The organism is Amycolatopsis eburnea (assembly GCF_003937945.1).
Lineage (GTDB): Bacteria > Actinomycetota > Actinomycetes > Mycobacteriales > Pseudonocardiaceae > Amycolatopsis > Amycolatopsis eburnea.
The window spans coordinates 1-108,598 of the sequence record NZ_RSEC01000033.1 but is presented as its reverse complement, the minus strand read 5'-3'; the positions used below and the strand labels follow the sequence as shown (position 1 = coordinate 108,598).

The window sequence follows — 108,598 nt, the reverse complement described above, 5'->3', positions numbered from 1 at the left end:
GACGAAGCAGCTGACGAACCGGCGGCCGAGGTCGCTCATGTCGCCGTTGCCGGCGTGCATCCGCAGCATCGCGGAGTGATCGCTGCACTCCTGCGAGAACCGCGGCGGCCCGCCCATGACCTCGGCCCAGTACTGAGCCAGCCGTTCGACGTGCTTCGGGTGCTGCCCGGGGTGCGAGAACGGGTGGTTCAGCTCCGGGTCGGCCAGGCAGCGCTCGTGGTGGGCGGCGGCCAGCGCGCGGAACGCGGGGTCGCCGCCGGCGAATTCGTACAGCGTGGGACGCACCCGCCGAGCCTGGCACGCGACGCCCCCGGAAGCTAGCGCGCCCCGGCGGCGGCGCGTTCCGCGGCGGGGGAGAAGCCGCCGTACGCTCCGACAGCCCGCTCGACGTCCTCGGTGACGAGGTCGTGGTTGAGCGCGCCCGCGGCGGCCGCGCCCTGGGCCGCGGCGATGATCACCGTCGCCCGCGCGTCCACGACGTTCCCCGCCGCCCACACGCCCGGCACACTGGTCTTCCCGCTGGGATCGACCGCGCCTTCGACGTAGCCGAGCCCGCGCAGCAGCTCGTCGTGCGGGACGGTCCGGGTGCGGAGGAACAGCGCCGTCCGCGCGACGAACCGGTCGCCCAGCTCGATCCCGGTGAGCCGCCCGCCTTCGCGCCGCACCGCGGTGACGACGCCGTCGACGACCCGGATCCCGCGCGCGTCGAGCCGTTCGCGGTCCGCTTCGGACGGTGGCGCGGTGTGGGCGAAGTAGACGACGTCGGGGGACCACTGGCGCACCAGCAGCGCGTGCTCGACGCTCATCGGTTCGGTGCCGAGCACGCCGAGCGGCTGGTCGCGCACCTCGTAGCCGTGGCAGTACGGGCAGGTCACCGCGTCGGTGCCCCAGCTTTCCCGCAACCCGGGCAGGTCCGGCAGGTCGTCGTGGACGCCGGTGGCGACCAGGACGCGCCGGGCGGTCAGCTCCCGTCCGCTCGCGAGCCGGGCGGTGAAGCCGGGCTCGAGCCGCGTGACGCTGTCTTCGAGGACGTCGACGCCGTAGCCGGCGAGTTCCGCACGGCCGATCTCGAGCAGGTCGGACGGCGGCAGGCCGTCCCGCGAAAGGAAGCCGTGCATGTGCTCGGCCGGGGCGTTGCGCGGGGCCCGGGCGTCGACGACGGCGACCCGCCGCCGCGCGCGGCCCAGCATCAGGGCGGCGTTCAGGCCGGCCGCCCCGCCACCCACCACCAGGACGTCATAGCTGTTTTCGGTCATGGCGCCACGATGAACCCGGACTCGCGAATCCGACAACTAATGTTGCCGTTTCCGGGACAAGCGGGTTTCCTGGAGGCATGACCGACGCGATCACCCAGGCACTGGCCGAGGTCGGCCCCCGGCTCAAGCGGGTCCGCACCCAGCGGCGGGTCACGCTGGCCGACCTCTCGACGGCGACGGGCATTTCGAAGAGCACGCTGTCCCGGCTGGAGTCCGGCCAGCGGAAGCCGAGCCTGGAGCTGCTGCTGCCGATCGCGCAGGCCCACCAGGTCCCGCTCGACGAGCTGGTGGGGGCCCCGGAGGTCGGCGACCCCCGCGTCCGCCTCACCGCCCGCCGCATCCCGCGCCACAACGGCGCGGCGATGACCGTCCTGCCGCTGACCCGCCAGCCCGGCGCGCCCCAGGCGTTCAAGATGATCCTGGAACCGGAGACGGGCGAGCCCGATCCCCAGGTCCACGAGGGCTACGAGTGGCTGTACGTCCTTTCGGGACGGTTGCGGCTGGTCTTGGCCGACCGCGACATGGTCCTGGGCTCGGGCGAGGCGGCGGAGTTCGACACGCGCTTGCCGCACTGGTTCGGCGCGGTAGACCGGCCGGCGGAGATCCTCAGCCTGTTCGGCAAGCAGGGGGAGCGGCTCCACCTGCGGGCGAAGTCCCGTTAGCCCAGCTCGCGCTGCATCAGCAGGGTGTCGAGCCAGCGGTCCTGCTTGAACCCGACGCGCCGCAGCACGCCCGCGTCGGTGAAGCCGGCCGCGAGGTGGAGGTTCCGCGACGCCGGGCTGCCGGAGTCGACGATCACCGCGATCGCCTGCCGCGCCCCGGCTTCGCCGCACCGCTTCAGCAGTTCGTCGAGCAGCCGGCGCCCGTGGCCGCGGCCGGTGGCGCCCGGCGCGAGGTAGATCGTCGTCTCCACCGAATACCGGTACGCCGGCTTCGGGCGCCACGGCGCGGCCAGCGCGTAGCCGAGGACCTCGCCTTCGTCGGCGAGCACGAGGAAGGGCCACCGGCTCTCGCGGATCTTCGCGCGCCACTGGTCCGCGGTGGGCGGCGTGGTCTCGAACGTGACGACGGAGCTGGCCGCGTACGGCGCGAAGACGGCGGCGATGCCTTCGGCGTCGGCGACCGTTGCTTCCTCTATAGTGGACATGATCGCTATCATAGAGGAATGATTGATCCCGAGGCACTCGGCCGCCGGCTGCACGAACTCCGCGCCGACCGCGGGCTGTCGCTGAGCGCGCTGGCCGGGACGGCGGGGGTCAGCGTCAGCATGCTGTCGGCCATCGAGCGCGGCGAGAAGACGCCGACGGTCGTGGTGCTGTCGCGGATCGCCGACGGCCTCCGCCTCTCGCTGTCCCGGCTGCTGGCCGACCTCGAAACCGACCGCGTGATCGTCCGCCGCGCCGCCGAGCAGGAGCACGTCGCCGAGCCGGGCGGCTGGCACCGCACGGTGCTCACCCCGGTCGTCCCCGGCGTCAACTTCGAGTGGATCCGCACCACCCTGCCGCCGCACTGCGACGCGGGTGTGTTCCCCGCCTACGCGCCGGGGTCCCACGAGTTCGTCGTCGTCGAATCCGGCGTACTGCACTTGGGCGTCGGCGAGACGGAGTACGTCCTGGACGCGGGCGACTCGCTGTACTTCCCCGCCGACGAACCGCATTCGTACGCGAACCACGGCGAAGAGGCGTGCGTGTACCACGTCGCGGCGCTGATCATGCGATCGCGCGAAAAGCGCGGTTCGCCGGTTTCCCGCGCGCCGCGCTGTTAACGTCCGGTGGTGCGGATTTGGTGCTGCGGAGTCGTCCTGGGTGCGGTTGTGCTGCTCGCCGCCTGTGCCGGCGGCGGATCGGGCACCGGTCGGCTGATCCCGCAGACCACCACGGCGACGCCGCCGACCACGAGCCTGCCCGCGACCACGGAGTCCCCGGTGACTACCACGACGCCGACGTCGACGCAGACGCGGGCGCACCCGCCCACAGCCACCACGAAGAAGACGACCACCCCGCGCCGCACCACCACCAAGCGGCGCCCGCGCTGAGTCAGCGCCCGCGCAGGCGGGGCCGTGCCAGGCCGATCGCGGCCACGACGATCAACGCGACGGCCGCCACCGCGGCGATCACCGTCAGGACGGGCGCGCCCGTCTCCGCTCTGGTGAGCGTGAGGACGCTGGAGACGAGCAGAATCGCGCCCACTCCCAGGTAGAGCCAGCACAACGGGGCGGTGGTCGGGATGAAGTGCCAACGCCGTTCGGCCATCGAACCTCCTTGATCGACCTGTACCCCGGATCTGCCCCGATCGGGTGATGCTCAAACCGGCGGGAATCCGCCGTGACCCCGAGCTGTCGCGAACCTGCCAGCCCGCGCGCACCGATGTCGATCTACTGGCCGCATGAACTCTTCGCACCGGGCCGCGGTCCTGGCCGTGACCGTCGGCATCTTCGCCATCGTCACCACCGAAATCCTGCCGATCGGCCTGCTGACGCCGATCGCGGCCGCGTTCGGCGTCTCGGCAGGCACCGCGGGCTGGACGATGACGGTGCCCGGGCTCGTCGCCGCGGTCGCCGCGCCGGTCGTCACCGTCGCGATCGGACGCGCCGACCGGCGGCTGGTCCTGGCCGCGCTGATGGTGCTGCTCGCCGTCGCCGGGTTCCTCGCCGCGGCCGCGCCCGCGTACTGGGTGCTGCTGGTCGCGCGGTTCCTGGTCGGCCTGGTCATCGGCGGGTTCTGGTCGGTGGGCGCCGGCTTGGCTCCCCGGCTCGTGGCGCCGGCCGCCGTCGCGCGGGCGACGGCGGTGATCTTCTCCGCGGTGCCGCTGGGCTCGGTGCTGGGCGTGCCGCTCGGCACCCTCGTCGGGCAGCTCGCGGGCTGGCGGACGGCGTTCCTCCTGCTCGGCCTGCTGAGCCTCGGCACGGCGGCCGCGTTGCTGGCCTTCACGCCTTCCCTGCCGCCGGAGGAGAGCACGCGGCCGGGTGTCCTGTTCGGACTCCTGCGCCGCCACGGTGTCCGAAGTGGACTGATCGTGACGTTCCTCGTCGTGCTGGCCCACTTCGGCACTTACACCTACCTCACGCCGCTGCTGCGCGACGTCGTCCGGCCGGGCCTGCTCAGCGCGTACTTGCTCACCTACGGCGTGGCGGGGATCGCCGGGACGTTCCTGGCGGGCGCGAGCCGCCGTCCCGGTGCGGCCTTCGCCGTCGCGGCGGCGGCGATCGCGGCGTCGGTGTTCGTCCTGCCGCACGCCGGCGCGGCGGGCGCGCTCGCGGTGCTCGGGGTGTGGGGCGTGGCGTACGGCGCGGTGCCGGTCTGTTCACAGCGGTGGTTCGCCCGCGAGGCGCCGGACGCGCCGGAGGCCGCGACCGTCCTGTTCACGGCGTCGTTCCAGGCCACGATCTCCGCGGGCGCGCTGGCCGGTGGGTTCGTGGTGGACGCGGTGTCGGTGCCGGCCGTGATGACCTGGGGCGGGGTGGCCGCCGTCCTCGCCGCGCTCGCGGTTCCGGTCCGGGTGTTCCGCTCGCCGGAACGCAAGGCTGTCCCGGCCGCCGAGTCCGGTGCGACGGTCGGGACATGGCTCCCGTGATGGCGGCGATCGTCGGCCCCGGCAACATCGGCACCGATTTGCTGGCGAAGCTGCGACGCAGTGAAGTGATCGAAGTCGGTTACGTGGTCGGCGTGGTCGAGTCCGACGGCCTCGAACGCGCGCGAGCGCAGGGGATCGCGGCGTCCGCGGAAGGCGTCGACTGGCTGCTGCGCCAGGACCCGGTGCCCGAGCTGGTGTTCGAGGCGACGTCGGCGAAGGCGCACGCCGCGAACGCCCCGCGCTACGAGGCGGCGGGCATCCAGGCGATCGACCTCACCCCGGCGCACCTCGGCCCGATGGTGTGCCCGCCGGTCAACCTCGGCGCCCACCTCGACGCCCCGAACGTCTCGATGATCACGTGCGGCGGCCAGGCCACGATTCCCATGGTGCACGCCGTTTCCCGCGTGACGCCGGTGCCGTACGCGGAGATCGTCGCCTCGGTGGCGTCGCGCGGCGCGGGTCCCGGCACCCGGGCGAACATCGACGAGTTCACGCGCACGACGTCGCAGGCGGTGGCCGAGATCGGCGGGGCCGGGCGCGGCAAGGCGATCATCATCCTCAACCCGGTCGAGCCGCCGATGATCATGCGGGACACGGTGTTCTGCGCGATCGGCCTCGACGCCGACCGCGACGCGATCACCGCGTCCATCCACGAAATGGTCGCCGAAGTCCAGCAGTACGTCCCCGGCTACACCCTGCGCGCGGATCCGCAGTTCGACGACGCGCGGGAGGACTGGGACGGCCACGCACGCGTCGGCATCTTCCTCGAAGTCCGCGGCAACGGCGACTACCTCCCGGAGTACGCCGGGAACCTGGACATCATGACCGCCGCGGCCGCGCGCGTCGGCGAGCTGATGGCGCGCGCGAAGCAGGAGGTGCCCGCATGACCCGCCCGGAACTGAAGCACGACGTCCGGATCGTCGACACGACGTTGCGCGACGGCAGTCACGCGATGGCCCACCGCTTCACCGAGCAGCAGGTGCGCGACACCGTGCGCGCGCTGGACCGCGCGGGCGTCGAGGTGATCGAGGTGACCCACGGCGACGGTCTCGGCGGCTCGTCGTTCACCTACGGCTTTTCCGCCGTCGACGAGCTTCGCCTCATCGCGGCGGCGCGTGAAGAAGCGAAGCAGGCGAAGATCGCCGTGCTGCTCGTGCCCGGCATCGGCACGGCGGAGGACCTCCAGCGCGCGTTCGACGCGGGCGCGGAGATGGTGCGGGTGGCGACCCACTGCACCGAGGCCGACGTCTCGCCGCAGCACTTCGGCCTGGCGCGCGAACTCGGCATGGAAACGGCCGGGTTCCTGATGATGGCGCACCGGACGCCGCCCGAAGACCTGGCGAAGCAGGCCCGGATCATGGTGGACGCGGGCTGCCAGGCGGCGTACGTGACGGACTCGGCGGGCGCGCTGCTGATGCACGAAGCCCGCGACCGGTTCGAGGCGCTGGTCGCGGAGGTCGGCGACACGGCGTGGATCGGCTACCACGGCCACCAGAACCTCTCGCTCGGCGTCGCGAATTCGGTGCTGGCCCACGAAGCCGGCGTCCGCTACATCGACGGCTCGCTGTGCGCGCTCGGCGCGGGCGCGGGCAACTCGCCGACGGAGGTGCTCGCGGCGGTGTTCGACCGCCTGCAGATCGACACCGGCCTCGACGTCGGCGCCCTGCTCGACGCGGCCGAGGAGGTCGTCCGCCCGTACCTGCACCGCTGGCCGAAGATGGACCGCAACGCGATCGTCCAGGGCTGGGCGGGGGTCTATTCGAGCTTCCTGCTGCACGCCGAGCGCGCGGCGGAGCGCTACGGCGTCCCGGCGCAGGCCATCCTGCGCCGCTGCGGCGAGCTGGCGCTGGTCGGCGGGCAGGAGGACATGATCATCGACGTCGCCGTGCAGCTGGCCGCGGAGGGTTAGCGCGCGAAGCGGTCCAGTGCCGCCAGCTTCCACGCGCGCTTGACGTCGCTCGCGCGGTGCCCGGACCGGTCGTCGACGAGCAGTTCGGCGCCCGGCCAGGCCCGCGCGAGCTCCCACGCCGTCGTCACCGGGCAGCTGAGGTCGAGGCGGCCGTGGATCAGCACGCCGGGGATGCCGGCCAGCCGTCCGGCATCGCGGAGCACGGCGCCTTCGTCGAGCCAGCCGGCGTTCGCGTAGTAGTGCGTTGTGAGCCGGACGAACGCGAGCGCGGCGTCGTCGAGCGGTCCACTGTGGACTTCGGCGCCGGGTTCGAGGGACAGCACCGTTTCCTCCCAGGCGATCCACGCCCGGGCGGCGCGGTCCCGCTCGCCGGGGTCGTTGACCAGCCGGGCGTATGCGCGCACGACGTCGTCGTCCCCGGCGCCGTCGCGGAACCGCTGCCACGCCTCGGGGAAGAACCGGCCGGCCCCGCGGTAGAGCCAGTCGATCTCCGAGCGCCGCGTCGTGCTGATCGCGCTGAGGACGATCTCCGACACCCGGTGCGGGAAGCGTTCGGCGTACACCAGCGCGAGCGTCGCGCCCCACGAACCACCGGTCACCAGCCAGCGCTCGACGCCCAGGTGCGCCCGCAGCCGTTCGAGGTCGGCGACGAGGTGGCCGGTGGTGTTGTGCCGCAGGCTCGTCGCCGGGTCGCTCGCGTGCGGCAGGCTCCGGCCGCACCCGCGCTGGTCGACCAGCACGACGCGGTAGCGCGCCGGGTCGAACATCCGCCGCATCCCCGGCGCGCAGCCCTGGCCGGGCCCGCCGTGCAGCACCAGCGCGGGTTTCCCGGCCGGGTTCCCGCAGGTCTCCCAGTAGACGCGGTGCCCGTCGCCGACGTCGAGGAGGCCGTGGTCGTAGGGCTCGATCGGCGGGTACACCGCCCCATTGTCGCGGGCGCGCCGGAGGTGCCCCGGCGCGCCCCCGACGTCACGCCGGCTCGCCGAACCACCGTCGCAGCGCGGCGTCCAGCCCGGCGGTCCCGCCGTCCTCGCTCGCCCAGGCGATGAACCCGTCCGGCCGGATCAGCACCCCGGTGATGCTCGAGTCGTCGGCGCTCTTCGCGGTGAGCACGTTGACGCGCCCGCCCCAGCCGGCCGCCGCCTGCCGCAGCCCGGCGTCGTCGGCGAGGTCGAGCAGGAGTGCCTTGCCGTCCTGGAGGTGCTCGCCGAGGCGGGTCCCGTCGGCGAAGGCGAAGTCCGGCGCGCCGCGGCCGGTGAGGTCGTGGTCGCCGTCGAGCGGGTACCGGTGCAGGACCCCGGAGAGCTTCTTGGCCAGGTAGGTCGCGCCGTCGTCGGTGCGCAGCAGCTCGCCGACGACCTGGCGCAGCGCCTTCGTCCGGACGTCGCTGCGCATCAGCGCGACCTGCGCCCGCGTCCACTCGAGCACCCACTCGCCGATCGGGTGGCGCTCGGTGGTGTAGGTGTCGAGCAGGCCTTCGGACGCCCAGCCCTGGATGGTCGCGGCGAGCTTCCAGCCGAGGTTGACGGCGTCGCCGATGCCCAGGTTCAGCCCCTGCCCGCCGAAGGGGGAGTGGACGTGCGCGGCGTCGCCGGCCAGCAGCACCCGGCCCAGGCGGTAGGTGCTCGCCTGGCGCGCGTTGTCGGTGAAGCGCGTCGCGCTGTGCACCTTGAGCACCCGCACGTCGGCGCCGGACACCCGCCGGAAGCTGTCTTCGAGCTCCTGCGCGGTGACCGGGGTGTCCCGGTCCGCGGGCGGCCCGTCGAACTCGACGGTGAGCATCCGCCCGGGCATCGGGCCGTGGACGTAGAGCCCGCCGGTGCCGTGCTGCCAGCCCCCGGGCAGCTTGTCGGCCCCGCTGAGCTCGGCCATCGCCTGCCGCCCGGTGACGGCGGGATCGGTCCCGGGGAACTCGAACCCGGCCAGCTTCCGGACCGGGCTGCGACCCCCGTCGCACCCGACGAGCCAGCTCGCGCGCACCCGGTCATCGCCCAGGTGCACCGTGACGCCGTCGTCGTCGGCCTCGAACCCGGTCAGCTCGGCACCGCGCCGGATCTCGACCCCGAGTTCGAGGGCGCGCGCGGCGAGGATCGCCTCGACGGCCTGCTGCTGGATGACGACGACGCGCGACGCGGGCCCGACGTCCCGGAAGTCGGGATCGGCGAAGTCGACCCCGTTCGAGGCGACCATGATGCCCGCGAAGTGCCCCACGGGCATCGCCGGCTTCGGCCCGCCCCCGCCCCGCGACTTGAGGAACTCCTCGATCCGCGCGGCGTTCTGCCGCACGTTCTCGTCCATGGCGGGCAGCAGCCCCCGCCGGTAGAAGGCCTCGGCGGTCGTCATGTTGACCGACCCGGCCTTGATCGTCAGATCCGGCTCGGGCAGCCGTTCGACGACGAGCACGTCCACGCCCGCCAGCCGCAGTTCACAGGCCAGCATCAAGCCGACCGGTCCGCCCCCGGAGATCACCACATCCCTGTTCATGGCTCCGATGATGCCCCGAAACTTTTACCGAGTCAAACTTTGTGCCGGGTCTATACTCTCGGCTCATGGCGGATCACGGACTGCGCGAGCGCAAGAAGCGGGCAACACGCCAGCTCATCTCGAACGTGGCCACCGGCCTCTTCATCGAGCGCGGCTTCGACCAGGTGACGGTGGCGGAGATCGCGGAGGCCGCGGGCGTCTCGAAGATGACGGTGTTCAACTACTTCCCCCGCAAGGAGGACCTGTTCCTGGACCGCCACGCCGATCGCCTGGCGGAGCTGACGTCGGTGATCACCTCGCGGCCGGCGGGGGTGTCCCCGTGTGCGGCGTTGCGGGAGCACCAGCACTCACTGCTGGCCGCGGGTCATCCGCTGTCCGGCGCCATCGCGGGCGGCCCGGGGTTCTGGTGGGTGCTGACGTCGAGCCCGGCGCTGATGGCGCGGTGGTACGAGCAGGAGCGGGAGATCGCCGAGGCGTTCACTTCGGTGTTGGTGTCGGAGACGGCCGACGCGTTCCGGTCCCGGATGGTGGCGGGGCTGCTGACGACGGCGATCGCGACGATCTTTTCGCACGCGATGGGCCGGATCATCGCGGGGGAGGACGCCGAGGTGGTGCGGCGGGAGCAGGTGGCGTTCATCGACGAGGCGTTCGACCTGGTCGAGAAGGGCGTCGGTGATTTCCCGGGCTGATACCCGCCTGCTAGCGAAGCGACTCCTTCGCGCCCTGAGCCACCGCGGCCGCGACGGCGGCCAGGGCCGGTGAGTCCAGCTTCCACTGCTGCCAGTGCAGCGGGACGTCCAGTGGCCGGTCCGGGGCCAGGTCCACCAGCGAATCGCCCCGCTCGGCGGCCTGGAGTTCCGGGACCATGCCCCAGCCCAAGCCCGCCGCCACGGCGTCGACGAAGGACTCCGAGGCTGGGATGTGGTGGCGGACCAGGGTGAAGCTGCGGCGGCGGGTGAGGCTGCGGAGGAAGCGGTCCTGGAGGTCGTCCTTGCGGTCGAACACGATCACCGGGGCCGTCGGGAGGGATGATGGCAGGGGAGCGTCCGAGAGCCAGCGGGAGATGAAGGCCGGGGAGGCCATGGCCCGGTAGCGCATGCGGCCCAGGCGGACCGAGGTGCAGCCTTGGACCGGTTGCGGGGAAGCCGTTACCGCGGCCATCACCAGGCCTTCGCGGAGGAGGGCCGCGGTGTGGTCCTGGTCTTCGCGCTGGAGGTCGAAGCAGCTGCCGTCGGGGACCTTGGCCAGGGCCGGGAGGAACCAGGTGGCCAGGGAGTCGGCGTTCACCGCGATCGAGAGGGTGCGGACGGATGAGCCGAGGCCCAGTTCGGCGAGGGCGTCCTGCTCCAGCTGGGCCAGCGAGCGGGCGAAGCGGATCAGGACCTGGCCGGACGAGGTCAGCTGGATCGGCTTCGTGCGCAGCAGCAGGACGCGGCCCGTGCGTTGCTCCAGGGACTTGATGCGCTGGCTCACCGCCGACGGGGTTACGTGCAGGACCGCCGCCGCGGCGTCGAAGCTTTGCTCGTCCACTACGGCCAGCAGGGTGCGGACCTGGTCGAGCGGGAGGTCGGACATCACGAGCGCTAATGTTACGTAATAATCTTTAGCTGGAGTGATCCAGGAGGACGGTCATACCGTAAGGGTGTGCTCACGCTCCTCCTGGCCGGGTTCGGGACCGGGCTCTCGCTCATCGTCGCCATCGGGTCGCAGAACGCCTTCCTCCTGCAGCAAGGCTTGCGCGGCGGTGTGGTGGCGCCGCTCGTCGTCATCTGCGCCGGGTCTGATCTGGTGCTGATCGGGCTGGGGGTGGGCGGGATCGGCGCCGTGCTGGAGCGGTGGCCGGCCGCCATCGGGGTCACCGCCGTGGGCGGTGGGGTGTTCCTGCTCGGGTACGGCGTTCTGGCGGCTCGGCGGGCGTTTCGGCCGTCCGTAATGACGGTGGGGGACGACCGGACGCCGGTGCGGAAGGCCGTGCTCGCCTGTGTGGCCTTCACCTGGCTCAACCCGCACGTCTACCTCGACACCGTGCTGCTGCTCGGCTCGGTCGCCGTCGCGCACGGTGATGGGAGGTGGCTGTTCGGGGTGGGGGCGGGGATCGCCAGCGCGGTCTGGTTCAGCGCGCTCGGGTTCGGAGCGAAGCGGCTGGCCGGGGTGTTCGCCAAGCCCGTCGCGTGGCGCGTGCTCGACGTCGTGATCGCCGTGACCATGACCGGGCTCGGCGTGAGCATGCTGCTCGGCCACGTCTGATCACCAGAGCTGGCCGCGTTCGGCCGCCGGTGGGCGTTCCAGCTCCAGGAGGAACTCCTTCCGCTTCAGGCCGCCCGCGTACCCCGTCAGCTTGCCGTTCTTGCCGACCACCCGGTGGCACGCGACGAGGATGCTCAGCGGGTTGCGGCCCACCGCCGCGCCGACCTCGTGGGGGAGGCCGCCGACCGCCTGGGCCAGGTCGCCGTACGTCGCCGTCGCGCCGTACGGGATCTTGGCGATCTCCGCCCAGACCGCGCGGTCGAAGGCGGGGCCGTCCGCCCGCGTCGCGACGTCGAACGTCGTGCGCTGGCCGGCGAAGTACTCCTTCAGCTGGCGGACGGCTTCCGGGAACGCCGTGTCGTCGCGCTCGCCGAACGCGGTGCGGTCCGGGCGGGTCCAGTGGTTCGGGAAGTACAGGCCCGTCACGACGTCGCCGGTGCCGACGAGGGTCAGGGGGCCGATCGGGGAATCGGCTTCGAGGTGCTTCATCAGGTCTCCCAGGTTGTGCCGTCCGGCCGGGTGCCGCGCAGGCCGGGCAGGGCGAAGTCCGCGAGGGCGGAGGTGGTGAGTGTCCGGTGTGGACTCCAGGACGTCGAGAGCCGAAGCCGCCGCGCCATGCCGGCCCAGCCCGCCGGGGTCGCGCTGACGACCCAGACGTCCGGCTCCGGGGCGGCGAAGCGGCGGGCTTGGCGCAGCCACGACGCCGCCGTTTCCGGCCAGGTCACCGTCGCCAGCACCAGGCCGCCCCACGCCTCGGCGATCCGCTCGCCGTCGGCGCGCGAGACCGGGTCGGCCGCGGTGCCGAGCACGATGTGGCGGGCCGGGCCGATCAAGCGCACCAGGGCCGCCAGTTCGCGGGGTGTCATGCCGCGTCGTGGAAGACCAGGCCGAGGGTGTGCCGCCGGCCCGAGCGGACCGCCGAGACGCCGTGGCGGACCGGGGCCGCCGACCAGCCGCGGGCCGAGCGGACCGGGCGGTCGCGGGTGGTGAACACCAGGCCGTGGCCCTGCGGGATGAGCGTCGCCGTGCCGCGCGACTGGGCTCGCGGGCGCTGCTCCACCAGGAGGAACTCGCCGCCGGTGTGGTCGGTACCCGGGTCGTTCAGGTTGATCACCACCTGCAGCGGGAACACCTTGTCGCCGTAGAGGTCCCGGTGCAGCGCGTTCCAGCCGCCCGTCTCGTAGCGCAGCAGGATCGGGGTCGGGCGCCGCTGACCCGCCGCGTGGCAGATCGCCAGCCACTCGTCCAATGTGGACGGCCACTCGGCTTCCCGGCCCAGTCGTGCGTACCAGTCCTGGGCGATCGGGAGCAGCCTCGGGTAGAGCGCCTGCCGCAGCCGCTGGACCGGCTCCGGGAACGGCGCGGCGAAGTAGTGGTAGTCGCCGTTGTCCCCGAAGCGGTGACGGCGCAGGTTCACCGTCGCCCGGAAGTGTGACGGCTTGTCCCAGAGCGCCACCAGTTCCGCGCATTCCGCCGGCGTGAGCAGCTGAGGCAGGAGCGCGCAGCCGTAGTCGTCGACCTCCGCCGCCACCGCGGCCCAGTCCGCCGCGGCGACGCGTTTCTCGAAAGTGCTCATACCAGGTAGACGTTCCGGGCGGGTGAAACGTGAGATCGGATCTGCGAAGAGGATGCCGCTCGCACTAGCGCTGGTCATCCAGCTGGTCCTCCTGTTCACCGGCTGTGGCGGTTGTTCAGCTACTTCACGATCGAGAGCAACCTGTTCGTGCTGGCCGTCGCGGTCGTGCTGACCGTGCGGCCCCTCGCCGACGGCCGCGGCTGGCGGGTTGTCCGGCTGGACTCGCTGCTCGGCTTCCTCATCACCGGGCTGGTGTACGCGATCGTCCTCGCCCCGCAGGTGCACCTGACGGGGGCCGCGCTGGTCGCGACGATCGGGTTCCACTGCGTCTCGCCGTGGGCGACGGTGCCGGCCTGGCTGCTGCTCGGTCCCAGGCCGCGGCTGACCTGGGGGACCGTCGGCTGGGCCTTTGCCTGGCCGTTGCTGTCGCTGGGCTACATCTTCGTCCAGGGCGCGTTCACGCACTGGTACCCGTACCCGTTCCTCGACGCGGGGAAGCTCGGGCTCGTGTTCGCGGCGCTGTTCAAGCTGCTGGACCGGAAGCTCAAGCCGCTTCCATCGTGAGCAGCAGCCGCTTGGCTTCCTCGCCGCCCGCGTACTGGCCGTACGAGCCGTCCGAGCGGACGACCCGGTGGCACGGCACCACCACCGGCAGCGGGTTCAGGGCGCACGCCGTGCCGACCGCGCGGACCGCCTTCGGGCTGCCCGCCGCCGCCGCGACCTGGGCGTAGCTTTCCGTGTGGCCGTAGGAGATCTCCGGCAGGTGCTCCAGCACGGACAGGCGGAAGCCGCGGGCGAGGCGGAAGTCGAGGGGGACGTCGAAGGTGTGGCGGCCGCCCGTGAAGTACTCGTCGAGCTGGCGGACGACCGGGTCGAGGCGGGCCGGGGCGCGCAGGATGCGGGGGCTGATCAGCGACGCCAGCTCGGCCAGCACCGCGTCGTGGTCCTGGCGGTCGAACGCCACCTTGACCAGGCCCTGCTTCGTCGCGGCCAGCAGCAGCGAGCCGACCGGGGTGTCGAGGGTGCGGTAGGCGACGTCCAGCAGGCCTTCGCGGTCGGCGGCCGCGACGAGCTTCGCGTGCATCGGGTTCGGGTCGAGCTGGTACAGCTCCGGAGCAGCGAAGATGATGTCCGTCATGAGTGCGCTCCTTCCAAGGGGTAAGTGGCGCGCAGCGCCTTGACGCCGTCGGCGGCGGCCCGGCGCGCGGCGTCCGTCGTGCCGCCGGTGATCTCCGCTATCTCGCGGTACGGCAACCCGGCGAGGTAGTGGTAGGCGACGGCGAGGCGTTGCTTGTCGGGCAATCTCGCCAGCGCGTCCCACAGGTCGCCGGTGAACGTCTCCGCGTTACCCGGCCGGTCCGGGATGTCGCCGACCGGGAGCGGGCGGCGGGCTTGCGCGCGGATGACGTCGACGGCCTTGCGGTGCGCGATCGTGACGAGCCACGCCTGGACGTTCGCGTCGGCCGGCAGCTCCGGGTACGCCTTCAACGCCGACAGGAAGGTTTCCGACCACGCGTCTTCGGCGTCCGCGGGGCCGAGCACGGCCCGGCAGACGCGGAGCACCATCGGCCCGTGCTCGGCCACGATCTGCTCGAACGGTTTCACGATCACACCTTGAAGACGTCCGGGGCCGCCGGAACGTGAGGTCACACCTTCGGGGTACCGCTGACGACGGTCGCGCCCAGCTCGTCGGCGGAGTGCACCGCCGGCGTCAGCCCGGCCGCCGTGAAGACGCCCGCCAGCACCGGCGCCTGCCGTTCGCTCGATTCCACCACCAGCGTGCCACCCGGCGCCAGCCAGGCCGGGGCGCCGGCCGCGACCCGGCGGGCGAGGTCGAGGCCGTCGGGGCCGCCGTCGAGGGCGACGCGCGGTTCGTGCAGCCGCGCTTCGGGCGGCATGGTCGCGACGGCGTCCGAAGGCACGTAGGGGACGTTCGCCAGCAGGACGTCGACCCGGCCGCGCAGTGACGGCGGCAGCGCGTCGTAGAGATCGCCCTGGTGCACGGACGCGCCCGGCAGGTTCTCCCGGGCACAGGCGACGGCGGCGGGCTCGACGTCCGCGGCGTGCAGCTCACGCGGCCGCCGCGCCGCCGTGAACGCGGCGCCGAGCGCCCCGGATCCGCAGCACAGGTCGAGCACCACCGGATCCGGCGGGGCGAGCGAAACGGCGACGTCGACCAGGAACCCGGTGCGGTGCCGGGGGACGAACACCCCGGGCCGCACGCGGACGCGCAGGCCGTGGAACTCCGCCCAGCCGAGCAGGTGTTCCAGCGGGAGCCCGGCGACCCGGCGCGCGACGAGCGACTCGAGCTCGGCGGCCGTCGTCGCGGCGTCGACGAGCAGCGCGGCCTCGTCTTCGGCGAACACACAGCCGGCGGCGCGCAAGCGGGAGATGACGGATGAAGTGTCCACCGGGGACGGAGACTACCGGACCTCCACCGCGTCCCCGACGTTCAGGCCGTCGAAGAACGCCGCCGAATCGGCGTCGGTGAGGTGGACGCAGCCGTGCGAAGGCGCGTCGAGCGGTCCCGCGTGGAAGGCTATGCCGCCGGCCGCGAAGAAGACCGAGTTGGGCATGTCGGTGCCGTAGTCGCGGCTGTGGTGCTCGCGGTCCTTCCACACGACGTGGAACGACCCGGCGGGCGTCGCCTGATCGGGTGGGCCGAACCCGGCCGGGACCGGGCCGCGGACCACGTGACCGTCGCGCAGCAGCCAGGCCAGCCGCTGCACCCGGCTCACGCAGGCGCCGGTCGGTACCGCGCACGGCGGTGCGGTCGCGGTGGGGGTGGTGGGCCGGGTCCGCGGCACCGGTTCGGCGATGGGGCCCGGCGTCGTCGTGCGCGGTGCCGAACACGCCGCCGTGACCAGCGTGAGCCCCAGCAGGGCCAGCACTCCGCTGCCGCGCATCCGCCATCCCCTCGCCGAAGGTCCTGCGCCGGGCGTGCACGCGGGTTGTCCCAGCGTGCAGCGCGGCTACCGCAAGGGGTACCCAGGCGGTCAAGGTCGAACCATGACCAAGCTGAGCGCCGAGCAGATCGCCCGGCACGCCTACGCGGCCGGGTTCCGGGGTCAGGGCCTCACCACCGCGGTGGCGGTCGCGCTGGCCGAGTCCGGCGGGCGGACGACCGCGCACAACGCCACCCCGCCGGACAACTCCTACGGCCTCTGGCAGATCAACATGCTGGGCGCGCTGGGCCCGCAGCGGCGCCACCAGTACCACCTGAAGTCGAACGACCAGCTGTTCGACCCGGCCACCAACGCCCGGGTCGCCAACAGCATCTCCCGCGACGGGCACGACTTCACGCCCTGGTCGACCTACACGAACGGCGCCTACAAGGACCACCTCGCGGCCGCGCGCAAAGCCGCGAAGGACGTCACCGAGCACCACGGCAAGCCGCACGCGCAGAGCGGTGGCGGGGCGTTGAAAGTGGACGACGACGTGCTGCACGGCTACGTCCGGCGGACCCGGCACGTCGCGGACGCGCTGGGCGGCGCCACCGGGCGGCTGCGGGACGTCCGGGACATCGCGGAGGACAGCTTCGGCCGGATCGGCAGGGAGTCGGGGTTCGCCGGCGCGCTGGCCGGCTTCGGGCTGGCCCTGCAGCGGCAGGTCAAGGGCGTCGGCACGCACGCCGACGGGCTGGCCGAGGCCGCGCGGAAGGCCGCCAGGACCTACCGCGACCACGAAACGGCCACCGCGGCCGCGCTCACCGACGTCCGACGGAGCTGACATGGACACCGCCGCACTCGCGCGCTCCTTCGCGAAGGACCTGATCGCGCACCGCAACAAGCTGGCCGGCAAGGCCGAGGACGCCGTCCGCGCCGAATACGCCCTGCACCAGGTGGCCACGGCGCTGGACGACCAGCACGACGCGTACCACAGGGAAAGCGCCGTGGTCCTCGGCCACTGGCACGGCCACGGCGCCGACGGGTTCCGCCGCACCAGCGCGAAACTGACGAACGAACTGAAGGTCACGGGCGCGGCCGGCGCCGCGGCGGAGAAGATCGTCGCGCACGTCGCGTCCACAGTGGACGGCGGGCACACCGCCGTGCAGCGGCTGGTCGACGAGTACACCACCAGGGCGAAGCAGGTCCTGGACGCGGGTGTGGCCACGGGAACGCAAGCCGCGCTGATGCGGGCCGTCGGGCACGTCGCGGACCTGGCGCCGCACTACACGCGGCAGTCCGCGTCGACGCTGCGGCACGTCCACGCCGAACTCGAAGCCGCGGCGAAGAAGCTGAACGCGCTGCGGAAGGACCTCACCCACGACGGCGTGGGGGACAAGACGACGCACGCGAGCCACGTTTCCGGGCGGGGCAAGGAGATCGTGCACGCCGCGCGCAAGGAACTCGGCACGCGGGAGAACCCGCCGGGCAGCAACCGCAACCCGTACGGGCCGACCGCCGCGTGGTGCTCGTCGTTCGCCACCGCGATGTGGCGCAAGGCGGGCGTGAAGATCCCGGTGCTGCCGTTCAGCGGCGACGTCTTCCACTGGGGACAGGCCAACGGGCACGCGTACGGCAAGCACTCGCTGCACGAGGCGCGGCCGGGAGACGTGCTGATCTTCGGCACCGGGCCGCAGAACACGTCGACGAGCACGCACATCGGCATCGTCGAGAAGGTCGAAGGGAACAAGGTCACGATGATCGAGGGCAACTCCGGGGACGCCGTCCGCCGGAACACGCACACGCTCTCGGCGTCGACGTTCTACGGAGGGGTGCACCCGTGATCACCGGAAAAGCCGCCGACCGGACGGTCGCCGTCGAGGTCGCGCCCGGCGGGGCGCTGCAGGAGCTGACGCTGGAGGCCGCGGCGCTGCGGCTGGCACCGGACGAGCTGGCCCGCCGCATCCTGCTGCTGACCGCGGCGGCTTCGGCCCGCGCGACGGCGTCGTTGTGGCACAGCGCCGACGGGCTCGGGCTCCCGGCGGCGGGCGAGGACGCGGAGGCGACGACGCCGGAGAGCTGGCGGGCGCAGTGAGCGGGGAACGGACGACGGTGGAGCTGATCGAGGACGCCTTCGCGGAGCCTGGGCCGGAGTACGGCGCGAGGCTGGCGGCGATCCGGGCCGAGGCGTGCGGGGACGGGGTCGCGCTGGTGGTGGACCTGCACGGGGCGCTGGTGGAGCTGCGGTTCGAGCGGTGGGCGTTGGACGTTGCGCCGGGGGAGCTGGCGGGGACGATCCGGCGGCTGGCGGCGGAGGCGGGCGTGGCGGCGTTGCGGCAGGGGCGGGAGTTGCTGGGGGAGTTGCTGCCGGTCGGCGTGGACGGGCCGCGGATCGGGGCTCGGCCGGTGGAGGAGGAGGGGTTCGTGGCGGGGCCGGTGATCCGGCCGCGACCGGAAGCCGAGGAGGACTTCACGCCGGTCACCTGGGCGACGCCGTGAAACGTCATGAAAGGGTCGTTCATGTCGTCTGGCGAGATGAACGACCCTTTCATGACATGCCGGCGGCCTCGAGCATGCGGGTGAGGCGGTCCGCGAGCCACGCGCTGTCCGCCGGGGTGACCATCACCCACGGCTCGCCGCCCGCGTCCTCCGGGGTCACCGCGTAGCGGCCCGCCGCCGTGTCGAACCAGGCCAGGACCGGCGGCCGTCCTGCCGGGCCGGACGCGCCCAGCTGACCCGCCGCGTAGCGCTCCGACGTCGCCAACGTCGCCAGCGGGCGCACCGCCCGCCCGGTGATCCCCGCCGCGCCCAGAGCCCGCTCGAACGCGTCGTACCCGCTACGCGCGTACGCGTCCATCGCCGCCGCGTACGCCGCGCGGGGCAGACGCAGCTGGTCGCCCGGGCCCGCCGGCTGCTCACCCAGCATCCGCACGACCGCCGGTACCAGGCCGTCCGGGCGGACCGGCTCGAGGACGAGGTCGCGTTCGTCGAGCACGGCGAGCACGCCCGCCGCGTCCCGGACCGCCGCCAGCAGCCGCCAGGGCGCTTCCCCGAGCACCAGCGCGTCGACGCTCAGCGTCGGCGAACCCAGCACCGTGAACAGGTCCGCCAGCTCCGGCGCGACGTCGTCGCCGTCGGTGAGACCCGCTTCGGCGAGGCTCGCGAAGACGCGGACGCCCAGGTCGTCGCGCTCGGCGTGGGTGCGGCCGTGGGCGGGCACGTCGAACGGGTGCGGTGGCGGCCCGCCCGGTCCCAGGTCCGCCCAGAGGAGATCGAATTCCAGATGCGACAGGACTACCCCCGCCGCCGTCGTGGTGCGGCGCGCCACGGTCCCCCTTCCCGTCGTGGGCGGCCGCCGTCGGGCACGATGGTGCCGATGGCCGAGCCGTACCCGGTGGACGTACCCGCGAGCGGGTACCTCGTCGTCCGCGCTTCCGGCGCGGCGGCGGCGCGGGCGGCGATCCTGGGCGGCGCCGCCGGTGCTCCCGAAGACATCCAGCTGCTGCTCCGCTGCCCGGTGCCGAAGGCGGTCGCCGGGTCGGGTGCGAAGCTGACGTTCGCCGACGCGACGCTGCACCTGCTGCCCGCGGACCGCGGGGTCGTCATGCTGACGGTCGCGGCGGCGAAGCTGTCGATCTCGTTCGCCGAGCTGCGGCCGCTGATGTTCCGGCCGGTCGAGGTGGACGCGCCGCTGCGGGCGCTGTTCGCGAGCGCGGTGGCGCACGTGCTCGCGGCCGGGCCGCGGCTCGACCCGCACGGGCTGGCCCACCACCTGCTGGGTCTGGCCGAACTGGTGCTGCGCAGCGCGCTGCGCGTCGAGCTCGACCGCGTCGACGCGCTCGCCGCCCGGCGGCGCGAGGCGCTGGAGTACATGCGCGCGCACCTGGCCGACCCGTCGCTGACCGCGGACAAGATCGCCGAAGCGCTGTACATCTCCCGGCGCCGGCTGTACCAGCTGTTCGACGACGGCCAAGGCGTCTCCGAACGGCTCAAGGGCCTGCGGGTCGAACGCGCGAAAGCCGTGCTCGCCGACCCGGCCAAGGCGGGCCGGGGAATCGCGGAAGTGGCGCGGGACTGCGGGTTCACCAGCGCCCCGCACTTCTCGCGGACGTTCCGCCGGGCGACCGGGCAGACCCCGCGCGAATACCGGGAGCGGGCGCTGCGGGGGTGAGGTCGACGCCGGCCACGAGCGTCCCGGCCAGCCCGGCGACCTCCAGCCAGCCCCGGCCGCCGGGGGAGTGCAGGGTGAACACCGCCGCGCGCGGGCGGTCCGGGTCGAGCACGAGGGCCTGCAGCTGCGCGCCGGACAGGCCGATCCGCTCGACGATCACCACCGGGTAGCCGCGGCCGGTCCGCGCGCTGCTCACCTCGCGCAGGCCAGGGGTCGTGTCGGCGACGAAGTGCCGCAGGTCCGCGGCTTCTTCGAGCGGGACGTCCACCGGGACGACGCCGGCGATCAGCAGCGCCGGGTCCGCGTCGTGGTGCTCGACCAGCGCCAGCAGGCCCGCCCGCTGCTCGTGGGCGATCTCGGCGGACTGCACGGCGGCCGCTTCGAGACCGAGGTCGCGGGCGGCGTCGGGGCCGCGCAGGCGCGCCATGAGCGCGTGCAGCTCGGCCGTGGTGCGCTCGACCGAGTCCAGGGTCACCGGGGTGATCCCCGGTACGGCGGGCAGTTTCACCGGCCACCCAGCGCGGCGGCGAACGCGGACACGGCACCCGGCGGCGGTGTCACCGGGTGCACCGGCGTCCGCGCGATGGTAACGCCCAGCTCGCGCCCGGCGGCCGAGAACGACTCCAGATGCGTGGCCAGACCCCGGAAATCGGGCGCGGCCGGGAGGGGAGCGCCGTCCCCGAGGGCCCGCAGCTGCCCGGCGACCCGGGAGGCGGCCGCGGCGTGGGCGCGTTCGAGGTCGCGGGCTTCGGCCAGCACGCGGTCCAGGTCTTGGCGCCGCTGCGAGAGCCGGGCACGGGCCGCCGTGAGGTTCCCGGCGCCGGTGGGCGAGAACTGCGCTTCGGTTTCGGCGCGCTCGACGTCGTCTTCGGCGCCGACTACGGCCCGGCGCGCGGCACCGGCCCGGACGTCGAGTTCTTCGGCACGGCGGTGGTGCGCGACCAGGGTTCCGGCCCAGTCGTCGAGCACCGCGGCGGCCGCGTCCATGGCGTCCGGTGTGGCGGCGAGCCCGGCCGCGGCCCGGCCCGCGCGCGCGGCGTGGGCCTGCGCGGAAGGGCCGGCCCACTCGGGAATGTCGCTGGGGGGCGGGATTTCGCGCAGTCGGGCGGCTGTTGCGATGCAGCGGCGGGCTGCTTCGGCGACGGTGTCGGGGTTGCCGGGTACCGGGTCGAAGCCGAGGCCGCGGAAGTCAGTCATCGGTCTGCCCCAGGTCGTCGGCCGTGTCCGTGGTGTCCGGTGTGGTGGCGAGCCCGGCCCACTGGGGAATGTCGCTGGGGGGCTGGATTTCGCGCAGTCGGGCGGCTGTTCCGGTGCAGCGGCGGGCTGCTTCGGCGGCGGTGTCGGGGTTGCCGGGTACGGGGTCGAAGCCGAGGCCGCGGAAGTCAGTCATCGGTTCGCCCCAGGTCGTCGGCCGTGTCCGTGACGTCCGGTGTGGCGGTGAGCCCGGCCCACTCGGGAATGTCGCCGGGGGGCTGGATTTCGCGCAGTCGGGCGGCTGTTCCGGTGCAGCGGCGGGCTGCTTCGGCGGCGGTGTCGGGGTTGCCGGGTACCGGGTCGAACCCGAGGCCGCGGAAGTCGGTCATCGGCCCAGCTCCTCGGCCGCGGCCGCGTCGGTGGTGCGGTAGGCCTTCGCCGCGGCCCGGACGCTCTCCGCCGACGCGGCGAAATCCTCGTGCACGCCCCGGATCCGGCCCGTCCACTCAAGCGCGAGCGCGGCGAGCGCGTCCGACACGGCCGGCGGCCCGAGGTCGCCGACGTCGAGGTCGGGCACCGCGGCCGCGTACTCCGCGGACGTGTCGGACAGCCGCCGCGCGAGGGCGTCGAGGGCGGCCGGGTCGGCGTGGAAGCCGGTCATTCGCCGAACACCGGCGGGTAGGCGGGCGGGAGGTCGTCGAGCAGGTCGTAGCCCGCCGCGTACTTGTCGCGGTGCTCGGTGTCCTCCTCGCGCCGCGCGCCCTGGCCCGGCGGGTACATGCCGTACCCGCCCGCGGTGCCGCGGCCGCCCGCCGCGCCGGGGCCGAAGCCGGACGTCCCGGCGGCGCCGAAGCGGCCGGACCCGGCCTGGCCGCCTTCGCCGAGCGTCCCGGAACCGATCAGGCCGGGGAAGCCCGGCCCGGCGGCACCCGTCGTCGTCGGACCGCCCGGCCCGATCACGCCGTCCAGCGCGCCCGGGAGCCCGGCTCCGGTGAGCGCCACCGGCACGGCGGACGCCGTCGACGTCGCGTCCTCCGGAGCGGTGCCGGGAACGCGCGGATCCGCGGGCGGGTCTTCGAACCCGGGGCCGTGGTCCGGGTCCCGCGGCGGCACCGGGTGGACGACGTCGCCGGTCGCGCTGACCTGCGGTGCCGCGTCGAACGTCGGCAGGCGGTGCCGCACGTCGTGGCTCGCGCTCTCGTACTGCTCCATCACGCGGACGGCTTCGGCCTTGGCGTCGTCCGCCTGCTTCTTGGTCGGGAGCTTGTCGTCGAGCAGCTCGTTCAGCAGGTAGCGGCCTTCGGGCCCGTCGAGCCGCTTGACGGCGTACCCCTGCTGGAACCAGTGCTCGGCCCAGTAGTGCACGGGCTTCGGCATCTTCGCCCGCGCTTCGCCGATCGCCGAGGTGTACGCGTCGAGGCCGTCGCCGATCTCGCGGGCGTTCGAGCTCGCCGTGCTCGCCCAGCCGGTCAGCTTGCCGATCGAATCCGCGGCCTGGACCGCCGACGGGCCGCGCCACGACAGCAGCAGGTTCTGCACCAGCTTGTGGACTTCGGCCGTTTCGGTGTCGAGACCCTTGGCCAGCTCGGCCCACCGGTGCGCCTGCTCGCCCAGCTTCGGCGGGTCGGCCGACTGGATCATGTCCCACAGTTCGCGGTGGTCGTAGCTGTCCCAGTGGATCCGGCCGAACGACGCTTCGCGGCCGTTGACCTCCTTCTGCCGCCGGACGCGGCGCGCTTTTCTTCTCTCCCGCGCGGTCGGCCGGTGGTGCGTGGAGTGGAACTCAGGCATCGCGCTCACCCGCCCGGAGGACCTCGGCGGCCTCGTCGTCGTTGCGGTGGTGCGTCGTGGCGACGGTGTCGAGCGCCTGCCGCAGCGAAGCCAGCTCGTCGAGGTACGACCGCAGCGTGGCCTGCACGCCACCGGGGTCCGTGCCGCCCCGGAGCCCGAACGAGCGGCGCATCCAGTGCGCCACCGGGCCGTGGCCGTCGGTCAGCGGCGTGCTCAGCTCGGCGGCCGCGGCGAGGTGGGCCGACAGCGCGCGCGAACGCTCGTCGAGAGCCGCCTTGGCCTGCTCGACCTGGTCGTAGTCCAGCGCGATGAGGCCGGCGTCCGCGACCAGCGCGGCCGAGCCGCCGCCGTCGGGCTTCGCGACGTCCGCCGCGGTCTCCCGTGGCTCGTTCGCCGTGAGCCGGTCTTCCTTGCGCAGCTGCTTCCGCGCGTCGGCTTCGTCCCGCACCGTCGCCATGGACGTCCTTCCCTCGCCACCCAGGCGTCCATCCTGGCCAATGCGGGGCGCGAAGAGAAGTGGGCCCGCCGCGGCTGCACGGGTGGACACGAAGACTGCACAGGCGGATAGGGCAGGATGTCCGGATGATCCCGCGTCGTGTCCTCGGAGCCGTTCTCGCCGCGTTCGCCGGGCTGGTCGTGCTCGGCGGGCCGGCTGCCGCCCAGACCGAAACCAGTCCGACGGCGCCGACGTCCCCGCCGCCCGCCGGGCTCGACGCCGTCGGCATCCCGACCTGGGTGTGGGCGCTGGTCTCGATCGCCGGCCTGCTCGCGGTGATCGTCGTCGGCATCCGCCAGCTGCGCCGGAAGGACTAGTCCCGCGGGACCGTCACGACCCAGCGCTCGGGGCGGCGCCGCAGGTACCCCCACCAGTACAGCGCCGAGACGACCAGCACGCCCGCGGTGATGCCGAGGTCGAGCGCGCTCTGCTCGACCAGGACGTAGGCCAGCGCCCCGGCCGCGAGCACCGGCACCACCGGCCAGGCGGGCATCCGCCAGACGTGCGGTTTCCGGTGCGCCGCCCGGCGGGCGCCCAGCGCGGCGGCCGCGACGCTGAGGTAGAGCGCGACGACGGCGACCCCGGTGACACCGCTGAGCGTGTCGACCGGCACGAAGCAGAGGACCGCTTCGGACAGCCCGACCACGAGGGTCGCGACCCACGGCGCGCCGAACCGCTCGCTGACCACGCTCATCGCGCGGTTCACCGGCGTCGGCCACGCCTGGTCGCGCGCGGAGGCGTAGAGCACGCGCGAGTTCTGGATGACCATGACGATCACCGCGTTGACGATGGCCGCCGCGATGCAGAGGCTGATCGCGGTGCCGACGGCCGGGCTGCTCCAGCCGGTGACCAGCGCGGTGAGGTCGACGCCGGCGAGCGCGGCGGCGTCCGGCACGGCGAGGGTGATCGCGACGACCGGCACGAGGATGACCACGGCGCTGATCCCGAGCGTCCAGAACACGGTCCGCGCGACGGTCTTGCGCGGCTCGCGCATCTCCTCGGCGAGGTAGACGGCGGTGCTGAAGCCCTGCACCACGAACAGCGCGACGGCCAGCCCGGTCACGACGGCGATCAGCCCGATCCCGCTGGTGCCGAGGCTCGGCTCGACCAGCACCGCGGGGCTCTGCGTGGTGTGCGTGAAGCCGAGCAGGGACACCGCGAAGATCGCGACGATCTCGATGACCAGGAAGACGCCGGTGATCCACGCGTTGGACCGCAGGTTCAGCAGGCCCATCACGGTCGACGCGAGCATCACGAGCGCGCCCGCGACCGACGGGCTGACGTCGGCGACGGCGGCGAGGTAGTCGGCCACGCCGATCGCGATGATCGGTGGCACGACGAGGATCACGATGAACGACAGCATGAAGGTCAGCCAGCCGGCGAACCGGTTCGCCACGGTCGTCACCATCGCGTACTCGCCGCCGGCGCTCGGCACCAGCGTGCCGAGTTCGGAGTAGCAGAAGGCGATCCCGACGCAGAGCAGCACCGCGAGCGCGATGGCGAGCGCGGTGCCGGTGCCGAGGTCGGCGAACAGCGGCGGCACGAGGACGAACAGCGAGGAAGCCGGCGTCACGCAGCTGAGCGTCAGCAGCGTGCCGCCGCCGACGCCGATGGAGCGGGTGAGCGTCTTCTTCGCCTTGGCGGGGACGGCGGCGGCGGGCGGGGCGGGGGTGCGGGGCATCGGCGTTCCCTCCGGCCGGGGGCAAGGTGCGACGGATGGAACAGCACCGATTCGGTGTTGTCAACGCCACTCGGACGACTAAATCCGTCGTCCCGTCGCCTGTGAAGCTTCGTATTCGGTGACGGGACGTGACGGCGTGGCGCGGTTGCCCGGCGTCGCCCGCGTCGGGGATGATCCGGGCGTGAGCAGCCAGGACACCCCCAGCCGGCCCGCGCCGCCGGTGCTCGACGACATCTCCCGGCAGATCATCGCGCAGCTGCAGGAGGACGGACGGCGGGCGTACGCGACGATCGGCAAGGCGGTCGGCCTCTCGGAGGCGGCGGTCCGGCAGCGGGTCCAGCGGCTGTCGGACTCGGGCGTCATCCAGATCGTCGCCGTCTCGGATCCCTTGCAGGTCGGGCTGTTCCGGCAGGCGATGATCGCGATCACCGTGGACGGCCCGCTCGAGCCGGTCGGCGACGCGCTGGCCGAAATGGACGAGATCGCGTACGTGATCCTCTGCGCCGGGCGCTACGACCTGCTGTGCGAAGCCGTCTGCGCGGACGACGAGGCGCTGCTGCAGCTGATCTCGACGCGGATCCGCGCGCTGCCCGGCGTCCGGCACGCGGAGGCGATGGTCTACCTCAAGCTGCGGAAGCAGACCTACCAGTGGGGCACTCGCTCAGGGTGACGACTAAATCCGAAGGTCTGTCCCCTGTGGAACTTCTGAATTAGTCGACTGGGTTAGTCTGAGCGACTGAATCGCTTGCATCGACGCTTCCGGGCGTGCGATAACCGAGGCATGACCACAACCGCCGACCGCGCCACCGCCGACGCTTCGAGCCTGGCCGAGGCCGCCCGCAGCAACCTCTGGATGCACTTCACGCGCCACTCCACCTACGACGACACCGACGTCCCGGTGATCGTGCGCGGCGAAGGCCCGTACATCTGGGACGCCCGGGGCAAGCGCTACCTCGACGGGCTGGCCGGCCTGTTCGCGGTCCAGGTCGGCCACGGCCGCGAGGAGCTCGCCGAAGCGGCCGCGCGGCAGACGAAGCAGCTCGCGTACTTCCCGCTGTGGGGCCACGCGCACCCGGCGGCGATCGAACTGGCCACCCGGCTCGCCTCGGCGGCACCCGGCGACCTGAACCGCGTGTTCTTCACCGTGAGCGGCGGCGAATCGGTCGAAACGGCGTGGAAACTGGCGAAGCAGTACTTCAAGCTCGTCGGGAAACCGGGCAAGCACAAGGTGATCAGCCGCGCGCTGGCCTACCACGGGACGTCGCAGGGCGCGCTGTCGATCACCGGCATCCCCGGCGCGAAGGCGGACTTCGAGCCGCTGGTGCCGAGCACCCTGCGCGTGCCGAACACGAACTTCTACCGCGCCCCCGAGCACGCCGACGACTACGAAGCCTACGGTCGCTGGGCGGCCGACCAGATCGAGCAGGCGATCGAGTTCGAAGGCGCGGACACCGTCGCGGCGGTGTTCCTCGAGCCGGTGCAGAACACGGGCGGGTGTTTCGTGCCGCCGCCCGGGTACTTCGCGCGGGTCCGGGAAATCTGCGACAAGCACGACGTGCTGCTGGTGTCCGACGAGGTGATCTGCGCGTTCGGCCGGGTCGGGTACGACTTCGCGGCGAAGCGGTACGGGTACCAGCCGGACATCATCACGACCGCGAAGGGCCTGACGTCGGGTTACGCGCCGCTGGGCGCGGTGCTGGCCTCGGATCGGCTGATGGACCCGTTCACCCGCGGCGAAACGACGTTCATGCACGGCTCGACCTACGGCGGGCACCCGGTGTCCTGCGCGGTGGCGCTGGCGAACCTCGACCTGATCGAGCGCGAGGGCCTCTACTCGCACGTGCTGACGCGCGAATCGGCTTTCCGGTCCACTTTGGACAGGTTGCTGGACCTGCCGATCGTCGGGGACGTCCGCGGTGCCGGGTTCTTCTACGGGATCGAGCTGGTGAAGGACAAGGCGACGAAGGAGACGTTCAGCGCGGCGGAGTCGGAGCGGGTGCTGCGCGGGTTCCTGTCGGAGGCGCTGTTCGAGGCGGGGTTGTACTGCCGGGCCGACGACCGGGCCGAGCCGGTGGTGCAGCTGTCGCCGCCGCTGGTGTGCGACCAGGCGCAGTTCGACGAGATGGAGCAGATCCTGCGGGACACGCTGACGCGAGCTTGGCAGCTGTTGTAAGGGCTTCGCCCGAAAGGGCGGGGAAACCGCGCTTTCCGCCCGGCGGCGTGGTTCCTGAGTACCGTGGACCGCGGGGGCCGGGGGTAGGGGCCGGTGACCGGCCGCCCGCGTCCGTGCGGCCGGCCGCGCACCCGGGAGGGGAACCCGATGACCGCCACCACGGACACGCCGCGGCTGCCGTTCGACCGGCCCAACGTCCTCGAGATCGCGCCGCTGTTCGCGGTGCTGCGGCGGCAGGGGCCGGTGGTGGGGGTGACCACGCCCGCCGGCGATCCGGCCTGGCTGGTCACCGGGTTCGAGCAGGTGCGCGCGGTGTTCACCGATCCGCGGTTCGGGCGGTCGCACCCGGCGCCCGAGGAGGCGTCGGCGTTGTCGGACGCCGCCGTCCTCAGCCGGCCGCAGGGGGACCACGAGACCGAGCACGCCGAGCACGCCCGCATGCGGAAGCTGCTCGTGCCCGCCTTCTCGGCCAACCGGATCCGGCGGCTCGCCGGCCACGTCCAGGAGCTGGCCGACGGCTGCTTCGACGCGATGGAACGGGCCGGCGCCGGGGGCGAGCCCGTCGACCTGCACGAGCACCTGTCGTTCCCGCTGCCGGTGCTGGTGATCTGCGAACTGCTCGGCGTCCCGTACGAGGACCGCGAGACGTTCCGGGTGCTGTCGGACCGGATGGGCCGGATGGACATCGGCGCCGGAGCGGAGGCCGCGCTCGACGAGTTCGCCGCCTACATGGGGCGGCTCGCCGCGGTCAAGCGGCGCGACCCCGGTCAGGACGTCGTCTCGGACCTGGTGCGCGCGCAGGCCGACGACCCCGCGTTCGGCGACGACGACCTCGCCCGGCTCGCCGCCGGCTTGCTGTTCGCCGGGCACGAGACGACGTCCAACCGGATCGACCTCGGCGCGCTCTACCTGCTCACCGACCTCGCCCGCCGCGACGCGCTGGCCGCCGACCCCGAGGGCGTGCACGGCGTCGTCGAAGAGATCCTGCGGCTGTCCGCGCCGAGCGGGCTCGGCGTCCTGCGGTACGCGCACGACGACGTCGACCTCGGCGGCGTGCGGATCGCCCGCGGCGACGCCGTCGTCCTGGCGATCGGGGCGGCCAACCGGGACGAGACGGTGTTCCCGGACCCCGAGGCGTTCGACCCGGCCCGCAAGCCGAACGCGCACGTGGCGTTCGCCTACGGCGGCTGGTTCTGCATCGGCGCGAGCCTCGCCCGCACCGAGCTGCGCGTCGTGTTCGGCTCGCTGTTCCGCCGGTTCCCGGGGTTGCGGCTGGCCGTCGGCGTCGATGAACTCCGGATCCGGACGAACCGTGTCACCGGGGGAGTGGACCGCGTGCCGGTCCTCTGGTAGACAACGGCTGCCGTGGCAGGAGGAAAACGCGTGACCCTGTGGGACAAGCTCGGGATGGACGACAAGCTCGTCAAGGTGCTGAAGGAAATCCCGGCCGGACCGGACGCGGGGGACTTCGGGCCCGCCTACGTCACGATCCACCAGCTCGCGGTCGAGCTGGACCAGCGCTTTCCCGAGGTGCGCAAGCAGCTGGACGTCCCGCTCGGCGGCGGCGCGACCCGGCACTCGGGGCTGGTCGAGCTGCTCGGCAAGGAGCTGGTCGACAAGATCAAGCGCTACGGTGACGTCTACCCGATCGAAGCCGCCCAGCTGTCGGCGGTCCGCTTCCGCGAGCTGCGGCTGCGCGGCCCGGGCGGCCGCGACCTCGTCGGCGCGTCGAAGAGCGACCTGCCGCTGATCCGCCTGCGCCCGCGGGACTGAGCCGTGCTCGCGCCACCGGTCCGGGTCCTGGTGGCCGAACGCGACGAACCGGTCCGCACGCGGCTGGGCGCGATCCTCGCCGAGGCCGACGGCGTCGAGCTGATCGCCGCGGTCGGCGACGCGACGGCGGCCCGCGCGACCCTCCGCCGCCGCCTGCCGGACGTGGTGCTGCTCGACCCGCGTCTGGGCCCGCTCGGCCCGGTGATCCGCCGCCCCGCGGTGCTGGTCCTGGCGACGTTCGATTCCGACGCGGCGATCCTGCGAGCGTTGCGCGACGGCGCGGCGGGGTTCGTGTTGCGCTCGGCGCGGCGGAACGAGCTGCTGAAGGTGGTCCGCCTGGCCGCGGACGGGCACGTGGTCCTCTCCCCGGACGCCTCCCGCCGCTGGGTTTCGGCGGCGACCCGGCTGTCGGGCCCGCGGGACGAACGGCTGGCCCGGGTGGATCTGCTGTCGTCGCGGGAGCGAGAGGTGCTGATCGGGGTCGGGTCGGCGCTGACCAACGGGGAGATCGCGGAGCGGCTCGGGCTGGCGGAGCCGGTGGTGCGGGAGTGCGTGGCCCGGGTGGTGCGGAAGCTGGGGTGCGCGCACCGCACGGAGGCCGGGCTGGTGGCTTACGAGCGGGGGCTGTGCCGGCCAGGCTGATGTTCGGCCTCGCGCCCGATCCGGCGACCGGCGCTCGGGCTAGCGCCCCAAGGTGGCCTTGGTTGCGTCAGACGCACCGAAGGCCGCCTTCGGTGCGTCTCACGCACCGAAGGCCACCTTGGGGCGTTCCGGAGGGGCGGGTCGGGAGCCCGGCGGGGCCGAACGGGTCAACGACGCAGAGTCAGGACCGGACCGCCGGTACCGGTCGCGCGACTCCGAAACCGCCGTACGGTCCCGCTTTCGCGCGCTTGCGGACCTCGTCGAAGTGGCGGTGCACCGCTTCGGCGGCGGCGTCGGCGTCGCGCAGCACGAGCGCGTCGACGATCGCCTGGTGCCGCTTCGCGGTGGCGGACGCGGACCCGGCGGGCCCGCCTAGCTCGCTTTCGGCGATCCGGTAGACATCCCAGAACAAGCCGGTCAGCTCGCGGGCGAGGTCGAACCCGGCCTCGGCGCAGATGAGGTCGTGGAACTCGCGGTCGGCCTCGGCGGCGTCCGGGCCCTTGCGCTTCATGCGCGTGACGCACGCCTGCAGTTCCTCGACCAGTTCGGGCCGGTGGTCGGTGGCAACGCGGCGGGTCAGCTCGGTCTCGAGCATCTCCCGCACCTCCAGGAGATCGCGCAGCCGCCCGACGTCGGTCGCGCCCCGCGCGCGGGTGCGGAACAGCAGCCACGTCTGCAGCGACTCCGACCCGGCCGACCCGACGAACGTGCCGTAGCCGTGGCGGATCTCGACGATGCCGAGCGCCTGCAGGGCCTTGATCGCCTCGCGGATCGAGTTGCGGCTGACGCCGATGTCCTCCATCAGGCTCAGCTCGGTGGGCATCGGCGCCCCCGGCGGGAGCTCCCGTTCGACGATCAGGTCGATGATGCGCTTGGTGATCTCTTCGCTGCGCTGCGGACGGGCCACTGCTGTCCTCCCCGGATGCGTCGTGAGAGGACATCCTACGTCATACGTCCAGCCCTCTTGACCGGCACGCGAACAGATCCTAGGCTCACGCCGGTCATAGGACGTCCCACGTCCTACCGTTCGAGGCCCGCAGGAGACAGCGATGTCCCAGAGCCCGTCGCTCAGCCGCCGCCAGTTGCTGCGCTACAGCACCTTCGCCGGGGCGGCCTTGGCGTTCCCCACCGTGCTCGCCGCGTGCGGCGGCCCGGCGTCCACCAACAAGACCGGCGCTTCGGCCGGCTCGCTGACCGCCGTCATCGGCTACGGCAACAACCAGACGTGGGACCCGCTGCAGACCGCGTCCGCGTTCTCGATGGCCGCGATCCTGCATTGCTACGAGTCCCTTGTGGAGGGTGACCCGGTCACCCGCGCGCCGTTCCCCGGCCTCGCCAAGGCGGTGCCGGACGCCACCGGGACCAGCATGAAGTTCGACCTGAGAGACGGCGCCCAGTGGCACGACGGGCAGCCGGTCACCGCCGACGACGTCGTCTTCACCTACGCGCGGGCCCTCGACGAGAAGGAGAACGTGCTGATCCACAGCTTCTTCTCCACCTGGCTGAAGGAAGTCCGCAAGACCGGCGACCGCTCGGTCGAATTCGTGCTGAAGTTCCCGTTCCCGTACGCCCTGCAGCGGATCCAGTGCTGCAAGATCATGCCGAAGCACGTCTTCGAGGGGAAGTGGGACGAGGCCAAGGGCGGCAAGGTCGTCGGCTCCGGGCCGTACAAGGTGGTCGAGCAGGCCCCGCTCAGCCACACCAGCTTCGAGAAGTTCGCCGCCTACAACGGTCCCCGCCCGGCGGCGTACGACAAGATGCTGTGGAAGTCCATCGTGGACGCCGCCCCGCGCGTCGCCGCGATTTCGGGCGCGAAGCCGGACGCGCAGATCGCCGAGAACATCCCGGCCGCCAACGCCGACCAGCTCCGCAAGGCCGGCCGCACGGTCGAGTTCGCCGACGGCGGCAACAACCTCTTCCTGCTCTTCAACACCGCGCACGCGCCGTTCGACAAGAACCTCGTCCGGCAGGCGCTGCACTACGCCATCGACAAGAAGAAGATGGTCGAGATCGGGCTGAAGGGCGCCGGCACGCCGGCGACGTCGTTCATCAACCCGAAGCTCCCGTCCTCGCAACCGGCGTCGCAGGACTTCGCCTACAACCCCGAGAAAGCGAAAGAGCTGTTGCGGCAGGCGGGTGTCACCGACCTCGCGGTGACGCTGTCCACGACGAACACCTCGCTCGTCGCCGACTGCGTCAAGGTGATCAAGGAGGGCTGGGACGCGATCGGCGTCCGGACCACTTTGGACTCCCAGGACACCAAGGCGCTGTTCTCCAAGCTCGACGCCGGCGCCGACTTCCAGGTCGTCGCCACGACCAACAACCCGATGCAGTTCGGCAACGACCCCGACCTGCTGATCCGCTACTACTACGACGCCAAGTCCATCCTCACGTCGAAGTACGCGCGCTTCACCGGTCCCGACGCGCAGTCCCTGCTCGCGCTGCAGGACCAGGCCGCGGCCGAAACCGACGAAGCCAAGCGGACGACGCTCAACAAGCAGCTGCTGGACCGGATCTCCGAGCAGGCCGTCATCTACCCGGTCGTGTTCACCCAGCTCGGCACGGCGTGGGACCCGAAGGCGATCAGCGGCGTGCGCGCCCAGGGCTACCCCGGCATCTACCTCAACCAGGCCAAGCCGGTCTAGGAGGAGACACCCGTGGCCGTCGTCGTGCGGATGCTGCTGAGCCGCATCCTCGCCCTCATCCCGCTGCTGCTCGGCGTGATCCTGTTCGTGTTCGTCGTGATGCGGTTCGCGCCGGTAGACCCGGCGCTGGCCGCGTTCGACGGCGCGAACGCCACCGCCGAGCAGCTCCAGCAGTTCCGGCTCGAGAACGGGCTGCTGGACCCGCTGCCGCTGCAGTACGTCCACTTCGTCTGGCACCTGGCCCAAGGCGACTTCGGCACCAGTGTGATCACCAAGCAGCCGGTCGGCGACACGATCGCCACCGCGTTGCCGCTGACCGTCCAGCTGACCCTGCTCGGCCTGGTCATCGCGCTCGTGACGGCGCTCGTGCTCGGCGTGACGTCGGCGCTGTTCCGCGACCGCTGGCCGGACAAGGTGATCCGCGTGGTCACCCTGGCCGGGGTCGCCGCGCCGGCGTTCTGGGTGGCGCTGCTGCTGGTGCAGTGGCTCGCCGTCGGCCAGGGCCTGTTCCCGACCAGCGGGTACGTCAGCCCGGCCGACTCCTTCGGCGGCTGGCTCAACTCGCTGGCGCTGCCCGCGGTCTCCCTCGCGCTGCCGGTGGCCGCCCAGCTGACCCGGGTGATCCGGACGTCGATGGTCGAGGAACTGGACAAGGACTACGTCCGCACCGCGCGCGGCGGCGGCCTGCCGCCGGTGGTGGTGATCGGGCGCAACGTGCTGCGCAACGCGCTCGTCACCCCGCTCACCGTGCTCGGCCTGCGGGTCGGCTACCTGCTGGGCGGCGCCGTCGTCATCGAGACGATGTTCGCGCTGCCGGGGATGGGGCAGAACATGATCCAGGCCGTCACCGACGGCGACACCGCCAAGGTGCAAGGCTTCGTCATCACGATCGCCATCGGGTTCGTGCTGGTCAACCTGATCGTCGACGTCCTGTACCTGATCGCGAACCCGCGCCTGCGGAGCCACGCGTGAAGCGGCTGCGCGGGGGCTGGCCCGCGCTCGCGATCCTCGGCGTCCTCGTGCTGGTCGCCGTGCTCGGCACGCTCGTGGCCACGCACAACCCGGACGCGCTGAGCACCGACACCGGCGGCCCGAGCGGCGCGCACTGGTTCGGCACCGACACCTCCGGGCGCGACATCTTCTCGCGGCTCGTCGCCGGCACGCGCTGGTCGCTCGCCATCGGCCTGGGTGCGGTGGCGCTCGCGCTCGTGGCCGGTGCGGTGATCGGGGCGTTCGCCGCGACCTCGCACCGCCGGGTGGACGCGGTGATCATGCGCGTCCTGGACGTCGTCATGGCGTTCCCGGGCATCGCGCTGGCTGCCGTGCTGGTCGCGGTGTTCGGCCACGGGATCCTGGTGCTGATCCTGGCCATCGGGTTCCTGAACACGCCGCCGGTGGCGCGGGTGATCCGGGCGAACGTGCTGGCCCAGTACGGCGAGGACTACGTCGCGGCCGAACGCGTCATCGGGGCGAAGCGGTTCTTCGTGCTGACCCGGCACGTCGCCGTCAACTGCGCCGCCCCGGTGCTCGTCTACTGCACGGTCACGGTGGCCGACGCGATCGTGTTCGAGGCGTCGCTGTCGTTCATCGGCGCGGGCATCCAGCCGCCGGACCCGTCGTGGGGCTCGGTGCTCGCCGACGGCAAGGACCTGGTGCTGACCGGCGGCTGGTGGGCGACGCTGTTCCCCGGCCTGCTGATCCTGATCACCGTGCTGGCGCTCAACATCCTGTCCGAACGCATCTCCGACGCCTGGGCCGCGCCCTCGGCCCGCGCGGTCAAGGCGGCCGAAGTGGCGAAGGCCGTCGAAGCCCGCGACGACGCCGACACCGCGCCCGTGCTGCCGATCGCCGGCCTGCGGGAGGCGGGGGAGCGGCTCGCCCGCACCGCCCGGTCCCTCGACCACCGCGAAACCGTCCTGGAAGTCGACCGGCTGCGGATCGCCTTCCCCGGCCGCCACGAGGGCGTGGACGTCGTGGACGGCGTCTCCTTCAGCGTCCGCTCCGGCGAAGTCCTCGGTCTCATCGGCGAATCCGGTTGCGGCAAGACGCTCACGGCGCTGTCGATCCTCGGCCTCCAGCCACCGACGGCCAAGGTGTCGGGGCAGATCCGCTTCGCCCAGCGCGACCTGCTGAACCTGCGCCCGGGCGAACGACGGCGGCACCTCGGCCACGACATCGCGATGATCTACCAGGACGCGCTCAGCTCGCTCAACCCGGCGATGACCATCCGCGCCCAGCTCAAGCAGTTCACCCGCCGTGGCGGCACCCGCACCCCGGCCGAGCTCCTCGAACTGGTCAACCTGGACCCCGAACGGACACTGCGGGCGTACCCGCACGAGCTGTCCGGCGGCCAGCGCCAGCGGGTGCTGATCGCGATGGCGCTCTCGCGGGACCCGAAGCTGATCGTCGCCGACGAGCCGACCACGGCCCTCGACGTCACCGTGCAGGCCCAGATCATGGCGCTGCTGCTGCGGCTGCAGGAGGAACTCGGCTTCGCGCTCGTCCTCGTCTCGCACGACCTGGCGCTGGTGTCCGAGATCGCCGACCGGGTCGTCGTGATGTACGGCGGGCAGGTCGCCGAGCTGGGCGCGACCGCCGAGGTCGTCGGCTCGCCCCGGCACCACTACACGCGCGGCCTGCTCAGCGCGGTGCTGTCGCTGGAGGAGAACGAGGCCCGGCTCACGCAGATCAAGGGCGTCGTCCCGGCCCCGGCGGAGTTCCCGGCCGGCTGCCGGTTCGCCGACCGCTGCCCGGCCGCGCGCGCCAAGTGCCGCGAAGAGACGCCGGTCCGCTTCGGGGAGCCGGTCGCCCACCTCGTCGCCTGCCACTTCCCGGCGGTCGACACCGCGCGCGAGAAGGAGGCGACGGCGTGAACCTCCTGGAGGTCGACGGCGTCCACGTCGTCCACAAGATCCGCGGCCGCGGCCTGTTCGGCCACGAGCACGTGTACGCGCTGACCGACGCCCACCTCGTCGTGAACCCGGGCGAGACGATCGGCGTCGTCGGCGAGTCCGGCTGCGGCAAGTCGACGCTGGCGAAGGTGATCGTCGGGCTGCAGCGGCCGACCGGCGGGAGCGTCCGGTTCCGCGGGCAGCCGCTGACGTCCGGGCGCGAGATCGGCATGGTGTTCCAGGACCCGGCCACCGCGCTGAACCGGCGGCTGGCCGTCGCCAAGATCATCCGCGACCCCCTCGACGTCCACCGGGTCGGGACGACGGCCGAGCGCGACGCGCGCGTCCGCGAACTGATGGGGCTGGTCGGCCTGCCGTCCAGCGTCGCCGACGCCGTGCCCGGGCAGCTGTCCGGGGGCCAGCGGCAGCGCGTCGCCATCGCGCGTGCGCTGGCGTTGCGGCCGGCCTTGCTGGTCGCCGACGAGCCGACGTCCGCGCTCGACGTCTCGGTCCGCGCCCAGATCCTCAACCTGCTGCTCGACCTGCGCGAACAGCTGGAGCTGGCGATGGTGTTCGTCTCCCACGACATCCAGACCGTGGCGAAGATGAGCGACCGGATCGTCACGATGTACCTGGGCCGGATCGTCGAGGAGGCGCCGGTGGGGGCCGCGCCCCGCCACCCCTACACGCGGGCGCTGTTCTCCACGACGCCCAGCCTGCTGCACCCGGTCGAGCCGATCGTGCTCACCGGCCCGGTGCCGTCCTCGACCCGCCCGCCCAGCGGGTGCCCGTTCCGCACCCGCTGCCCGAAGGCCACCGGCGAGTGCGCGGCCGAGCTGCCGCCGCTCGCCGCGGCCGACGGTGGCCACACCTACCGCTGCATCCACCCAGAGACCCCGACCGGAGTGAGCCCCTGATGCCGAAGTTCGCCGGAATCGTCCCGCCGCTGTGCACGCCGTTCAACGACGACTTCAGCGTGGACACCGAATCGCTGCGGCGCCACGTCGAGGTCCAGCTCGACGCCGGCGTCCACGGCGTGTTCGTCCTCGGCTCCTCCAGCGAGGTCGCCTTCCTGCCCGACGCGCAGCGCCGCGTCGTCGTCGAGACGGCGGTCGACCAGGTCGCCGGCCGCGTCCCGGTGCTCGCCGGCTGCATCGACATGACGACGCTGCGGGTCGCCGAGCACATCCGCGCCGCCGAGGCCGCCGGGGCCGACGCCGTCGTCGTGACCGCGCCCTACTACACCCGCACGCACGTCGCCGAGATCGACCGGCACTTCCGCCTGCTGCGCGAACGCACGGCGCTGCCGATCGTCGCCTACGACATCCCGGTCGCCGTGCACACGAAGCTCGACGGCGGGCTGGTGCTCGACCTCGCCGCCGACGGGGTCATCGCCGCGCTCAAGGACTCCAGCGGCGACGAAGCCGCGTTCCGGGCCGTGCTGCTCGGCAAGCGCGACCGCGGCCTCGACGACTTCGCCGTGTTCACCGGGTCCGAATTGGTCGTGGACGCGGCGCTGGCGATGGGCGCCGACGGCGCCGTGCCCGGGCTCGGCAACGTCGACCCGGTCGGGTACGTGCTCATCCACGACCACTTCAAGTCCGGCAACCTCGCCGCGGCCCGCCGCGAGCAGGAACGCCTGATGAAGCTGTTCTCGATCACGGCGGTGGCACCGCCGAGCCGGATGGGCCGCGGCTCGGCCGGGCTCGGCGCGTTCAAGGCCGCGATGAAGCTGCGCGGGTTCGTCGACAACGCCGTGATGGCGCCGCCGCAGCTGCCCCTCAACGACGAAGAGCTGTTGCTGATCAAGGAAAAGCTCGTCGAGGCGGGCTTGCTCTGATGATCCGCTACGGTGCCGACTACAACCCGGAGCACTGGTCCGAAGAGGTCCGCCGCGAGGACCTGAAGCTGATGGCCGAAGCGGGCGTCACGATGGTGACCGCGGGGATCTACTCGTGGGCCGCGGTCGAGCCGCGGCCGGGGGAGTACGACTTCGGCTGGTTCGACGACGTCATGGCCGGCCTGGCCGGTGCCGGGATCCAGGTGTGCCTGGCGACGATGACGGCATCCCCGCCGCCGTGGCTGTCCCGGCTGCACCCGGAGATCCTGCCGGTGCGCGCCGACGGCGTCCGGCTGTCCCCCGGCGCGCGGCAGCAGTTCTGCCCGTCCAGCCCGGTGTACCGCTCGCACGCCGCGCGGCTCGTGACGGAGCTGGCGACCCGGTACGCGGGCCACCCCGCGCTGGCGATGTGGCACGTGGGCAACGAGTTCGGCTGCCACATCCGGGCCTGCCACTGCGACGAATCCGCCGCCGACTTCCGGCGCTGGCTGGAGGAGCGCTACGGCACGCTCGAAGCGCTGAATGACGCATGGACGACGACGTTCTGGTCCCAGCACTACGCCGAGTGGGAGGAGATCCTGCCGCCGCGCGTGGCCCCGACGTTCCCGAACCCCGCGCAGCAGCTGGACTTCCACCGGTTCTCCTCCGACGCGCTGCTCGAGTGCTTCCTGACCGAGCAGCGCGTGCTGCGACGGGTCACCCCGGACGTCCCGATCACCACCAACTTCGTCGGCCTGGTGCAGAAAGCCCTCGACTGGCACACGTGGACCCCGCACGAGGACGTCGTCAGCCTCGACTCCTACCCCGATCCCTACGACCCTCGCGCCCACGTCGAAGCCGCGTTCGCGTACGACCTCGTCCGGTCCACGAAGGACCAGCCGTGGCTGCTGCTGGAGCAGGCGCCGAGCGCGGTGAACTGGCGCTCCCGCAACAGTCCCAAGCCGCCGGGCGCGATGCGGCTCGGCAGCTGGCAGGCGATCGCGCAGGGCGCCGACGCCGTCCTGTTCTTCCAGTGGCGGCAAACCAGCGGGGGCGCGGAGAAGTTCCACTCGGCGATGGTTCCCCACGGTGGCCGGGACACCCGGACGTTCCGCGAGACCTCTTCGCTGGGAAGGGAACTGGCCCGCGTACCCGAGCTGGCCGGGACTCGCGTGCGCGCCGACGTCGCCCTGCTGCACGACTGGCCGAGCTGGTGGGGTCTGGAACTCGACTCGCACCCGGCGTCGCTGGAGCAGCTGGAGACGCACCTCGCGCACTACGCGCCGTTGTTCGACGCCAACGTCACCTGCGACGTCGTCCACCCCGCCCGCGATCTTTCGCGGTACAAGCTGGTCGTCGTGCCGAACCTGTACCTGCTGGAGCAGGCGGCGGCCGACAACCTGCGCGCGTACGTCGACGGCGGCGGGCACCTGCTGGTGTCGTACTTCTCCGGGATCGTCGACGGCTGCGACCGCGCGTACCTCGGCGGGCACCCGGCGCCGCTGCGGGACATCCTCGGCCTGCGGGTCGACGAGTTCTGGCCGCTGGACGACTCGATCGCGCTCGACTTCGCCGACGGGACAACGGGTTCCGGGACGATCTGGGCCGAGTGGATCGAACTCGAAGGTGCCTCGGCCGTCGCGTCCTTCGGCTCGGGTGAGCTGATCGGGCGGCCCGCGATCACCCGGCACGAGTTCGGCGACGGCGTCGCGTGGTACGCCGGCACGCGGCCCGATCTGGGCCCGCTGCTCGGCCGCGTGTGCGCGGAAGCCGGGGTGACCCCGGTGCTCGAGGCACCGCCGGGTGTCCAGGCGGTCGTCCGGCACGGCGAGGAAAGCGCTTACCTGATCCTGCTCAACCACGGCACCGAGCCGGTCACCGTCGACCTGCCGCGCCCCGCGCCGGACCTGCTCACCGACCCGTCGCGGCCGGTGCGGGAGGTCCGGCTCGCCCCGCGAGGTGTCGCCGTCCTGAAGGGATGAGAATGAGAAGACTGGGGAACTGGGCCGCGCTGGTGGCCCTGGCGGCGGGCTCGCTGCTCGCCGTGAGCCCGGCGCAGGCCGCGCCGTCGTTCGACCAGCAGGTGCTGTTCAAAGCGGCGCAGGACCCGGGGTACAGCTGCTTCCGGATCCCGGCCGTCGTCAAGTCCACGCACGGCACGCTGCTCGCGTTCGCCGAGGGCCGCATCGACAACTGCGGCGACACCGGCGACATCGACCTCGTGCTCAAGCGGTCCACCGACGGCGGCCGGACGTGGTCGCCGCTGCAGGTGGTCAACCGCGGTGGCGGGGACACCCACGGCAACCCCGTGCCCATTGTGGACAGCCGCACCGGGCGGATCGTCCTGATCACGACGTACAACAAAGGCCGTGACGACGACAAGGGCTGCGACGTCCCGTGCCCGCGCACGCCGCACTCGCAGTACAGCGACGACGACGGCCTGACCTGGTCCACGCCGGTCGACATCAGCGCGCAGGCGAAGCTGCCGGGCTGGGACTCGTGGTACGCCTCCGGCCCGGTGCACGGGATCCAGCTGGCCCGCGGCCCCCACGCGGGCCGGCTCGTGTTCGGCGTCAACGCGGAAACCAGCGACGGCACGCATTCGATCGAGAACCACGCGGGGCTCGTCTACAGCGACGACGGCGGGCGCACCTGGCGCGTCGGCGCGGTGAACAGCTACCCGCACCCGGTCGGCGGGACGTACACGCAGAAGCCGTCCGAGGTGACCGTCGTCGAACTGGCCGACGGTTCGATCTACGCCGGCGGCCGCGAGCAGGGCGGCACGGACATCGGCAACCGCGACTACGCCATCAGCCGCGACGGCGGCGAGTCGTTTTCCCAGCCCTTCACGACCATTCCCGACCTGGTGACCCCGATGGTGCAGGGCTCGATCCTGCGCGTCGGCAACCGGCTGCTGTTCTCCTCGCCGTCGGACACCGACCGGCGGCGCTGGATGATGATCCGCTCGTCGTACGACGGTGGCCGGACGTGGGAGAACGCCGAGCAGGGCACGCGGATCACCACGGACTGGTCGGGGTACTCGGACCTGGTGCAGATCGGCGGCCCGGAGATCGGGCTCCTGTACGAAGGCGGCGCGGTCGACGCCCGTGACGAAATCCGCTTCGCGCGGTTCGACGAGTCCTTCCTGGGGTGGCACAACTCCGCGGGACCGGCCACCCCGGACGTTTCGGGACACGCGGACGCGCGGGTCCTCGGCGGTGCTTCCGTTGCGGCGGGCCGGTTCGGCGGCGCGGTGACGCTGGACGGCGTCGACGACTACGTCCGCGTGCCCTACGACCCGGCGCAGCCCCCGGGCGACGGCGACCTGACCTGGACCGGCTGGTTCCGCTACGGCGCCACGAAGGGCAACCAGGTGCTGTTCTGGCTCGGCGGGATGGGCGGCACCGCACCGCAGCTGTGGCTGCGCGGCGAACCGGCGAACCACCGGCTGCTCGCGATGATGACCACGGCCGCCGGGAGCGCGTCGGTCGCGACGACGCAGGCGTACGACGACCAGGCGTGGCACCACGTCGCGCTGGAGCGCACCGGCGGGCAGCTGCTGCTGTGGGTCGACGGCGCGCAGGTCGCGTCCGGTGCCGCGGCGGCGGGTTCGGTGAGCCAGACGGTGTCGTTCCAGCTGCAGCTCGGCCAGCGGCTGGACAACCAGTTCCGCTGGAACGGCTCGTTCGACGAGGTCCGGTTCTACCGCCGGGCGCTGACGGCGGCCGAGCTGGACGCGATCCGGGTGTCGAACGCGCCGGTCCCGGCGGGCCAGGTGCTGCGGCTGCCGTTCGACCGGCTCCGCGGCTGAGGTGGTTCAGAGGGTCCGGCAGGTGACGGCCGGGCGGCCCGCGTCGCTGCTCTGGGCCAGTGCGATGAAGCCGAACGTCGTGCTGGCGCCCGCGTCGAGCTTGGCGTTCCAGGCCGCGTTGCCGACCGTCACCGTCGGGCCGTCCACCGTGTAGTCGCCATTCCACAGGCCCGTGATGTGGTGGCCGCCCGGGAGGGTCCAGCGGACGCTCCAGCCCGAGAGGTCCTCGTCGTGGTCGTTGCGGACCGTCACCTGCACCTGGTAGCCGCCGGGCCAGGAGTTCGTCACCTCGTAGCTGGCCGCGCAGCCGAGGTCGGCGGTCGTCGGGGTGGGCGGCGGCGGGGACGTGACCGGCGCGGCGACCACCGGGGTCGCGTCGGGGACCAGCGCGGTCCCGATGAGTACCCCCGCGGCCAGCAGGACGGCGCCGGCCGCGGCGGCCAGTACCAGGCGGCGCCGGGGACGCCGGACGCGCAGCAGCCGCGTGCCGGTGCGGGGCCTGGGCCGCGGGGGCGGCAGCGGGCGGCCGTCGGTGACCGCCTCGAACAGCTGCTGGACCTCGGCCATCGAGGGGCGCGCCGCCGGGTCGCGCTGGAGCATCCGGGTGAGCACCTCGGCGAGCGGGCCGTCGTGCCGGGGCGGCGTGACGTCTTCGCGGGCGACGCGCAGGAGCAGGGCGATCGCGTTGTCGTCGGTGCCGAACGGGGGAGTGCCTTCCAGCGCGCGGTAGAGCGTCGAGCCGAGGGAGAAGACGTCGGCGGGGAAGCCCGCCTCGCGGCCGTTGGCGACCTCGGGGGAGAGGTAGGCGGGGGTGCCGGCGATGAACCCGCCGCCGGTCACCGTGCCTTCGCCGGTCGCCCGGGAGATGCCGAAGTCGGCGATCTTGGCGACGCCGTCCTCGCCGATGAGGACGTTGCCGGGCGTGACGTCCCGGTGCACGATCCCTTCGGCGTGCGCGGCGGCGAGTGCCGAGGCGGCTTGCCTGCCGATGCGCGCGACGTCGCCGGCGGGCAGGCTTTCGCGGTCGAGGAGGATCTCGGCCAGGCTGCGCGAGGGCAGGTATTCCATGACCAGGTACGGCTCGCCGTCCTGCTCGACGACGTCGTGCACGGTGATGGCGTGCGGGTGCCGCAGGCGCGCGGTGAGCCGGGCTTCGCGCAGGGCACGCTGGGTCGCCTCTTCCCCGGCGGCCTGCCCGATGGCGGCGTCGTAGTCCAGCTGCTTGACCGCGACGACCCGGTCGAGCCGCTCGTCACGCGCCCGCCAGACGACACCCATGGCACCCTGGCCGACCCGTTCGGCCAGCCGGTAGCGCCCGGCGATCAGCTCTCCTGCGTCGGTCACGACGACCTCCCGGCCTCCCCCGGAACACACGGATCCAGGGCACGATCGGTTCGAGCTTATCGAGCGGCGCGCGGTGGTGCCGAGGAGCGGCCCGCCCGCCGCCGCAGGGCGAGCTGCCGCGCGGGGCGGGCGGCGGCATCCGGAACCGGAACACCAGGCCCAGCAGCCACATCTGTCACCGGCCACACCGGCCAGCCGGTCGGACACGACTGAGCCCGGAGCCCTGTCGCCGGACGCGGTGAAAGGGTCGTTCACGACGTCCGGACCCGGGATCACGGCCGGTGCAGCTGGTCCCACGCCGGCACGTACGGCGTGAACCGCAGCTTCATCCCGGCCTCCGCCGGCAGCTTGTCCGCCTTCCGCGCGTTGCAGCTGCGGGCCGTCCCACCGCAGGCGGCGACCGTGTTCAGCCACGACGTCCGCTCACCGCCCCGGCTCAGCGGCACCACGTGGTCGATCGTCGTGGCGCGGGCGCCGCAGTACGCGCAGCGGTGGCCGTCGCGGGTGAGGACGCCGCGGCGGGACCAGCGGGGCGGCTGCGTATATCGCCACTTCATCACCACGTACCGCAGCAACCGCACGATCTTCGGGCGCGGGAACAAGCCGTACGCGAGACCGTCTTCGGCCTCGTGGATCTCCGCCACGCGCCGCACGAGCATGCGGATCGCGTGCGGCACCGAAACGGTCTGCAGCGGTTCGTAACCGGCGTTCAGGACGAGCACCTTCACCATGCACCTCTTTCCTCTCGGCGAAAATCGTCGCCGAGGGGAAAGAGGTGCGTCAATCGTGTTTCACCGCAGGGGATGCGCGCGGAAGAACCGCCAGATGACCGGCGTCGCGTCGATCATCGTCGGCGTCGCGGAATCGTTGTTCGGCTGCGTGCTCGGCCAGACGTGCCCGGCACCTTCGACGCGGTAGTGCTCGAGCGCGCAGCCGAGCCACCGCTGCGCCACCACCCCGGGCACCGGCGTCCACGACACCGGCGTCGGGCGGCAACCGTCCCTTGTGGACCACGCGGCCAGCCAGTCCGGGATGGCGGGCAGGCCCTTGGCCGGGTTGCCGGTGTACGGGATCGTCGTGTCGGCGGTGCCGTGGAAGTCCAGCACCGGCGCCGGGCGGCTCGGGTCGCACGCGCCGCCCTGCGGGTAGAACGCGCCCGACACCGGGGCGAACGCCGCGATCCGGCTCGCCAGCCGGCACGCCAGCACGCCGACGAACCCGCCGCCGTTGGACTTGCCCGCCGCGTAGATCCGGCCGGCGTCGACGCACAGCGTGCGCTGCAGCGAGTTCAGCAGGTCGCTGGTGAACAGGACGTCGTCGGCGGCGGCCGAGTACGGCGCTCCGGTCCAGGCCGACTCGCCGTCGGTGCCGATCAGGCCCTGCGGGTACACCGAGATCGCGTCCAGCGCCGAGAAGCCGGACAACTGCTCCTGGTACTCCGACGTCCGCTTGTGCCCGTGGAACGACAGCAGGAGCGGGTACGGCCGGTATGGGTTGTAGTGCGTGGGCAGGTGGACGGTGTACTCGCGGTCCAGGCCGCCCGAGACGACGTGCCGGGTCGTCGTCGCGCCGGCCGGGAGGCCCGGGGCGCGCCCGCAGCCGGTGGTGCGGACGGGGTGGTCGGCGACGCCCGCCGCGGCGGCGGGAGCGGCGAAGGCGGTGGTCAGGGCACAGGCCGCGGCGAACGCGGCGGCCCACCGGGGAAGGCGTCCGGGCACTCGATCCTCCTTGATCGGCAGCGGGGCGTGGCCAGCATCACACCAGGTCGTGGGCGCTCCTACATTGCGTTCATAAAGTGCGCGGCCGGGCTCGGTAGGATCGACCCACCCTTCGGCCGAGAAACCGGAAAGGACCGGAAGTGACCACCCCGATCGAGACGCTCGAGTTCCAGTCGGAAGCGCGTCAGCTGCTGCAGCTGATGATCCATTCGATCTACTCGAACAAGGACACGTTCCTGCGCGAGCTCGTGTCCAACGCCTCCGACGCGCTCGACAAGCTGCGGCTGGAGTCGTACCGCGACAAGGACCTCGAAGCGGACACGTCCGACCTGCACATCGCGCTCGAGACGGACCCGGCCGCCCGGACGCTGACGGTGCGCGACAACGGCATCGGGATGACCCGCGAGGAGGTCGTCGCCCTCATCGGCACGATCGCCAAGTCGGGCACCGCCGACTTCCTGACCAAGCTGAAGGAGGCGAAGGACGCGGCGGCGTCGCAGGACCTGATCGGCCAGTTCGGCGTCGGGTTCTACGCCAGCTTCATGGTCGCCGACAAGGTCACGCTGGTGACGCGCAAGGCGGGCACCACCGAGGGCGTCCGCTGGGAGTCGACCGGCGAGGGCACGTACACGATCCAGGAGGTCGAGGACGCGCCCCAGGGCACCGCGGTCACGCTGCACCTCAAGCCCGAGGACGCCGAGGACCACCTGTACGACTACACGTCCCCGGCGAAGATCCGCGAGATCGTGAAGAAGTACTCGGACTTCATCACCTGGCCCATCCGGATGGCCGGCGAGGGCGAGGACGCCGCGCCGGAGACCGTCAACTCGATGAAGGCGCTGTGGGCGCGCTCGTCGGCCGAGGTCACCGAGGACGAGTACCACGAGTTCTACAAGCACGTCAGCCACGACTGGCAGGACCCGCTGGAGACGATCCGGCTGCAGGCCGAGGGGACGTTCGAGTACCAGGCGCTGCTGTTCCTGCCGTCGCACGCGCCGATGGACCTGTTCCTGCGCGAGCGCAAGCGCGGCGTCCAGCTGTACGTGAAGCGCGTCTTCATCATGGACGACTGCGAGTCGCTCGTCCCCGAGTACCTGCGGTTCGTCAAGGGCGTCGTCGACGCGCAGGACCTCTCGCTCAACGTGTCGCGCGAGATCCTGCAGCAGGACCGGCAGATCCAGCTGATCCGCCGCCGCCTGGTGAAGAAGGTGCTCTCGACGGTCAAGACGATGATGACCGCCGACACCGAGAAGTACGCGACGTTCTGGCGCGAGTTCGGCCGGGCGGTCAAGGAGGGCCTGCTCGACGACTTCGAGAACCGCGAAGCCATCCTCGAGATCTCGTCGTTCGCCTCGACGCACGACGCCGAGAAGCCGACCTCGCTGCGCGAGTACGTCGAGCGGATGAAGGACGGCCAGGAGCACATCTACTTCATGACCGGCGAGTCGCGCTCGGCCATCGAGAACTCGCCGCACATGGAGGCCTTCCGGGCGAAGGGCTTCGAGGTGCTGGTGCTGACCGACCCGATCGACGAGATGTGGGTCGACGCGGTGCCCGGCTTCGACGGCAAGCAGTTCCAGTCGATCGCCAAGGGCCAGGTCGACCTGGAGTCGGAGGAGGACAAGAAGGCCACCGAGGTCGCTCGCGAGCAGCAGAACAAGGACTTCGAGAGCCTGCTGTCGTGGATGGGCACCGCGCTGGGCGAGGACGTCAAGGAGGTCCGGCTCTCGTCGCGGCTGACGACGTCGCCGGCCTGCATCGTCGGGGACACCCACGACCTGACGCCGACGCTGGAGAAGATGTACCGCGCGATGGGGCAGGAGCTGCCGCCGATCAAGCGCATCCTCGAGCTGAACCCGGAACACGGCCTGGTGACCGGCCTGCGGGAAGCGCACGCGGCGCGGCCGGAGGACGAGGGCCTGGCCGAGACGGCGGAGCTGCTCTACGGCATGGCGCTGCTCGCGGAGGGCGGCGAGCTGGCCGACCCGTCGCGGTTCATCAAGCTGCTGGCGGGCCGGCTGGAGAAGACGCTCTGAGACCGGGGCGGTGCCTTCGCCGACGTCTTGAATGAGTCATTCAGGTCTTCGGAGGTCCTGAATGACTCATTCAAGACACCGCGGACCCGCCCGGCGCGCGACTTTGCCGGTGCCCGGTCGTCCGACGACATGAACGAGTCTTTCACCTCACCGGACGAGATGAACGGGTCGTTCATGACGTCCGGGCCGGTCACGGGGCCGCGTTCATCAGGTCCACGGCGCTCTGCTGCCGGGCCGCATCCGCCTGGTCGAACGGGCCCGCCCACAGCAGCCCGTACGCCTCGGCGCTGTTCCGGTCGTTCGCGTACGCCGAGTTCGCCTGGCGCTGCAGGTATCCGGTGTACGGGTGGTCCGAAAGCGCCGCGTTCAGCACCGCCAGGTCGCGGACGTACACGCCCTTGAACGTCGGGCCGTCCGCGCCGCCGCCACCGGTCGTCTCGCCCGGGTCGCGGAGGATGCCGCCCGGGTTGAGGGAGGTGCTGGTCGTCGACGCGTTCGCCAGCGTGCGGGCTTTCGTCAGCAGCGCCGGGTCGCCGGTCGCGCGGGACAGCTCCGTCAACGCCGCCAGCGGGACGCCCTGGTTGTACGTCCAGGTCGGCTGACCGTTGTTCGCGCAAGCCGACGTCAGGCCGTCGTTGACCAGGTTCGAGCCGTTGATCATCCCGCTGCCCGCGAACCACGCCCACCCCGCGCGGGCGCGGGCCAGGTACACCGTGTCGCCCGGGATGCGGTTGTGCAGGGCCGCGTTCAGCTGGACGTAGAGCGAGTTCGGGATCGCGTTCTTGTAGGTGCGGCCGGTGCTCCACCAGACCCCGCCGCCGCAGACGCCGTCCCAGTAGGCGTACATGTGGTCCGCGTCGGCGCGGGCGGTGTTCAGGTACTTGCCGTCGCCGGTGAGGTCGTAGGCGTCGACCCACGCGAGGCCCCACCAGCCGGTGTCGTCGAGGTAGTCGTTGCGGAACTGGCCGCCCTGCGCCGCGAGGTTCTTCGTGTACGTCGTGTCGATCGCGTAGCGGTAGCTGCCCATGCCGCTGATCCGGGCGTTGTCGATGATCGCGGTCAGCGCGTTGGCCGAGTTCCACCAGCCGGTGGTGTCGAACAGGCCGGTGCCGAGGTTGTACCGCTCCATCAGCGCGGTGGCGGCCGCGGTGCGGCGGTCCCACGCGTTCCACGTCGGGCGCGCCCAGCCGGTGCAGGCGATGCTGCCCGAGCCGGCGGGCTGGCCGCAGGCGCGCAGCAGGCCGACACCGCGGTTGTTCCAGTCGTCGGCGTTGTACATCAGGGTCCGCCAGCCGGTCGCGCCCGACGGCGTCGCGGTGTCGCCGAGCTTGCTGCCCGACGCCCACGTGCGGCCGGCGTCGAACGAGCGGTCCAGCCAGACGTGGTCGCCGGGCGCGCCGCCGGTGATCGCCGCCCAGCCCATGTCGTCGGCGTCGTCGAGGTGCAGCGACAGCCGGCGTCCGCTGATGCTCGCCGAGGCGCCTTCGCGATCGCCCGGGGAGAGAGCGGGATCCCGGGCGTCGCAGTACTTGTCGCAGATCACCGCCGGCGGGGCGACCGGCGACGGGGTCGGGGCCGGGGTGGCGGCCAGGACGACGGTGAGCAGGGGAGCAAGGAGGTTCATCGGTCACCTTCCGCGCTGAAGGGCGATGCCTTTCCTTTGTAAACAGGGAAAACCGGTTGGTCCAGTCCTTTGCCGGACAGGTTCCGGACAGGAATTCACGCCCGCCGCGAGCCGAGCAGGAGCAGGCACAGCACCGCGATCCCGGTGACGAGCCCGGCCACCAGCAGCATGGGGTCCAGGGTCGGCGACGCGGCCGCGGTCGCCTGCTGGACGACGGGCTGCTCCGGCGCGGGCGCGGCGGTGGTCGGGGTGGTGGGCGGTGCCGTCGTGGCCGCCGGGGCCGCGGCGGCGGACGTGGGGGCGGTCGCGGTGGTCCGTGCCGGAGCGGGTTTCGTGGCCACCGGCGTGCTCGCCGGTTTCGGCGGAGCCGTCGTGGCCGCGGGCAGGACCGTCACCGACGCCCGCATGTCCGGGTGCACCGAGCAGTAGTAGGCGTAGGTGCCCGGCTGCCGGAACGTGTAGCTCCAGCTCTGGCCCGCCGACAGCTGCGGGCTCCGGAACGCCACCGGCGCGCTCGTCGTGACGACGTCGTGCGGTGCCTCGTCGTGCTGCATCCAGGTGACCGTGTCACCGACCCGGACGGTCAGCGAGGCGGGGGAGTAGGCGTAGCCCTGCATCATCACCTGCTGCGTCGCCGCGACCGCGGTGGCCGGCGCGGTGACCGGGGCGATGAGGACCAGCAGCAGGCCGGCGAGGACCAGCGCGGCGGTCCGCCTCATCGGACGAACTCGATCGCGATCTCGACGTGCAGCCGGCGGCGGGCCAGCAGCCGCGCGACCCGGCCCGCCTGGCGCGGCTTCCGGCGGGCCGGGAGCACGTGCCCGGCGGCCCAGACGACGACGCCGTGCTCGTCACGGTGCCGGACGTCGCCGTGCAGGCGGACCTCCCGGCCGGCGACGCGGCCCTCGACCACGAAGGGGTCCTCCGCGACTTCATCGGCGGTGAAGGTGAGTTCGCCGTGGAACACCCGGCCCAGCAACGGGATGCCGGTACGCACCGAGCCGTCGAGGGTGACCGTGAACGTCGAGCCGGGGGTCCAGTGCCCATCCGTCGCGGTGAGCCGGCCGCGGACCAGCGGCGGGCGCGGGGAGAGCTCGATGACGCACCGGTCGCGGCGCAGGGTGAAGCCCGTCCCGGGCGGGGCGGGCAGGACGGCGGTGTCGGTCATGGGGGAAGTTCCTCCGGGGGAAGGGGAGGCGGGTGGCCCGGCGCGCACCGGGCCACCCGCCGCGGTCAGCAGCTCGCCTGGTTCAGCAGCGGCGTGAGCACGGTTTCGAGCCACACCGTGTGCGTCTTGACGTACTGGTCGAGGTTCAGCAGGTCGGTCACCTGCTGGCCCAGCGACGTCTCCAGGTGCGCGCTCTTGATGTGCGCGACGATCGGGGCGAGCGTGTCGGTGAGGACCTGGCCGCCCGACCCGTCGAACGCCGGGGCCAGCACGGTCTCCAGCCACACCGTGTGCGTCTTGATGTACTGGTCCAGGTTGAGGATGTCCTGCACCTGCTGACCCGGGGAGGTCTCCAGGTGCGCGCTCTTGACGTGGTCGAGGATCGGCTGCAGGACCGCCTTCGGCACGCAGGAGCCGCCGGCCGGGGTGGACGGCACCGGCATCGAGTGGCTCGGCGCCGAGGTCGGGGCGGACGTCGGGGCCGAGGTCGGCGGGGCGCTGGTCGGCGCAGAGCCGGTCACGGTGACGGTCGCCTTCATGTCCGGGTGGATCGAGCAGTAGTAGGAGTAGGTCCCGGCCTTGGTGAAGGTGTGGCTGAACGTCTGCCCGGTCTGCAGCGTCGGCGAGGTGAACTTCTCCGGCCCGTCGGTGACGACGACGTTGTGCGGGGCGGTGTCGTGGTTGGTCCACGTCACCGTGTCGCCGACGGCGATGGTCAGGCTCGCCGGGGAGAACTTGTACCCCATCGCTTCGACGGATTTCGTCGAGCCCGTGGCGGCCGGTGCGGCCTGTTCCTGGGCCAGGCCCTGGTACAGCGGCACGGCCAGAGGGCTCTGCTTCGCCAGCGCCGCGAGGTCGACGTTCGTGGCTTGCGCCGGCGCCGCCTGCTCACTGGTGCCACCGCGGAGCGTGGCGATGCTGAACAAGGCGGCCGCCAGTGCGAGGATCGCCACGGCGACCGGCCAGTGCCGTCGGCGCCGCACCTCCTCCGGTTGCCCGGGGGAGACGTGGGGGTTGTCCATTGAGGACTCCTTTCGCGGGGTGTGCGATCAGCGGCCGGGGCTGGCCGTGACGAGGAAGCTCGCCGCGAGGAGAACCACGACTACGAGCGTGGTTTCGGCGGCGACGGAGTGGACGAACGGGCGGACGGTGGCCGCGTCCCCGCGCAGGACGACGGCGAAGTCGAGGCGGCGGCCGACCCAGCTGCGGCTGGCCTGCGCGGCGAGGAGCACGACCGCGAGCACGCCGAGCTTGATCAGCAGGGTCTGCCCGTAGGCGGTGCCGAACACCCGGGCCGGGCTGCCGACGGTCTGCCACGCGAGCACCACCCCCGCGGCGACCACCACGGCGACGGAGATCATCGCCAGTTTCGAATAGCGGGGGATCACCGTGGCGAGCTCTTCGGGGTTGCGGCGGGCGAGGACGCCGAACAGCAGCACGGCCAGGCCGCCGATCCACGCGGAAGCGCCCGCGAGGTGGGCGAAATCCGCGACCTGCGACAGCCACGGCCGGGTGCTCTCGGCCGCGTGGCCGGTGAGGCCGGTCGTGCGCAGCAGCCCGAGCACGATCGCGCCGGCCCCGACGCGCCAGGGCAATGCCGTCGCCGCGTCGCGGCCGCGCTGCAGCAGCCAGGCCAGCACGACGCCGCCGAGCAGCCACAGCAGGGCCCTGGCGAACCAGATCCGGCCGAACTGGCTGCCGAGGGCCTGGCCGAGCAGGTCCGGGGCCAGGAAGTCGGCGGCCGGGCGCTGCGCCGCCCACGCGGCCTGCAGGCCGAGCCCGGCGAGGGTGCCGAGCAGGCCGAGCAGCCAGCCCGTCACCAGCACCGAGCGGGCGCCGCGGTGGCCGGCGCCGTCCGGCCAGAGCACGGCGAGGAACAGCAGGCCGCCGGCGAACAGCGTCAGGCCGGCGTAGTCGGTGGTGCGGGCGAGCACGTACCACGCCTTGACGGGATCCACGCTCACCGTCCACTCGGGACGGTCGAGGCCGGGATGCCGACCGCGCCGGCGGGCACCATGGCCGGTTCGAGACCGCCGTCGGGGGTCCGGCAGTAGCCGAGGACGAGCGCGCCGGCGCCGTCCGGGCCGGTGACGCCGAGGCCGGTGGTGAGGGCGCCCAGCACCGGCAGGCCGCCGACGGTGTCCAGGACCTGTTGCACCGCACCGGGTTGGCACGCGGGGACGTCCGTGCCCGGCGGGGGCGGCGTCGTCCCCGGCGGCGGTTCCGGGGTCGGCTGCGGGGCCGGTTCCGGGGTGCCGGGGTCGAGCGGCGGGGTCACCACGACGTCGCCGGGCGGGGTCGGCATCGGCATCGCCGGCTGGTCGCCGGCCGGGACCGCGGGGAGCGGGGACACCGGGACGTCCGACGGCGGCAGCGCCGAGGGCAGCGGTGCGGCGCCCGGGGTTTCCGCTGTGGGCGGGTGCCCGCCGTCGGCGACCACGGGTGGGGTGGCCGCGTCGGCCGCGCCGCCGGGGCGCAGGCCGATGCCGGACGCGTAGCCGACGACGACCACGACCGCGCCGGCCAGGCTCGCGGCGATGACGTGGTCGCGGCGCAGTGCGGGACCTCGCACGTTCAGTCCTCCCGAGAGCAGGAATCCGTTCGCCCGGAATGGAATGCGCCGGAATGCCGGAGCGGCCGGGGAACACGGGAATGTGGGGAGCAGAAAACCAGCAGTCCGGTTTCCGGGAGTGTTCTTCACATGAAGGACAGGTAAAGTTGGTCGGCCGGCCGGCGGCTCGGCCCGGTGAGAAGCTGCGCCGAACGCCCCGGTTGCTACGCCGACCGGGTGACGCGGGTGGCGAACCAGTGGAGCAACCGTCCGGTTTGTCCGGTTCACCGGAGACGGCGGTGAGAATTGCTTAACGCAGTCGTTTCACGGTTCGCCGTTGCGCGACCGGACGAGATCACTACCGTTCCGTGACGCCCGCCTGTTCCGCGAATCCCGAGAACGCGAGGAAATCATGACTTTCCGCTGGTCTTTTCCCGTCCGCGCCGCCGCCGCGCTGGCGGCGGCCGGCAGCGCGCTCCTGCTGTGCGCGCCCGCCGCGGACGCGCACAGCGTGCTGCTCTCCAGTTCGCCGGCGAAGGACGCGGCGATCACCGCGCCGCCCGCCGAAGTGGTGCTCGAGTTCAACGAGCCCGTGGAGAACCGGTTCACCGAGCTGGCCGTGCTCGGACCCGACGGCGCGTCGCACTGGGAAGGCGGCCCGGTGTCCGTTGTGGACGGCCGGGTTTCCGCGCCGCTGCGGCCACTCGGCCCGGCGGGCGGCTACACGATCCGCTACCGCGTCACCTCGGCGGACGGCCACCCGGTGTCCGGCGCGATCCCGTTCCGGCTGACGGTCGCGGGGCCGGCGACGGCGGCACCGGTCGCCGCGATGACGGCGGGCCCGGCCGGTGACGCGCCGATGCCGTGGTGGCCCTGGGTCGCCGGCGGAGCCGTCCTGCTCGGCACCGGGTTCGCCGTGGCCCGGCGGGTGGCGCGCGTGAACACGTGAGGCGGGTGTGCGGTCGCGGCCGGACGGGTACCCGGCCGCCATGACTCACCTCGACGACACCCCGACCGCGAGGCTCGACGAGTTCGTGCTCGCCCGGCTCGCGGAGGACGAAGAACGCGTCCGGGCAGGCGAGCTGCCCCTGCTCGACGAGGCCGAGCGCCGGGGCAGGCTGCGGATCATGCACGCCGACGACGGCGACGGCCTGCTGCTCGCCGGCGGCCCGGTCGAAGCGATGGAAGACCGGCACCCGGTGCCGTTCGCGGAGAAGGCCGAGTTCCTGCGCCGCGAGATCCGCGACGCGCACGACGACACGTCGGTGAAGCTGATCGCGTCGGTGTACGAAGCGCATCCCGACTGGCGCGACGACTGGCGCCCCTGAGCGTTTCGCCCGCCCCCGCACCGGGAATCCGCGAAGCATGTCCGCAACCGTGCTCGACGAAGTGACGGCGATCCGCGAGTCGGCCGCGCCGCTGCGCAGCCCGCAGGACCTCGACCCGCTGGTCCGACGGATCGGCCACGCCCGGATCGTCCTGCTCGGCGAAGCGACCCACGGCACCGCCGAGTTCTACCGCTGGCGCGCCGAACTCACCCGGCGGCTGCTCGCCGAACGGGACTTCTCGTTCGTCGCCGTCGAGGGGGACTGGCCGGAGTGCCACCGGGTGCACTGCTGCGCCGCCGGGGCGCCGGGCGCGCCCAACGACCCGGGGCAGGTGCTCTGGGGCTTCCGGCGCTGGCCGACCTGGTTGTGGGCCAACGAAGAAGTGGCCGAGTTCGCGGCCTGGCTGCGGTCCTTCAACGCCACCGGCGACGGGCCGCCGTGCGGGTTCCACGGCCTCGACGTCTACAGCCTCGGGGAATCGCTGCGCAGCGTGCTCGGCTACGTCCGCGCCCACGCGCCGGAGCACGTCGGGGCGGCGCTGCAGGCTTTCCACTGCTTTGAACCGTACGGCGAAGATCCGCGCGACTACGGGGTTTCCGCCGCGCTGGTGCCGGAGAACTGCCGCGAGGAAGTCGTGCGGCTGCTGACCGCGCTGCGGTCCGCCGCGCCCGCCGACAGCGTGCCGGGGCTCGATCCGGCGTTCGTCGCCGAGCAGAACGCGGAAGTCGTCGCGGGCGCGGAACGCTACTACCGGGAAATGGTCGGGGGCGGCGCGCGGTCCTGGAACACGCGCGACACCCACATGAGCGACACCCTCGACCGGCTGCTGCGTGCCTACGGCCCGCACTCGAAAGCCGTGGTGTGGGCGCACAACACGCACGTCGGCGACGCGCGGGCCACCGACATGGCCGCGGCCGGGCTGCTCAACCTCGGCCAGCTGGTCCGGGAACGGCACGCGGCCGACGGCGTGGTCGCGGTCGGCTTCGGCACCTTCCGCGGTTCGGTGCTCGCGGCCGACCGCTGGGGCGGGGCGATGCGCCGGATGCCGGTCGAGCCGGCCCGCCCGGGCAGTCTCGAAGGCCTCCTGCACGACGCCGTGCCGGGGGAGCAGAGCCTGCACGTCTTCGGTGCAGCCACGGCGTGGGCGGAGGAACTGCGCGAGCACCGGGCGATCGGCGTCGTCCACCGCGGCGGCGGGTACGTCCCGACCGTGCCGTCGGCCCGGTACGACGCGTTCGTGCACTGCGACGAGACGACCGCGAGCACGCCGTTGCACCAGTGGGAGCCGGAGGAAGGTGACGAAGCGCAGACTTACCCGAGCGGGGTGTGAAACGCGCATGACCGACCGGGTGTTCGCCGACCGCGACGACGGCGGGCGGCGGCTGGCGGCCGAGCTGCGCCGCCGGAGCTGGGCGGACCCGCTCGTGCTGGGGCTCGCCCGCGGCGGCGTCCCGGTGGCCGCCGTGGTCGCCCGCCTGCTCGGCGCGGAACTGGACGTCGTGGTGGCGCGCAAGATCGGCGCGCCGGGGCGGCGCGAATACGGCGTCGGCGCGGTGACGCCGGACGGCCCCGCCCACTACGACGAAGCCATCCTGCGCTCGCTGAACCTGACCACCGCCCGGCTCGCGCGGACCGAGGACCGGGAGCGGGCCGAAGCGCGACGGCGGCTCGAGCGCTACCGCGCGGGCCGGCCGCCGGTCCGCGTGGCCGGCCGGGACGTCGTCCTCGTCGACGACGGGCTGGCGACCGGCGTCACGGCGACCGCGGCACTGCGCGAACTCCGCGCGGCGCGGCCCCGGACGGTGGTCTTCGCTGCCCCGGTGGCCGCCCCCGGCGCGGCTTCGCGGCTGCTCGGCGAAGCCGACGACGTCGTCTGCGTCGCCGAACCGCCAGGCTTTCGCGCGGTCGGGCAGTGGTATGCGGATTTCCATCAGATCGGGGACGAAGACGTGCTTGACCTGCTCAAACGGTGACGCACTGCTCCCTCCGGGGTAGGTCGGATTGACCGAGTGGGTGATGGGGTATCACCCGGCAGGGGCTCCAATCGGATGGGCAGGACGCGATGATCGAACGGGACGAGCTCGGCGCGGCGGCGCGCGGGCTGCGGCAGTACCTGCTGGCCGTCGCGGCCAAGCTGGACGTGCCGGCCTGGTTCTGCGAGGTCGCCGTGCCCGCCGGCGGCTACCTGGCCCTCGACCGGCGGCTCGACCGCTTCCCGGACCACGAGGCGGCGCTGCTGTGGGACGAGCGCGACGGCTGGTCGGCGGCGGTCGAATCGGCCACGGGCGACGAGGTCATCGCGCTCGCCTACCTGGGTGAGGACGTCCTGCCGTCCCCGGACCAGGTCGTGGCGTTCGTGAAGGAGCTCTACGGCGAGGGCTACCCGGGCCGGCCCGACCCGCCGGGCTTCCGGACCCCGGGTGCCCCGGACGGTTTCGACGAGCGGCTGGCCGCCTACGCCGCCGACCCGGTCGGCCAGGCCTGAGTCAGCGGGGCGGCAGGACGCAGAACTCGTTGCCCTCCGGGTCCGCCAGCACGATCCACGGGTCGTCGGGCGGGTCGTCGAGGACCTTCGCCCCCAGCAGCACCAGGCGTTCCACCTCCGCGCGCTGGTCCAGTTCCTCCGGTGCCAGGTCGAGGTGCAGCCGGTTCTTGCCGGACTTCTCCTCCGGTACCCGCTGGAAGAGCAGCGCCGGCCCGTCGCCGAAGTCCAGCTGGCGGTAGGTCAGGCCGTGCGAGTCGGTCCACGTCCGGATTTCGCCGTGCCCGACGGCCTTCGCCCAGAACTCGGCGAGCAGGTCGGGCTGACGGCAGTCGACCGCGACGGCGAGGAGCCGGGTCACGAGACGATCCGGGTGATCGTCGCGGCGACCAGCTCGGGTTCGGCGACCGTCACCGTGAGGCCGGGGTGGCGGAGCTTGCCCCACGGGTCGATGCCGGGCACCGGTTCCCGGAAGCGCAGGCACACGCCGCCGCGGGTGGTCGTGCCGAACGTCAGGCCGTGGTCGGCCAGTGACAGCCGGACGCCGAGCGCGCGCAGCGGGCTGAACGGGCCGGTCGCCTCGGCGCCGGCCAGGTTGGCCAGCGGCGTCTCGACCAGCCACGGCCCGAAGCGGACGCGCAGGCCGCCGGTGTCCAGTTCCAGGCCGCTGCGCGATCCCAGCAGGCGGCGCAGCCAGGGGACCGGGACGGCGAAGTCCGCGTGGAGCCGGTGGTGCACGACGACGGCGGGCGAACCCGCCGTCGTCATCGCGCCGGTGGTCATGCGCCGCCACCGATCGGCGGGACGTCGGTGTCGTCGTCGGGGGCGCTTTCGGGGTCGCGCCACTCCTCGGCGTGAGCCGGCCCGTTGCCCTGCAGCGTGCCGCGCAGCTCCGCCTTCAGCTCGTCGTCCTCGCGCGGCGAATGCTGATCGCTTTCGCGGTGCATGGGAACCTCCTTCACGCGGTGTGCTTGCGGTTGCCGGCGCGGGCGGCGAAGATGCCGAGCACCAGCGCGGCGAGCGCGGTGAGCCCGTGCAGCACGTTGCCCGCCCAGTTCAGGTTGATCGGGTCCTCGGGGGTGCTGAACGCGGTGGCCAGGACGCCGTACGCGGTCATGCCGGCGAAGCCCACGAACAGGACCCAGCAGTAGATGAGCGCGCCGGCGCGCCGGGTCGCGGCGAGCAGCCCGAGCGCGCCGACGACCGTGTGGACCAGGTTGAGCAGCGGGGTCACGCTGAAGATCCACACCGTGCGCGTCGTTTCGTGCCCGACGTCCGCCGTCTCGGGGGTGAAGAACCCCGCGACGCCGAGCACCAGGTAGAGCAGTCCGATCACGGCCACGACCGGGCGAAGCCAGGACGCTCCCGCCCGGGAGCGGGTTTCGGCGGACGACATGGTGCTCTCCTTCCCTCCGCGCTCGGATACCCGGCGGAAGGGGCGGGAAACGGAGGAGTGGAACGGGCCGGACGGCGGGCTGAGGAAGCCGCCGTCCGGCCCGCGGCCGGGACCCGCGCCGGTCCCTGCAGCCAGGGCGCGGGCCCCTGGTCTCAGGGGGTGCGCCAGTCGTGCTCGCGGTACGCGGTGCCGTGCTGGGCGCCCATCAGCAGCAGGCCGCCGTCGACGACCAGCGAGGAGCCGGTGATGTACCCGGCCGCCGGGGTGGCCAGGAACGCGACCGCCGCGGCCACTTCGGCGGCGTGCCCGGTGCGCCCGAGCGGGATGCCGGGCCGGTCCTGCTCCCGCGGGTCGGCGTCGGCCTGCCCGGTCATCGGCGTCGAGATCTCGCCGGGGGCCACCGAATTCACGGTGATACCGTGCTCGGCCAGTTCCAGCGCGAGGACCTGGGTCAGCGCGCCCGCCCCGGCCTTGGCGGCGCAGTAGGGCGCGGCGCCGACGCGGGGCACGTGCTCGTGGACGCTGGTGATGGTGACGATCCGCCCGCCGCGCCCGGCGTCGATCATGTGCCGCGCGGCGCGCTGCGAAACGAGGAACACCCCGTCCAGGTCGACGTCGAGGACCTCGCGCCACTTCTCGTAATCGAGGTCCATGGCGCGCTGGCTGCTGCCCGTACCGGAGCAGTTGACGAGGACGTCGATCCCGCCGAGGTCGTCCGCGAACTCGTCGACGACGTCGGCGGCACCGGGCAGTTCGGTCAGGTCGAGCCGCCGCACGTGCGCGTCGACGCCGTGGGTGCGGGCCTCGGCGGCGGTCTTCTCCGCGCCCTCGGCGTCCGAGTGGTACGTGATGCCGACGTCGAGACCGCCACCGGCGAGCGCGACCGCGACCGCGCGGCCGATCCCGGAGTCCGCGCCGGTGACGATGGCGCGTCGCGGCGAAGCGGCTTCGGCGGGCAAGGGCGCCGGAGTGGGCACGGGACGTCTCCTTTCGGTGCGTATCCAGGCGGCTACCACGTCGTCCGGGGAGTAAACGCGCCGCCCCGCGGGTAATCCGGGCCGATGAGACTGGCCGTGCTGGACATCGGGTCGAACTCCGCTCAGCTGCAGGTCGTGGACGTATCCGCCGGCGCGCCACCGCTGCCGGCGCACGCGGTGAAGGAACCGACGCTCCTCGCCGAAGAGCTGCTGCCGGACGGCACGCTGAGCGAAGCGGGCATCGAGCGGGTGGCGGCCGCGGTGACCCGGGCCGTGGACGCGGCGGTGCGGCTCGGCGTCGACCACCTGTACCCGTTCGTCACCGCGGCCGTGCGCGACGCGGTGAACCGCGACGAGGTCATCGACCGCATCCAGGCGAGTTCCGGGATCCGCCCGCAGTTCCTCTCCGGCGAAGAGGAAGCACGGCTGACGTACTTCGCCGCGCGCCGCTGGTACGGCTGGTCCGCCGGGCGGCTCCTGCTGGCCGACATCGGCGGCGGTTCGATGGAACTGGTCCTCGGCCGCGACGTCGAGCCCGAGCTGGCCGTCTCACTCCCGCTGGGCGCCGGCCGGCTCACCCGCGAGCACCTCACGGCCGACCCGCCGACGCGCAAGCAGCTGAAGACCCTGCGCCGCCACGTCCGCGACACGCTGTCCGAAGTCCTCGACCGGCTGCGCTGGGAAGGCCCGCCGCGCCGGGTGGTGGCGACGTCGAAGACGTTCAAGCAGCTGGCCCGCCTCACCGGCGCCGCGCCCCAGCGCAAGGGGCCGTTCGTCACCCGCGAGCTGGCGGTCGCGGACCTGCGCGCGCAGATCCCGCGGCTGGCCGGCATTCCCGCGGTCGAGCGGGCGGCCCTGCGCGGCATTTCCCGCTCACGCGCCCGCCAGGTGGTGGCCGGCGCGGTGGCCGCGGAAGTCGCGTTGTCGGCTTTGGACGTGGCGCGCGTCGAGGTCTGCCCGTGGGCGCTGCGGGAGGGAATCCTGCTGCGCCACCTGGAACGGGTCGCGGACACACCGGCGTTGCCGCTGCAGCCGCTGACCCGCCACCCGGACGCCACGGTCCGCCACCTGCGGCCGGCCGAGGAACCGGCGCCGACCTGAGCGTGTGTCCGGGGACTGACGGGGTAATCGCGCGGTTCCCCGAACGGAAGGAGAACCCCGTGAGCAAGCCGAACCCGATCGAGCTCCAGAAGTACCTCGCCGGCGTCGACTACCCGGCGCAGCGGGACGACCTCGTGCGCGCGGCCGAGCGGAACGGCGCGGACGAGGGCACGCTGAGCGTCGTGCGCGGGCTGCCGGACCGGACGTACGACGGGCCGAGCGGGGTGAGCAAGGAAATCTGACCGGCGTCGCGTCGCCGGCCGCACCCAACGCCAGGAGGTCAGGGCCCGGCAAAGTCGGGCCAGTGCGGCCGGTCCGCGACGTCATGAAAGGGTCGTTCACCTCGCCAGACGCCATGAACGACCCTTTCATGACATGTCCGCGGCGCCGACCGGACCTCGACGAGGCATTCAGCGCGCCTACTGAGATATCGGGTGCTTCGGCCGGCTACAGCGGTGACGGCGTCGCGACGCCGGGCTGGAGCAGTGCCGTCACCGCGCGGCAGACGTCCGCCGGGTCGATCGTCTCCAGGCAGGGGTGGCCGGGCACGGGGCAGACCCGCGCCCGGCTGTCCCGGCACGGTGCGTGCTGGTCGCCGAGCACCACCGTCGGCACGCCGTAGGGCGCCCACCGCGCCGAGGGCACCACCGGCGCGAACAGCGACACCACTGGCGTTCCCGCGGCCGCCGCGAGGTGGGCGGGGCCGGTGTTGGGTGCGACCACCACCCGGGCGCCCGACAGCACCGCGGCCAGTTCCGGCAGTGTCGTCCGCCCGCCGAGGTCGACCGCCGACGTGCCGGCCACGCCGCGGGTCAGGTGCCGCTCGGCGGGCGCGCCCGTGACGAGGACGCGGTGGCCGTCGGCGACCAGCGTGCGCACCAGCCGGTGGCTCCACGCGGCGGACGGCTGCCGGGCGGGCACCGACGCGGCCGGGTGCACGACGACGTACGGGCCGCCGCCGGTCAGGCGGGTGGTGTCCGGCAGCGGGCGCCGCAGCGCCAGGGCGCCGTGGTCGTCCGGCGGCAGCCGAAAGCCCACCGCTTCGGCCAGCGACAGCATGCGCTCGGGCTCCGGCGGGTCGCCGTCGACGCGGTGGCGCAGGTCGAGGAGGCTGCCCGGGTAGTCCTCGGAGATGGCGCCGATCCACGGCACGCCCGCCTGCCGCAGCAGCAGCGCGAGCGGCAGCGGCGACTGGTGGAACGACGTCAGGATCAGCGCCCGGTCGAACCGCTTGGCGCGCGCCAGTTCGACGAACGCGCCGGTGTCCGCCGCGGTCACCGGTGGTGGCTCGGGGTCGATCCACGGCGCCCGCCAGGTGAGCACCTCGTCGACGCCGGGCAGCAGCTCGCCCGCCGCGCGGCCGTGCGGGCCGGTCAGCAGCGTCACGTGCGACGCGTGCGCGGCCACCGCGCGGACGCAGGGCCCGGCGAGCAGGACGTCCCCGAGGTTGTCCTGGCGGGCGACGAGCACCCGGGTCATCCGGCGACCCCGGCCACCCGCAGCGCCTCGGCCAGGTCGCGGGCCACGGCGGCGTCCCGGCGGGCACGGGCGATCTCGGGTTCGAGCGTGCGGGCGGTGGGCACCAGCACCGCGCGGGCGCCCGCGGCGAGGGCGGCGTCGACGTCGGCGCCGGTGTCGCCGATGACCACGCAGGACGCCGGGTCGACGCCCAGCTCGCCGGCGGCGCGCAGCACCATGCCGGGCCGGGGCTTGCGGCAGTCGCAGCCGTCGCCGTCGTCGTGGACGCAGACCTGCCACGTGCCGAACGGGCCGAAGAGCTCTTCGACGCGGGCGTTCACCGCCGCGAGCCGGTCCGGGGTGATCAATCCTTTCGCGACACCCGACTGGTTGCTCACGATCCCCACCGGGACACCGTTTTCCCGCAGTCTGCGGACGAGGTCGACGGCGCCGGGGACCGGGCGCACCCCCGCCGGGTCGTCGAGGTAGGGGACGTCGACGATCAGCGTGTCGTCGCGGTCGAACAGCACCGCGACCGGCGGGCGGGGGCGCCGCGCGGCGAGTTCCCCGCGCAGGCGGTGGTAGCAGGCGGCGGGCGGGATCAGGGCGCTGGTGACGACCATGCGCGCGACCTCGCCGGGCGTGCGCGGGCCCGGCAGGATCCGGCGGGCGGCGAACTCGGCGGTCAGTCCCGTCCAGAGCCCGGCGGCGAGGACGGCTTTCCCGCGCTGTCGCAGCAAAGGCAGTGCGATGGCCGCGAGACCGGCCACTGTGGACAGTGCGTGCAAGCCCAGCCGGCCGGAGCCCGCGCCGGTCCGCTGGCGCCACAGCACGCCGTGCTTTCGGCGCATCAGCGCGTTGTCCGCGTTGCCGCGCTGGGATTTCACGCTGTAGAAGAACCCGGCGCGGCGGGCCGGGTGCGTGGTCAGCCGGTCGCCGCGGCCGATCCGGTGGCCGCCCTCGGCGACGCGCAGCGCGAGGTCCGAGTCTTCGCGGAAGGCGCGCGGGAAGCGTTCGTCGAAGCCGCCGGCCTCGGCCAGCGCGGCGCGGCGGTAGGCCATGTCGGCGGTGATCCACCGCGCGTGCTCGAGGCCCGCGGTGCCGCGCTCGTCGTCGGTGGGACGGCGGTCCGCCGGCAGCGGCACGGTGATCCGCCCTTGCGAGGCGGCGACGTCCGGCGGCAGCGGCTGCAGGTCCGCGGCGAGCTGCCGGGGCCAGTCGGGGGCGAGCACGACGTCGTCGTCGACGAAGGCGATCCACTCGCTCTTCGCGGTGCGCCAGCCGAGGTTGCGGGCCGCGGCGGGACCGCGCCCGCCGGAGCGGAGCACGCGGACGCCGCCGGGCAGGTCCAGTCCGGACCCGCCGGGGCGGTCGTCGACGACGAGGATCTCCGCCGGGCGCGGGCCTTCGCCGCCGAGCAGGGTTTCGAGCAGCGGCCGAAGCGTCTCCCGGCCCGTCGTGGGGATCACCACGGTGTAGTCGACAGTCACCGCAGCGGGCTACCCGCCCGGCGCCCGGTCAAACGGCGTGTCGATCGCGCGGCCGCGGGTAACCGGGCGGGGACACGGAGGAGGTGCGGATGATCGAGATCCGGAACCCGGCCGACGGCAGTGTGGTCGGCAGCGTGCCGGTCGCGGGCGAAGACGAGATCGACGCGGCGCTGGCACTGGCGAACGAGACCAAGGCCGCGTGGGCGCGGACCCCGGCCGCCGAGCGCGGCGCGCTGCTGCACACGGCGGCGGAACGCTTGCGGGCGCAGGCCGACGAGCTGGCGAAGGTGAACGAAGCGGAAACCGGGCGTCCGCGGGAGGAAGCGCGGGAAGGCGTGCTCGCCGGGGCCGGGACGCTGGACCAGTACGCCGAGCTGGGCCCGGTCCACCGCGGCCGCAGCCTGCTGGGCGACCCGGGCGCGACGGACCTGATGGTGCCGGAGCCACGCGGGGTGGTCGTCGCGCTGACGCCGTGGAACGACCCGGTCGCGGTCGCGTGCGGGCTGCTCGGGGCGGCGCTGGCCACCGGGAACACGGTGGTGCACAAGCCGAGCGAGCGCGCGCCGCACACCGGGCAGCTGCTCGGCGAGCTGCTTAGCGGCGTCCTGCCGGGTGGCGTCCTGCAGACCGTCCACGGCGACGGCGGCGTGGGCGCGATCCTGGCGATGCGCGACGACGTCGACGTCCTGGCCCACGTCGGCAGCACGGCGACCGGCCGTTCGATCGCCGCGAGCGCGGCCGCGACCGGCGCGAAGACGCTGCTGGAGAACGGCGGCAACGACCCGCTCGTGATCGACGCGGACGTCGACCCGGTGTGGGCGGCGGGACAGGCGGCGCTGGGGGCGTTCGCCAACTCGGGGCAGATTTGCGTTGCGGTGGAACGGATCTACGTGCACGAGGCGATCGCTTCGGAGTTCCTGGACGCTTTGGTGAAGGAAGCGGAGTCGCGGACGCCGGCGCCGCTGGTGGACCGGCGGCATCGGGAGCACGTCCATTCGCACGTTTCGGACGCCGTTTCGCGCGGCGCCCGGGCGCTGACCGGGGGAGCGGTCCCGGACGGGCCGGGCGCGCACTACCCGGCCACGGTGCTCGCTGGGTGTGCGTCGGAGCTGCGGGTGATGACGGAGGAGACGTTCGGGCCGGTCGCGCCGGTCCAGGTGGTGCCGAGTTTCGACCACGGCTTGGCCGAGGCGGCGAAGGGCGAGTACGGCCTGGCGGCGACGGTGCTGACCGCGTCGATGGCGCACGCCCAGCGCGCGTGGCGCGAGCTGCCGGCGGGGACGGTCAAGGTGAACAACGTCTTCGGCGGCGCGCCCGGTGGGGCGGCGCATCCGCGGGGGCGGAGCGGCAACGGGTACGGGTACGGGCCGGAGCTGCTCGACGAGCTGACCCAGACGAAGCTGGTGCACGTGGCGCCGCCGGGATGACCGAGCAGCGAGACGGCGAGCCCGCGGCGGGGGTCGCCCCGGCGGAAGACGAGCGGCTCCGGCGAAGCGATGCCGGACCGGACGAGACCACGAGTGGCGGTGCCGGGGCGGCGCGCCGCACCGGACCGGCGCCCCGCACCCCGACAGCCGAACCAACCCCCGGCCGCCGTCTCCGCTTCAAACGGCAGCTCACCGTCGCCCTCGGCTCCAGCGGTCCCACCCCCGACGACGGCCGGGACCGCACCCCGCTCGGCTGGTTCGCCCGTGCCCTCCGCGTCCCCGGGCGTGAACGGCGCATCCTCGTCCAAAGCGCCAAAGCCACCCTCGCCGCCACCGGGGCCTGGCTGCTCGCCACCCTCGTGCTGCGCCTGCCGCAACCCTTCCTCGCGCCCTACGCCGCTGTCTTCCTCGTGGAGGCGACCGTCTACCGCTCGCTGCGCGGCTGGGTGCAGCAGGTCGGCTCAGTCGCCACCGGGGTGCTGCTCGCCGCTCTCGCGGGGCAGCTCATCCCGTGGCAGGCCGTCGCGCTCGCCGTCGTCGTGTTCGCCGGGTTGCTCGCCGGGAGCTGGTGGCGGTTCGGGGAGTCCGGGGTGTGGGTCGGGGTGACCGGCATGCTCGTGGTCTCCTACGGCACCGCCGCCGAGCCCGTGCTGCTCGGCGACCGCCTGCTCGAAACCGCGCTGGGCGCCGCGATCGGGGTCGCCGTCAACACCCTGATCTTCCCGCCGCTCTACGGCGAACGGCTCGTGACCGCCGCCGGGCGGCTCGCCACGGCGCTGGCGGACCTGCTCGAAGCCACCTCCGACCTCGTCCGCCACGACGAACCCGACGGCGTCGACTCGCTGCTCTCGCGGACGAACGACGTGCGCAGCCAGGTCCTGGCCGCCGAAGACGCTGCCGGGCTGACGCGGGAAGGGCGGCGGCTCAACCTGCGCCGGGGCCGCCCGGGGGCCGGGGCGCGGCACGAACGCCCGCTGCGGACGCTCATCGCGCTCTGGTCGCCGCTGTCGCAGCTCGTCGCCGCGGTGCGGACGACGTCGGAGCGGCAGGAACACCCCTTCGCCTACCCGTGGCCGGACGCGCGGGACGCGCTCGCGGACCTCATGCACTGCCTCGCCGGGGCCGTGCAGTCCGTGGCCGCGGTCGGGGAGCCCGTCGAGCTCGACGGCTGCCGGGCGCTGCTGCACCGGCTCGAACAGCGCCTGGTCACCGCCGAGGACGACGGGGTGCCGGCCCGGCTGGGGCTCGGCGCGATGATCCTTCCCGCGCGGCTGCTGGTGGAGAAGCTGGAAGACCGCTGACCCTCAGTGCACCGGGACGGCGTCGGCCTCCGCACGGTGCCGCCGGCACGCCGTGCACACCAGCGTCTGGCCCAGCAGCGCCCCGTCCCCCGACACCAGCCGGGCCACGTGCAGGGTCGGCAGCCCGCACTCCTCGCACGGGATGGGCTTGCTGTCGCGGCTGATCAGGACTCGGTTCGGCATGGCGCGGCCCCCTGACGGGATCGAAGGTCCCGCCCGCTTACCCGGTGACGGCACCCACACTCGTCAGGAGCACCCACGTCACTCGGACGGAGTAGTGTGCGGCCGCGTTCCGACACCGACGTGGGTGAAACCGGCCTCGGCGAGGGCACCCGGGTCGAGCAGGTTGCGGGTGTCCACGACGACCGGCCGCGCCACCGACGCGGCCAGCCGCGGCCAGTCGAGGTCGCGGAACTCCGGCCACTCGGTGAGCACGACCAGCGCGGCGGCGTCCTTGGCCACCAGGTACGGGTCGTCGACGACCTGGACCGCGCTCGCCCCGGGCACGCGGCCGACGGCGGGGTCGTGCGCGGTGAGCTCGGCGCCCGCGCGGGCCAGGTCCTCGGCCACCGCCAGCGCGGGGGAGTCCCGCAGGTCGCCGGTGCCCGCCTTGAACGCCAGGCCCAGCAGGCCGACGCGGGCGCCGGCGAGCGAACCCGCGGGGGAGCCGGTCACCGCCTGGCGGACGGCGCGGACCACCCGGGCGCGCTGGCGGGCGTTGACGCGGACCGCGTCGCGCAGGATGCCGAAGTCGACACCCGCCGAGTCGGCCGCGTGCAGCAGCGCGGAGGTGTCCTTCGGCAGGCACGAGCCGCCCCAGCCGGGGCCGGGGGCGAGGAACTCCGGGCCGATCCGCGCGTCGAGGCCCATGGTGCGCGCGACCTCGCGCACGTCCGCTCCGGAGCGCTCGCACAGTTCGGCGAGGACGTTCACGTAGGACAGCTTCACCGCGAGGAACGCGTTGCTCGCGTACTTCGCCAGTTCCGCGCTGGCCGTGTCGGTGAGGACGACCGGAGCACCCGCCGGCTCGTACAGCCGCGCCACGCGCTCGGCCGCCGCGGCGCCCGGCGGGTCGGTGCCGACCACCACGCGGTCCGGGTGCAGGAAGTCGTCGACGGCGTGGCCTTCGCGGAGGAACTCGGGGTTGGCGGCCACCGGCAGGTCGGTCCGGCCCAGCAGGCCGGGCAGGCGCGCCGCCGTGCCGACCGGCACGGTCGACTTCGTGACCACCACGCAGCCGGGCCGCAGCAGCCGCCCGAGCTGCGGGACGACCCGTTCGAGGACGCCGAGGTCGGGGCGCCCGTCTTCGGCGGGCGGCGTGGGCAGGCACAGGAACACCAGGTCCGCGCCGTGGAGCTCGGCCTGAGCGGTGGTGAAGGTCAGCGTCCCGTCGCCGAGGCCCTGCGCGACCAGCTCGGCCAGTCCCGGCTCCGCGATCGACACCACGCCCCGGCCCAGTTCGTCCACTTTGGACTTCTCGGAGTCCACGCAGGTCACCCGGTGCCCGAGCCGCGCGAAGCACGCGGCGCTGGTCAGGCCGACGTAGCCCGCGCCGACGATCCCGATGTGCTCAGCCATGCGCCACCCGCGCTTCGAGGGCCGAGCGCACCGCGGCGAGCACGCGTTCCTCGCCGAGCAGGAGCAGGCCGCCGTCGGGCTCTTCGCCGTGCGGGTCGCCGACGTTCCCGGCCCAGAGCACGACGTGCTGCCGCGCGGACGGCGGCGGTCCCCACAGCCGGGGCGGGGTCGGCCCGAACAGCAGCACCGACGGCGTGCCGAACGCCGTCGCGAGGTGCCCGACACCGGTGTCCCCGCAGACGACGAGCGCGGCGCCGGCGACCAGCGCGGCCAGTTCCGCCAGGCCGGTCCGCCCGGCGAGCACGGCTTCCTCGCCGAGCCCGGCCCGCTCGGCGATCGAACGGCACAGATCGCGTTCGGCGGCGCTCCCGGTCAGCACGACGTCGTGCCCGGCGGCGGCGAGGGACCGCGCCAAGCCGGCGAAGCGCTCCGGCGGCCACCTTCGGGCGGGGAACGCCGCGCCCGGGTGCACGACGACGGCGTCCGGCGCCGGGCTGGGCCCCGGCGGCGCGGGCAGCCGCAGGGCCGAGCGGTCGGCCGGGACGTGCGCGTACTCGACGAGCCGGCACCAGCGGTCGACCTCGTGCACGTCGTCGCGCCACTCGAGGCCGGGCGCGGCGGGGAAGTCGGGGTGGTGGTGGGTCAGCAGCTCGGCCGGGTCGGCGCCCATCAGGTCGTGGATGCTCTCCGGGCCGCTGCCGTGCAGGTTCACCGCGAGCTTCGGCGGCGGTCCCGGCCAGGCGAGGTCGCCCAGGCCCGCGGTCGGCAGCAGTTCGTCGACCGCGTCGATCAGCTCGACGAGGTCGCGCAGGCCCTCGGGCGCGGCCAGCACCAGCCGGTCGTCCGGGTGCGCCGCCCGCAGCGCCCGGAGCGCGGGTACCGCCGTCAGCAGGTCGCCGAGGCCGAGCGCGCGCAGCACGAGAACCGCGGAGCTCACGGCCACGACCCCTCCTCGGACCCGCAGACGACCAGTTCGCGGACTTCCGAGCCGGGCGGCTGCTGCAGCGCGAAGACGACGGTGCCCGCGACGTTCTCGGGCTGGTTGAGCTTGGCGTCCGGCGGCGGCTTGTACTGGTCGGTGCGGTCGTCGAAGAAGTGCGTCCACATCCCGCCGGGGATCAGCAGGGTGACGCCGACCCGCCCGGCCAGCTCCGCGGCCAGCGCGCGGGTGAAGCCGACGACGCCGAACTTCGAAGCGCAGTACGCGGTCGCGTCGCTCACCGCCTTGATGCCCAAAGTGGACGCGACGGTGACGACCGTGCCGTGCGAGCGTTCCAGGTACGGGAGCGCGGCGCGGACGACGGCCGCGGTACCGAGCAGGTTCACCTTCACCACCCGCTCCCAGTCCACTGTGGACACGGTGCCGAGCGGTCCGCACGCGTCGGTGCCGGCGGCGGTGAAGACGCCGTCCAGGCCGCCCGCGCGCTCCGCCAGCTCGCGCACCGCGGCCTCGGTCGCGGCGGTGTCGGTCAGGTCCGCTTCGGCGAATTCGGCCGGGTCCTCGGGGCGGACGCGGTCGAGGACGTACGGGGTGCCGCCGGCCTTGCGGACGGCGTCGACGGTGGCGGCGCCGAGGCCGGAGGCGCCGCCGGTGATCAGGACGTTGCCGAGGGGTCGCATCGCACTCCTTCGGGGGTCGGGGTCAGGCACTGGCCGCCGCGGCGACCAGCCGCGACGTCGAGTAGCCGGGGACGGTCGGGACGAGGACGACCTCGCCGCCGTGCCGCCGCACGACCGCGCGCTCGGGCAGGTCGGCGGCCGCGTAGTCGCCGCCCTTGACCCACACGTCCGGGCGCAGCCGCTCCAGGACGGCGACCGGCGACGGCTCGTCGAAGACGACGACCGCGTCCACAAAGGACAACGCGGCCAGCAGCCGGGCCCGGTCGCGGTCGTGCACCAGCGGACGGCCGGGACCCTTGAGGGAGCGCACCGACGCGTCGGAATTGAGGCAGACGACGAGTGCGTCGCCGAGGGCGCGGGCCTGCCGCAGCAGGCTGACGTGCCCGGGGTGCAGCAGGTCGAAGCAGCCGCCGGTGGCGATCAGGCGGCCGCCGCGCTCCCGCACCCGCGACGCGAGGCCGAAAGCGTCGCTCGCGGGCTGTGGATCGGGGACCGGACCGTCGTTCGTGGACAGTGCCGTCGCACCCCCGGCGGCGACGAACCGGGCGGCCGCTTCGACCGCCGTCGCGACGGCCGAGGTGACGTCTTCGCCGCCGAGGAGGGCCGCGGTGGCCGCGGCGGCGAACCGGTCGCCCGCCCCGCACGTGTCGGGTGCGGTGTGGCCCGGGATCCGCGCCTCGGCGGGGATCGGGACGTTCGCCTCACCGAGGCCGTCGGCGAGCACCGCGCCGCGCGCGCCGGTGGTGATGGCGACGGCGTCGGCGAGCCAGTGCCCGCGCAGCAGCTTGGCGAGTTCGGCCGGTTCGTCGTGCCCGGCGAGCACCGCGCTCGCCTCCGCGAGGTTCGGCGTGACGAGGGTGGTGCCGGGCACCGGCTGGGCGCCGCGCGGGTGCGGGTCCCAGACGACCGGGACGCGTTCGGCGCACTCGCGCAGGATCCGCCGGACGTGGGGGTTGCGCGTCAGACCGCGCCCGTAGTCGGCGACCAGGATCGCCCCCGCCCCGGCGAGCGCCTCGCGGACCGGGCCGGGCAGCGGCCCGGTGGTGGCGGTGCCGTCCCCGGAATCCAGGCGCAGCAACGACTGCCCGCCCGCGCGGACCCGGGTCTTGCACACCGTCGTGCCGCGCAGCGGCAGCGGCAGCACGGTGACGTCCGGTTCCAGCAGCCCGGTCAGCGCGTGGCCGCCTTCGTCGTCGCCGAGCGGCGTGACCAGGACGACTTCGGCCGCGGACCGCGCGGCCAGCAGCGCCGCCAGGCCGGCCCCGCCGGGGCGGCGTCGGCGGGCGGTCAGGTCGACCACCGGCACCGGCGCTTCCGGGCACAGCCGCTCGGCGGTGCCTTCGGCGTCGACGTCCAGCAGGGTGTCGCCGAGGACGACCAGGGGCTTCACGCGGTCACCCCGAGCGCGTCGTCGAGCGCCGCGCACAAGCCGTGCACCAGTGCCAGGTGCATTTCCTGGACGGTCGCGACGGTGGGGGCCTCGACCGTCACGGCGTCGTCGCACAAGGCGGCGAGGGGGTTCGGGGCGGGCCCGGTCAGCGCCCAGGTCGTCACGCCCAGCTCGTGCGCGGCCTTCGCGGCGGCGACGACGTTCTGGCTGGTACCGCTGGTGGACAGGCAGACCAGCACGTCGCCCGGCCGGCCGTGCGCGTGCACCTGGCGGGCGAAGACCTCGTGGTCGCCGTAGTCGTTGACGATGGCCGTGGTCGCGGAGGTGTCCGCGTGCAGCGCGATGGCCGACAGCGGCCGCCGCTCGTCGCGGAACCGGCCGACGAGCTCGCCGGTCAGGTGCTGGGCTTCGGCGGCGCTGCCCCCGTTCCCGCAGGCGAGCAGGCGGCCGCCCGCTTCGAACACCGCGGCGAGCTGCCGTCCCCACGCGGTTATCTTGGGAGCGGATCCCCGGGTCCGCCGGGCGGCCTCGGCCAAAGCGGCGAGATGGTCTTCCATCATGGCACCTCCTTCTGCACCGGCGACGCCGCGCCGGGTCGGGTCGGACGGGGGCGGCGGAGCACGAACGGCCCCAGCGCCAGCAGGTCGATGGGCGCCGAGCCGAAGCACTCGAGCGCGTCGCGGGGCGAGTCGACCATCGGCCGGCCCGCGGTGTTGAGGCTGGTGTTGATCACGACCGGCAGGCCGGTCCGCCGCTCGAACGCCGCCAGCATCCGGGCCAGCACGGGGTTCTCGCGGTCTTCGACGGTCTGCACGCGGGCCGTGCCGTCGACGTGCGTGACGGCCGGGATGCGGTCCCGCCAGTCCGCGGCGACGTCGTGCACGAACAGCATGTACGGGCTCGGGAGCGGGCCCCGGGTGAAGATCTCGGCCGCCCGCTCGGCCCGCACCATCGGCGCCACCGGGCGGAACTGCTCGCGCCCCTTGACGTCGTTGAGGCGTTCCAGGTTCGCCTCGCGGCCCGGGTGGGCCAGCAGCGACCGGTGCCCGAGCGCCCGCGGGCCGAACTCGGCGCGGCCCTGGAACCACGCGATCACTTCGTCGTTCGCCAGCGCTTCGGCGACGGTCTCGGCGAGGTCGGCGGGGCGTTCGTAGGGCAGCTTCGCCTTGATCAGGATTTCTTCGAGCTCTTCGTCGGTCCACTCGCGACCCAGCCCGGCGTCGCCCATCGGCGCGCCGCGTTCCCCGGCTTCGGCGGCCAGCTGCAGGGCGGCGCCGAGCGCGGTGCCCGCGTCCCCGGCGGCGGGCTGCACCCAGATCCGGTCGAACGGGCCTTCGGCGTGCAAGCGGGTGTTGGCGACGCAGTTGAGCGCGATCCCGCCCGCCAGCGCCAGGTCGCGCTGGCCGGTCGCCTCGTGCAGCCAGTCCGCCAGCTCCAGCAGGACGTCCTCGAGGACCTTTTGGACGCTCGCGGCGAGATCGGCGTGCCGCCGGGTCAGTTCCTCGCCGGGTTCCCGGCGCGGGGCCAGCGCCGCCAGGTTCACGCCGTGGGCGCGGAACCCGCCGTCGCCGGTCACGTGGACGTGCTCGCCCAGCGCGTCGAGGTACTCGGGCTTGCCGTAGGAGGCCAGCGCCATCACCTTGTACTCGTCGCTGGAGCGGGCGAAGCCGAGGTGCTCGGTCAGGTCTTCGTAGAGCAGGCCGAGGGAGTGCGGGAGCCGTTGCGCCGCCAGCTCTTTGCACCGCCCGTCGCGGTATTCGCCCGCCAGGTAGGACGTGCTCTCGCCGCGGCCGTCGGCGACGAGCACGGCGCAGTCGCCGAACGGCGCGGCGAGCGCGGCCGAAGCGGCGTGCGCGACGTGGTGGCGGACGAACCGGACGATGCCCGGGTCGAGACCGGGCAAGGCGGATTTGAGGAACAGCGGGGCCCGCTGGGCGTATTCGGTCCGCAGCTCTTCACCGCTCGGGTCGTGCCCGGGCAGGCCCGGCTCGACCAGCGCGGGGTCGTAGGAGTAGCCGACCGCGTCGAGGTCCTTCGCGGACAGTCCCGCCCGCTCGAGGCACCACGCGGCGGCTTGGGCGGGCTGTTCCCAGGTGGAGAACGGCACTGCCTGCTTGCCGTGCTTGCGGCGGCTGAAGCGTTCTTCTTCGGCCGCGGCGACGACCTCGCCGTCCACGACCAGCGCGGCGGCCGGGTCGTGGAAAACGGCGTTGATCCCGAGGATGCGCATCGACCTGCCTCTGGCGTTCCGGTGCGGACCCTCTCCGGTCCGCTCTCGCCTATAGCGCTACCCGGCGAAGTCACTCATAAACGAAGTCCCTGGGCGTCGCTACTCAGCGCAGCGGCGCCCGGCGGAACCACGCCACGGTGCGGCGCAGGCCGTCGTCGGCGTCGACCTTCGGCTCCCACCCCAGGACGTCCCGCGCGAGCGAGATGTCGGGGCACCGGCGCTTCGGGTCGTCGACGACCGCGTCGATCTCCTCGATGGGCGAGCCGGACCCGGTGATGTCCCTGATCCGCTCGGCGACCTGGCGGACGGTCAGCTCGTGCGGGTTCCCGATGTTGACCGGCCCGGGGTGCCCGGAGCGCGCGAGCTCCAGGAGGCCGCGGGCGGTGTCTTCGACGTAGCAGATGGACCGCGTCTGCTCGCCCGTGCCGGTGACCGTGATCGGCTCGCCCTTGAGCGCCTGGTCGACGAAGGCGGGGATCATCCGGCCGTCGTGGGCGCGCATGCCGGGGCCGTAGGTGTTGAAGATCCGCGCGATACCGGTGTCGACGCCATGTTCACGGCGGTAAGCCGACGTCAGTGCTTCGGCGTACCGCTTGGCTTCGTCGTAGACGCTGCGCGGGCCGATGGGATTGACGTTGCCCCAGTACTCTTCGCGCTGCGGGTGCTCCAGCGGATCGCCGTAGACCTCGCTGGTGGACGCGAGCACGAACCAGGCGTCGTCGCGGCGGGCCAGTTCGAGGGCGTTCTCCGTGCCGTGCGCGCCCGCGCGCAGCGTCTCGATCGGCAGTGCGAGGTAGTCGCGCGGCGACGCGGCCGAAGCCAGGTGGAAGACGACGTCCGCCCGGCAGGGCAGCGGCATCGGGTGGGTCACGTCGTGGCGCAGGAACCGGAACCCCTCGTGGCGGCGCAGGCCGTCGAGGGTGTCCGCCGAGGACGTCGCGAGGTTGTCCACGGCGATCACTTCGAGGCCTTCGGCGAGCAGCAGCTCGCACAGGTGCGCGCCGACGAAGCCGGCACCCCCGGTCACCACCGCGCGTTCGAACCGCCTGGTCACTCCCGGATTCGTCATGCCGGAGCGGCTACCCGGCGGCGACGGCGGCAAACCCGTGTAAGGCCACCACGAGCGGGTACGCGGCGGAGCATGCGAGTTCTGCTCACCGGATGGGCCAGTTTCCTGCACGGCGAAGCGACCGCGGGGGACGTCCTCAGCTTGCGCGCGGCCGGCGACGCGCTGGCGCGCGCGGGCATCGGCCACGACGTCGCGTGGAGCCCCGGGTTCCGGCCCGGCGCCCGGCACCTGCCCGACGCGCCGCCGTCGGACTACACGCACGTGGTGTTCGCCTGCGGCCCGGTGCACGGGCCGCAGGTGCGTTCGCTGCACGAGCGCTACGCGGCCTGCCGCCGGACCGCCGTCGGCGTGTCCGTGCCCGACCCGGACGACCCGGCGGTGACCGGCTTCCACCGCGTCCTCCCGCGCGACGACGGCGGCACCGCCGACCTCTCCCTGGCCGCGTCCGTGGCGAAGAAGCCGGTGCTCGGCGTGGTCCTCGCGCCGCACCAGCCGGAATACGGCGGCGCGGGCCGCCACGACGCCGTCCACACCGCGTTGACCGGCTGGCTCGCCGGGCTCGACTGCGCCCGGGTACCCCTGGACACCCGCCTGGCGCACGACGACTGGGAGCGCTGCGCGACGCCCGACCAGTTCGTCTCGCTGCTGTCCACAATGGACGTCGTGGTGACCACCCGGTTGCACGGGCTGGTGCTCGGGTTGAAGGCGGGCGTGCCGGTGGTGGCCGTCGATCCGGTGGCCGGCGGCGGGAAGGTGACCGCGCAGGGCGCGGCGCTGGGCTGGCCGGTGCTCGCCGCCGAAGACGCCGGCGACCGCGCGCTGCTCGACGCCCGGCTGGCGTGGTGCCGCTCGGCCGCGGTGGACCCGCCGGTGCCGTCGCTGGCCGGCTTCGTCGAGGCGCTGGTGGGGGAGCGGTGAGCGCGCGCACGACCGTCGTCATCGCCACCCGAGACCGCGCCGCCGAGCTGGCGCGCACCCTCCGTCAGTTGTCCACATTGGACCCGGTGCCGCCGGTCGTCGTGCTGGACAACGCTTCCGCGGACGGGACCGCCGAGGTCGCCGGTGGTTACGCGAACGTGCGTGTGATCCGGCTGCCGCGCAACCTCGGCGCGGCTGCCCGCACGCTCGGCGTCGTCGTGGCCGAAACGCCCTACGTGGCCTTCAGCGACGACGATTCGTGGTGGGCGCCGGACGCGCTGTCCGAAGCGGAACGGATCTTCGACGAGCACCCGCGGACCGGCCTGCTCGCCGCGCGCACCCTCGTCGGCCCCGAGGACCGGGACGACCCGGTGACGCCCGAGATGGAGCGAAGCCCGCTGGGGCATCCCGACGGCGCGCCCGGGCCGCTGGTGCTCGGGTTCCTCGCGTGCTCGGCGATCGTGCGCCGCCGGGCGTACCTGCAAGCCGGTGGGTTCAGCCCGCTGCTGCACTTCGGCGCGGAAGAGCAGCTGCTGGCCTACGACCTGGCCGCGCACGGCTGGGAAGTCTGCTACGTCGGGCGCCTGCGCGCCCACCACCACCCGTCGCGCTCGCGGCCGCCGTCGGCGTGGCGCCGCCGTGCCGAACTGCGCAACCGGCTGCTCATCGCCGTGCTGCGCCGGCCGCCGCGCGTCTGCCGCCGGGAGGTCGCGCGGACGCTCGTCACGGCGCCGCGGGCCGTGCTCGGCGCGGTGGCCCGGCTGCCGCGGGCGCTGGGGTCGCGCCGCGTCCTGCCCGCCCACGTCGAACAGCAGGCCCGGACACTGGAAAGGACCGCCGAATGGCGCGAATCTCGGTCGTGATCATCACCTGCAACCGCCGTGCGCAGCTGCGGGAAACGCTGCGGCACATGACGTCCCTGCCGGACGCGGCGCCGATCTTCGTCGCGGACAACGGATCCGCGGACGGCACGGCCGACATGGTCGCGCGGGAGTTTCCCGGCGTCCGGCTGTTCCGGCTCCCGGAGAACCTCGGCGCGGTGGCGCGCAACGTCGCCGTCGAGGAGGTGACGACGCCGTACGTCGCCTTCTGCGACGACGACACGACCTGGCAGCCGGGCGCGCCCACCCGCGCCGCGGACGTCCTGGACGCCCACCCGGGCCTCGGTTCGGTGACCGGCCGGTGCCTGGTCGAGCCGGGTCTGGCCGAGGACCCGATCACGCCGGAGCTGCGCGAGTCGCCGGTGCCGGGCCCGTCGTGGCTGCCCGGGCCGGCGCTGCTGGGCATCATGGCCGGGCTGACCGCGGTCCGCGTCCGCGCGTTCCGCGAGGTCGGCGGCTTCTCCCCGCGGATGTGGCTCGGCGGCGAGGAGGAGCTGTTCGCCCTGGACCTCGCCGCGCGCGGCTGGTGGATGTGCTGGGTCGAGGACGTCGTGATCCACCACGCGCCGTCGAAGCTGCGCGACCCGCGCCACCGCCGCCGCCTCGGCATCCGCAACACACTGTGGACGCTGCTGCTCCGCCGCCCCTGGCCCGCTGTGTTCCGCCGGGGCCGGGACGTCCTGCGTTCGGCACCCCGCGACCGCGCGACGCTGGCCGCCCTCGGCGACGTCGTGCGTGGCCTCCCGTGGGTGCTCACCCGGCGGCGCGTGGTCCCGGCACACGTCGAGCACGGCCTCCGCCTCCTGGAGGCACCCCAGCGCACCTCCCCGGCCCGCCGCTACGTGGGCTGAGTGTCCTGAAAGGTCCGGGCGCTCACGGTCCCCCGACGCCATGAACGAGTCGTTCATGGCGTCGGACGAGGTGAAAGGGTCGTTCACTACGTCCCGGGCCGAGGTCCGGCACCGTTGCGGCGGCCCGCGGACCCACCCGGCGCGACTTTGCCGGAGCCCTGGGCGCAGGCGCGGATGTCAGGGCCCCGGCAAAGTCGGGCAGCACGGCCGATCCGCCCAGCCGCGACGTCATGAAAGGGTCGTTCATCTCGCCAGACGACATGAATGACCCTTTCATGGCATCCCCGCGAGGCCGGGCAGACCACGCGGCCGGCCTGCGGCCGGTCACCCGCTCGCCGGCGCGACTTTGCCGGAGCCGCGGGCCGCGGATGTCGAGACCGGGGTCAGCGGGCCTCGGCGGCGACCGCGGGCTCGGGCACCAGCTTGTGGTACGCCCGCAGCGTGTCGGCCGCGACGCGGTCCCACGAGTAGCGGGCCGTCGCGCGGTCGTGGCCCGCGGTCCCGTAGGCGTGGCGCAGCGCGGGGTCGTCGAGCAGCCGCCGCACCCGGGACGCCAGCTCCCTCGGCTCGCGCGGGCGGACCAGCAGCCCGGTGACGCCGTCGACGACGGTGTCGGTCAGCCCGCCGACCGCGGCCGCGACCACCGGGACCCCGCACGCCATCGCTTCCAGCGGCACGATCCCGAACGGCTCGTACCACGGCGTGCAGACGACGGCGTCGGCCGAGCGCAGCAGGGCGGGCATGTCCTCACGGGACACCTGGCCGGGCCACCGCACGCGGTCGCCGACGCCGAGCCGGTCGGCGAGGTCGCGCAGCCGCCGCGCTTCGGGGTCCTGGGACAGCCGGCCCCGCTCGGGGCCGCCGGCGATGACGAGCTCGGTGTCCGGCAGCTGCGCGAGCGCGGTGATCGCGATGTCGAAGCCCTTGCGCGGCACCAGCCGGCCCACCGCGACCAGCCGGTGCGGTGCCCGGCGGCGGGCGACCGGACCGTCCACGGTGAACCGCCCGAGGTCGACGCCGCAGGGCACGACCGAGATCCGGGACCGCGGCACGCCGAGCCGGGACAGCTCGAAGACCTCGTCCGAGCAGGTGGCGAGCACGCGCCCGGCCTGCCGCCCGATGATCCGCTCCAGCCGGATCCGGTCGGCCGGGCTCGTGTCCTGGTCGCCCTGGTACCGCTTCTTGACCACGCCCAGCGCGTGGAACGTCTGCGCGACCGGGGTGCCGGTCGCGCTCGCCGCGAGGGCGGTCGCCAGGCCCGACATCCAGAAGTGCGCGTGCGCCAGGTCCGGCCGCTCGGCCGTCCACCGGTCGCGCAGGAACCCGCCGAACTCGCCCATGTAGGGCAGCAGCCGGTCCTTCGGCTCCTTGCGCGCCGGCCCGGCGGGCACGTGCACGACCCGGAACCCCCGCTCCGTCTCGACCTCGGCCGGTTCGCCGGGGCTCTCGCGGCGCGTGTAGACGGTGACGTCGTGACCGGCTCGCGCGAGCGCGGCCGACAGCTCGGCCACGTGCACGTTCTGGCCACCGGCGTCGGCTTCCCCCAGCGCGGCCAGGGGGTTGGCGTGCTCGGACACCATCGCGATCTTCATCGTGCGGCGTTCCCTTCGGTTCAGCGGGCCGTCTCGGCGAGGAGGTGGTCCCATGCGGTCAGGAAAGCCCCGAGCCCGTGGTGCTTCAGTGCGTGCTCCCGGGCGTTCTTCCCGGCGAGCGCGGCGAAGTCGGGTTCGTGCAGCAGTTCGCGGAAGCCACGGGCCAGCACCGAAACGTCGGTGGAGAGCACGCCCGCGTCGGGCGGCACCGCCGCCACCGCCTCCGTGGCGGCGAAGACGACGACCGGCATCCCGAGGTGCATCGCCTCCAGCAAGGACAGTCCCAGCGACGTCCAGCGGGCGGTGTGGAGGAAGACGCGGCGGCGCGCGATCTCGTCGTGCAGGCGCGGCACCGGGACGTCGCCCCGGCCGCGCAGCGGCGCGCCGAGTTCTTCGGTGCCCATGCCGAACACGTCGACCGGCCCGGCCCCGGCGAGCGTGCCGAGCAGGTCCGCGCCCGTGACGCGGCGGCGGCGCACCGGCTCGTTGATCATCGACACGCCGGCGGCCAGCTCGCCGGTGTAGCGCGCGCCGGGGTCGGGGATGCCGTGCGGCACGACGGTGACCGGCGCGCGCCCGCAGTCCCACATCGCCGCGTTGAAGTGGGTCACGTGCGCGACGGTGATGTCGGAGCGCCCGGCGAGCGGGTGCTCGCTCGACGCGGCGTACGGCCGGGGCGCGTTGTGTTCCACGTAGACGGACGGCACGCCCAGCCGCGCGGTCAGGTCCAGCTCTTCCGGGCGCTGCAGCACGACGACGTCGGGCTCGGCCTCGGCCAGCCGGTCCAGCGGCACCTCGGTCACCGACGGCCAGTCCCGGCCGGCCTTGCCGAGGCCCCACGGCGCACCACCGGGTGACACCGGCACGAGGTATTCGTGGCGCCCGCGGACGAAAGCGCCGGTCCATGAGCCGTGAACGTGCCAGAGCAGTACTCTCAGGCGCCGGGAGCCGGGATCGGTCATGTCCTCCTGGTTTCCCGGACAGAGCTGGTTAAACGTCCGGCCACCGCGGGTACCCGGCCCGCGGCGGCCAGGCGGCGACGAAGGGACAGCCATGCGGTTCACCCCACGGGGCACGCGGTTCTTCGACCTGCTGACCGATGCCGCGAGAAACCTGGTGACCGCGAGCGCGCTGCTGCAGGAGCTGGTGGCGGCCCGCCCCGAAGACCGGGAAGCGCTTGCCAAGCGCCTGCACGACGTCGAGCACCAGGGCGACGAGCTGACGCACACGATCATGGTGGAGCTGAACAGCTCGTTCGTGACGCCGTTCGACCGCGAAGACATCCAGGCGCTGGCCGGCAAGCTCGACGACGTCCTCGACTTCATGGACACCGCGGCCGACCTGGCCGTGTTGTACCGGATCGAGGCGTTCCCGCCGGGGACGGACGTGCTGGTGCGGGTGCTGTGCCGGTGCGCGGAGCTGACCGCGTCGTCGATGCCGGGCCTGGCGAAGGTCGGCGACCTCGAGCCGTACTGGATCGAGGTCAACGAGCTCGAGAACGAGGCCGACCGCCTCTACCGGCGGATCCTGGCGCACCTGTTCGAGCCGGGCGGGGACGCCCTCGAGGTGCTGAAGACCAAGGAAGTCGTCGAGCAGTTCGAGCTCGCCGCCGACGCCTTCGAGCACGTGGCCGACGTGGTGCAGACCATCGCGGTCAAGGAGTCCTAGTGACGGGGACGGCCGCCCTGGTCACGGTGATCGTGCTGACGCTCGTCTTCGACTACACCAACGGCTTCCACGACGCGGCGAACGCGATCGCCAGCGCCGTGTCGACCCGGGCACTGACGCTGCGCGCGGCGCTGATCCTGGCGGCGGTGATGAACCTGGCCGGCGCGCTGCTGTCCACCGGCGTCGCCGCGACGGTGGCCAAGGGCATCATCGACGTCCCGCCCGGCCCGGACGCGCTCACCGTGGTCTTCGCCGCGCTGCTCGGCGCGATCACCTGGAACCTGATCACCTGGTACTTCGGCCTCCCGTCGTCGTCCTCGCACTCCCTGATCGGCGGCATGGTCGGCGCGGCACTGGCGGCGGCGAGCAAGGTGCACTGGTCGGGGATCGCGGAGAAGGTGCTGATCCCGATGGTGGCTTCGCCGCTGCTCGGCCTGATCCTGGGCTACGCGGCGATGCTCGCGGCGCTGTGGCTGCTGCGCCGGGCGAACCCGCACCGCAGCGGCCGGGTGTTCCGCCGCTTCCAGATCGTCTCGGCCTCGGCGCTCGCCTTGGGCCACGGCCTCCAGGACGCCCAGAAGGGCATGGGCGTGATCGTGCTGGCCCTGGTGGCGGCGGGCCAGCAGGCGACGTTCGCGGTCCCGATGTGGGTGACCCTGCTGTGCGCGGCGGCGTTGTCGCTGGGCACGTACTCGGGCGGCCTGCGGATCATGCGCACCCTGGGCCGCCGGGTCTTCCCGCTGGACCCGCCGCACGGCTTCGTGGCGGAGTCGGTGGCGTCGTCGGTGCTGTACGTGACGGCGTTCGCGGTGAAGGCCCCGATCTCGACGACCCACGTGATCACGGCGGCGATCATGGGTGTCGGTGCGACCCGCCGCCTGTCGGCGGTGCGGTGGGGGATCGCGCGGGACATCGTCCTGGGCTGGGTGCTGACGTTCCCGGCGGCGGCCGCGGTGGCGGCGGCGGTGTACCTGGTGGCCGACCTGCTCACCTGACGCCCGCTCCGCGTTTGTCTCTCCCTCCGCCGGGAATCCGGGATCGAGACCCGCACGCGGAAAAGGGAGAGCCATGAAGGCAGTGACCTGGCACGGCAAACGGGACGTCCGCGTCGAAGAGGTGCCGGATCCGAAGATCGAGGAGGCCACCGACGCCGTCATCCGCGTCACCTCCACCGGGATCTGCGGTTCCGACCTGCACCTGTACGAAGTCCTCGGCGCGTTCATGACCGAAGGCGACATCCTCGGCCACGAACCCATGGGCGTCGTCGAAGAGGTCGGTCCCGAAGTCGAGCACATCAAGCCCGGTGACCGCGTCGTCATCCCGTTCAACATCTCCTGCGGCCACTGCTGGATGTGCGAGCGCGGCCTGCAGTCGCAGTGCGAGACCACCCAGGTCACCGAGCAGGGCAAGGGCGCCGCGCTGCTCGGGTACACCAAGCTCTACGGCCAGGTGCCCGGCGGCCAGGCCGAATACCTGCGCGTCCCGCAGGCGCAGTACGGCCCGATCAAGGTGCCCGACGGCCCGCCCGACGAGCGGTTCGTCTACCTCTCCGACGTCGTGCCCACCGCCTGGCAGGCCGTCGAGTACGCGAACGTGCCGGCGGGCGGGACCGTCGTCGTCTTCGGGCTCGGGCCGATCGGGCAGATGAGCGCCCGGATCGCCCGGCACCGCGGGGCGGGCCAGGTGATCGGGGTCGACCTCGTGCCGGAGCGGCTCGCGCGGGCGCGGGAACACGGGGCCACCGCGCTGGACACCCGGGACCACAAGAACATCGGGGACAGCGTCCGCCAGCTGACGAACGGCCGCGGTGCCGACTCCGTGATCGACGCCGTCGGCATGGAGGCGCACGGGGCGCCGGTCGGGAAGCTGGCGCACAACCTGGTGAACCTGCTCCCGCAGGCGATCGGTGCCAAGGTCACCGAAAAGGCGGGGATCGACCGGCTGAGCGTGCTCTACGCCGCCATCGACAGCGTCCGGCGCGGCGGGACGATCTCGCTCTCGGGCGTCTACGGCGGGATGGTCGACCCGATGCCCATGATGGAGCTGTTCGACAAGCAGGTGCAGCTGCGGATGGGGCAGGCCAACGTCCGGCACTGGCTCGACGACGTCATGCCGGTGCTCACCGGCGACGGCGATCCGCTCGGCGTCGAGGGCTTCGCCACCCACAAGCTGCCCCTCGCCGACGCGCCACACGCGTACGAGATCTTCCAGAAGAAGCTCGACGGCGCCCAGAAGATCCTGTTGCAGCCCAACGCGTAACCCGGGGAGGGAACTGACTCTTGCGAGCCGTCACCTCGCTGCCGCACGAAATCACCGTCGAGGACCACGTCCGGATCCCGGCGTCCGACGGGACCGCGCTGTCCGCCCGCATCTGGCGGCCGGTCTCGTCGGACGCCGAGCCGGTGCCGGCGATCCTCGAGTACATCCCGTACCGCAAGCGCGACCTGACCGCCCCGCGCGATTCGATCCACCACCCCTACCTCGCCGGCCACGGCTATGCGTGCGTGCGCGTCGACATCCGCGGCACCGGCGAGTCCGAGGGCGTCCTGGCCGACGAGTACCTCGAACGCGAGCAGCTCGACGCCGAGGACGTCCTCGAGTGGATCGCCGGCCAGCCGTGGTGCACCGGCGACACGGGCATGATGGGGATTTCCTGGGGCGCGTTCGCCGCGCTGCAGGTCGCCGCGCGGAAACCGCCGAGCCTGCGCGCCATCGTGATCTCCTCGTTCACCGACGACCGGTTCGCCGACGACATGCACTACATGGGCGGCTGCCTGCTCTCGGACAACGTCGCCGAGTCCGGCACGATGTTCGCCTACGCCACGCTGCCGCCCGACCCGGCGGTCGTCGGTGAACGGTGGCGCGAGATGTGGCGGGAACGGCTCGAGAACTGCAGCCTCTGGATCGAGAACTGGCTCGGCCACCAGCGTCGCGACGACTACTGGCGGCACGCCTCGGTGTCGCAGAACTACAGCGACGTCCAGGTCCCGGTGCTGGCTTCGAGCGGCTGGGCCGACGGCTACTCCAACGCCGTCATCCGGCTGCTGGAGCACCTCGACGTGCCGCGGCGCGGGCTGATCGGGCCGTGGTCGCACAAGTACCCGCACCTCGGCGAGCCCGGTCCGGCCATCGGCTACCTCCAGGAAGTCGTGAAGTGGTGGGACCACTGGCTCCGCGGCGAGGAGAACGACGCCATGGACGGCCCGATGCTGCGGACGTGGATGCAGGAGAGCGTCCCGCCCTCGACGTCCTACGAGGACCGGCCGGGCCGGTGGGTCGGCGAGGCGACCTGGCCGTCCCCGCACGTGCGGCCGCAGGAGCTGCCGCTGGCGCCGCACCGGCTCGCGCGGCCGGGGGAGACCGTCGACGACGAACCGCTGACGGTGTCCTCGCCGCTGTCGGTCGGGCAGTTCTCCGGGAAGTGGGCGTCCTACAGCGCCCCGCCCGACCTGCCCTACGACCAGCGCGAAGAGGACGGCGGGTCGCTCGTCTTCGACACCGACGTGCTCACCGAGCGGTGCGAGATCCTCGGGTCGCCGGTCGTGCGGCTGGAGGTCTCCGCCGACCAGCCGGTCGCGATGGTCGCGGCGCGCCTGTCCGACGTCGCCCCGGACGGGCGCGCGACCCGCGTCACCTACGGCCTGCTCAACCTGACCCACCGCGACGGCCACGACGAGCCGGCGCCGCTGGAGCCGGGGGAGCGGTGCGCGGTCGAGATCGAGCTGAACGCCGTCGCGCAGGTTTTCCCGGCGGGGCACCGGATCCGGCTGTCACTGTCCACTTCGTACTGGCCGCTGGCGTGGCCGCCGCCGACGCCGGTGCTGCTGTCCGTCCACACTGGACACAGCGCGCTCGAGCTGCCCGTCCGACCGGTCGCGGAGCCGGACGAGCTGCCCGCCCGCCCGTTCGGCGAACCCGAAGGTGCGCCGCCGATGACGGTCACCGCGCTGACGCCGGGGGAGCAGCGCTGGACGGTCTCGCGTGACCTCGTCGACTACCAGTCGGCGCTGGACATCGTGAAGGACGCCGGCACCGTGCGCTTCGACGACCTCGACCTGGAGGTCACCCGGGACGTGCGCGAGCGCTACACCTGGGTTGCCGACGACTTCCGCTCGCCGGTCGCGGAAACGGCGTGGGACGTCACCTTCGCCCGCGGCGAGTGGCTGGCGCGCAGCGAGACCCGCACGCGGGTGTCCTGCACGGACACCGAATTCGTCATCGACGCCCAGCTGGACGGCTACGAAGGGGCCCGGCGGATCGTCTCGCGCAACTGGCACCGGCGGATCCCGCGCGACCTGGTCTGAGTTTCGCCGCCGCGCCACCGGGTAAGCGTCCGGGGTGCGCATAGTGATCACCGGAGCCACCGGCAACGTCGGAACGGCACTGCTGGCCGCCCTCGAGCCCGGCCACGACGTGGTCGGGCTAGCGCGCCGGCTGCCGGACACGACGGCCGAGCCGTACCGCGCGGCCGGGTGGTGCGCGCTGGACGTCGGCGGCCGCGGCGCCGACCGGGAGCTGACCGCGCTGTTCGAGGGCGCGGACGCCGTCGTGCACCTCGCCTGGGCCATCTCGCCGCGGCGCGGTGACCCGCCGATGTGGTGCACCAACGACCACGGCACCCGGCACGTGCTCGCCGCGGCGGCCGCCGCCGGCGTGCCGCGGCTGGTCGCCGCGTCCTCGGTGGCCGCCTACGGGCCCGCTTCGCGCTGGGACAAGGTGAGCGAATTCCACCCGCGCACCGGGATCGAGCACAGCGCCTACAGCCGCGGGAAGGCCGCGCTGGAGTCCCTGCTGGACCGGTTCGAGGCGCGGCACCCGGAGATCGGCCTCGCCCGGCTCCGGCCGTGCGCGATCCTGCAGCGGCGCGCGGCAGGCGAGTTCGCCCGCTGGCTGCTCGACCCGGCGGTGCCCGCGCGGCTCGCGGGCGGGCGGCGGCTGCCGGTTCCGCTGTGGAACGACCTAAGGGCCCAGGCGGTGCACACCTCCGACGTCGCCGAGGCGATCCGGCTGATCCTCGCCACCGGGTACACGGGCCCGGTCAACCTGGCCGCGCCGGACGTTCTCGACGCCGACGCGCTGGCCGCCGTCCTCGGGGGTACCCGCCTCCCGGTGCCGAAGCCGCTCGCGCGGGCGGCGGTGCGCGCGGCCTGGGCGAGCGGTGCCCTCCCGGTGCACCCCGGGTGGCTGGAGCTGGCCGATCGGGCGGCGCTCGCCGACACCACGGTGGCGGAGACGGTCCTGGGCTGGCAACCTCGGTATGACGCCGCGTCCGCGATCGCCGAACTGGTCGCCGGGCTGCGCTCGGGTGCGGGGGCGGCGAGCCCGGCACTGGCGCCGCCGCGCGGCTCCGGGGTACTGGCCCGGCTCCGCTCGCTCACCCGGGTCGGGCCGAGCCACCAGTCGCAAGCCTGAACAGCAGGAGGGCCAGTGAGCACGGAAGCCTTCGACGCGGTGGTGATCGGTGCCGGGCACAACGGGCTGGTGGCGGCGAACGTCCTGGCCGACGCCGGCTGGTCGGTCCTCGTGCTGGAGGCGACCGAGCACCCCGGTGGTTCGGTCCGGACGGCCGAGGTCACCGAGCCGGGCTTCCGCAACGACCTGTTCAGCGCGTTCTACCCGCTCTCGGCGGTGTCCCCGGTCATCAAGGGCCTGCGGCTGGCCGAGCACGGCCTGCGCTGGCGGCACGCCCCCGACGTCCTGGCGCACGTGCTGCCCGACGACCGGTGCGCGGTGCTGTCCCGCGACCTCGACCGCACGGCCGCGTCGGCCGACGAGTTCGCCCCGGGCGACGGTGACGCGTGGCGCGCGCTGCACGAGCAGTGGCGGGAAATCCGCGAGCCGCTGCTGAACGCGTTGTTCACGCCGTTCCCGCCGGTCCGCCCGGCGCTGAAGCTGTTGCGCCGCACGGGAACCGGGGACGCGCTGCGGCTGGCTCGGATGCTGACGCTGCCGGCGCGCCGGTTCGGGGACGAGCTGTTCGCCGGCGAGGGCGCGAAGCTGCTCGTGGCGGGGAACGCCGCGCACAGCGACCTTTCCGTCGACAACGCGGGCAGCGCGGTGTTCGGCTGGCTGCTCGCGATGATCGGGCAGGACGAGGGCTACCCGGTGCCCGAAGGCGGTGCGGGCGAACTGATCGCGGCGCTGGTCCGGCGGCTGGAGTCCCGCGGCGGGAAAGTCCATTGTGGACGTCCGGTGCGGGAGGTCCTCGTCGGCGGCGGGCGCGCGCTGGGCGTGCGTGACGCCGCCGGCGACCCGGTCCGGGCGCGCAAGGCCGTGCTCGCCGACGTGCCGGCGCCGGTGCTGTACCGCGAGCTGGTCGGCGAGGACCGGCTGCCGCCCCGGCTGGTCGAGGACCTCGGGAAGTTCGAATGGGACAGCGGGACGGTCAAAGTGGACTGGGCGCTGTCCGGCCCCATCCCGTGGACGGCCGAAGCCGCCCGGGGCGCGGGCACCGTCCACCTCGGCACCGACCTCGACGGGCTCGCGGCGTTCGGCGGCGAACTCGCCAGGGGCCGCACCCCGCGCCGCCCGTTCCTGCTGCTGGGCCAGATGACCACGACCGACCCGACGCGTTCGCCGTCGGGGACCGAAGCGGCGTGGGCGTACACGCACGTGCCGCGCGGGACGATGGAAAACCGCGCGGCGCTGGAGCGGCGGGCGAAGCGGATCGAGGAGACGGTCGAGGCGAACGCGCCGGGGTTCACCGGCTTGATCAAAGCGCGGTACGTGCAGGGGCCTGCCGAGCTGGCGGGCCACAACCCGGGGCTGGTGGGCGGCGCGATCAACGCCGGGACCACGGCGATCCACCAGCAGCTGTTCTTCCGCCCGGTCCCGGGCACGGGCCGCGCGGACACCCCGGTGGACCGGCTGTTCCTCGCGGGCGCGTCGGCCCACCCCGGCGGCGCGGTCCACGGCGGCCCGGGCGCCAACGCGGCCCGCGCGGCCCTCGCCCGGGCCGGCCGCCTCGGCGGCGGCTACGCAGCGGTGATCCGCGCCGCGCACCGCGCCATCTACAGCTCGTGAGTGTTCAGTCGGGTTCTAACCCGACTGAACACTCACGACCAGCCGCGGCGAGGGCTCAGGCGGCCGGGAACGCACCCAATGTGGCGTTCGGTGCGTCCAACGCACCGAACGCCACATTGGGTGCATCCGGACCCGGCACACCGGCCCCTTGAGTCCCAGCAGCACCACCGGCCACAACGCCTCCCGGAACGGCCAACTCACCCGCCTTGCCGGTGAGTTGGCCGTTCCGGTGTGTGAGTTGGCCGCCGCGGGCGGTGAGTTGGCCGTTCCAGCACTCGGTGACAACGCGGGTCGGCAAAAGACCGTTCGCCAGAACCCGACTGAACACCCACGACCAGCCGCGGCAGACCTACGGGCGGGGGTGGCCGTCCTGTGCGCGGGCGTGCTTGCCGGTGGCGAGGTCGGCGAGGCGGGCGAGGGATTCGGTGTTGCGCGGCTTGACGATCAGCGCCTGGATCGCGGCCGGCAGCACCTTGCCGATGCCGTTGACGATGTGCTCGGTCATCCGGACCAGCGTGGCCCCTTCGCCGTGCGGGACGAGCGTCAGCCCGACCGCCGCCGCGCCCAGTGGCCAGCCGCGGGCCTCCAGGGACAGCGACAGGCCGGGCTCCACCGCCCGGACCACGGTGACGTCCTGGATGTGCACCGGCCACGGGCCCACGCTGTGGTGGATCCGGGAGCCGACCGCCGGCCAGCCGGGGTCGACGTCGCGGATGTGCGAGCTGCCGACCACCCACCCGGCGTAGAGCCAGCCGTCGGCGAGGACGTCGAACACGGCGTCGGGCGGTACGTCGATCACGCGGCTGACCTCGGTCACGGGGCTCCTCCTGGGCATCGGGTTGACGGAGGAATACCCGGTACCGGTCCGGGTATGCCATCGCCGACGAAGCGGAGGTGGCGGCGGTGGCCAAGCGAGGGAAAACGCCCGAAGGGCCGGGCGAGCTGTCCAAGCGCTCGTGGGGCGCGGTGCTCAAGCGCACGTTCAAGCAGTTCGGCCGCGACAACCTGACCGACTGGGCCGCCGCGCTGACCTACTACGGCGTGCTGTCGCTGTTCCCGGGCGTCATCGTGCTCACGTCGCTGCTCGGCCTGCTCGGCCCGGACAAGATCCAGGCCGTGATCGACAACGTCGGCCAGGTCGTTCCGGGGCAGGGGAAGGACATCCTCGTCGGCGCGATCAGGGAGCTGGCCGGCTCGCGCGGCCTGGCCGGGCCGCTGGCGATCATCGGCCTGCTCGGCGCGCTGTGGTCGGCGTCCGGGTACGTCGGCGCGTTCATGCGGGCGTCGAACGCGATCTACGGCATGCCGGAGGGCCGGCCGGTGTGGAAGGTGGTGCCGATCCGGGTGCTGCTCACGATCGGGATCGTCGTCCTGCTGGCGGCGTGCGCGCTGGGCGTCGTGGCGACGGGGACCGTCGCACGCCGCCTGGGCGACCTGATCGGGCTCGGCTCGACCGGGGTGCTGGTGTGGGAGATCGCGAAGTGGCCGGTGATCGCGCTGCTGGTCAGCCTGGCGTTCGCGCTGCTGTACTGGGTGGGCCCGAACGTGCGGCACCCGGGTTTCAAGTGGCTGACGCCGGGCGGCCTGCTGGCGGTGCTGCTGTGGGTGCTCGCGTCGGCGGGGTTCGCGCTGTACGTGGCGAATTTCGGTTCCTACAACAAGACTTACGGTTCGCTGGCGGGCGTGATCGTGTTCCTTGTATGGTTGTGGATCTCGAACCTGGCGGTGCTGCTGGGCGCCGAGCTCGACGCCGAGCTCGCCCGGGGCCGCGGCATCGAAGCGGGGCGCGAGGAGGACCAGCAGGAGCCCTTCCTGCCGCCGCGGGACACCAAGGCGATGGACGAGGACGAGGCCGCGGACGTGGCCCGCGAGACGGAACGGAGCTGACCGGATGGCCGCCCGGATCACCGGACTGGTGCTGGACTGCCACGACCCCGACCGGCTGGCGGAGTTCTGGTGCGCGGTGCTGGGCTACGAGGTGATCGGCCACGAGCCCGACGGCCTCGAGCTGGGCCTCCCCGGCGTCCCGCTGGGCGACGGCCCCCCGACGCTGGTGCTGGCCCGCACGGACCACCCCCGCCGCGGCAAGCTCCCGCTGCACGTGGACGTGAACCCGGTGGGCGGCGACCAGGATGCGGAGCTGCGCCGCCTGCTGGCACTGGGCGCGCGGCCCGCGGACGTCGGGCAGGACGGCACGGAGTCGTGGGTGGTGCTGCAGGACCCGGAGGGCAACGAGTTCTGCCTGCTGCGGAAAGAGCTGGGCACGGACTGAGCCGGCCGGCTCAGCGCTCCTCGGCCGCGCAGCGGCGCCACTGGACGTGGTCACCCTCGCGGTCCGCGTGCCACACCGCCGCGCCCGAGTCCGACTCCCACGTCGGCACCAGCCGTCCGGTCACCACGTGGCCGCGGGCCACCCGGCCGAACAACTCGACGCCGTCCGCCCGGCGGGCCGCCGGGATCCACGCCGGGAAGCGGGCGCGGGGGAGTTTCCGTTCGATCCACTCGCGCGCCGAGCCCTCGCTGCCGTGCTCGGACTCGACGATGCTCGACACCGGGCCGTCGCCGCCCACGGCGAGGCCGATCGAGGCGCGCCAGCGCACGGGGGACGGGTCGGAAGTCATCGTCCCCAGGGTCCCGGACGGCCGGGTCCGCGGACCAGTACACGTTCGGATGGATCGGCGTTCACTCACCGTGCCTCCTGCCGCTCGACCGGACGTCCGCACCCTGATCGTCTTCCCCGTCCGAGTGACTTCCAACCCTCAGGACGCCTTCAACAGCCGTGCGCACGCCTTCTCCAGCACCGCGCGCGCGTCGTCGCCCTCCAGCCGGCCCGCCCGCTTGAGCGCGGCGGCGATCGTGCGCTCGCCGCGGTACGCCTCGACCAGCCGCGGGTCCACATAGGACGAGCGGCAGACGGCGGGGGTGTTGCCGAGCGCCCGGGACACCTCCCGCATCACCCCGGCTTCCGCGCGCTTGCGGGCGGTCTCGGACGTCGGCGGGTCCGCCGCGGCGAACGCGGCCGCGGCCAGGACCGTCGCCGTCCACGTACGCAGGTCCTTGGCCGTGCAGTCCTCGCCCGCCAGCTCCTTGAAGCGCTCGTTGACGTCGGCCGCGTGCACCTCGTGCCAGGTGCCGCCCTCGCGGTAGCAGAGCAGCCGGTCGCTCCCGGACCGGCTGCGCAGGAGGGACTTCACCACCGAAGCCAGCGCCGCGTCGCGGATCGCCACCTCGCGGTCGAGGCCGCCCTTGGCGACGTAGCGGAACCGGCATTCGTCGCCGCGGACCGAGGCGTGCTCCCGCAGCAGCGTCGCGACGCCGTGGGTGCCGTTCTCCTCCGCGTACTCCTCACCGCCGGTGCGGAAGATGCCCCGGTCGAGCATGCGCAGCGCCGCCGCCACGACGCGTTTCCTGGTCAGGCCGCGGCCGGCCAGGTCGGCCGCCACCGACTCGCGCCACCCGGGCAGCCGCCGGGCCATCGCCAGGACGCGGTCGTGCTTCTCCTCGTCGCGGTCGCGCCGCCACTGCTCGTGGTAGAGGTACTGGCGCCGGCCGGCGTCGTCGGTGCCGACCGCCTGGACGTGCCCGTTCGGGTGCGGGCAGATCCACACGTTCCGCCAGGCCGGCGGGATGACCAGGTCCTTGATCCGCGCGAGCAGCTCGTCGTCGGTGACCGGCGAGCCGTCGGGGAGGACGTAGGAGAAGCCCCGGCCGCGGCGGATCCGCCGGATGCCGGGGCCGCGCAGGTCACTGCGCCGGAGCCGGGTGCGTCCCATCGCCGCGAAGTACCCGCCGGGCGCGCCCCGCAACCATGATTGCCGCGCGCCGGCGCGGGTACGCCTCGGGAAAGCACCGGAAGGAGCACGGATGACCACCGCAACGATCGTCGAGGAGGTCGCCGCCAAGGCGAAGCGGGTCCAGCGCCGGTACGCCGGGGAAGCCGACCGGCCGCTCGCCGGGTACCTCGGCGCGATGGGGGCGTACGGCGCCTTCGTCGGCGCGCTGACGGCGCTCGGGCGGGTGTCCGGTGCCCGGCTGCCACGCCGCTTCGGCGCCGGTGACACCGTCCTGCTGGGCACCGCGACGTTCAAGGCCGGCCGCATGCTCGCCAAGGCCGCCATCACCAGCCCGCTGCGGGCGCCGTTCACGAAGTACGAGGAGCCGGCGGGGGAGGACGAGCTGAACGAGTCCGTGCCGGGGCGCGGCCACGCCGAACACGCCGTGGGCGAGCTGCTGTCGTGCCCGTTCTGCCTGGACGTCTGGATCGGCACCGGCCTGGCCGCGGGCCTGGTGGTGGCGCCGCGGCCGACGCGCCTGGCGGCCACGGTGCTGACCGCGATCGGCGTGGCCGACGTCCTGCACCTGCTCTACGACGCCGGCAAGAGGCTCGCTTCCGGTTAGCCGCGGCGCAGCGGACGGACGGCGGGGCCCTGGACGACCTCGCCGTCGACGCCGAAGCGGGAGCCGTGGCACGGGCAGTCCCACGTCTTTTCCGCGTCGTTGAAGGAAACCAGGCAGCCGAGGTGGGTGCAGTGGGCGCCGACGGTGTGCAGCTGCCCCGCTTCGTCGCGGTGGGCGGCGACCAGCTCGCCGCCCACGCGCAGGACCGCGGCCTCGCCGGGCCCGAGGTCGTCGAGCTTTTCCGTCCGCCCCAACGCCGCGATGTGGTCGCCGACCAGGTACTTCGCCACCGTGAGGTTGTCCTGCGCCAGTGCGGGCACCGAGCGGGCGTCGAAGCGGTTGGGGTCGAACAGGTCCGCGGCCGGGTGCGGCTCGCCGAGGATCCGCGCGGCCAGGACGTGCCCCGCCGCGGTGCCGCCGGTCATGCCCCACTGGCCGAACCCGGTGGCCACCCACAGGTTCTTCGTCCCCGGCAGGTAGCGGCCGACGTACGGCAGCAGGTCCACAGTGGACAGATCGTGCGCGGACCAGCGGTGGGTCACCCGGTGCAGCCCGGCGTGCGCGCCGGCCCAGTCCGCCAGGCGCCGGTAGCGGCGTTCGACGTCGACGTGCGCGCCGACGCGGTAGTGCTCGCCGCCCGCGAGCACCATCGGCGTGCCCTGCTCGGTGTACCCGCGCACGGAGTGGTGCGTGTCGGCGTCGAGGAACATGCCCGCCGGCGGGGCGTTCCCGGCCGCCGGGCCGGCGACGACGAGGTCGCGCACCGGTTCGAGCCGGGCGAAGTAGAGGCCGCGGTCGAGCACGGGGTAGTGGGTGGCGACGACGACTTCGCCCGCCGCGACGTCGCCGCGCGACGTGCGGACGGTCCGCCCGTGCACGGCCGTCGCGCGGGCCTTCTCGACGACGGTGCCGCCCGCCCGCTCGACCTCGGCGGCCAGCCCGAGCAGCCAGCGCCGCGGGTGGAAGTGCGCCTGCCCGGTGGTGCGGACGGCGCCGAGCGCGGGTACGTCGAGCGCGACGTCCTCGGTGAACGACGCCGGCAGGCCCGCCGCGGCGGCCGCGTCGGCCTCCCGCTTCAGCGAGTCCACGGTCTTCTCCCGCGTGGTGTAGACGTAGCTGTCGGCGCGGGTGAACCCGCAGTCGATCCCCAGCTCGGCCGCCGTGGTGGCGATCCACTCGGTGGCCGCGGTCTGCGTTGCGGCGTAGGCCTTCGCGGCTCCCGCGCCGTGCCGGGACGTCAGGTCCGCGTACTTGGCGCCGTGCTGCGCGCTGACCTTCGCCGTGGTGTGCCCGGAGACCCCGGCGGCGACCCGGTCGGCTTCCAGCACGACGACCGACCGGCCGCCCCTGGCGAGCAGCAGCGCCGTCGTGAGGCCGGCGATGCCCGCGCCGAGCACCGCCACGTCGGCGGACTCCGGCACCGGGACGCCGGTGCGATCGGGCGCGGGCGCGGTCTCCACCCAGAGCGAGAGCGGTTCGGGCAGCACAGTCATGCGAACGGATGCCCGTTCCCGCGGTCGCCAAACCGGCCATCCGGCCCCGTTTCGGCGAAGCCGGTGGGGGTAGCTCTTCGGCATGGGTATCGACATCTTCGTGATCGGCTTGGACGAGGAGAACAAGCAGGTGCTGGAGCGCCTGCCGTGGGCCGGGAACTACGAGTTCCACGGCCTGCTGACCCCGGAAGACCTGCAGCACGGGGACATCGACTTCGAAGCGCTGCTGAAGTCGGCGCAGCACGAGCTGGACGCCTTCGACGGCGACGTCGGCGCCATCGTCAGCTACTGGGACTTCCCGGCGGCGTCGCTCGTGCCGATGCTGTGCGCCCGGTACGGCCTGCCGAGCGTGTCACTGGAGGCGATCCTCAAGTGCGAGCACAAGTACTGGAGCCGCCTGGAGCAGCGGGAGGTGATCGACGAGCTGCCGCACTTCGGCATCGTCGACCTCGACGACGAGCGGCCGTCGCCGCCGGACGGCGTCGGCTTCCCGATGTGGCTGAAGCCGGTGAAGTCGTTCTCTTCGGAACTCGCCTTCAAGGCCGAGAACGAAGCCGAATTCGCCGACGCGGTCGCCGAGATCCGGGACGGCGTCGGGCGGGTGGGCGAGCCGTTCGGCTACGTGCTGGACCAGGTGCGGCTGCCGCCGGAGATCGCCGAGGTGGGTGGGGCGGCGTGCCTGGCCGAGGAGGCGCTGCACGGCGTCCAGGCGGCCGTCGAGGGGTACGTCTACCGCGGTGAGGTCACCGTCTACGGCGCTCTCGACTCGATCAACTACCCGGACAGCTCCTCGTTCCTGCGCCACCAGTACCCGTCCCAGCTGGGCGAGGAGCCGGTGCAGCGGATGCGGGACGTCGCCGAGCGCGTGATGAGACGGATCGGCTTCGACAACGGGACGTTCAGCATCGAGTTCTTCTGCGACCCGGAGTCCGGCCAGGTGTGCCTGCTGGAGATCAACCCGCGGCACTCCCAGTCGCACGCCGAGCTGTTCGAGTTCGTCGACGGGGTCGCCAACCACGAGATCATGGTGCGCCTCGGCCTCGGCCAGGACCCCGCGCGCCGGCCCAGCAGGGGCAAGTACCAGATCGCCGGCAAGTGGTACCTGCGCCGGTTCTCCGACGGAGTCGTGACGCGCGTGCCGACCCCCGAGGAGATCGCAGCGGTGCAGGAGCGCATCGACGGCACGCAGATCGAGATCGTGCCCGAGGTGGGGCAACGGCTTTCGGACCTGCCGGAGCAGGACAGCTACAGCTTCGAGCTGGCGCACCTGTTCGTCGCGGCGCACACCGAGCACGAGATGGTGCAGAAGTACGAGGCGTGCGTGGCCGCGCTGCCGTTCGAGTTCGAGTGACCGGAGTGAAGGGGGCTTTCCGCGCGGAAAGCCCCCTTCACTCACGCGGGAATCAGCCCGACTGGGGGTCGGTGTCGTCGTGCTGGTCGCCGCCGGACGTGCCCTGCTCGCCGCGCAGGGTTTCGCGCTGGGCTTCGGGGGTGTCGCCGTGCGGGTCGTCGCCGCGGGCGCCTTCGGCGGGCTCGGTGGGGTGTTGCGTGCGGTCCTGGGACGTCATCGTGGGCCTCCTCCGTCACGATCCTTTCCGGACCGGATACCCCCGCTGGCGCGCCCCAACCGCCTGCGGGGGATCGGTTTGCGGCGATCTTCGCCGGGTAGCCGGAGGCGACGCGGTTGTCCGCCGGCGATCGCGCCGGGCCCGCGGCGAGGTGAAGGAGACCGAGATGACCACGTCGGCGGAACCCGTCCGCCCGGGCCCCGTGGCCGCCCGGACCGTCGTCCCCGCGCCGCGGCTGCTGCGCCTGCCCGGGGTGTACCGCCCGCAGGAGGACACCGCCCTGCTCACCGCCGCCATCGCCGACCTGGCCGTCCCGCCCGGCGCGCGGGCCCTGGACCTGTGCACCGGCACCGGCGCGCAGGCGATCACGCTGGCCCGCCGCGGCGCGAGAAGCGTGCTGGCCGTGGACCTTTCGCGCCGGGCACTGGCTTCGGCGCGGTTCAACGCGCTGCGGTGCCAGGCCGCGGTGCGCCCGTGCCGCGGAGATCTCACGACGGCGCTGCGCCGGGGCCCGTTCGACGTCGTGGTGGCGAACCCGCCGTACGTCCCGGCGCCGGCCCCGACGGTCCGCGCCACCCGTGGCTGGGACGCGGGCCCGGACGGCCGCGCGGTCCTGGACCCGCTGTGCGCCGCGGCGGGCAGGCTCCTGCGTCCCGGCGGAACGCTGCTGATCGTCCAATCCACACTGTCCGATGTGAACAAATCGGGGGAACTGCTGGCCGCGCAGGGATTGCGGGTCTCGGTGGCCCGGCGCGCCCGGATCCCGTTCGGCCCGGTCCTTTCCGGACGGACGGCGTTCCTGGAGGCGGCCGGCCTGATCGCCCCGGGGCAGCGGACGGAGGAACTGGTGGTGCTGCGTGCCGACCGCTGAGCGCCCCCGCCGGGTGACGGTGGTCCCCGGCGGCCCGGTGCTCGTGGAGGGCCCGGTGGAACTGCGCACGCCGGATGGGGAGGTGGTGCGCTCCGACCGGTTCGTGGTCGCGGGTGTGCGCGTGCCGGCGGAGCAAGCGGTTCCCGTTCTGCGACACCAGCCACCGCAAGCGGGTGCGGCCGCCCGCGACGTCATGAAAGGGTCGTTCATCTCGCCGGACGACATGAACGACCCTTTCATGGCATCTCCGCCTCAGGGCAACGGAAGCCGCAGCGAAGACTCTCCCGCCCGCCAGTGGTCCAGCAGCCGGGCACCGAACCGGCCTTCGAGGAACTCCGTCGCCTGGATGCCGAACACCACGTCCGCCGCCAGGTCCGGCTCCTGGTCGAGCAGGTCGCCGAGCACGTCGTGGCGCATCACCTGTTCGTGCACCGCGTCGGCTTCGATGTGCTCGGTGTAGAAGAACCGGCACGCCTCGGGAGCGCCGAGGCGGCGCAGGGCCTGGTCCAGCCGGTGCGCGGACGGCGCGGTCGTGATCTCCGCCGCCGCGAAGTGGCCGCACAGCGCGCCGCGCAGGGAGCGGTGCAGGCCGAACAGCGACATCATGTTGACCACCGCCAGCATCTCGGCGGGGGCGTGGTCGATGAGCGCCAGGTAGCCGTCGGGCAGGCCGGCCGCGCGCAGCAGGTCCGCGTACAGCCGCGCGTGCACCCGCTCCGCGCGGCCGCCGCCGAACTCGTCGAACTCCACCGCCACCAGCGCCGCCTTGGCGCGGCCGCGCAGGCGGGGGATCACCCACGCGTGCGGGTCGGCTTCCTTGTGGTGGTACACCGAGCGGTGCGTGAAGTACTCCCGCACCTGCGCCCAGTCGCCGTGGTCGCGCAGGAAGTGCGAGACGCCTTCCGCGTCGACCGGCTCGACCAGCAGCGCGTCCAGCTCGGCGGTGACGTCGTCGCCGCCCGGCACGTTTTCGCGCAGGGCCGCCAGGAAGCGTGCCTCCAGCGCGCCGCGCAGGCGCAGCAGTTCCGGGTCCCACTCCCAGTCGGGCGACACGCCGGGCAGGCCCTGGTAGTGCAGTTCGTAGCACAGGTGCAGGGCCAGCTGGACGTCGTCGCCGAGCGGGTCGGCGGCCCCGAGGCCGGTGAAGCCGAGGTCCGCGCGGGGTTGTTCGCGCAGCAGGGTGCCCAGCACGGACTCCGAAAGCGGGCCGCGGGCGGCGGGCACCGCGAGGGTCGAGGTCGTCATGGGTCCCGGCTACCCCGTGCGCAGCTTTCCACGCCCCGCCGGCACGGTCAGTGCGGTGAGCCAGCCGACCACCGCCTCCGGGGAGCCGCGGCCGGCCGCCGCGCGCTGCTGCACGGACCCGGTGCCCTCGGCACGCAGGACAGCGACCAGGGACTGCACCTCGGCCAGGTCACCGTTCGCGTCGAGGGCGTCCCGGACGTGCGTGAGCAGCTCCTCGACCAGGGCCCACGCGGGCCGGCGCGTCTGCCCGGCGACGTCGACGAGCTGCCCGGTGAGGCCGTGGCGCGCCGCGGCCCACACCGCCGCCGCGGCCACCTGCGGCGACACCGGTTCCGCCACGCGCCCGCGGTCGAGGTCGGCCAGCGCCCGCCGGACCAGCGCGCGGCTCAGCAGCGCCTGCAGGAGGGCGTGGTCGACGGTCAGCGCGGTGTCGGCGACCCGGAACTCCACCGTCGGGAACCGGCCGGACGGGCGGGCCAGCCAGAACGTCTGGTCCGGGTCGACCAGCGCGCCGCAGTCGACGAGCGTCTCGACCGCCCGGCGGTACTCCGCGTGGTCACGCAGGTGCGGCGCGACGCCGGAGCCGGGGAAGCGGGCCTGCTGGACCATCCGCCAGCTGTGGTAGCCGGTGTCGCGGCCGTGGTCGAACGGCGCGTTCGCCGACAGCGCGAGCAGGGTGGGCAGCCACCGCCCCACGTGGTTGACGACCGCGACCGCGGTGTCGGGATCGGGCACGCCGACGTGGACGTGGCACCCGCAGGCTTCGTAGTCGGCGACCACCGCGCCGTAGGTGGCGTCGATTTCGGCGTACCGGCCGTCGCTCGCGGGTGGCGGCGCGGCCGGGCCGGGCCCGATCGGGGTGCCGGTGGCCAGGAGCGCGCAGTCTTCGGCCGCGGCGGCGCCGGCCAGCACGCGCCGGGCCGTCGTGAGCTGGTGCCGGAGCCCGTCCGCGGTGGTGCAGACGCCGCTGGCGGCCTCGATCTGGGTGAGCCGCAGCTCGCGGTGCACGCGGACGCCGTCGGGGAGCGGGCCGTGGTGGCGGTACCGCGCCAGTACTCGCTCCGCGCACGCGGACGCGTGCCCGGTGCGGGGGTTGACGAGGAGGAACTCCTCTTCGACGCCCATCGTGGGCTGGCCGTCGGGCATGGCGGGCTCCTTCCGGGCGGCGCTGGTCGCGGATACCCGCTCCGGCCGGGGAAACGCGCGCGGACCGGGGCGTGTTTGGTCACGAAGGCGCACCGGGTAACTCAAGGCCATGACGACCCACGAACGGCAACGCGCGCCCGGATCCGACCCGCCGACGTACCGGCTGCCTTCGCCGCGCGCGCCCGCCGACGGATTGAGCGGACGCACCCGGTGGCGCACCCCGGACGCCATCGTCGTGGAGGTCACCGGCGAAATCGACGCCTGCACGGTGCCCCGCCTGGAAGCGGCCCTCGACGACCACCTCCGGGCCGGTCCCGGGGTGTTGCGCCTCGACCTGGGCGAAGTCGGCTTCCTGGGCGCCGCCGGCCTCCGCGCGCTGTTGCGGGCCCACGAGCGGGCCGCCGCCCTCGGCGTCCACCTCGTGCTCGACCCGGGCCGGTCGCACGCCGCCGCCCGCGCTCTCGCCCTGCTCGACCGCTTGCGGGCCTAGCCCGTCAGCAGGTCCACCACGTCTTCACCGCGCTCCTTCTCCGCGAACCGGCGCCGCTGCCGGTCGGCGCCGCCGCCTTCAGCGGCCAGCCGCGCGATGCCCTCCCGCGCGAAGCCGAGGTCGCCGGCCGCGTCCAGCGCGGCGGACGTCCGCTCGACCAGGGCGTCGAGCACCGCCTTCGCCGGGGCCAGGTCCCCGGTGTCCGGGTGCGGGCAGCAGCCGGTGACACCTTCGCGGGACGCCCGCCAGAGCTGGGCGCGCAGCACCTCGTTCGGCAACCGCGGCGGGGGAGCGTCCTCGGCTTGCGCGGTGGCGACCAGGGCGCGGGCCAGCACCGCCAGCAGCACGGCTTCTTCGGGGGTGGCGGCGACGTCGGCGATGCGGAACTCCAGCGTCGGCTGCTTTTCCGACAGCCGGACGTCCCAGTAGATCATCCCGCGGTCGAGGATCGAGCCCGCCCGCAGCCACGCGTCGACGATGCTCTCGTACTCGTCCAGCGAGGCGAACCGCGGCGGCGGACCGGCCGACGGCCACCGGCTCCACTGCTGGTAGCGCCAGCTGCAGTAACCCGTGTCGTAGCCGTCGGAAATCGCCGAGTTCGCGGTGACGGTGAGCAGCGCGGGCAGCCACGGCCGGACCTGGTTCAGCACCCGGACGCCGGCTTCCTTGCCGGGGATGGCGACGTGGACGTGGCAGCCGCACGTGAGCGAAGTCCGCGCGGTGGCGCCGAAGTGCTCGGCCATCCGCTCGTAGCGCGGGTTCGGGGTGATGCTCGGCAGGTCCACTTCGGACAGCGGTGGCGCGCCGGCGGGCAGCAGCCGGCAGCCGCGCCGCCGGGCGGCCGCGGACAGGTCGTCGCGCATACCCCGCAGCTGGCGCAGGGCTTCGGCGTGGGTCCGGCAGATGCCGGTGGCGGCCTCGGCCTGCGAGCGGGTCAGTTCGTGCTGGAGGTCACCCTGCTCGTCGGCGGCCGCTTCGGCGGCGTCGACGACGTCGTCGCCGGACTGGGACAGGTGACCGCGGCGGTCGACGACGAAGAACTCCTCTTCGACGCCGAAGGTCAGCACGTCGCCGGACGGTTCGTTCACCGATGTTCTCCTGGGGGTCGGAAGGTCCGCCGGGTACCCGCGGCGCGGATCGGGCAAACGGCGTTTTCCCGGTCCCACGGAGGGTATCCGGCCGCTCATGAACACCAGCGCCACTGCCTCGCCGTCGCTGCTGGCCGCCGACGCGGGAGCCACCGTGCACCGGTTGTCCCGCCGCGTGGGCGACGGCGAAGTCGTTCCCCCGGCCGAGCTGTACCGCGTGCTCGGCGCCCTGCGGCTGCTGGCCGACGACCTCGCCCAGCTGCTGCCCGCCCTGCAGGGGCGGCTGGAGGACGGCCTGCTGTCCGGCCAGGTGGTCCGCCACGGCGGCGGCACCGGGGCGGCGTGGGATTCGGTGGGTGAGGTCGGCCGGGCACTGGCGCACGCCGGGACCGTCGCCTTGCTGATGACGAAGGAACTCGAGAACTCCCAGGTTGCTCTGCGCGACCTGGCCACACCGTGAGGACACCGATGTCGACCGACGCGATCGTGCTGCTCAAGAACGACCACAAGACCGTGGAAAAGCTGTTCAAGGAATTCGAAAAGGCGGGGGAGGACGCGCACCGGGAGAAGCGCCGCATCGCCGACTCGATCATCGAGGAGCTCACCGTCCACGCCTACATCGAGGAGGAGATCTTCTACCCGGCCGCGCGGGAAGCCGTGCCGGAGACGAAGGACCACGTCCTGGAAAGCGTGGAGGAGCACCACGTCGTCGTGTGGATGCTGTCCGAGCTGCTGGGCATGGACCCGGAAGACGAGACCTTCGACGCGAAGGTCACGGTGCTCACCGAGAACGTCCGCCACCACGTCGAAGAGGAAGAAGACGAGTGGTTCCCCGAGGTCCGCTTGGCGATGGGCCGCAAGCGGCTGCAGGAACTGGGACAGCGGATGATCGACGCCCGCCCGGACGCGCCCAAGAACCCCCTGGAACTCAAGAGCGCGAAGGCCTAGCGCCGGGCCACGACCCGGACCGACGTCAGCTCGGAGTCGGCCGGGTCGGGCAGTTCCATGCCCGCGCCGAGCCCGCTGCGGAGGTAGTCCAGGACCGGCCGGGTGAGCACCTCGCCGGGCAGGACGCCGGGGGCGCCGGGCGGGTACGGCGTGATCATCTCCGCCGCGATCCGGCCGGGCGCCTCCTCGAACGGCACCTGTTCGGCCGGGCCGAAGAAGGCGTCACGCGGCAGCATCGCCGTCTCCAGCTCCAGTTCGGCCGGGGACGGGACGTCCACCTTCGGCGGGGTCTCGAACGACGGCGCGGCCTTCAGCAGGGCGCCGAGGGCGTCGACGAGCGTGCTCGCCGTCTCTTCGTCATCCGAATGGTTGAACTGGGCCACGATCCGGCGTGGTCGGACAGACCGACGGTGACGCGCTGGTGCTCGCGCAGCCAGTCGGCGGCCTGGTAGCCGCTGATGCCCAGCGGCTCGAGGTCGAGCGCCACCTTCAGCGGGTCGATCGAGTCGGCGAGGTCCGGGCCGAGGAACTCGTCGTGCAGCACGGTGAGGCCCTGCTCGCCCAGCCGGCCGCGCACCGACGTCACCAGCCGGAGCGCCCCGTCGAGCAGCTGCTTGCCCTGCTCGGCCATCTGCCGCCGCCAGCCGTCGAGGCCGGCGTACACGAGCGAGCTCGGGCTGGTCGTGCCGAGCAGGTCCTCCCGCGCCTTCAGCACGTTCGGGTCGACGCGGTCACCCTGCAGGTGGAAGACCGAGCTCTGCTCGACCGCGGCACCCATCTTGTGCACGCTCGTGACGCACACGTCGGCCCCCGCGTCCATCCCCCACGGCGGGAGGCCGTCGTGGAAGGGCAGGTGCGCGCCCCACGCCTCGTCGACGATCAGCGGGATCCCCTGCTCGTGGCACCAGTCGGCGACCGCGCGGATGTCCCCGCAGGTGCCGTAGTCGGTCGGGGTCACCAGCAACGCGCCCTTGACGCCGGGCTCGCGCTCGTACGCCTCGGCGAACTCCCGCACGCCCGGCGGGTGGGTCAGCCCCTGCGCGGTGTCCCAGTGCGGCCGCACCCACACCGGCTGGACCCCGCTGACGATCAGGCCGGAGATCACCGACTTGTGGACGTGCCGCGGCACCAGCAGCTTCTCGTGCGGGCCGGCGACCGCGAGCATCGCGCTCTTCACCGAAAGCGAGCTGCCGCACGTCGAGAAGAAGGTGTGCTCGGCGCCGACCGCGTCGGCCATCAGGTCCTGGGCCCGCGCCAGCACGCCCCCGCGCATCAGCCGGTCGTCGAGGCCGTTGAGCGCGATGACGTCGGACTTGAACACCTCGGCGCCGACGACTTCCAGCACCCGTGGGTCGATGCCGCGGCCCTGCTTGTGGCCGGGCGCGTTGAACGGGACGTATCCGGCGCGGTGGTAGTCGCGCAGCGCTTCCAGCACCGGTGCCTGGCTGTGGTCCATCGTCGGCGGGTAACCACCGGCACACCGGGTGAAACCCCCCGCTGGTGTGACCGGACGTGGTAGGGGTATTCCGGTGGGCATGGAGTGGCACGAGGAGCTGCACGAGCGGGCGGACGAGCGGGTCGAGCTGCTGGACGAGCGGCTGTGGGCGGTCGCCACCGCGCTGCACGAGCACCCGGAACTGTCCTATGAGGAGCACGCGGCGGCCGAACGCCTGACGCAGGAGCTGGCCGACGACGGCTTCGAGGTGGAGCGCGGCGTCGCCGGGCTGCCGACGGCGTTCACCGCGCGGGCCGGCGACGGGCGGCCGTGCGTCGCGCTGCTGCTCGAATACGACGCGCTGCCGGGGCTGGGACACGCCTGCGGGCACAACCTCATCGCCGCGGCCGGGCTCGGCGCCGCGCTGGCGGCGCGCGAGGTGCTGGCGGACAGCCCGGGCTCGCTGCTCGTGGTCGGCTGCCCCGCGGAGGAACGCGGCGGCGGCAAGGTCGCGCTCGCCGAAGCCGGTGTCTTCGACGAGGTGGACGCGGCGCTGATGGTCCACCCCGGCGTCCACTCGTGGTCGTGGGCCCCGCTGACCGCGCAGGTGGAGGTGAAGGTGACCTTCCACGGCCGCGCCGCGCACCCGACCGGCGACCCGGAGGCGGGCATCGACGCCCTCGCCGCGCTGATCCAGATGTTCGGCGCGATGTCCGCGCTGCGCCAGCGCCTGCCCGCGGGCTCGCACATCCAGGGCATCATCACCCACGGCGGCGAGGCGACCAACATCGTCCCGGACCGCGCCGAGGGCCGCTTCGGGCTCCGCGCGCTGACGACCGGCGCGCTGGACAGCCTGGTCGAGGACGTCACGGCGGGCGCGCAGGGTGCGGCGCTGGCGACCGGCGCGAAGGTGGACGTCGAGCGCGTCGGCCGCGGCTACGCGCACTTCCGCGACAACCCGGTGCTGTCCGAGCGGTTCACCGAGCACCTGGCCGCGTGCGGCATCCACGCCACGCCGCCGGCCCCGGGGGTGTTCCTGGGCTCGTCGGACGTCGGCGACGTCAGCGTCCGCGTCCCGGCCATCCACCCGTTCGTCGCGATCACGGCGGAGGAGTACTCCGACCACACCCCCGAGTTCGCGGCCGCGGCGGCGAGCCCCCGCGGCCGGTCGGCGTTGCTGGCCTCGGCGGCGGCACTGGCCCGCACGGCGATCGACCTGCGCACCCACCCGGCCCTGGTCAGCCAGGCGTGGGACTGCTTCCGCGACCAGGCTCGGACGGGGCATTGACCGGGCGGCGCAGCAGCCGCTCCACGTGGTTCATCGCTTCGCGGCCCTCCGGGATGGCCTGCATCAGCCAGTTGTGGAACATCCCGGGGTACTCGCGGTAGTCCAGCTCCGTCCCGGCCTCCCGCGCCCGGGAGCGGAACCGGCGGCAGTCCGGCAGCAGGACGTCGCGCGTGCCGATGAACAGCGTGATCGGCGCGAGCCCGCTGAGGTCGGCGTGGATCGGGCTGACACGCGGGTCGTGCGGAGTGGTGCCTTCGGCGTACATCCGGCCCGCCTCCCGCAGCCCGGCGATGCCGAGCATCGGGTCGGTCTCGTCGAGCAGCTCCGAAACCGGGTCCTCCAGCAGCACGTCCAGCCACGGCGAGTACAGCACCAGCCGCTCGGGCTGCGGCCGCCCGGCCGCGCGCAGGTCCTGGGCGATCGCCAGGGCGAGCGACCCGCCCGCGGAGTCGCCGGAGACCACGACGCGCCTGGCGTCGATCCCGTCGTAGACCGCCTGCACCATCGGGATCGTCGCCGTGTGGTCGTGGTGCGGGACCAGCGGGTACACCGGCAGCGTCACCGCGCAGCCCAGCCGGGACACCAGGTCGGCGGCGTACTTCCAGTGGTGCTTCTCGACCTGTTCGACGAACCCGCCGCCGTGCAGGTGCAGGACGTGCAGGTCGCTCGAAACGCCATCGCGCGGCCGGAAGGTGAAGCACGGGAAGCCGTGCACCTCGCGCCGCTCGACGTCGCACCGCCGCCGGACCTTCCGCGGCGGCCGGGCCATCGACGGCTTCTGGTGCCGCGGCAACCGGTGGTGCAGCGCCTTCGCGTTGTCGTAGAACCGTTTCTGGCCCGACGCCCGCAGCAGCGCCATCCGTACCTTCGCCTGCACGCTGACCACACCGCACTCCTTCCGTCCGCACCCGGTTACCCGGGCGCGGACGGGGGCTAACGCGACGGGAATGCGCCCGATGGGACTTTCTCGGGAGTCGCGCACGGCTGAGAAAACCCCAATGTGGCGTTGGTTGCGTCCAACGCACCGAACGCCACATTGGGGCGCTCGGCCCGGCCGGGGAAACGACTCGCGACGCGCTGACTAAGCCACAGAGGTGTAGTGCGACGCGTCACCTTCGAGCGACTCGCTCGGCCGCCCGTCGATGCCCGCCGGGACGTCGCCGGCGATCGTGACGCGGTTGAGCCGCCGGGGGAGGCCGTCGTAGTTGTCGATCGCGTAGTGCTGCGTGATCCGGTTGTCGAACAGCACCAGCTGGTTCGGCTCCCACGCCACGCGCACGACGTTCTCCGGCCGCGTCACGTAGGACTGCAGCAGCCGCAGCAGATCCCGCGACTCGGTGACCGACAGGCCTTCGATCCGCTGCGCGAAGCCGCCGATGAACAGCCCGCGCTCGCCGGTCACCGGGTGCACCCGCACCACCGGGTGCACGGTCCGGTACTTGCGCGAGACGAACTGGGCGCGGCGGGCCTGTTCCTTCTCGTCCACCGTCTCCGGCGGCTGGACGTAGTCGTAGTCGTTGGTGTGCACCGCACGCAGCGTGTCGGCGAACGCCCGCAGCGGCTCCGGCAGGTCGCGGTAGGCCGCCGCCGCGTTCGCGATCAGCGTCTCCCCGCCGTAGGGCGGCACCACGAGGCTGCGCAGGGTGCTGGCCTGCGGCGGGTTGAGCACGAAGGTGACGTCGGTGTGCCAGTGGTTGGCGCGGCCCTGCTCGCTGTCGACGGGCAGGATCGTCGGGGCGCCGTCGACGGCGGGCACCGTCGGGTGCGCCTTGGTCAGCTCGCCGAAGTGCGCGGCGAAGCGCTGCTGGCCCTCGTCGTCGAGCTCGACGCCCCGGAAGACCAGCGCCTTGTGCTCGTGCAGCGCTTCGGTCAGGAAGGCGACCTGGGCCGCGTCGAGGTCGCCGGTGGGGTCGAAGCCGACGATCTCGGCGCCGATCCTCCCGGTGATCTTGCGGACGTCGGTGCTGATCGCGGTCATGCGGGCTCCTTGACTCGGGTGACGGGACGCGCGAGCCCGTAGTGCTCGCGCAGGGTGGTGCCGGAGTACTCGGTGCGGAACAGCCCGCGCCGCTGCAGCTCCGGGACGACGAGGTCGACGAAGTCGTCGAGCCCGCCGGGCAGGGTGGGCGGCATGACGTTGAAGCCGTCGGCGGCGCCGCCGGTGAACCACGCCTCCAGCTCGTCGGCGACCTGGACCGGCGTGCCGGCGAAGACGCGGTGCCCGCGCCCGCCCGCCAGCCGTTCCAGGAGCTGCCGGATGGTGAGGTCTTCGCGCCGGGCCAGGCCGACGACCAGCTCGAACCGGCTCTGGCCGCCCTCGGTGAAGCTGCCGACCTCCGGCAGCGGCCCGTCCAGCGGGTAGCCGGTGACGTCGTGGTCGAGCATCTTCGACAGCTGCCGCAGCCCGTAGTCCGGCGTGATCAGCGCGTTCAGCTCGGCTTCCCGTTCGCGCGCTTCGGCTTCGGTGCGGCCGAGGATGGGGGAGATGCCGGGGAGGATCTTGATCTCGTCCGGGGTGCGGCCGTACTTCGCGAGCCTGCCCTTGACGTCGTCGTAGAACGCCTTGCCCTCGGCGAACGTCTGCTGCGCGGTGAACACGGCCTCGGCGTGCCGGGCCGCGTACTCCTTGCCGGTCTCCGAGGATCCGGCCTGCACGAGCAGCGGGTGGCCCTGCGGCGGGCGTTCGATGTTGAGCGGGCCGTGCACCTGGAAGTGCGGGCCGTCGTGCTCGATCGCCCGGATGCGCTCGGCGTCGGCGTAGATCCCGCTGGCCCGGTCGACGAGCGCGGCGTCGTCGTCCCAGCTGTCCCAGAGCTTCTTCACGACGTCGACGAACTCGTCCGCGCGTTCGTAGCGGGCCGCGTGCGACGGCCGCTTGGCCAGGTTGAAGTTGCGCGCCTCGTCGATGCCCGCCGAGGTGACGATGTTCCAGCCCGCGCGGCCGCCGGAGAGGTGGTCGAGCGAGGCGAACTTGCGGGCGAGGTGGTAGGGCTCGTTGTAGGTCGTGGACGCGGTCGCGATGAGTCCGATGTGGACCGTGCTGGCGGCGAGCGCCGAAAGCAGTGTCAGCGGTTCGAAGTGGCTGTGGGAGTTGTGCTTCACGTTGCCCCAGAGGGCGACGCCGTCGGCGAGGAAGAGCGAATCGAGCTTGCCGCGCTCGGCCGTCCGCGCGATGTCGGCGTAGTGCTGCAGCGTCCGGGCGCGGACCGGGTCGGTCGAGGGGTGCCGCCACGCGGCTTCGTGGTGGCCGTTCGGCATCACGAACGCGTTGAGGTGCATCATGGTTTCTCCTTGGGGCGCCAGGTCGAGAACCGTCGTTCGAGCGCGACGAAGCCCTGGTTGACGAGCACGCCGAGCAGTGAGACCGCGATGATCCCGGCGTACATCTGGGGGATGAGGAAGTTCACCTGCGTGGTGTTGATCAGGTAGCCGAGCCCGGCCTTCGCGCCGACCATCTCGGCGGCCACCAGCACGAGGATCGAGTAGGACGCCGCCATCCGGATGCCGGTGAACACCGTCGGCACCGCCGACGGCAGGATCACCTTCCGGAACAGCCGCGGGCTCGACAGCCCGAGCGAGCGGGCCGCCTTGACCAGCAGCGGGTCGACGGTGTGCACGCCGGCGATCGTGTTGAGCAGCACCGGCCACACGCAGGCGTAGACCACCAGGCTGACCTTGGACAGCTCGCCGATGCCCAGCAGCAGCGTGAACACCGGGAGCAGGGCCAGCGCGGCGGTGTTGCGGGCCAGTTCCAGCAGCGGCTGCAGGAACCGGGCGACCGGCCGGTACCAGCCGATCAGCAGCCCGAGCGGGACCGCGACCGCGACGGCGATCGCGAACCCGGCGGCCGACCGGCCGATGCTGGCCAGCAGGTGCTCGGCCAGCTGGCCATCGAGGATCAGTTCCCAGAGCGCTTGGAGGTCCTCCGACAGCGGGGGCAGGAACGTGCGCGTGCTCTCGTCGAGGACGAACCGGGGGATCAGCTCCCAGAGCGCCACGAACAGCACGACCGCCGCGGACGCGTGCACCGCGCGGGTGAGCTTTCCGGCGAGCCGGCGCGGTTTTGGAGGCGGGGCTACGAGTCCTTTGTGGACCGCCGGGCCTTCGAGGGTGGTCGTCATCGCGCCGCGCTCCGTTCGTGTTCGGCCGCCTTGCGGACCTCGTCGTGCAGCAGTTCCCAGAGCCGGTGGCGCTGCCTGCCGAACGCCGGATCGGAGCGGACGTCGCCGCTGCGGTCGCCGAGGTCGACGTCGACGACGGCCTTGAGCCGGCCCGGCCGCGACGTCAGCACGGCGACCCGCTGTCCCAAGTAGACGGCTTCGTCGATGCCGTGGGTGATGAATACGATCGTCTTGCCGGTACGGCGCCAGATCCGCAGCAGCTCTTCCTGGAGCTGCTCGCGGGTCTGCGCGTCGAGCGCGGCGAACGGCTCGTCCATCAGCAGCACCGCCGGGTCGTAGGCGAGGCTGCGGGCGATCGCGACCCGCTGCTTCATCCCGCCGGACAGCTCGTGCGGGTAGCGGTCCTCGAAGCCGGAAAGCCCGACCAGGTCGAGGTATTCGCGGGCCCGCTCCGCGCGCTGCCGCTTGCCGAGCGGGCCGCCTTCGAGGCCGAACTCGACGTTCGCGCGGGCGGTGCGCCACGGGAACAGCGCGTACTGCTGGAAGACGACGCCGCGGTCGAGGCCGGGGCCGCGCACCGGCTCGCCGTCGATGAGCACCTCGCCGGACGTCGGCGTGGTGAGCCCGCCGAGCAGGTCCAGCAGCGTCGACTTGCCGGACCCGCTGGGCCCGACGAGGGAGAGAAATGTTCCGTCGGCGATGTCGAGGGAGACGTCGTCGAGGGCGGTGAGGGCGCCGAAGGTCTTGGTTACCGAGCGGAGGGCGATCACTTGGTCACCGCCGGGGCGCCGTCGCGGTAGGGGTTGAATTCGTTGGTGTAGAGCTTCGAAGTGTCGATCTTGTCGCCCTTGAGGTAGCCCTGCTGCTTCAGCCACGGCTCCCAGAGGGTGTAGTCCTGGTCGGAGATCAGGCCGCCGTGGGTGAGGCCGACGCTCTTCCAGTACTTGAGCGTCTCGGTGCTTTCGTTGCGGCCGCGGGCCTGGATGATCTTCGTGAAGCGGGCGATCACCTGGTCGCGGGGAGTGGTGCGTTCCCATTCGATGGCGCGGGCCACCGCGGAGACGAAGATCTTCGTGGTCTCCGGGTACTTCTTGATGAAGTCGGTGCGCAGCACGTACGGCCCGCCGTTGTACGGGCCGAACGCCTGCACGTCGCTGAAGAGCGGGCGGATGCCGCCGGCGGCGAGGGCGTGGTCCTGCAGGACGCCCTGCAGCGCGGCGACGTCGAGCTGGCCGTTGCGCAGCGCCTGCTCGGCGTTCACCGGCGGGATGACGACCAGCTGGACCTGCTTGATCTCGTCGCCGGTCAGGCCCTGGCCCTTCAGCCACGTGTCGAGCGCGGCTTCCAGGTTCGCGCCCGCGGTGTTGACGCCGACCTTCTTGCCGATCAGGTCGCGGGCGGTCCGGATCGGACTGTCCTCTTTGGTGTAGAAGCCGATGAACGCCTTGTCGTCGGAGCCGTAGTAGTTGACGACCGCCTTGACCGGCGCACCGGCTTCGACGAGCTTGACGACCGCGCCGGTGAAGGCGCCGCCGAAGTCGGTCTGGTCGGTGGCCGCGGACTGGATGTCCTGCGGGCCGCTGATCGTGTTGCCGACCCACTTCAGCTTGACCGGGCCGAAGTAGCCCAGGTCTTCGGCGAGTTCGGGCAGGCTCACGGCGTTGGCGTTGCCCTGGTAGCGCAGCTCCAGCTTCTCGGGTTGCCCGGGCGCACCGGTGGCCGTCGCCGAAGCGCAACCGGCCAGCAGCGCGGCGGCGAAGGCGAGCAAGGGCAAGGTTTTCTTCACGGTGGTTTCGTCCGTTCCGGGAGTCGGCGGGGTTGCGGGCAATTGTTCGCGGACGCCGGACGGAGGGTCAATTTTGCGAGTTCGTGAAATAACTCGGGTCGTCGTAGAGGAGGTCGAGCAGGACCGCGCCGCCGGCGGTGGCCAGCTCCGTGCCCGGGAAGCTCGTGCCCACAACGGTTTCCGCGCTGTCCGGGCGAAGGGAGCGGATGCCGACCTCGTCCCGGATGGCGGGAAGGCAGCCGGGCACGCCCGCTATGCTCCGGTCGACCACCACGAGCACGGCCGGGTTGAGCACGTCGAGCAGGAGCGCGGCGGCCTGGCCGATGAGCCGCGCGCGGTCGTGGAACAGCCGCACCGCCGCGGTTTCGCCGGCCGCCGCGAGCGCGAGCAGATCCGGAAAAGGCATGCCCGCGTTGCGCGCGAGGGTCGCTTCCGAGACCGTGGCTTCGAGACAGCCGGTCCGCCCGCACCGGCACGCTTCGGCGCTGTCGTCGACCGGCAGGTGCGCGACCGCGCCGGCGGCCGAGCGCGGCCCGTGGTGCACGGTGCCCCCGGTCGCGAACGCGGCGTCGACGACGTTGCCGGTGAACAACTGCACGACGCTTTCGCGCGCCCGCGGGTGCCCGAAGAGCTGCTCGGCGTGCACCAGCGAGCGCGCGTGGCCGTCGACCGCGACGGTGAGCCCGGTCGAGGCGGTCAGCAGGTCGCGCACCGGGACGTCCCGCCAGCCCAGCAGCGGGTGTTCGACCACGGTGCCGGACGCGCGGTCGACCCAGCCCCCGGTGGCGACCCCGAGCCCGAGCGGCTCGCGGTCCGGCGCGTGCCCGAGCAGGAGGTCGTCGAGGATTTCGGCGGCCCGCGCCAGCACGTCCTCGGCGGCGAGGCCGTCGTGCGGTTCTTCGTGCTGCACCAGGACGTTCCCGCGCACGTCGAGCAGCGCGACGGTGGCGTGGTGCACGGCCAGGTGCAACGCGCCGGCGACGTGCCGCCCGGTGTCCAGGTCGACCGGCACGTGCGGCCGCCCGACGCGCTTTTCGGTTCCCGGCAGTTCGTGCAGCAGGCCGAGCCGGAGCAGCCCGGCGGTGTGCCCGCTGACGGCGGCGGCGGACAACCCGGTCCGGCGCGCGATGGTGCTGCGCGCGATCGGCCCCTCGTCGAGGATCGCGCGCAGGACGGCACTCGCACTGGCACTGCGGCGGGCGCCGCGCGCGTCCGTCCTCTGTGGAGCGTCGGCCCGGGCCGTCATGGCCTGATGGTGGCAGACGGCGGGGAGTGAGCCCAGCGTGCCCAGGATGTGGGTTGCGGCCGGAGCCTCGACCGACTCGTTCGCTCGCGTCGCCGGCCCGGTTCGGCGGTTCGCGATGTCATGAAAGGGTCGTTCACCTCGCGAGACGACATGAACGACAGAGAGGATGGGGGTGAGCACCTCCCGCCAGGGTCTGACCCTATGAACGACTGACCCTTGGGTCTTTGACGGGATGTG

The 108,598-nt window shown here is 73.2% G+C and carries 122 protein-coding genes and 1 pseudogene (1 of these 123 cut by a window edge); 56 read left to right on the top strand and 67 right to left on the bottom strand.

Features of this window, described 5'->3' with window-relative positions:
* On the bottom strand, positions 1-285 hold the 5' portion of the coding sequence (locus tag EIY87_RS11155) for a group II truncated hemoglobin (protein WP_125307624.1). Its footprint begins 174 nt before the window's first position; 285 of the gene's 459 nt are visible here — the first part of the coding sequence; it begins with the start codon at positions 283-285; its stop codon lies beyond the left edge, outside the window.
* Positions 286-317: 32 nt separating this feature from the next.
* Entirely contained in the window at positions 318-1,256 is a 939-nt protein-coding gene (locus EIY87_RS11150) for an NAD(P)/FAD-dependent oxidoreductase (protein WP_125307623.1), read from the bottom strand.
* 77 nt (positions 1,257-1,333) lie between these two features.
* On the opposite strand from EIY87_RS11150, the gene EIY87_RS11145 reads away from it, so the two are divergent.
* On the top strand, positions 1,334-1,918 hold the full coding sequence (locus tag EIY87_RS11145; RefSeq protein ID WP_125307622.1) for a helix-turn-helix domain-containing protein: 585 nt from the start codon (positions 1,334-1,336) through the stop codon (positions 1,916-1,918).
* Here EIY87_RS11145 and EIY87_RS11140 read toward each other — a convergent pair.
* Positions 1,915-2,403 (bottom strand): GNAT family N-acetyltransferase, encoded by a 489-nt coding sequence (locus EIY87_RS11140; RefSeq protein ID WP_125307621.1) that lies wholly within the window; start codon positions 2,401-2,403, stop codon positions 1,915-1,917. The two genes, EIY87_RS11145 and EIY87_RS11140, sit on opposite strands and share 4 nt — an antisense overlap.
* An 18-nt stretch (positions 2,404-2,421) precedes the next feature.
* Between EIY87_RS11140 and EIY87_RS11135 the strand changes: the two genes are divergently transcribed.
* Positions 2,422-3,021: a helix-turn-helix domain-containing protein gene (locus EIY87_RS11135; RefSeq protein WP_125307620.1), complete on the top strand. Its 600-nt coding sequence runs from the start codon at positions 2,422-2,424 to the stop codon at positions 3,019-3,021.
* A 9-nt stretch (positions 3,022-3,030) separates the two neighbouring features.
* The gene (locus tag EIY87_RS11130; protein ID WP_125307619.1) at positions 3,031-3,291 is read left to right on the top strand and encodes a hypothetical protein; all 261 of its coding nucleotides are present in this window, start codon (positions 3,031-3,033) and stop codon (positions 3,289-3,291) included.
* A gap of 1 nt (position 3,292) precedes the next feature.
* On the opposite strand, the gene EIY87_RS11125 is transcribed toward EIY87_RS11130, so the two are convergent.
* Positions 3,293-3,508 carry a hypothetical protein gene (locus EIY87_RS11125; protein WP_125307618.1) on the bottom strand — a complete coding sequence of 72 codons (216 nt, stop codon included), beginning with the start codon at positions 3,506-3,508 and terminating at the stop codon, positions 3,293-3,295.
* Between the two features lie 133 nt (positions 3,509-3,641).
* Between EIY87_RS11125 and EIY87_RS11120 the strand changes: the two genes are divergently transcribed.
* From EIY87_RS11120 to dmpG, 3 genes are read left to right on the top strand one after another with little or no spacing between them, the layout of a single operon-like run.
* Positions 3,642-4,829, top strand: coding sequence for an MFS transporter (locus EIY87_RS11120; RefSeq protein ID WP_125307617.1), 1,188 nt, complete (start codon positions 3,642-3,644; stop codon positions 4,827-4,829).
* Positions 4,817-5,716, top strand: a complete 900-nt coding sequence (locus tag EIY87_RS11115) for an acetaldehyde dehydrogenase (acetylating) (RefSeq protein WP_125307616.1) — start codon at positions 4,817-4,819, stop codon at positions 5,714-5,716. Before EIY87_RS11120 ends, EIY87_RS11115 begins: the two co-directional genes overlap by 13 nt.
* A complete protein-coding gene (dmpG, locus tag EIY87_RS11110) occupies positions 5,713-6,738 on the top strand; it encodes a 4-hydroxy-2-oxovalerate aldolase (RefSeq protein ID WP_125307615.1) in 1,026 nt (341 codons plus the stop codon). The genes EIY87_RS11115 and dmpG overlap by 4 nt, the downstream gene beginning before the upstream one ends.
* Here dmpG and pip read toward each other — a convergent pair.
* Positions 6,735-7,658, bottom strand: coding sequence for a prolyl aminopeptidase (gene pip / locus EIY87_RS11105; protein WP_125307614.1), 924 nt, complete (start codon positions 7,656-7,658; stop codon positions 6,735-6,737). The two genes, dmpG and pip, sit on opposite strands and share 4 nt — an antisense overlap.
* 49 nt (positions 7,659-7,707) lie before the next feature.
* Complete coding sequence (locus tag EIY87_RS11100; protein ID WP_125307613.1) at positions 7,708-9,222, bottom strand: FAD-dependent monooxygenase; 1,515 nt, start codon at positions 9,220-9,222, stop codon at positions 7,708-7,710.
* Positions 9,223-9,287: 65 nt separating this feature from the next.
* On the opposite strand from EIY87_RS11100, the gene EIY87_RS11095 reads away from it, so the two are divergent.
* Positions 9,288-9,911, top strand: a complete 624-nt coding sequence (locus EIY87_RS11095; RefSeq protein WP_125307612.1) for a TetR/AcrR family transcriptional regulator — start codon at positions 9,288-9,290, stop codon at positions 9,909-9,911.
* 10 nt (positions 9,912-9,921) lie between these two features.
* On the opposite strand, the gene EIY87_RS11090 is transcribed toward EIY87_RS11095, so the two are convergent.
* Positions 9,922-10,797, bottom strand: coding sequence for a LysR family transcriptional regulator ArgP (locus EIY87_RS11090; protein WP_449657942.1), 876 nt, complete (start codon positions 10,795-10,797; stop codon positions 9,922-9,924).
* Positions 10,798-10,866: 69 nt separating this feature from the next.
* Here EIY87_RS11090 and EIY87_RS11085 point away from each other — a divergent pair, with 69 nt between their 5' ends.
* Entirely contained in the window at positions 10,867-11,469 is a 603-nt protein-coding gene (locus tag EIY87_RS11085; protein ID WP_125307610.1) for a LysE/ArgO family amino acid transporter, read from the top strand.
* Here the strand turns inward: EIY87_RS11085 and EIY87_RS11080 are convergent, their stop codons facing one another.
* The 3 genes from EIY87_RS11080 to EIY87_RS11070 are packed head-to-tail and all read right to left on the bottom strand — an operon-like array spanning position 11,470 to position 13,045.
* Entirely contained in the window at positions 11,470-11,958 is a 489-nt protein-coding gene (locus tag EIY87_RS11080; protein WP_125307609.1) for a methylated-DNA--[protein]-cysteine S-methyltransferase, read from the bottom strand.
* The gene (locus EIY87_RS11075) at positions 11,958-12,335 is read right to left on the bottom strand and encodes a type 1 periplasmic-binding domain-containing protein (protein ID WP_125307608.1); all 378 of its coding nucleotides are present in this window, start codon (positions 12,333-12,335) and stop codon (positions 11,958-11,960) included. The genes EIY87_RS11080 and EIY87_RS11075 overlap by 1 nt, the downstream gene beginning before the upstream one ends.
* Positions 12,332-13,045, bottom strand: coding sequence for a 2OG-Fe(II) oxygenase (locus EIY87_RS11070; RefSeq protein WP_125307607.1), 714 nt, complete (start codon positions 13,043-13,045; stop codon positions 12,332-12,334). Before EIY87_RS11070 ends, EIY87_RS11075 begins: the two co-directional genes overlap by 4 nt.
* Before the next feature lie 111 nt (positions 13,046-13,156).
* Here EIY87_RS11070 and EIY87_RS11065 point away from each other — a divergent pair, with 111 nt between their 5' ends.
* Positions 13,157-13,609 (top strand): Pr6Pr family membrane protein, encoded by a 453-nt coding sequence (locus EIY87_RS11065; protein WP_125307606.1) that lies wholly within the window; start codon positions 13,157-13,159, stop codon positions 13,607-13,609.
* Here the strand turns inward: EIY87_RS11065 and EIY87_RS11060 are convergent.
* The 4 genes from EIY87_RS11060 to EIY87_RS11045 are packed head-to-tail and all read right to left on the bottom strand — an operon-like array spanning position 13,590 to position 15,951.
* Positions 13,590-14,183, bottom strand: coding sequence for a methylated-DNA--[protein]-cysteine S-methyltransferase (locus tag EIY87_RS11060; protein ID WP_125307605.1), 594 nt, complete (start codon positions 14,181-14,183; stop codon positions 13,590-13,592). The genes EIY87_RS11065 and EIY87_RS11060 overlap by 20 nt on opposite strands.
* Positions 14,180-14,656, bottom strand: a complete 477-nt coding sequence (locus EIY87_RS11055; RefSeq protein WP_125307604.1) for an RNA polymerase sigma factor — start codon at positions 14,654-14,656, stop codon at positions 14,180-14,182. Before EIY87_RS11055 ends, EIY87_RS11060 begins: the two co-directional genes overlap by 4 nt.
* A 35-nt stretch (positions 14,657-14,691) precedes the next feature.
* Positions 14,692-15,456, bottom strand: a complete 765-nt coding sequence (locus EIY87_RS11050; protein WP_125307603.1) for a putative protein N(5)-glutamine methyltransferase — start codon at positions 15,454-15,456, stop codon at positions 14,692-14,694.
* A gap of 12 nt (positions 15,457-15,468) precedes the next feature.
* Entirely contained in the window at positions 15,469-15,951 is a 483-nt protein-coding gene (locus tag EIY87_RS11045; protein ID WP_125307602.1) for a L,D-transpeptidase, read from the bottom strand.
* A gap of 103 nt (positions 15,952-16,054) precedes the next feature.
* Between EIY87_RS11045 and EIY87_RS11040 the strand changes: the two genes are divergently transcribed.
* From EIY87_RS11040 to EIY87_RS11025, 4 genes are read left to right on the top strand one after another with little or no spacing between them, the layout of a single operon-like run.
* Positions 16,055-16,774, top strand: a complete 720-nt coding sequence (locus EIY87_RS11040; RefSeq protein WP_125307601.1) for a transglycosylase SLT domain-containing protein — start codon at positions 16,055-16,057, stop codon at positions 16,772-16,774.
* A 1-nt stretch (position 16,775) separates the two neighbouring features.
* Positions 16,776-17,774: a CHAP domain-containing protein gene (locus tag EIY87_RS11035; RefSeq protein ID WP_125307600.1), complete on the top strand. Its 999-nt coding sequence runs from the start codon at positions 16,776-16,778 to the stop codon at positions 17,772-17,774.
* Positions 17,771-18,025, top strand: coding sequence for a YbaB/EbfC family DNA-binding protein (locus EIY87_RS11030; protein WP_125307599.1), 255 nt, complete (start codon positions 17,771-17,773; stop codon positions 18,023-18,025). Before EIY87_RS11035 ends, EIY87_RS11030 begins: the two co-directional genes overlap by 4 nt.
* Positions 18,022-18,429 carry a hypothetical protein gene (locus tag EIY87_RS11025; protein WP_125307598.1) on the top strand — a complete coding sequence of 136 codons (408 nt, stop codon included), beginning with the start codon at positions 18,022-18,024 and terminating at the stop codon, positions 18,427-18,429. The genes EIY87_RS11030 and EIY87_RS11025 overlap by 4 nt, the downstream gene beginning before the upstream one ends.
* Before the next feature lie 49 nt (positions 18,430-18,478).
* On the opposite strand, the gene EIY87_RS11020 is transcribed toward EIY87_RS11025, so the two are convergent.
* Entirely contained in the window at positions 18,479-19,258 is a 780-nt protein-coding gene (locus EIY87_RS11020) for an ESX secretion-associated protein EspG (protein ID WP_125307597.1), read from the bottom strand.
* A gap of 48 nt (positions 19,259-19,306) precedes the next feature.
* On the opposite strand from EIY87_RS11020, the gene EIY87_RS11015 reads away from it, so the two are divergent.
* Positions 19,307-20,101, top strand: a complete 795-nt coding sequence (locus tag EIY87_RS11015; protein WP_125307596.1) for a helix-turn-helix transcriptional regulator — start codon at positions 19,307-19,309, stop codon at positions 20,099-20,101.
* On the opposite strand, the gene EIY87_RS11010 is transcribed toward EIY87_RS11015, so the two are convergent.
* From EIY87_RS11010 to EIY87_RS10980, 7 genes are read right to left on the bottom strand one after another with little or no spacing between them, the layout of a single operon-like run.
* Complete coding sequence (locus EIY87_RS11010) at positions 20,013-20,609, bottom strand: hypothetical protein (RefSeq protein ID WP_125307595.1); 597 nt, start codon at positions 20,607-20,609, stop codon at positions 20,013-20,015. The genes EIY87_RS11015 and EIY87_RS11010 overlap by 89 nt on opposite strands.
* A complete protein-coding gene (locus EIY87_RS11005; RefSeq protein ID WP_125307594.1) occupies positions 20,606-21,298 on the bottom strand; it encodes a hypothetical protein in 693 nt (230 codons plus the stop codon). Before EIY87_RS11005 ends, EIY87_RS11010 begins: the two co-directional genes overlap by 4 nt.
* Positions 21,291-21,491, bottom strand: a complete 201-nt coding sequence (locus tag EIY87_RS11000) for a hypothetical protein (RefSeq protein WP_125307593.1) — start codon at positions 21,489-21,491, stop codon at positions 21,291-21,293. Before EIY87_RS11000 ends, EIY87_RS11005 begins: the two co-directional genes overlap by 8 nt.
* Positions 21,484-21,684, bottom strand: coding sequence for a hypothetical protein (locus EIY87_RS10995; protein ID WP_125307592.1), 201 nt, complete (start codon positions 21,682-21,684; stop codon positions 21,484-21,486). Before EIY87_RS10995 ends, EIY87_RS11000 begins: the two co-directional genes overlap by 8 nt.
* Positions 21,681-21,956 (bottom strand): hypothetical protein, encoded by a 276-nt coding sequence (locus EIY87_RS10990; RefSeq protein WP_125307591.1) that lies wholly within the window; start codon positions 21,954-21,956, stop codon positions 21,681-21,683. Before EIY87_RS10990 ends, EIY87_RS10995 begins: the two co-directional genes overlap by 4 nt.
* Positions 21,953-23,086 (bottom strand): PPE domain-containing protein, encoded by a 1,134-nt coding sequence (locus EIY87_RS10985; RefSeq protein ID WP_125307590.1) that lies wholly within the window; start codon positions 23,084-23,086, stop codon positions 21,953-21,955. Before EIY87_RS10985 ends, EIY87_RS10990 begins: the two co-directional genes overlap by 4 nt.
* A complete protein-coding gene (locus EIY87_RS10980) occupies positions 23,079-23,543 on the bottom strand; it encodes a hypothetical protein (RefSeq protein WP_125307589.1) in 465 nt (154 codons plus the stop codon). Before EIY87_RS10980 ends, EIY87_RS10985 begins: the two co-directional genes overlap by 8 nt.
* Positions 23,544-23,668: 125 nt before the next feature.
* Between EIY87_RS10980 and EIY87_RS10975 the strand changes: the two genes are divergently transcribed.
* Entirely contained in the window at positions 23,669-23,899 is a 231-nt protein-coding gene (locus EIY87_RS10975) for a hypothetical protein (protein WP_125307588.1), read from the top strand.
* On the opposite strand, the gene EIY87_RS10970 is transcribed toward EIY87_RS10975, so the two are convergent.
* Entirely contained in the window at positions 23,896-25,263 is a 1,368-nt protein-coding gene (locus tag EIY87_RS10970) for an APC family permease (RefSeq protein WP_125307587.1), read from the bottom strand. The two genes, EIY87_RS10975 and EIY87_RS10970, sit on opposite strands and share 4 nt — an antisense overlap.
* A gap of 181 nt (positions 25,264-25,444) precedes the next feature.
* Between EIY87_RS10970 and EIY87_RS10965 the strand changes: the two genes are divergently transcribed.
* From EIY87_RS10965 to EIY87_RS10945, 5 genes are all read left to right on the top strand, one after another.
* On the top strand, positions 25,445-25,933 hold the full coding sequence (locus EIY87_RS10965; protein WP_125307709.1) for an Lrp/AsnC family transcriptional regulator: 489 nt from the start codon (positions 25,445-25,447) through the stop codon (positions 25,931-25,933).
* A gap of 111 nt (positions 25,934-26,044) precedes the next feature.
* Positions 26,045-27,436 (top strand): aspartate aminotransferase family protein, encoded by a 1,392-nt coding sequence (locus EIY87_RS10960; RefSeq protein WP_125307586.1) that lies wholly within the window; start codon positions 26,045-26,047, stop codon positions 27,434-27,436.
* 147 nt (positions 27,437-27,583) lie between these two features.
* Positions 27,584-28,789 (top strand): cytochrome P450, encoded by a 1,206-nt coding sequence (locus EIY87_RS10955; protein ID WP_125307585.1) that lies wholly within the window; start codon positions 27,584-27,586, stop codon positions 28,787-28,789.
* A gap of 30 nt (positions 28,790-28,819) precedes the next feature.
* Positions 28,820-29,209: a hypothetical protein gene (locus EIY87_RS10950; RefSeq protein WP_125307584.1), complete on the top strand. Its 390-nt coding sequence runs from the start codon at positions 28,820-28,822 to the stop codon at positions 29,207-29,209.
* Positions 29,210-29,212: 3 nt separating this feature from the next.
* Positions 29,213-29,851: a response regulator transcription factor gene (locus EIY87_RS10945; RefSeq protein ID WP_125307583.1), complete on the top strand. Its 639-nt coding sequence runs from the start codon at positions 29,213-29,215 to the stop codon at positions 29,849-29,851.
* A gap of 181 nt (positions 29,852-30,032) precedes the next feature.
* On the opposite strand, the gene EIY87_RS10940 is transcribed toward EIY87_RS10945, so the two are convergent.
* The gene (locus tag EIY87_RS10940) at positions 30,033-30,758 is read right to left on the bottom strand and encodes a FadR/GntR family transcriptional regulator (protein WP_125307582.1); all 726 of its coding nucleotides are present in this window, start codon (positions 30,756-30,758) and stop codon (positions 30,033-30,035) included.
* Positions 30,759-30,900: 142 nt separating this feature from the next.
* On the opposite strand from EIY87_RS10940, the gene EIY87_RS10935 reads away from it, so the two are divergent.
* The 7 genes from EIY87_RS10935 to EIY87_RS10905 are packed head-to-tail and all read left to right on the top strand — an operon-like array spanning position 30,901 to position 41,017.
* The gene (locus EIY87_RS10935; RefSeq protein WP_125307581.1) at positions 30,901-32,496 is read left to right on the top strand and encodes an ABC transporter substrate-binding protein; all 1,596 of its coding nucleotides are present in this window, start codon (positions 30,901-30,903) and stop codon (positions 32,494-32,496) included.
* 12 nt (positions 32,497-32,508) lie between these two features.
* On the top strand, positions 32,509-33,468 hold the full coding sequence (locus EIY87_RS10930; RefSeq protein ID WP_125307580.1) for an ABC transporter permease: 960 nt from the start codon (positions 32,509-32,511) through the stop codon (positions 33,466-33,468).
* Positions 33,465-35,369, top strand: a complete 1,905-nt coding sequence (locus tag EIY87_RS10925; protein ID WP_125307579.1) for a dipeptide/oligopeptide/nickel ABC transporter permease/ATP-binding protein — start codon at positions 33,465-33,467, stop codon at positions 35,367-35,369. The genes EIY87_RS10930 and EIY87_RS10925 overlap by 4 nt, the downstream gene beginning before the upstream one ends.
* Positions 35,366-36,304, top strand: coding sequence for an oligopeptide/dipeptide ABC transporter ATP-binding protein (locus EIY87_RS10920; RefSeq protein ID WP_125307578.1), 939 nt, complete (start codon positions 35,366-35,368; stop codon positions 36,302-36,304). Before EIY87_RS10925 ends, EIY87_RS10920 begins: the two co-directional genes overlap by 4 nt.
* On the top strand, positions 36,304-37,227 hold the full coding sequence (locus tag EIY87_RS10915; protein WP_125307577.1) for a dihydrodipicolinate synthase family protein: 924 nt from the start codon (positions 36,304-36,306) through the stop codon (positions 37,225-37,227). Before EIY87_RS10920 ends, EIY87_RS10915 begins: the two co-directional genes overlap by 1 nt.
* Entirely contained in the window at positions 37,227-39,188 is a 1,962-nt protein-coding gene (locus EIY87_RS10910; RefSeq protein ID WP_125307576.1) for a beta-galactosidase, read from the top strand. The genes EIY87_RS10915 and EIY87_RS10910 overlap by 1 nt, the downstream gene beginning before the upstream one ends.
* A gap of 2 nt (positions 39,189-39,190) precedes the next feature.
* Entirely contained in the window at positions 39,191-41,017 is a 1,827-nt protein-coding gene (locus EIY87_RS10905; RefSeq protein WP_225439819.1) for a sialidase family protein, read from the top strand.
* Positions 41,018-41,023: 6 nt separating this feature from the next.
* Here EIY87_RS10905 and EIY87_RS10900 read toward each other — a convergent pair whose 3' ends face one another.
* The 3 genes from EIY87_RS10900 to EIY87_RS10890 all read right to left on the bottom strand — a co-directional run bounded on the left by EIY87_RS10900 (position 41,024) and on the right by EIY87_RS10890 (position 44,079).
* A complete protein-coding gene (locus EIY87_RS10900) occupies positions 41,024-42,361 on the bottom strand; it encodes a protein kinase domain-containing protein (RefSeq protein ID WP_125307574.1) in 1,338 nt (445 codons plus the stop codon).
* A 272-nt stretch (positions 42,362-42,633) separates the two neighbouring features.
* Positions 42,634-43,092 (bottom strand): HNH endonuclease, encoded by a 459-nt coding sequence (locus EIY87_RS10895; protein WP_225439818.1) that lies wholly within the window; start codon positions 43,090-43,092, stop codon positions 42,634-42,636.
* A gap of 60 nt (positions 43,093-43,152) precedes the next feature.
* Positions 43,153-44,079 (bottom strand): alpha/beta hydrolase family esterase, encoded by a 927-nt coding sequence (locus EIY87_RS10890; protein WP_125307573.1) that lies wholly within the window; start codon positions 44,077-44,079, stop codon positions 43,153-43,155.
* 140 nt (positions 44,080-44,219) lie between these two features.
* Between EIY87_RS10890 and htpG the strand changes: the two genes are divergently transcribed.
* On the top strand, positions 44,220-46,115 hold the full coding sequence (htpG, locus tag EIY87_RS10885; RefSeq protein WP_125307572.1) for a molecular chaperone HtpG: 1,896 nt from the start codon (positions 44,220-44,222) through the stop codon (positions 46,113-46,115).
* Positions 46,116-46,305: 190 nt separating this feature from the next.
* Here the strand turns inward: htpG and EIY87_RS10880 are convergent, their stop codons facing one another.
* The 6 genes from EIY87_RS10880 to EIY87_RS10855 form a co-directional block, all read right to left on the bottom strand.
* The gene (locus EIY87_RS10880) at positions 46,306-47,739 is read right to left on the bottom strand and encodes a glycoside hydrolase family 76 protein (protein WP_125307571.1); all 1,434 of its coding nucleotides are present in this window, start codon (positions 47,737-47,739) and stop codon (positions 46,306-46,308) included.
* Positions 47,740-47,834: 95 nt separating this feature from the next.
* Entirely contained in the window at positions 47,835-48,458 is a 624-nt protein-coding gene (locus EIY87_RS10875) for a cupredoxin domain-containing protein (protein WP_125307570.1), read from the bottom strand.
* The gene (locus EIY87_RS10870) at positions 48,455-48,907 is read right to left on the bottom strand and encodes a hypothetical protein (protein ID WP_125307569.1); all 453 of its coding nucleotides are present in this window, start codon (positions 48,905-48,907) and stop codon (positions 48,455-48,457) included. The genes EIY87_RS10875 and EIY87_RS10870 overlap by 4 nt, the downstream gene beginning before the upstream one ends.
* 65 nt (positions 48,908-48,972) lie before the next feature.
* Entirely contained in the window at positions 48,973-49,929 is a 957-nt protein-coding gene (locus tag EIY87_RS10865) for a cupredoxin domain-containing protein (RefSeq protein ID WP_125307568.1), read from the bottom strand.
* A gap of 27 nt (positions 49,930-49,956) precedes the next feature.
* The gene (locus tag EIY87_RS10860; protein ID WP_125307567.1) at positions 49,957-50,865 is read right to left on the bottom strand and encodes a copper resistance D family protein; all 909 of its coding nucleotides are present in this window, start codon (positions 50,863-50,865) and stop codon (positions 49,957-49,959) included.
* Between the two features lie 2 nt (positions 50,866-50,867).
* Complete coding sequence (locus tag EIY87_RS10855; RefSeq protein ID WP_125307566.1) at positions 50,868-51,479, bottom strand: hypothetical protein; 612 nt, start codon at positions 51,477-51,479, stop codon at positions 50,868-50,870.
* 391 nt (positions 51,480-51,870) lie between these two features.
* On the opposite strand from EIY87_RS10855, the gene EIY87_RS10850 reads away from it, so the two are divergent.
* The 5 genes from EIY87_RS10850 (at position 51,871) to EIY87_RS10830 (ending at position 55,271) form a co-directional block, all read left to right on the top strand.
* Positions 51,871-52,407 (top strand): copper resistance CopC family protein, encoded by a 537-nt coding sequence (locus EIY87_RS10850; RefSeq protein WP_125307565.1) that lies wholly within the window; start codon positions 51,871-51,873, stop codon positions 52,405-52,407.
* A gap of 40 nt (positions 52,408-52,447) precedes the next feature.
* Complete coding sequence (locus tag EIY87_RS10845) at positions 52,448-52,786, top strand: hypothetical protein (RefSeq protein ID WP_125307564.1); 339 nt, start codon at positions 52,448-52,450, stop codon at positions 52,784-52,786.
* A 37-nt stretch (positions 52,787-52,823) separates the two neighbouring features.
* Complete coding sequence (locus EIY87_RS10840; protein ID WP_125307563.1) at positions 52,824-54,116, top strand: erythromycin esterase family protein; 1,293 nt, start codon at positions 52,824-52,826, stop codon at positions 54,114-54,116.
* A 7-nt stretch (positions 54,117-54,123) separates the two neighbouring features.
* Positions 54,124-54,759, top strand: coding sequence for a phosphoribosyltransferase (locus EIY87_RS10835; protein ID WP_125307562.1), 636 nt, complete (start codon positions 54,124-54,126; stop codon positions 54,757-54,759).
* Between the two features lie 89 nt (positions 54,760-54,848).
* Positions 54,849-55,271 carry a DUF6292 family protein gene (locus EIY87_RS10830; protein ID WP_125307561.1) on the top strand — a complete coding sequence of 141 codons (423 nt, stop codon included), beginning with the start codon at positions 54,849-54,851 and terminating at the stop codon, positions 55,269-55,271.
* 1 nt (position 55,272) lies between these two features.
* On the opposite strand, the gene EIY87_RS10825 is transcribed toward EIY87_RS10830, so the two are convergent.
* The 5 genes from EIY87_RS10825 to EIY87_RS10810 form a co-directional block, all read right to left on the bottom strand.
* A complete protein-coding gene (locus tag EIY87_RS10825) occupies positions 55,273-55,629 on the bottom strand; it encodes a VOC family protein (protein WP_125307560.1) in 357 nt (118 codons plus the stop codon).
* Positions 55,626-56,051: a hypothetical protein gene (locus EIY87_RS10820; protein WP_191984046.1), complete on the bottom strand. Its 426-nt coding sequence runs from the start codon at positions 56,049-56,051 to the stop codon at positions 55,626-55,628. The genes EIY87_RS10825 and EIY87_RS10820 overlap by 4 nt, the downstream gene beginning before the upstream one ends.
* Complete coding sequence (locus EIY87_RS48025; protein WP_191984045.1) at positions 56,048-56,215, bottom strand: hypothetical protein; 168 nt, start codon at positions 56,213-56,215, stop codon at positions 56,048-56,050. The genes EIY87_RS10820 and EIY87_RS48025 overlap by 4 nt, the downstream gene beginning before the upstream one ends.
* Positions 56,216-56,226: 11 nt before the next feature.
* Complete coding sequence (locus tag EIY87_RS10815; protein ID WP_125307559.1) at positions 56,227-56,664, bottom strand: DUF4383 domain-containing protein; 438 nt, start codon at positions 56,662-56,664, stop codon at positions 56,227-56,229.
* Between the two features lie 152 nt (positions 56,665-56,816).
* The gene (locus EIY87_RS10810; protein ID WP_125307558.1) at positions 56,817-57,641 is read right to left on the bottom strand and encodes an SDR family oxidoreductase; all 825 of its coding nucleotides are present in this window, start codon (positions 57,639-57,641) and stop codon (positions 56,817-56,819) included.
* An 84-nt stretch (positions 57,642-57,725) separates the two neighbouring features.
* On the opposite strand from EIY87_RS10810, the gene EIY87_RS10805 reads away from it, so the two are divergent.
* Together EIY87_RS10805 and EIY87_RS10800 are read left to right on the top strand one after the other, a co-directional pair.
* Positions 57,726-58,742 (top strand): Ppx/GppA phosphatase family protein, encoded by a 1,017-nt coding sequence (locus EIY87_RS10805; RefSeq protein WP_125307557.1) that lies wholly within the window; start codon positions 57,726-57,728, stop codon positions 58,740-58,742.
* Between the two features lie 59 nt (positions 58,743-58,801).
* On the top strand, positions 58,802-58,984 hold the full coding sequence (locus EIY87_RS10800) for a DUF2795 domain-containing protein (protein ID WP_125307556.1): 183 nt from the start codon (positions 58,802-58,804) through the stop codon (positions 58,982-58,984).
* A 205-nt stretch (positions 58,985-59,189) separates the two neighbouring features.
* Here the strand turns inward: EIY87_RS10800 and EIY87_RS10795 are convergent, their stop codons facing one another.
* On the bottom strand, positions 59,190-60,221 hold the full coding sequence (locus tag EIY87_RS10795) for a glycosyltransferase family 9 protein (RefSeq protein ID WP_125307555.1): 1,032 nt from the start codon (positions 60,219-60,221) through the stop codon (positions 59,190-59,192).
* On the bottom strand, positions 60,218-61,690 hold the full coding sequence (locus EIY87_RS10790; RefSeq protein ID WP_125307554.1) for an HAD-IIIA family hydrolase: 1,473 nt from the start codon (positions 61,688-61,690) through the stop codon (positions 60,218-60,220). The genes EIY87_RS10795 and EIY87_RS10790 overlap by 4 nt, the downstream gene beginning before the upstream one ends.
* Positions 61,691-61,779: 89 nt before the next feature.
* Here EIY87_RS10790 and EIY87_RS10785 point away from each other — a divergent pair, with 89 nt between their 5' ends.
* Complete coding sequence (locus EIY87_RS10785) at positions 61,780-63,117, top strand: aldehyde dehydrogenase family protein (protein WP_125307553.1); 1,338 nt, start codon at positions 61,780-61,782, stop codon at positions 63,115-63,117.
* Positions 63,114-64,418 (top strand): FUSC family protein, encoded by a 1,305-nt coding sequence (locus EIY87_RS10780; RefSeq protein ID WP_225439817.1) that lies wholly within the window; start codon positions 63,114-63,116, stop codon positions 64,416-64,418. The genes EIY87_RS10785 and EIY87_RS10780 overlap by 4 nt, the downstream gene beginning before the upstream one ends.
* Before the next feature lie 3 nt (positions 64,419-64,421).
* On the opposite strand, the gene EIY87_RS10775 is transcribed toward EIY87_RS10780, so the two are convergent.
* From EIY87_RS10775 to EIY87_RS10740, 8 genes are all read right to left on the bottom strand, one after another.
* Positions 64,422-64,601: a hypothetical protein gene (locus tag EIY87_RS10775; RefSeq protein WP_125307552.1), complete on the bottom strand. Its 180-nt coding sequence runs from the start codon at positions 64,599-64,601 to the stop codon at positions 64,422-64,424.
* Between the two features lie 78 nt (positions 64,602-64,679).
* On the bottom strand, positions 64,680-65,996 hold the full coding sequence (locus EIY87_RS10770; protein WP_125307551.1) for a UDP-glucose dehydrogenase family protein: 1,317 nt from the start codon (positions 65,994-65,996) through the stop codon (positions 64,680-64,682).
* The gene (locus EIY87_RS10765) at positions 65,989-66,939 is read right to left on the bottom strand and encodes a glycosyltransferase family 9 protein (protein ID WP_125307550.1); all 951 of its coding nucleotides are present in this window, start codon (positions 66,937-66,939) and stop codon (positions 65,989-65,991) included. The genes EIY87_RS10770 and EIY87_RS10765 overlap by 8 nt, the downstream gene beginning before the upstream one ends.
* Entirely contained in the window at positions 66,930-67,616 is a 687-nt protein-coding gene (locus EIY87_RS10760; RefSeq protein WP_125307549.1) for an SDR family oxidoreductase, read from the bottom strand. Before EIY87_RS10760 ends, EIY87_RS10765 begins: the two co-directional genes overlap by 10 nt.
* Positions 67,617-67,638: 22 nt before the next feature.
* On the bottom strand, positions 67,639-69,006 hold the full coding sequence (locus tag EIY87_RS10755) for a PfkB family carbohydrate kinase (RefSeq protein ID WP_125307548.1): 1,368 nt from the start codon (positions 69,004-69,006) through the stop codon (positions 67,639-67,641).
* Complete coding sequence (locus tag EIY87_RS10750) at positions 69,003-69,566, bottom strand: D-sedoheptulose-7-phosphate isomerase (RefSeq protein WP_191984044.1); 564 nt, start codon at positions 69,564-69,566, stop codon at positions 69,003-69,005. Before EIY87_RS10750 ends, EIY87_RS10755 begins: the two co-directional genes overlap by 4 nt.
* Positions 69,563-71,236, bottom strand: a complete 1,674-nt coding sequence (locus EIY87_RS10745; protein WP_125307547.1) for a carbamoyltransferase family protein — start codon at positions 71,234-71,236, stop codon at positions 69,563-69,565. The genes EIY87_RS10750 and EIY87_RS10745 overlap by 4 nt, the downstream gene beginning before the upstream one ends.
* Before the next feature lie 103 nt (positions 71,237-71,339).
* Entirely contained in the window at positions 71,340-72,305 is a 966-nt protein-coding gene (locus tag EIY87_RS10740; protein ID WP_191984043.1) for a UDP-glucuronic acid decarboxylase family protein, read from the bottom strand.
* A gap of 72 nt (positions 72,306-72,377) precedes the next feature.
* Here EIY87_RS10740 and EIY87_RS10735 point away from each other — a divergent pair, with 72 nt between their 5' ends.
* Genes EIY87_RS10735 through EIY87_RS10725 form a run of 3 tightly spaced genes read left to right on the top strand, consistent with a single transcriptional unit; the run spans position 72,378 to position 74,955 of the window.
* Entirely contained in the window at positions 72,378-73,223 is an 846-nt protein-coding gene (locus EIY87_RS10735) for a polysaccharide pyruvyl transferase family protein (protein WP_125307546.1), read from the top strand.
* Complete coding sequence (locus tag EIY87_RS10730) at positions 73,220-74,086, top strand: glycosyltransferase family 2 protein (protein WP_125307545.1); 867 nt, start codon at positions 73,220-73,222, stop codon at positions 74,084-74,086. The genes EIY87_RS10735 and EIY87_RS10730 overlap by 4 nt, the downstream gene beginning before the upstream one ends.
* Positions 74,065-74,955: a glycosyltransferase family 2 protein gene (locus EIY87_RS10725; RefSeq protein ID WP_125307544.1), complete on the top strand. Its 891-nt coding sequence runs from the start codon at positions 74,065-74,067 to the stop codon at positions 74,953-74,955. Before EIY87_RS10730 ends, EIY87_RS10725 begins: the two co-directional genes overlap by 22 nt.
* Before the next feature lie 383 nt (positions 74,956-75,338).
* Here EIY87_RS10725 and EIY87_RS10720 read toward each other — a convergent pair whose 3' ends face one another.
* Both EIY87_RS10720 and EIY87_RS10715 read right to left on the bottom strand, forming a co-directional pair.
* Entirely contained in the window at positions 75,339-76,547 is a 1,209-nt protein-coding gene (locus tag EIY87_RS10720) for a glycosyltransferase (RefSeq protein WP_125307543.1), read from the bottom strand.
* Between the two features lie 20 nt (positions 76,548-76,567).
* The gene (locus EIY87_RS10715) at positions 76,568-77,509 is read right to left on the bottom strand and encodes a glycosyltransferase (RefSeq protein WP_125307542.1); all 942 of its coding nucleotides are present in this window, start codon (positions 77,507-77,509) and stop codon (positions 76,568-76,570) included.
* A gap of 91 nt (positions 77,510-77,600) precedes the next feature.
* Here EIY87_RS10715 and EIY87_RS10710 point away from each other — a divergent pair, with 91 nt between their 5' ends.
* The 6 genes from EIY87_RS10710 to EIY87_RS10685 all read left to right on the top strand — a co-directional run bounded on the left by EIY87_RS10710 (position 77,601) and on the right by EIY87_RS10685 (position 85,238).
* Positions 77,601-78,215 (top strand): DUF47 domain-containing protein, encoded by a 615-nt coding sequence (locus EIY87_RS10710; RefSeq protein WP_125307541.1) that lies wholly within the window; start codon positions 77,601-77,603, stop codon positions 78,213-78,215.
* The gene (locus tag EIY87_RS10705; protein WP_125307540.1) at positions 78,215-79,210 is read left to right on the top strand and encodes an inorganic phosphate transporter; all 996 of its coding nucleotides are present in this window, start codon (positions 78,215-78,217) and stop codon (positions 79,208-79,210) included. Before EIY87_RS10710 ends, EIY87_RS10705 begins: the two co-directional genes overlap by 1 nt.
* A 73-nt stretch (positions 79,211-79,283) precedes the next feature.
* A complete protein-coding gene (locus EIY87_RS10700) occupies positions 79,284-80,474 on the top strand; it encodes a zinc-dependent alcohol dehydrogenase (RefSeq protein ID WP_125307539.1) in 1,191 nt (396 codons plus the stop codon).
* Between the two features lie 20 nt (positions 80,475-80,494).
* Positions 80,495-82,519 carry a CocE/NonD family hydrolase gene (locus EIY87_RS10695; RefSeq protein ID WP_125307538.1) on the top strand — a complete coding sequence of 675 codons (2,025 nt, stop codon included), beginning with the start codon at positions 80,495-80,497 and terminating at the stop codon, positions 82,517-82,519.
* A gap of 34 nt (positions 82,520-82,553) precedes the next feature.
* On the top strand, positions 82,554-83,627 hold the full coding sequence (locus EIY87_RS10690) for an NAD-dependent epimerase/dehydratase family protein (RefSeq protein WP_125307537.1): 1,074 nt from the start codon (positions 82,554-82,556) through the stop codon (positions 83,625-83,627).
* Between the two features lie 15 nt (positions 83,628-83,642).
* A complete protein-coding gene (locus EIY87_RS10685; RefSeq protein ID WP_125307536.1) occupies positions 83,643-85,238 on the top strand; it encodes a phytoene desaturase family protein in 1,596 nt (531 codons plus the stop codon).
* A 349-nt stretch (positions 85,239-85,587) separates the two neighbouring features.
* Here the strand turns inward: EIY87_RS10685 and EIY87_RS10680 are convergent, their stop codons facing one another.
* Positions 85,588-86,055: an SRPBCC family protein gene (locus EIY87_RS10680; protein WP_125307535.1), complete on the bottom strand. Its 468-nt coding sequence runs from the start codon at positions 86,053-86,055 to the stop codon at positions 85,588-85,590.
* An 86-nt stretch (positions 86,056-86,141) separates the two neighbouring features.
* Between EIY87_RS10680 and EIY87_RS10675 the strand changes: the two genes are divergently transcribed.
* Complete coding sequence (locus EIY87_RS10675) at positions 86,142-87,125, top strand: YihY/virulence factor BrkB family protein (RefSeq protein WP_225439815.1); 984 nt, start codon at positions 86,142-86,144, stop codon at positions 87,123-87,125.
* A 4-nt stretch (positions 87,126-87,129) separates the two neighbouring features.
* Positions 87,130-87,510, top strand: coding sequence for a VOC family protein (locus EIY87_RS10670; RefSeq protein ID WP_125307533.1), 381 nt, complete (start codon positions 87,130-87,132; stop codon positions 87,508-87,510).
* Positions 87,511-87,520: 10 nt separating this feature from the next.
* Here the strand turns inward: EIY87_RS10670 and EIY87_RS10665 are convergent, their stop codons facing one another.
* Entirely contained in the window at positions 87,521-87,859 is a 339-nt protein-coding gene (locus tag EIY87_RS10665; RefSeq protein ID WP_225439814.1) for a hypothetical protein, read from the bottom strand.
* Between the two features lie 138 nt (positions 87,860-87,997).
* Positions 87,998-89,011: a DNA topoisomerase IB gene (locus EIY87_RS10660; protein WP_125307532.1), complete on the bottom strand. Its 1,014-nt coding sequence runs from the start codon at positions 89,009-89,011 to the stop codon at positions 87,998-88,000.
* A gap of 91 nt (positions 89,012-89,102) precedes the next feature.
* On the opposite strand from EIY87_RS10660, the gene EIY87_RS10655 reads away from it, so the two are divergent.
* Positions 89,103-89,636, top strand: a complete 534-nt coding sequence (locus EIY87_RS10655) for a DUF1360 domain-containing protein (protein ID WP_125307531.1) — start codon at positions 89,103-89,105, stop codon at positions 89,634-89,636.
* Here EIY87_RS10655 and EIY87_RS10650 read toward each other — a convergent pair.
* On the bottom strand, positions 89,633-91,129 hold the full coding sequence (locus EIY87_RS10650; RefSeq protein ID WP_125307530.1) for an FAD-dependent oxidoreductase: 1,497 nt from the start codon (positions 91,127-91,129) through the stop codon (positions 89,633-89,635). The two genes, EIY87_RS10655 and EIY87_RS10650, sit on opposite strands and share 4 nt — an antisense overlap.
* An 82-nt stretch (positions 91,130-91,211) precedes the next feature.
* Between EIY87_RS10650 and EIY87_RS10645 the strand changes: the two genes are divergently transcribed.
* Complete coding sequence (locus EIY87_RS10645; protein ID WP_125307529.1) at positions 91,212-92,480, top strand: ATP-grasp domain-containing protein; 1,269 nt, start codon at positions 91,212-91,214, stop codon at positions 92,478-92,480.
* 52 nt (positions 92,481-92,532) lie between these two features.
* Here EIY87_RS10645 and EIY87_RS48020 read toward each other — a convergent pair whose 3' ends face one another.
* Positions 92,533-92,697 (bottom strand): hypothetical protein, encoded by a 165-nt coding sequence (locus EIY87_RS48020; RefSeq protein ID WP_191984042.1) that lies wholly within the window; start codon positions 92,695-92,697, stop codon positions 92,533-92,535.
* A 166-nt stretch (positions 92,698-92,863) separates the two neighbouring features.
* On the opposite strand from EIY87_RS48020, the gene EIY87_RS10640 reads away from it, so the two are divergent.
* Both EIY87_RS10640 and EIY87_RS10635 read left to right on the top strand, forming a co-directional pair.
* The gene (locus EIY87_RS10640; protein WP_125307528.1) at positions 92,864-93,568 is read left to right on the top strand and encodes a methyltransferase; all 705 of its coding nucleotides are present in this window, start codon (positions 92,864-92,866) and stop codon (positions 93,566-93,568) included.
* Positions 93,555-93,765, top strand: a pseudogene (locus tag EIY87_RS10635) (CDGSH iron-sulfur domain-containing protein). The gene EIY87_RS10640 and the pseudogene EIY87_RS10635 overlap by 14 nt, the downstream one beginning before the upstream one ends.
* Before the next feature lie 55 nt (positions 93,766-93,820).
* On the opposite strand, the gene EIY87_RS10630 reads toward EIY87_RS10635, so the two are convergent.
* Both EIY87_RS10630 and EIY87_RS10625 read right to left on the bottom strand, forming a co-directional pair.
* Entirely contained in the window at positions 93,821-94,813 is a 993-nt protein-coding gene (locus EIY87_RS10630; RefSeq protein WP_125307527.1) for an iron-containing redox enzyme family protein, read from the bottom strand.
* 9 nt (positions 94,814-94,822) lie between these two features.
* The gene (locus tag EIY87_RS10625) at positions 94,823-95,959 is read right to left on the bottom strand and encodes a carboxylate-amine ligase (protein ID WP_125307526.1); all 1,137 of its coding nucleotides are present in this window, start codon (positions 95,957-95,959) and stop codon (positions 94,823-94,825) included.
* A gap of 109 nt (positions 95,960-96,068) precedes the next feature.
* Here EIY87_RS10625 and EIY87_RS10620 point away from each other — a divergent pair, with 109 nt between their 5' ends.
* Entirely contained in the window at positions 96,069-96,449 is a 381-nt protein-coding gene (locus tag EIY87_RS10620; protein ID WP_125307525.1) for an STAS domain-containing protein, read from the top strand.
* Here EIY87_RS10620 and EIY87_RS10615 read toward each other — a convergent pair.
* A complete protein-coding gene (locus EIY87_RS10615; protein WP_125307524.1) occupies positions 96,446-97,537 on the bottom strand; it encodes a carboxylate-amine ligase in 1,092 nt (363 codons plus the stop codon). The genes EIY87_RS10620 and EIY87_RS10615 overlap by 4 nt on opposite strands.
* Positions 97,538-97,634: 97 nt before the next feature.
* Here EIY87_RS10615 and EIY87_RS10610 point away from each other — a divergent pair, with 97 nt between their 5' ends.
* Together EIY87_RS10610 and EIY87_RS10605 are read left to right on the top strand one after the other, a co-directional pair.
* Complete coding sequence (locus EIY87_RS10610) at positions 97,635-97,997, top strand: hypothetical protein (RefSeq protein ID WP_125307523.1); 363 nt, start codon at positions 97,635-97,637, stop codon at positions 97,995-97,997.
* 8 nt (positions 97,998-98,005) lie between these two features.
* Positions 98,006-98,485 carry a hemerythrin domain-containing protein gene (locus tag EIY87_RS10605; protein ID WP_125307522.1) on the top strand — a complete coding sequence of 160 codons (480 nt, stop codon included), beginning with the start codon at positions 98,006-98,008 and terminating at the stop codon, positions 98,483-98,485.
* On the opposite strand, the gene EIY87_RS49385 is transcribed toward EIY87_RS10605, so the two are convergent.
* Positions 98,482-98,868, bottom strand: a complete 387-nt coding sequence (locus EIY87_RS49385; RefSeq protein ID WP_449657941.1) for an Orn/Lys/Arg family decarboxylase — start codon at positions 98,866-98,868, stop codon at positions 98,482-98,484. The genes EIY87_RS10605 and EIY87_RS49385 overlap by 4 nt on opposite strands.
* Entirely contained in the window at positions 98,796-99,941 is a 1,146-nt protein-coding gene (locus EIY87_RS10600; RefSeq protein ID WP_225439813.1) for a PLP-dependent aminotransferase family protein, read from the bottom strand. The genes EIY87_RS49385 and EIY87_RS10600 overlap by 73 nt, the downstream gene beginning before the upstream one ends.
* Positions 99,942-100,020: 79 nt before the next feature.
* On the opposite strand from EIY87_RS10600, the gene EIY87_RS10595 reads away from it, so the two are divergent.
* Positions 100,021-101,208 (top strand): amidohydrolase, encoded by a 1,188-nt coding sequence (locus EIY87_RS10595; RefSeq protein WP_125307521.1) that lies wholly within the window; start codon positions 100,021-100,023, stop codon positions 101,206-101,208.
* Here the strand turns inward: EIY87_RS10595 and EIY87_RS10590 are convergent.
* The 7 genes from EIY87_RS10590 to EIY87_RS10560 all read right to left on the bottom strand — a co-directional run bounded on the left by EIY87_RS10590 (position 101,159) and on the right by EIY87_RS10560 (position 108,361).
* Complete coding sequence (locus tag EIY87_RS10590; protein ID WP_125307520.1) at positions 101,159-102,094, bottom strand: alpha/beta hydrolase; 936 nt, start codon at positions 102,092-102,094, stop codon at positions 101,159-101,161. The genes EIY87_RS10595 and EIY87_RS10590 overlap by 50 nt on opposite strands.
* Before the next feature lie 195 nt (positions 102,095-102,289).
* Positions 102,290-103,186, bottom strand: coding sequence for a TauD/TfdA dioxygenase family protein (locus EIY87_RS10585; protein WP_125307519.1), 897 nt, complete (start codon positions 103,184-103,186; stop codon positions 102,290-102,292).
* Positions 103,183-104,490: an LLM class flavin-dependent oxidoreductase gene (locus tag EIY87_RS10580; protein ID WP_125307518.1), complete on the bottom strand. Its 1,308-nt coding sequence runs from the start codon at positions 104,488-104,490 to the stop codon at positions 103,183-103,185. Before EIY87_RS10580 ends, EIY87_RS10585 begins: the two co-directional genes overlap by 4 nt.
* Positions 104,487-105,329, bottom strand: a complete 843-nt coding sequence (locus EIY87_RS10575) for an ABC transporter permease (protein ID WP_125307517.1) — start codon at positions 105,327-105,329, stop codon at positions 104,487-104,489. Before EIY87_RS10575 ends, EIY87_RS10580 begins: the two co-directional genes overlap by 4 nt.
* The gene (locus tag EIY87_RS10570) at positions 105,326-106,099 is read right to left on the bottom strand and encodes an ABC transporter ATP-binding protein (RefSeq protein WP_125307516.1); all 774 of its coding nucleotides are present in this window, start codon (positions 106,097-106,099) and stop codon (positions 105,326-105,328) included. Before EIY87_RS10570 ends, EIY87_RS10575 begins: the two co-directional genes overlap by 4 nt.
* Positions 106,096-107,115, bottom strand: a complete 1,020-nt coding sequence (locus tag EIY87_RS10565) for an ABC transporter substrate-binding protein (protein ID WP_125307515.1) — start codon at positions 107,113-107,115, stop codon at positions 106,096-106,098. Before EIY87_RS10565 ends, EIY87_RS10570 begins: the two co-directional genes overlap by 4 nt.
* Positions 107,116-107,182: 67 nt before the next feature.
* Positions 107,183-108,361: an ROK family protein gene (locus EIY87_RS10560; RefSeq protein WP_125307514.1), complete on the bottom strand. Its 1,179-nt coding sequence runs from the start codon at positions 108,359-108,361 to the stop codon at positions 107,183-107,185.
* Positions 108,362-108,598: the final 237 nt, after the last annotated feature.

Coding starts and splice junctions, on each gene's coding strand:
- EIY87_RS11070 (WP_125307607.1), bottom strand. CDS start 13,045: ATGAGCACTTTCGAGAAACGCGTCGCCGCGGCGGACTGGGCCGCGGTG.
- EIY87_RS10605 (WP_125307522.1), top strand. CDS start 98,006: ATGTCGACCGACGCGATCGTGCTGCTCAAGAACGACCACAAGACCGTG.
- EIY87_RS11140 (WP_125307621.1), bottom strand. CDS start 2,403: ATGTCCACTATAGAGGAAGCAACGGTCGCCGACGCCGAAGGCATCGCC.
- EIY87_RS10960 (WP_125307586.1), top strand. CDS start 26,045: ATGACCACAACCGCCGACCGCGCCACCGCCGACGCTTCGAGCCTGGCC.
- EIY87_RS10970 (WP_125307587.1), bottom strand. CDS start 25,263: ATGCCCCGCACCCCCGCCCCGCCCGCCGCCGCCGTCCCCGCCAAGGCG.
- EIY87_RS10740 (WP_191984043.1), bottom strand. CDS start 72,305: ATGACGAATCCGGGAGTGACCAGGCGGTTCGAACGCGCGGTGGTGACC.
- EIY87_RS10745 (WP_125307547.1), bottom strand. CDS start 71,236: ATGCGCATCCTCGGGATCAACGCCGTTTTCCACGACCCGGCCGCCGCG.
- EIY87_RS10995 (WP_125307592.1), bottom strand. CDS start 21,684: ATGACCGACTTCCGCGGCCTCGGGTTCGACCCGGTACCCGGCAACCCC.
- EIY87_RS10660 (WP_125307532.1), bottom strand. CDS start 89,011: ATGGGACGCACCCGGCTCCGGCGCAGTGACCTGCGCGGCCCCGGCATC.
- EIY87_RS11015 (WP_125307596.1), top strand. CDS start 19,307: ATGGCCGAGCCGTACCCGGTGGACGTACCCGCGAGCGGGTACCTCGTC.
- EIY87_RS11045 (WP_125307602.1), bottom strand. CDS start 15,951: ATGCGCGGCAGCGGAGTGCTGGCCCTGCTGGGGCTCACGCTGGTCACG.
- EIY87_RS10610 (WP_125307523.1), top strand. CDS start 97,635: ATGAACACCAGCGCCACTGCCTCGCCGTCGCTGCTGGCCGCCGACGCG.
- EIY87_RS10725 (WP_125307544.1), top strand. CDS start 74,065: ATGGCGCGAATCTCGGTCGTGATCATCACCTGCAACCGCCGTGCGCAG.
- EIY87_RS11090 (WP_449657942.1), bottom strand. CDS start 10,797: ATGTCCGACCTCCCGCTCGACCAGGTCCGCACCCTGCTGGCCGTAGTG.
- EIY87_RS11075 (WP_125307608.1), bottom strand. CDS start 12,335: ATGACACCCCGCGAACTGGCGGCCCTGGTGCGCTTGATCGGCCCGGCC.
- EIY87_RS11135 (WP_125307620.1), top strand. CDS start 2,422: ATGATTGATCCCGAGGCACTCGGCCGCCGGCTGCACGAACTCCGCGCC.
- EIY87_RS10975 (WP_125307588.1), top strand. CDS start 23,669: ATGATCCCGCGTCGTGTCCTCGGAGCCGTTCTCGCCGCGTTCGCCGGG.
- EIY87_RS10815 (WP_125307559.1), bottom strand. CDS start 56,664: ATGTCGTCCGCCGAAACCCGCTCCCGGGCGGGAGCGTCCTGGCTTCGC.
- EIY87_RS10770 (WP_125307551.1), bottom strand. CDS start 65,996: ATGGCTGAGCACATCGGGATCGTCGGCGCGGGCTACGTCGGCCTGACC.
- EIY87_RS10830 (WP_125307561.1), top strand. CDS start 54,849: ATGATCGAACGGGACGAGCTCGGCGCGGCGGCGCGCGGGCTGCGGCAG.
- EIY87_RS11145 (WP_125307622.1), top strand. CDS start 1,334: ATGACCGACGCGATCACCCAGGCACTGGCCGAGGTCGGCCCCCGGCTC.
- EIY87_RS10625 (WP_125307526.1), bottom strand. CDS start 95,959: ATGCCCGACGGCCAGCCCACGATGGGCGTCGAAGAGGAGTTCCTCCTC.
- EIY87_RS10630 (WP_125307527.1), bottom strand. CDS start 94,813: ATGACGACCTCGACCCTCGCGGTGCCCGCCGCCCGCGGCCCGCTTTCG.
- EIY87_RS10905 (WP_225439819.1), top strand. CDS start 39,191: ATGAGAAGACTGGGGAACTGGGCCGCGCTGGTGGCCCTGGCGGCGGGC.
- EIY87_RS11040 (WP_125307601.1), top strand. CDS start 16,055: ATGACCAAGCTGAGCGCCGAGCAGATCGCCCGGCACGCCTACGCGGCC.
- EIY87_RS10580 (WP_125307518.1), bottom strand. CDS start 104,490: ATGATGCACCTCAACGCGTTCGTGATGCCGAACGGCCACCACGAAGCC.
- EIY87_RS10980 (WP_125307589.1), bottom strand. CDS start 23,543: ATGGCGACGGTGCGGGACGAAGCCGACGCGCGGAAGCAGCTGCGCAAG.
- EIY87_RS10865 (WP_125307568.1), bottom strand. CDS start 49,929: ATGGACAACCCCCACGTCTCCCCCGGGCAACCGGAGGAGGTGCGGCGC.
- EIY87_RS48020 (WP_191984042.1), bottom strand. CDS start 92,697: ATGACGTCCCAGGACCGCACGCAACACCCCACCGAGCCCGCCGAAGGC.
- EIY87_RS11115 (WP_125307616.1), top strand. CDS start 4,817: ATGGCTCCCGTGATGGCGGCGATCGTCGGCCCCGGCAACATCGGCACC.
- EIY87_RS10795 (WP_125307555.1), bottom strand. CDS start 60,221: ATGACCCGGGTGCTCGTCGCCCGCCAGGACAACCTCGGGGACGTCCTG.
- EIY87_RS10735 (WP_125307546.1), top strand. CDS start 72,378: ATGCGAGTTCTGCTCACCGGATGGGCCAGTTTCCTGCACGGCGAAGCG.
- EIY87_RS10875 (WP_125307570.1), bottom strand. CDS start 48,458: ATGAGGCGGACCGCCGCGCTGGTCCTCGCCGGCCTGCTGCTGGTCCTC.
- EIY87_RS10595 (WP_125307521.1), top strand. CDS start 100,021: ATGGAGTGGCACGAGGAGCTGCACGAGCGGGCGGACGAGCGGGTCGAG.
- EIY87_RS10760 (WP_125307549.1), bottom strand. CDS start 67,616: ATGCGACCCCTCGGCAACGTCCTGATCACCGGCGGCGCCTCCGGCCTC.
- EIY87_RS10560 (WP_125307514.1), bottom strand. CDS start 108,361: ATGACGGCCCGGGCCGACGCTCCACAGAGGACGGACGCGCGCGGCGCC.
- EIY87_RS10845 (WP_125307564.1), top strand. CDS start 52,448: ATGACTCACCTCGACGACACCCCGACCGCGAGGCTCGACGAGTTCGTG.
- EIY87_RS10670 (WP_125307533.1), top strand. CDS start 87,130: ATGGCCGCCCGGATCACCGGACTGGTGCTGGACTGCCACGACCCCGAC.
- EIY87_RS11150 (WP_125307623.1), bottom strand. CDS start 1,256: ATGACCGAAAACAGCTATGACGTCCTGGTGGTGGGTGGCGGGGCGGCC.
- EIY87_RS10775 (WP_125307552.1), bottom strand. CDS start 64,601: ATGCCGAACCGAGTCCTGATCAGCCGCGACAGCAAGCCCATCCCGTGC.
- EIY87_RS10710 (WP_125307541.1), top strand. CDS start 77,601: ATGCGGTTCACCCCACGGGGCACGCGGTTCTTCGACCTGCTGACCGAT.
- EIY87_RS10805 (WP_125307557.1), top strand. CDS start 57,726: ATGAGACTGGCCGTGCTGGACATCGGGTCGAACTCCGCTCAGCTGCAG.
- EIY87_RS11080 (WP_125307609.1), bottom strand. CDS start 11,958: ATGAAGCACCTCGAAGCCGATTCCCCGATCGGCCCCCTGACCCTCGTC.
- EIY87_RS10935 (WP_125307581.1), top strand. CDS start 30,901: ATGTCCCAGAGCCCGTCGCTCAGCCGCCGCCAGTTGCTGCGCTACAGC.
- EIY87_RS11120 (WP_125307617.1), top strand. CDS start 3,642: ATGAACTCTTCGCACCGGGCCGCGGTCCTGGCCGTGACCGTCGGCATC.
- EIY87_RS10840 (WP_125307563.1), top strand. CDS start 52,824: ATGTCCGCAACCGTGCTCGACGAAGTGACGGCGATCCGCGAGTCGGCC.
- EIY87_RS10880 (WP_125307571.1), bottom strand. CDS start 47,739: ATGAACCTCCTTGCTCCCCTGCTCACCGTCGTCCTGGCCGCCACCCCG.
- EIY87_RS10585 (WP_125307519.1), bottom strand. CDS start 103,186: ATGACCGCGATCAGCACCGACGTCCGCAAGATCACCGGGAGGATCGGC.
- EIY87_RS10645 (WP_125307529.1), top strand. CDS start 91,212: ATGGGTATCGACATCTTCGTGATCGGCTTGGACGAGGAGAACAAGCAG.
- EIY87_RS11095 (WP_125307612.1), top strand. CDS start 9,288: ATGGCGGATCACGGACTGCGCGAGCGCAAGAAGCGGGCAACACGCCAG.
- EIY87_RS10850 (WP_125307565.1), top strand. CDS start 51,871: ATGACTTTCCGCTGGTCTTTTCCCGTCCGCGCCGCCGCCGCGCTGGCG.
- EIY87_RS10700 (WP_125307539.1), top strand. CDS start 79,284: ATGAAGGCAGTGACCTGGCACGGCAAACGGGACGTCCGCGTCGAAGAG.
- EIY87_RS11000 (WP_125307593.1), bottom strand. CDS start 21,491: ATGACTGACTTCCGCGGCCTCGGCTTCGACCCCGTACCCGGCAACCCC.
- EIY87_RS10575 (WP_125307517.1), bottom strand. CDS start 105,329: ATGACGACCACCCTCGAAGGCCCGGCGGTCCACAAAGGACTCGTAGCC.
- EIY87_RS10750 (WP_191984044.1), bottom strand. CDS start 69,566: ATGATGGAAGACCATCTCGCCGCTTTGGCCGAGGCCGCCCGGCGGACC.
- EIY87_RS10870 (WP_125307569.1), bottom strand. CDS start 48,907: ATGACCGACACCGCCGTCCTGCCCGCCCCGCCCGGGACGGGCTTCACC.
- EIY87_RS10780 (WP_225439817.1), top strand. CDS start 63,114: ATGACCGAGCAGCGAGACGGCGAGCCCGCGGCGGGGGTCGCCCCGGCG.
- EIY87_RS10640 (WP_125307528.1), top strand. CDS start 92,864: ATGACCACGTCGGCGGAACCCGTCCGCCCGGGCCCCGTGGCCGCCCGG.
- EIY87_RS10985 (WP_125307590.1), bottom strand. CDS start 23,086: ATGCCTGAGTTCCACTCCACGCACCACCGGCCGACCGCGCGGGAGAGA.
- EIY87_RS10600 (WP_225439813.1), bottom strand. CDS start 99,941: ATGGACCACAGCCAGGCACCGGTGCTGGAAGCGCTGCGCGACTACCAC.
- EIY87_RS10990 (WP_125307591.1), bottom strand. CDS start 21,956: ATGACCGGCTTCCACGCCGACCCGGCCGCCCTCGACGCCCTCGCGCGG.
- dmpG (WP_125307615.1), top strand. CDS start 5,713: ATGACCCGCCCGGAACTGAAGCACGACGTCCGGATCGTCGACACGACG.
- EIY87_RS48025 (WP_191984045.1), bottom strand. CDS start 56,215: ATGCACCGCGAAAGCGATCAGCATTCGCCGCGCGAGGACGACGAGCTG.
- EIY87_RS11100 (WP_125307613.1), bottom strand. CDS start 9,222: ATGAACAGGGATGTGGTGATCTCCGGGGGCGGACCGGTCGGCTTGATG.
- EIY87_RS10895 (WP_225439818.1), bottom strand. CDS start 43,092: ATGGTGAAGGTGCTCGTCCTGAACGCCGGTTACGAACCGCTGCAGACC.
- EIY87_RS10620 (WP_125307525.1), top strand. CDS start 96,069: ATGACGACCCACGAACGGCAACGCGCGCCCGGATCCGACCCGCCGACG.
- EIY87_RS11125 (WP_125307618.1), bottom strand. CDS start 3,508: ATGGCCGAACGGCGTTGGCACTTCATCCCGACCACCGCCCCGTTGTGC.
- EIY87_RS10785 (WP_125307553.1), top strand. CDS start 61,780: ATGATCGAGATCCGGAACCCGGCCGACGGCAGTGTGGTCGGCAGCGTG.
- EIY87_RS10835 (WP_125307562.1), top strand. CDS start 54,124: ATGACCGACCGGGTGTTCGCCGACCGCGACGACGGCGGGCGGCGGCTG.
- EIY87_RS11035 (WP_125307600.1), top strand. CDS start 16,776: ATGGACACCGCCGCACTCGCGCGCTCCTTCGCGAAGGACCTGATCGCG.
- EIY87_RS10665 (WP_225439814.1), bottom strand. CDS start 87,859: ATGACTTCCGACCCGTCCCCCGTGCGCTGGCGCGCCTCGATCGGCCTC.
- EIY87_RS10915 (WP_125307577.1), top strand. CDS start 36,304: ATGCCGAAGTTCGCCGGAATCGTCCCGCCGCTGTGCACGCCGTTCAAC.
- EIY87_RS10910 (WP_125307576.1), top strand. CDS start 37,227: ATGATCCGCTACGGTGCCGACTACAACCCGGAGCACTGGTCCGAAGAG.
- EIY87_RS11060 (WP_125307605.1), bottom strand. CDS start 14,183: ATGACGGACATCATCTTCGCTGCTCCGGAGCTGTACCAGCTCGACCCG.
- EIY87_RS10820 (WP_191984046.1), bottom strand. CDS start 56,051: ATGACCACCGGCGCGATGACGACGGCGGGTTCGCCCGCCGTCGTCGTG.
- EIY87_RS10715 (WP_125307542.1), bottom strand. CDS start 77,509: ATGACCGATCCCGGCTCCCGGCGCCTGAGAGTACTGCTCTGGCACGTT.
- EIY87_RS10720 (WP_125307543.1), bottom strand. CDS start 76,547: ATGAAGATCGCGATGGTGTCCGAGCACGCCAACCCCCTGGCCGCGCTG.
- EIY87_RS10955 (WP_125307585.1), top strand. CDS start 27,584: ATGACCGCCACCACGGACACGCCGCGGCTGCCGTTCGACCGGCCCAAC.
- EIY87_RS11005 (WP_125307594.1), bottom strand. CDS start 21,298: ATGACTGACTTCCGCGGCCTCGGCTTCGACCCGGTACCCGGCAACCCC.
- EIY87_RS10655 (WP_125307531.1), top strand. CDS start 89,103: ATGACCACCGCAACGATCGTCGAGGAGGTCGCCGCCAAGGCGAAGCGG.
- EIY87_RS10650 (WP_125307530.1), bottom strand. CDS start 91,129: ATGACTGTGCTGCCCGAACCGCTCTCGCTCTGGGTGGAGACCGCGCCC.